The organism is Shinella agrisoli, from assembly GCF_046557955.1.
Taxonomy (GTDB): Bacteria; Pseudomonadota; Alphaproteobacteria; order Rhizobiales; family Rhizobiaceae; genus Shinella.
In genome coordinates this window covers 387,040-497,122 of the sequence record NZ_JBJIEP010000001.1, presented here as the reverse complement: position 1 = coordinate 497,122, position 110,083 = coordinate 387,040, and the positions used below count along the sequence as shown (strand labels likewise).

Below are 110,083 nucleotides of genomic sequence, written 5' to 3'. Positions count from 1 at the left end.
ATGGCGTTGGCGGTGATGCCATTCTCCGCGATCTCCAGCGCGACGGTCTTGGTAAGCCCCATGATACCATGCTTCGCCGCCACATAGGCTGCCTTGAACGGCGAGGCGACGAGGCCGTGCGCGGAGGCGACGTTGATGATGCGGCCCCAGCCCTTGCGCTTCATGTGGGGGATGGCGGCGCGGATGGTGTGGAAGGAACTGGAGAGGTTGATCGCGATGATCTGGTCCCACTTCTCGACGGGAAAGTCCTCGATCTTCTCGACATGCTGGATGCCGGCATTGTTGACGAGGATGTCGACGCCGTCGAACGTCTCCACCGCCGTCTCGATGAGGTCGGCGATCTCGTGCGGCTTGGTCATGTCGGCCGGATGGTAGATGACGCGGCCCCCGCCGAGGCCGTCCAGCCGGGCGCGGGCAGCCTCGATCTCGCCGGCGGCGCCGAAACCGTTGATGACGACGTTGGCGCCGTTTTCGGCGAAGGCCGTTGCGATGGCAAGGCCGATGCCGCTGGTGGAGCCGGTCACGACGACGCTTTTCATGGTCTCTTTCTCCCGATCATGCTGCTTTGCGGTAGCCTACGCCCAAAACTCGAGCGATGACAATTGCGTTTTCGGCGGGCTACAGTCCCGCCGGAGGCAAGGCACGATTTGCGTTTTATTTTCCTTTGACATTCGTTTTAGTCTCGTATTGAAGATTCCGAAGGGCCTGGGAGCGGCCCCGAATTGGGAGGAACGGCATGGGCGGATATGTTCTCGCGATCGATCAGGGCACGACCTCGAGCCGGGCGATCGTCTTCGACGGCAAACAGAAGGTCGTCGGCTCCGGGCAGAAGGAGTTCACGCAGATCTTTCCGCAATCCGGCTGGGTCGAGCACGACCCGGAGGAGATCTGGGAGAGCGTCGTCTGGTCGGTCAAGGCCGCGCTGAGGAAGGCGAACGTCAAAGCCGCCGACATCTCCGCCATCGGCATCACCAACCAGCGCGAGACGGTGGTCGTGTGGGAGCGCGGGAGCGGCAGGGCGATCCACAACGCCATCGTCTGGCAGGACCGCCGCACCGCCTCCTATTGCGAGAAGCTGAAGAGGCAGGGCCTCGAAAAGACCTTCACGAAGAAGACCGGCCTGCTGCTCGATCCCTACTTCTCCGGCACCAAGCTCTCCTGGATGCTCTCCAACGTGAAGGGCGCGCGGGCGCGGGGAGCCAAGGGCGACCTCTGCTTCGGCACGATCGATTCGTTCCTGATCTGGCGGCTGACGGGCGGCAAGGCGCATGTGACCGACGCCACCAATGCCAGCCGCACGCTGATGTACAACATCGCCGCGAACGGATGGGACGACGAACTGCTCGACATCCTGCGCGTGCCGGAGGCCATGCTGCCGGAGGTGCTGGACTGCGCGGCGGATTTCGGCGTGACGGACAAAAGCCTGTTCGGCGCGGAAATCCCGATCCTCGGCGTTGCCGGCGACCAGCAGGCCGCCACGATCGGCCAGGCCTGCTTCACGCCGGGCATGATGAAATCCACCTACGGCACCGGCTGCTTCGCGCTGCTCAACACCGGCACGGACATGGTGCGCTCGAAGAACCGGCTGCTCACCACCATCGCCTACCGGCTCGACGGCGAGACGACCTATGCGCTGGAGGGCTCGATCTTCATCGCCGGCGCGGCCGTGCAATGGCTGCGCGACGGGCTGAAGGTCATCAAGGCGGCGCCGGACACCGGCGACCTCGCGGCCCAGGCCGACCCGACGCAGAACGTCTATCTCGTGCCCGCCTTCACCGGCCTCGGCGCGCCGCACTGGGACCCGGAGGCGCGCGCGGCGATCTACGGCATGACACGCAACACCGGCCCCGCGGAATTCGCCCGCGCGGCGCTGGAGGCCGTCTGCTACCAGACGCGCGACCTGCTCGACGCGATGCACAAGGACTGGCGGAACAACGGAAAGGAGACGGTGCTGCGCGTCGACGGCGGCATGGTCGCCTCCGACTGGACCATGCAGCGCCTCGCCGACATCCTCGACGCGCCGGTGGACCGGCCGACCATCCTGGAGACGACCGCGCTCGGCGCGGCGTGGCTCGCCGGCCAGCGCGCCGGCGTCTGGCCGGACCGCGAGGGGTTTGCGAAATCCTGGGCGCGGGATACCCGGTTCGAGCCCAAGATGGACGAGAAGACCCGCGCGGTGAAGATCAAGGGCTGGAAGGACGCGGTTCGGCGGACGCTGAGCGACGGCTGAGGCGTCACGGCTCTCCCCCCGACGCGTCCCCGCATCACCCCACCCAAGACGCCATCCTCGGTGCAAGCCAGAGGATGGCGGAGGAGAGGACGGTGGGTATAGCCGGTCTCCCCATCGGGCCCTTTTCAAGCATCCTCATCCATTCATCAAAAATATTCCGGTGCGCCCTGTCGGCTGAGAGGCTACTCCTACGTCTTTCAACCAACGGGAGTTCATCATGCTGTATGCCGTTCTTTGCTACGATGCCGAAAGTGTCGTCAACGCCTGGAGCAAGGAGTTGGACGACAAGGTCATGGCCGATCTCGGCGCCGTCAACCAGCGCTATGCGGAAGCCGGCAAGCTCGGTCCGGTCGCGCGGCTAATGCCGACGACGGCGGCCGTGACCGTCCGCAAGGGCGCGACGGACGATATCGTCATGGACGGTCCCTTCGCCGAGACCAAGGAACAGTTCCTCGGCTTCTTCGTGCTCCAGGCGGAGACGCTGGAGGAGGCGATCCAATTCGCCCGCGAGCTTTCCGCCGTCAATCCGGCGAACGGCACCTATGAGATCCGGCCGCTGCAGTTCTTCAATCCGGGAGTACCCATCGCATGACAGACCTTGCCTGGATCGATCTGGCGCTGACGTCGGCACGGCCGCAGGCCATGGGAGCGCTGCTGCGCTACTTCCGTGACCTCGACATGGCGGAGGAGGCCTTTCAGGAGGCCTGCCTCCGTGCGCTGAAGACCTGGCCCGACAAGGGCCCGCCGCGCGATCCGGCAGCATGGCTCATCTTCGTCGGCCGCAACAGCGGCATCGACCAGGTGAGGAAGCGCGCCAGGCACCAGCCGCTTCCGCCCGAGGAGATGCTGTCGGACCTTGAGGACACCGAAGGCGACCTCGCGGACCGGCTGGACGGCGCGCACTACCGCGACGACATCCTGCGCCTGCTCTTCGTCTGCTGCCATCCGGACCTGCCGGCGACGCAGCAGATCGCGCTGGCGCTGCGCATCGTCTCCGGCCTTTCGGTCAGGCAGATCGCGCGGGCCTTCCTCGTCTCGGAAGCCGCCATGGAGCAGCGCATCACGCGCGCCAAGGCGAAGGTCGGGGCCGCCGGCATTCCCTTCGAGACGCCGGACGCCGTGGCGCGCGCCGAACGGCTCGGGCTCGTCGCCGCGATGATCTACCTCGTCTTCAACGAGGGCTATTCGGCCGGCGTGCCGGAGAAGGCGGATACGCCCTTCTGCGCGGAGGCGATCCGGCTGGCGCGGCTGCTCTTGAAGCTGTTTCCCGCCGAGCCGGAGATCATGGGGCTGACGGCGCTGCTGCTCATCCAGCATTCGCGGCTCGAAGCCCGTTTCGACAAGGACGGCCAGATCGTGCTTCTGGAGGACCAGGACCGCACGCTCTGGGACCGCGCCCTCATCGAAGAGGCGCTGGTGCTGATCGACAAGGCGATCCGCCACCGCGCGCCCGGCCCCTTCCAGATCCAGGCGGCGATCGCCGCGCTGCACGCCCGCGCCGCGACGGCCGAGGAGACGGACTGGGTGCAGATCGACCTGCTCTACCAGACGCTCGAACGCATCCAGCCTTCGCCGGTGGTGCGTCTCAACCGGGCCGTCGCCGTTTCCAAGCGGGAAGGACCGGAAGCGGCGCTGGCGCTCATCGAGCCGCTGGCGGACAAGCTCAACGGCTATTTCTATTTCCACGGGTTGCGCGGTGGGCTCCTGAAGCAGCTCGGCCGCTTCCGCGAGGCGCACGAGGCCTTCGACCGCGCCATCGCGCTCGCCACCACGCCGGCGGAGGCCGCGCATATCCGCCAGCACCTCGACAGCATGCAGCGCGAGATGGCGGCGGCCGAAAAATAATCCGTGCCGGATGTCGGATCGGGCGCCCGCCGGCCGTCCTTGATATGAACCAACCGACGATAGACCCCTAACGAGGAGAAAGACATGACCGATACCGAGATCAAGCCCGCCAACAACCGCGAACTGGTGCTGACCCGTGTGCTGAATGCGACCCCCTCCCAGCTGTTCAAGGCCTGGACGACGCCGGAGCTGATGAAGCAATGGTTCGCCCCGAAGCCCTACGAGACGCCGGTCATCGAGATCGAGCCGCGCGACGGCGGCAAGTTCCGCACGGTCATGACCGGCCCGGACGGTTTCCACATGGATTCGACCGGCGTGTTCCTCAAGGTGGAGAAGGACAGGCGCATCATCACGACCGATGCCTTCGGCCCGGACTGGAAGCCGACCGAGAAGGCCTTCTTCAGCGCCGAAATCCTCTTCGACGACCTCGGCGACGGCAAGACGCGCTACACCGCCATCGCCCGCCACTGGACCGTCGAGGACTGCGAGACGCACGAGAAGATGGGCTTCCACGAAGGCTGGGGACAAGTGGCGACGCAGCTCGAAGAGGTCGCTTCCAAGCTTTGACTTGGGGCAGCCAGGCGACGTTGGCAAATCCGGGGCAGGATGGTATGAATAATTCATACTGGTGAGTGGAGTTGCGAGATATGGCGCCTGCCAAAAAACGGACATTCAGCCTGCCCCGGGAGCAATCCGAGTATATCGACGAGCTTGTCGCGAGCGGCGCGTTCGCCAGCGGCAGCGAGGTTATCCGCGCTGGGTTGCGGGCGTTGCGGGAGCGCGATCTGGCTGTCGACCGCTGGCTTGAGCAGGACGTCGTTCCAGTGATCCTTGCGATGCAGGCAGATCCGCAGCGCGTGATCCCGTTGAAAGACGTTTTCGACGGGATTCGCCTGCATCATAGGTCGCGGCTTGGGACCTGAGCTTGCTCTACCGTGTCCAGTTCGCTCCGGAAGCGCGGGATGATCTCCTGAGGCTCTATGACTTCGTGGCAGAACGCGCGGGGGCTTCTCGCGCCATCGCCTATCTCAGCCGGATCGAGGCGTTCTGCCTCGGTTTCGAGCGGTTTCCGCAGAGGGGTATCGCACGCGACGACATCTTCCCGGGACTTCGCGTCGTGGGTTTCGAGAAACGGGTGACACTCGCCTTTCATATCGTCGGTGACACCGTCGTCTTCGATCGTGTCCTTTATGCCGGGCGGCAGTTTCCGGCGGAAGACGATATGTCCTAGCGTGGCCTTCCCGTAAACACACTGTTTCCTCAAAGCCCCTTTCAACCCGCCTCCACCGGCCATATCTGGGGGAAAATCCCTTTCACCAGGAACACCCCATGGAACTTGGCCTCTATACATTCGCCGACGTCGACCCCAATGCCGCCGACAAGGGGCGGGAGGGGGAGCGGCGGCTGAAGGACCTCCTGGAGGAGATCGAGCTCGCCGACCAGGTGGGGCTCGACGTCTTCGGGCTGGGCGAGCATCACCGGGCCGACTATGCGGCCTCCGCGCCCGCCGTCGTGCTGGCGGCCGCGGCGGCGCGGACGGAGACGATCCGCCTCACCAGCGCGGTGACGGTGCTGTCGTCGGACGATCCGGTGCGCGTGTTCCAGCAGTTCTCGACGCTCGATCTCCTTTCGGGCGGCCGGGCGGAGATCATGGCGGGGCGCGGCTCCTTCATCGAATCCTTCCCGCTCTTCGGCTATGCGCTCGACGACTACGACCGGCTCTTCGAGGAGAAGCTGGACCTGCTGCTCGCCCTCAACGAGAGCGAGAAGGTCTCGTGGTCCGGCACGATGCGGGCGCCGCTGCCGGGGCTCGGGGTCTATCCGCGTCCGGTGCACGGAAGGCTGCCGATCTGGATCGCGGTCGGCGGCACGCCGCAATCGGTCGCGCGCGCCGGGGCCTACGGCCTGCCGCTGGCGCTTGCCATCATCGGCGGCACGCCGGCGCGCTATGCGCCGCTCTTCGATCTCTACCGCGAGGCGGCGCGCCGCGCCGGCCAGGACGAGGCGAAGCTGAAGACCAGCATCAACGTGCACGGCTTCATCGCCGACACGACGGCGGAGGCGGCCGACATCTTCTACGGACCGCAGGCCGAGGTGATGGACCGCATCGGCCGCGAGCGCGGCTGGGGGCCGACGAGCCGGGCGCAGTTCGACCAGTCGATCGGGCCGGGCGGCCATCTGTTCCTCGGCGATCCGGAGACGGTGGCCAGGAAGATCGTCGCGCATCAGAAAATCTTCCGGAACGACCGGTTCCTGCTGCAGATGGCGATCGGGCCGATGCCGCACGACCGGATCATGCGCGGCATCGAGCTCTACGGCACCAGGGTCGCGCCGCTGGTGCGCGAGATGCTGGCGGAGGAACCGGAAGGCGCGGCCGCTTCCGCCTGACATCGGCGCGCGGGCGTGGTAGGACGTCCGCGAAAGAGAGATGCGATGACCCTGGAAAACGACGAAGACCTCAACGGCCTGAAGGCGATCGGCCGGATTTGCGCGAACGTGCTGCAGCACATGTCGACGGCCGTCCGGCCGGGCATGACGACGGCGGAGCTCGACCTGATCGGCCGGCGGATGCTGGAAGCGTCCGGCGCCCGCTCGGCGCCGGAAAGCTGCTACAACTTTCCGGGCGCGACCTGCATCAGCGTCAACGAAGAGGTGGCGCACGGCATTCCCGGCGAGCGGGTCATCAAGGAGGGCGATCTCGTCAATATCGACGTTTCGGCCGAACTCGACGGCTATTTCGCCGATACCGGCGCGTCCTTCACTGTCGGGCGCTCGGCGCCGGCGGTGGAGCGGCTGTGCCGTGACGGCAAGCGCGCGCTCTGGGTCGGCCTCAAGGAGGTGAAGGCGGGAAAGCCGCTCGCGCAGGTCGGCAACGCCATCGGCGAATTCGCGCGCAAGCACCGCTATACGCTGATCGCCAACCTCGCCAGCCACGGCGTCGGCCGCTCGCTGCACGAGGAGCCGACGGAAATCGCCACCTGGCCCGACCCGCAGGAGAAGCGCCGCATGACGGAAGGCCTCGTCTTCACGGTGGAGCCGTTCCTGTCGCTCGGCGCGAACTGGGCGGAAGGAGGGCGCGCGGACGAGTGGACGCTCTACAGCGAGCCGAGCGCGCCCACGGTGCAGTTCGAGCATACGGTGGTCGCGACCCGCAACGGGCCGCTGGTGCTGACGCTGCCCGGCTGACGCTTCACCCGGCCTGATCCGACGCATCAAGAAATGTCGTTTGCCGCAGCCCATGTTGCAGTGCGATGGTCGCGGCATGATGCAACGCACTCCCGCCCTGTCGCGCGAGCCCGTCCGGGCGGCCGTCGCCGGCGCGCTCGCCATGGCCGTCGCCATGGGGCTCGGCCGCTTCTTCTATACGCCCGTGCTGCCGGGCATGATGGCCGGCCTCGGGCTCGACGCGGCTGCCGCCGGCATCATCGCGGCGGCGAATTTCGCGGGCTATCTCCTCGGCGCGGTGCTCGCGGCCTATGGCTGGGCGGCCGGCCACGAGCGGCGCCTTGCGATAGGTGCACTGGCCGCGACCGTGCTGCTGCTCGTCGCCATGGGGCTCGTCTCCAGCGTCGCGGCGCTTTCCGCCGTGCGCTTCCTCGCCGGCCTTGCCAGCGCCTTCGCCATGATCTTCACCTCCGGCATCGTGCTGACCATCGGCCTCGACCACCGGGATCCGCGCGTGCAGATGGCGCATTTCTCCGGCGTCGGCGGCGGCATCGCGGTTTCGGCCGTGCTCGTCTACCTCCTGTCGCTGGCCGGCTTCTCCGCCATGCCGGCCTGGCGCGTCGACTGGCTCGCCGGCGCGCTGCTCGCAGCGCTCGGCCTTGCCGCCGTCGCCCGGCTGCTGCCGCGACGGGAACGCGGCGGGCCGGCCCTGCGCGAGCCGCCGGTCGCCTGGACCCGGCCTCTGGCCGCGTTGACGCTGGGCTACGGTCTCTTCGGCATCGGCTATGTCGTCACGGCCACCTTCATCGTCGCCATCGCGCGGGAAGGCGCGCAGAGCCCGCTCCTGGAATGCCTCACCTGGCTCGTCACCGGCACTTCGGCGGCGATCTCGCTTGCCGCCTGGAAGCCTGCGGAGCGGCGCTACGGCGTGGCAGCGGTCTACGTGCTGGCGATCCTGGTGGAGACGGCGGGCGTGGCGGCGACGGTGACGCTGCCCTTTCCGCTCTCCGCGCTCGCCGGCGGCGCGCTCCTCGGGCTTACCTTCATGGTCATCACCGCCTACGGCCTGCAACTCGGCAGGGTGCTCGCCAGCCAGAGCCCGCGCCGGGTGCTGGCGCTCATGACGGCGGCGTTCGGCGTCGGGCAGATCCTCGGGCCGCTCGGGGCCGGCTTCCTTGCGGCGCGCACGGGAAGCTACGTCCTGCCCAGCCTTGCGGCCGCCGGCATCCTGCTCCTGGCTGCCGCCGTCACCGTTCTCGGCGGGGCGCTTTCCATTAAATCTCGGTAATCCCGGCGCCTGCCGGATTGTTGCGATGCGCAAACTCCTCTAGGTTCGGCGCGAACCGGCGGCGCTTCTGCCGCATGCAAACGAGAGTTTCGCACCTTGTTCCACTCCTTCTTCCCGCAGCCGAAGCTGTTCTTCTCCTCCCTCATCATCTGGACGCTGCTTGCGATCGCGGTCTGGTACTCGTTCGGTCCCGGCCTCGGCACGGCGATCGGCCTGCCGCCGCTGCCGGCCGGCACCGAGCCGCCCGTCGGCCTCGGCTATTTCGTGACGCCGGACAATATCTGGTTCTACCTCTACTTCTTCCTCTGCACAGCGATCTTCGGCGCGTTCTGGCAGGTGCGGGCGAAGGATCATCCCTGGACCAACTGGTCGATCTGGGGCTCGGCCTTCATCATCTTCTCGACCTATTTCAGCGTGCAGGTCTCGCTTGCCATCAACAACTGGCGCCGGCCGTTCGGCGACACGCTGCAGAACGCGCTTCAGGGCACGGCCGGGGTCACGACGCAGAACTTCTTCGACCTGATGCTGATCTTCTGCCAGATCGCCTTCATCAACGTCTTCGTCTACGTGATGACGCGCTTCTTCGTCAGCCATTACGTCTTCCGCTGGCGCACGGCGATGAACGATTACTACATGTCGCTCTGGCCGCGCGTGCGTCATATCGAAGGCGCCTCGCAGCGCGTGCAGGAGGACACGATGCGCTTCGCCACGATCACGGAAGGCCTCGGCGTCAGCCTGATCGACGCGGTGATGACGCTGATCGCCTTCCTGCCGGTGCTGTTCGCGCTTTCGGTGCATATCGGCCCGCTGCCGGTCATCGGCGAGGTGCCGCATGCCCTGTTCTGGGCGGCGATCCTCTGGTCGGCCTTCGGCACCTTCCTGCTCGCCTTCGTGGGCATCAAGCTACCGGGCCTCGAATTCCGCAACCAGCGCGTCGAGGCGGCCTACCGAAAGGAGCTCGTCTATGGCGAAGACGACCCGACCAAGGCCCAGCCGCCGACGGTGCGCGAGCTCTTCGCCAATGTGCGGGCGAACTATTTCCGCCTCTATTTCCACTACATGTATTTCAACGTCGCCCGCTCGTTCTACCTGCAGGCGGACAACCTCTTCGTCTACTTCATCCTCGTGCCGACGATCGTCACCGGCAAGATCACCTACGGTATCCTGCAGCAGATCCTCACGGCTTTCGGCCAGGTGTCGAGCTCGTTCCAGTACCTCGTCAATTCCTGGTCGACGATCATCGAGCTCCAGTCGATCCACAAGCGCCTGAAGGCCTTCGAGGCGGCGATTGAGGGGCAGGAACTGCCGAGCATCGACCGCCAGTTCATCGAGGCCGGCGGCAACGAGGAACTCGCGGGCTGATCGGAACGCTCAGAGCGCGGCCCCGGGCGCTCTCTTTTCTTCGGCGAGGATGTCCATCGCCTCGGCATAGCTGACGCAGGCGACATCCTCCTTGCCGCAGGTCTCGGTGAGGAACCGGTCGAGCGCCCGCCAGTAGGCGCCGGCATTCATCTCGACGAAGTGGAAGCCGAGCTGGAGGGGGATGCGCTCGCCGTCATATTGCCGGGCGAAGGCGTCGCGGTAGGCTGCGAGCGTGCTTTCCTCGAAGGCTTCGCTCTTCTCCGGCTTCTCCTTGCCCTTGGAATGGCGGACGTAGAGGTTGTAGTCCATCGCGATGACCGGGCGTCCCGAGGCGCCCTCCGGGATGAGGGGCAGGGCGAAGCGTGCGATGCCGCCGCTTGCGACCGGCAGCACCGGGCCTTTCGAGACGAGGCTGGCGTCGTATGTGAAGCCGTGCGCCTCCAGCGCCTTGACCAGGCTGGCGCCGGCGGACAGGTAGGGCGCGCGGAACCCCTTGATGTCCTCGGCGACGAAGCGCTGCCAGTCGGCCGGCTCCCGCTCGCCGACGCCGGCATTCCGCCAGCCGTTCTTCAGCGTCTCCCGGAAGAAGGCGAATTCGGCCTTCCAGTCCGCGGCGCTCCACTTGCCGCCGTCGAAATGGCCGCAGGCATGGCTGCCGATGTCGTGGCCTTCGAGCTTGGCCAGCCAGATCTCGCCGAGGCGCAGGATCGTGTCTTCCCTGTCCTGCGCGAAGCCGACATTGGAGCGGCCGCGCTTTTCATGCGGCGCCTGGTATTTCGCGCGCTCCTGCCTCGGGAAGAGGAAGGTGCAGGAGAGGAAATAGGTGAAATGCGCGCCGGTGCGTTTCGCCATCGCGCGGCTCTTCTCCCACAGCAGGTTGTCGTGCGCGCCGTCGAAGGAGACGATGACGAGCTGCTTGCGCTTCGATGCCCCGGCTGCATCGTCCTTGGCGTGGGCCGGGCCCAGGGCGAGCGCGGCGGCGAGGGAAAGGAGGAGTCGGGAGGAAAATGAAGAGGACATGGAGACCCGCGACAATTTGCAAAGGGTCTGTCATCGATTCCGAATGCGGCAATCCTTTGATCGGGCTGGAATTGTCGCCCGGCCCCGGATATTCCAAAGGCAATAACCAAGTCTGCGTTTCTCAAGGGGCATTTCCATGACGTTGCTCATCGCCGGTCTCGTTCTCTTCGTCGTCACCCATCTCCTCAGGCCCGTGGCGCCGGGGCTGCGCAGCGCGGGCATCGCCACCCTCGGCAAGCCGGCCTGGATGACGCTGCACGGCATCGTCTCGCTCGCGAGCCTCGCGCTCATCGTCTACGGCTTTGCCGACGCGCGCGGGAACGGCGGCGAGATGCTCTATTTCCCGCCGACCTTCATGGCGCATATCGCGCTGACGCTGATGCTGGTCGCCTCGATCTGTCTCGTCGCCGGCTTCCTGCCGGCCGGCCATATCCGCGCGAAGCTGAAGTTCCCCCTGCTCGTCGCCATCAAGATCTGGGCGCTCGCGCATCTGCTGGCGAACGGCGAGAGCTATTCGGTCCTGCTCTTCGTGACGATCCTCGCCTGGGCGGTCGTCCTGCGCATCACGCTGAAGAAGCGCATCGCGGCGGGCGAGACCAAGCTGCCGGTCTTCGTCTCGGCGAAGTACGACCTGATTTCCGTCGTCGTCGGCCTTGCGCTTTATGTCGCCATCGTTTTCCGGCTTCACGAATGGCTGATCGGCGTGGCGCCGCTGCCGTGATCCGGCGGCTTTTCGCGCCTGCCCCCTTACAACGCGGCCAAAATGGAGTAGAAGGCGCAAACTCCAATCGTCAGCAAGAGCCGGGCAGGGAATGGTAAATCAGGACGACAGCTTTATCCGCGAGGTGAACGAGGAACTGCGCTCCGACCAGATGCGCCTGGTCTGGCAGCGTTTCGGCCGTGTCCTCATCGGCGCCGCCGTGCTGGTCGTTCTCGGCACGATCGGCAAGGTGAGCTACGACTACTGGCGCGACAGCGAGGCCTCGGCCGCCGGGGATGAGTTCCTCGCCGCCCTGACCCTTGCCCGCGAAGGCAAGAAGGACGAGGCGCTGGCCGCGCTGACCGCGCTGGAAAAGGACGGCTTCGGCTCCTATCCGGTGCTCGCCCGCATGCGCTCCGCCTCGCTGCTCGCCGAGACCGATGCCCAGGGCGCCATCAACGCCTTCACGGCGATCGCCAAGGATAGCTCGGTGCCGCAGGCGCTGCGCGATGCGGCGCGCCTGCGCGCGGCCTACCTGCTCGTCGATACCGGCACCTACGAGCAGGTCTCCGCCGAGGCCGAGCAGCTGGCGACGCCGCAGAGCGCGCTGCGCCATTCGGCCCGCGAGGTCCTCGGCCTTTCGGCCTACAAGCACGAGGACTATGCGCGCGCCAAGGAATGGTTCGACGCCATCCTCAACGACAGCGAAAGCCCGCGCAACGTCGCCAACCGCGCGCAGATGCTGCTCGACCTGATCGCGGCGAGCGGCAAGCTGTCCTCCTGAGCCGGAACACGTCCATGAGCTTCACCGTCGCCATTGTCGGGCGTCCCAATGTCGGCAAGTCCACCCTGTTCAACAGGCTCGTCGGCAAGAAGCTCGCGCTCGTCGACGATACGCCCGGCGTCACGCGCGACCGCCGGCCGGGCGATGCGCGCCTCGTGGACCTCAAGTTCCGCATCATCGACACGGCGGGCCTGGAAGAAGCCGCGCCCGAAACGCTTCAGGGCCGCATGCGCGCCCAGACGGAAGCGGCCATCGAGGAGGCGGACCTCTCGCTCTTCGTGGTCGACGCCAAGACGGGCCTGACGCCCGTCGATAAGGCGCTTGCCGAGATGCTGCGCAAGAAGGGCAAGCCCGTGGTGCTCGTGGCCAACAAGTCGGAGGCGCGCGGCTCCGACGGCGGCTTCTACGATGCCTTCACGCTCGGCCTCGGCGAGCCGACGCCGATCTCCGCCGAGCACGGCCAGGGCATGCTGGACCTGCGCGACGCCATCGTCGCGGCGATCGGCGAGGACCGCGCCTTTCCGCCGAAGGAGGACGAGGCCGTCACCGACGTGGACGTCCGCGCCGAAGCGGCCGACGAGGACGAGGACTACGAGCCGGAATACGACGAGACGAAGCCGCTGCGCGTCGCCATCGTCGGCCGCCCGAACGCCGGCAAGTCGACCCTCATCAACCGCTTCCTCGGCGAGGACCGGCTCTTGACCGGCCCGGAGGCCGGCATCACGCGCGATTCGATTTCCGTCGAATGGGACTGGAAGGGCCGCACGATCAAGATGTTCGACACGGCCGGCATGCGCCGCAAGGCCAAGGTGCAGGAGAAGCTGGAAAAGCTCTCCGTCGCCGACGGCCTGCGCGCCATCCGCTTCGCCGAGACGGTCGTCATCGTCTTCGATTCCACCATTCCCTTCGAGAAGCAGGACCTGCAGATCGTCGACCTCGTGCTGCGCGAGGGCCGCGCCGCCGTGCTCGCCTTCAACAAGTGGGACCTGATCGACGACCCGCAGGCGGTGCTGGCGGACCTGCGCGAGAAGACCGACCGGCTGCTGCCGCAGGCGCGCGGCATCCGCGCCGTGCCGGTCTCCGGCCAGACGGGCCGCGGCCTCGACAAGCTGATGCAGGCCGTCATCGACACGGACCGCACCTGGAACCGCCGCATCTCCACCGCCAAGCTCAACCGCTGGCTGGAGGCGCAGCAGATCCAGCATCCGCCGCCGGCCGTCTCCGGGCGCCGCCTGAAGCTCAAATACATGACGCAGGTGAAGGCCCGCCCGCCGGGCTTCATGATCTCCTGCACGCGGCCCGACGCGCTGCCGGAATCCTACGTGCGCTACCTGACGAACGGCCTGCGCAACGACTTCAACCTGCCCGGCGTGCCGATCCGCATCCATTTCAGGGCGGCGGACAATCCGTTCGCCGGCAGGGCGAAGAAGAAGCGCTGATCAGCCGTTCGGCAATCTGTCCTTCGCGACCAGCGCGCCGTGGTGCTGGATGACGGCGGCGGCGACGTCCGCGGCGAAGCGGGCGGCTTCTCGCGGGCTCTCGCCGGTCGCCAGCCGGGCGAGGAAGGCGCCGTTGAAGCTGTCGCCGGCGCTGGTGGTGTCGACGATCCTGCGGACCTCGGCGGAGGGGACATGGCTGGTCTCGCCGCCGAAGACGAGCGTGGCGCCCTTGCCGCCGTCCTTGACGACCAGTTCCTCGACGCCGAGCGCGCGGTAGCGGCCGATGGTTTCCTCCAGCGAGGCGTCGCCGAAATGGGCCGTCTCGTCGTCGAGGCTCGGCATGACGAGCGTTGCGGCGCGTGCGCCTTCGGTGATCGCCGTCCGCATGCGCTCCGCATCGTCCCACAGGCGCGGGCGGATGTTGGGATCGAAGACGACGCGCTTGCCGGCGGCCCTGGCGCGGCGCAGCTCTGCGAGCAGGGTCCCGACGTCCTCCGCCGGCAGGATCGCCAGCGTGATGCCGGAAAAGACGGCGATGTCGGACGCCTCGATGGCGGTGCGCAGCCGGTCGCCGTCACGGGCGAGCAGCTTTGCGGCGGAGACGGAGCGCCAGTAGGAGAAGCTTCGCTCGCCGTCCTTCAGATGGATCATGTAGAGGCCCGGCGCGCGGCCCTCGATGCGCTGGACATGGGCGGTGCCGATGCCGTGGCCTTCCATGAAGGCGAGCATCTCGTCGGAGATCATGTCGGTGCCGACGGCGGAAAGATAATCGACGCTCCAGTCGGCCGGCAGGTACTGGCGGGCATAATAGGCGGTGTTGAACGTGTCGCCGGCAAAGCTCTTGCGCATGAGGCCGCCTTCGGCCTGCATCAGTTCCACCATGCATTCGCCGATCGCAATGAGCCGCCCCGCCATTCCCGTTCCTCCCGGTCAACCTCGCCGGAAAGAGGAAATACTGTCAAAGAGTTGGCGGGGCAAGACGATGCCGGCGCTTTCCGCCTGCCGCTGCCTTTCCACGCGATCGAGGCCGGGGATATAGACGCCGTAGTCCGAGGACAGGCGATGGACCTGGCTGGCGAGCCGGGCCGGGAAATCGTCGGCGAAGAGTTGCGGCGAAAGGGCGAGGACGAAGAGGCCGGCGCCGGGGGAGGCGTCGCCCGCCTGAAAATCCGGCGCATCGAGGGACCAGTTCGCACCGGTGAGGCCGGCGGCGAGCACCTCCACCATGAGCGCGACATTCGCGCCGCGTGCGCCGCCGAAGGCCAGCAGCGCGCCCTGCATGGCGGCGAACGGCTCGGTGGTCGGCTCGCCGTCCAGGTCGAGCGCCCAGGTGTCGGGGATCGCCTCGCCGCGCGCGGCCGCCTCGCGGATGTTCACGAGGGCCGTGGCGCTGGAGGCCTGGTCGATGAGCAGGAAGCGGCCATCGTCGAGCGGGGCGGCGAAGGCGAGGGGGTTGCTGCAATAGACCGGCTGCCGGCCGCCCGCGCCGGCGAGCAGGGCCGGCCCGTTGGTCGCGGCCAGCGCGACCAGGCCCTCTTCGGCAAGGCAGGCGGCATACCAGCCGAGTTCCCCGGTCGTGTAGCTGTTGTGCGAGGTGAAGACGGAGATGCCGAAGGTCTTGGCTTTCGACACCAGTTCCTCGTGGGCGAGGGAGAAGCCGTGCTGCGCCACGCCGCCCATCGCGTCGCACTTCATGATGGCCGGCACCGGCGAGGTGATGAGCGGTTCGGCCCTTCCCGCGATCCGGCCGTCTACGAGGCTTCTCAGGTAGTCCGTCAGATGGAGGAAGCCGACCGTCCGCTTGCCGGCCATCTCGGCATCCAGGGTGGCGCGGGCGAGCGTCGTGGCTGCCGGCTCCGCCATGCCGACGCGCATGAGCGCGGTGCGGGCGAGGTCGATCGCTTCGGTCGGGGAAAGGGTGACGTCATCGGCCATGCGGTCAACCTTCTCTATGGATTTGGCCGGCATCATCCAGACAGGCCGCGGCTTCGTCAACCTTCGAAAAATCGGGGTGCGCGCCGTTTACGCTTCACCGGGCGCGCGCTACATCTTGCCCGACCGAAACAGGAACCGGAGCGAGAATGCATGGCGAAGCCCCGAAAAAAAGCCGACGACTGGTGGCGCGGCGCGGTCATCTACCAGGTCTATCCCCGCTCGTTCCAGGACACGACCGGCGACGGCATGGGGGACCTCAGGGGCATCACGAAGAGGCTCGGTCATATCGCCTCGCTCGGCGTCGACGCCATCTGGCTCTCGCCCTTCTTCAAGTCGCCGATGGCGGACATGGGCTATGACGTCTCGGACTATTGCGACGTCGACCCGATGTTCGGCACGCTCGCCGATTTCGACGCCATGCTGGCCGAGGCCCACCGCCTCGGGCTGAAGGTGATCATCGACCAGGTGATCTCGCACACCTCCGACCAGCATCCCTGGTTCGTCGAAAGCCGTTCCAGCCGGACGAACCCCAAGGCGGACTGGTATGTCTGGGCCGATCCCAAGCCGGACGGCACGGCGCCCAACAACTGGCTGTCGATCTTCGGCGGGCCGGCCTGGGAATGGGACGGCGTGCGCAAGCAATACTACATGCACAACTTCCTGATCTCCCAGCCGGACCTCAACTTCCACAATCCGGACGTGCAGGACGCGCTGCTCAAGACGGCGCGCTTCTGGCTCGACCGCGGCGTGGACGGCTTCCGCCTCGATACGGTGAACTTCTACTTCCACGACAGGAAGCTGCGCGACAACCCGCCCCACGAACCCGATCCGGAGGCCGTCGGCCTCGACGCGCCCGACGTCAATCCCTACGGCATGCAGACGCACCGCTACGACAAGACGCAGCCGGAGAACGTCGATTTCCTGAAGCGTTTCCGCGCACTGCTGGACGAATACGAGGGACGGGCGACGGTGGGCGAGGTGGGTGACGGCGCGCGGTCGCTGAAGACAGTCGCCGAGTATACGAGCGGCGGCGACAAGCTCAACATGTGCTACACCTTCGACCTGCTCGGCCCGGATTTCAGCGCCGACCATATCCGCAAATGCGTTCAGAGCTTCCAGCGCGCGGTGACGGACGGCTGGGTCTGCTGGGCCTTCTCCAACCACGACGTCAACCGCCATGTCAGCCGTTTCATCAAGGTGCCGGAGGAGCGCGAGCGTGTCGCCAAGCTCGCCATCACGCTCCTGTCGACGCTGCGCGGCTCGATCTGCCTCTATCAGGGCGAGGAACTGGGCCTCACCGAGGCCGAGCTTGCCTTCGAGGACCTGCGCGATCCCTACGGCATCCGCTTCTGGCCGGCCTTCAAGGGGCGCGACGGATGCCGCACGCCGATGCCCTGGCAGCGCGGCGAGGCCCATGCCGGTTTCAGCACGGGAAAACCCTGGCTGCCGGTGCCGGAGGACCACGCCCGTCTGGCGGTGGACGCGCAGGAGAAGATCGCCGGCTCCGTGCTGAACCACTACCGCGCCACGCTCGCCTTCCGCAGGGAGCACGAAACCCTGCACGACGGCGAGATGTCCTTCGTGCACTCCAACCACGACATCCTCGCCTTCACCCGCGAGAAGGGCGGCGAAAAACTGCTCTTCGTCTTCAACCTGACGCGCGAAAAGGCCGAGTTCGTGCCGGCGAAATCGCTGAAACTCGGCGAGCCGCTGCCCGTGCCCGGCTTCGGCGCGAAGCTGAAGGACGGGACGATCGAGCTCGACGGGCTGGATATGGCGTGCGTGCGGCTTTAGCCGACTGCTGATCGACTTCGCCCCTACCACTGTCGTCATCCTCGGCCTTGAGCCGAGGATCTATTGTTCTCAAAGGGTTATGGATGCTCGGGTCAAGCCCCGGCATAACGAAGGAGAGGTTTTCCGGACGCAAGACTGCTGCGCACTTTTGCTGGAAATGCTTTAGCGTTTGCGTCCGACGAGCCGGTCATAATCGGCATGCGAACCGATCCAGAACCAGACGAGCGTTCCCGTTCCCTCGTCCTTGGCGGCCAGTGCCCGCCAAGACAAGCCAATGCGTGCGGACCAGAAGCGACCGACGGGCTTCAACTGCAATGAGGGATGTTCGGGATTGGCCTTGAGCAGTGCGAAATTCTTGTCTGCCTGGCGACGTATATGGGAAGGCAATGCCTCGTAACACGTCCAGAATGCGTCCGTGGCATGGTGCCTCAAAGAGGACGAGTCCGATTGCTGCGGAACTCCGCCAGCGCAAACTCGGCGATCTCGTCCAAGGCGCCGCTGCCAGCGTCTTCGGCCAGATCCCGGTCCCAACGCTCGGCCTGAAGCGCTTCGAACCAGGCGGAAAAGCGCTCGAACTCTTCGGGACTGAGCTCCGATACGGTTTTTTCAATTTGTTCCAGCTTGGTCATGCCTACTCCTTTTGCGCATATTGTAAGCGAATGAAAGCCGCGCGGGAAGGCTGACCTCACCCGATCAGCGCGAACCGGTCCACATCCACCATGCCCTTGTCCGAAATCTTCAGGTGCGGGATGACGGGCAGCGGCAGGAAGGCGAGCTGGAGGAAGGGTTCTTCCAGGGTGGCGCCGAGGGCGAAGGCCGCCTGGCGCAGGTGGTGCAGCGTGTCGCGGACCTTTTCGTAAGGCTCGAGGCTCATGAGGCCTGCCACGGGCAGGGCGATCTCGCCGGTTACCCTGCCGTCCTCCACCACGACGAAGCCGCCCTTGATCTCGCCGAGGCGGTTCGCGGCGAGCGCCATGTCGTCCTCGTCGACGCCGACGACGCAGATGTTGTGGCTGTCATGGCCGACGGTCGAGGCGATGGCGCCCTTCCTGAGGCCGAAACCCTGCACGAAGCCGTTGGCGTGGTTGCCGTTCCTGCCGTGCCGCTCGATGACGGCGACCTTGATGATGTCCTGCGCAAGGTCGACGGCGGCCTGGTTGCCCTTCGCCGGCAGGCGGTAGCGGCGGTGCTCGGTGATGATCTTCCCCGGCAGGACGCCGATGACCGGCACCTCGGCGTCCGTCGAGGGAACGGCGAAATGGGCCGCGCTGACCGGCCGGGCCTTGACGCTGTCGAGGCCCACCGGGGCGACGGGCCTGCGCGCGGCGAAGAGCGCGTCGTCGACCTTGCGGCCGGCGGAGAAGACCATTTCCGCCTTGCAGTTCTCCAGCGTGTCGATGACGACGAGGTCGGCGCGCCAGCCGGGCGCGACGAGGCCGCGGTCGCGCAGCCCGAAGGCCTTTGCCGCGGAGACGGAGGCGGCGCGGTAGACGGCGAGCGGCGCGCGGCCATGGCCTATCGCCGTGCGGATCATGTGGTCGAGATGGCCCTGCTCGGCGATGTCGAGCGGATTGCGGTCGTCCGTGCACAGCGCGATGAAGGGGGATAGCCGCTCGGTCATGACCGGCAGCAGCGCGAGCAGGTCCTTGGAGACGGAGCCTTCGCGGATGAGGATGTGCATGCCCTTGCGGATCTTCTCCAGCGCCTCCTCGGCCGTCGTGCATTCGTGCTCGGTGCGGATGCCGGCGGAGAGATAGCCGTTGAGGTCGTTCCCGCGCAAAAGCGGCGCATGGCCGTCGATATGGCCGCCCTGGAAGGCTCCGAGCTTGGCGAGACAGACGGGGTCCTTGTGGATGACGCCCGGAAAATTCATGAACTCGGCAAGGCCGATGACCTTCGGATGGTCGCGGAAGGGCACGAGCCGTTCCACCGGCAGGTCGGCGCCGGAGGTTTCCAGATGCGTCGCCGGCACGCAGCTCGAAAGCTGGACGCGGATGTCCATGATCGTTTCCATGGCGCTGTCGAGGAAGAACTGGATGCCCTCGGTGCCGAGCACGTTGGCGATCTCGTGCGGGTCGCAGATCGCCGTCGTCACGCCGTAGGGCAGCACGCAGCGGTCGAATTCATGCGGCGTCACGAGCGAGGATTCGATGTGCAGGTGCGTATCGATGAAGCCCGGCACGACGATGCGGCCGGAAATGTCGATCTCCGTGCGGCCCCGGTAGGCGCCGCAGGTGCCGACGATGCGCTCGCCCGAGACCGCGATGTCGGAAGCGACGAGTTCGCCCGTCACGAGATCGAAGAACTGCCCGCCCTTGAGCACGATGTCGGCCGGCTCGCGGCCGGTTCCCTGGTCGATGAAGCGTTCCAAGTCGGTCATGGCAGGTCTCCTAATCCTTTTCGCAAGACTCTAGCCCGGTCGGTGCAAGAAGGAAGGGGCCGGTGCGGCAAAACCTCAGACGGGGAATGTCACGGTGAAGGAGAAGCGCTTGCGTTCGCCGGCGGCGAGCACATTGGCGAAGGGGCGATCCCTCAGTTCGCGCCCGCCGCCATGTTCCGCGGCCGTGCCATGCCACGGCTCGATGCAGAGGAACCGGGCGCCGGGCTTGGACCAGAGCGCAAGGTTCGGTAGGTTCTCGAAACGGAACTCCAGCGTCGGTCCGCCTTCGGCGCCATAGGCGAGGCGGTTTCCGGTTCCTTCGGGGAAAACCAGGGCATCGTTCTCGAACAGGCCGGGCGCGAGCAGGAGGCGGCCTTTCTCGAAAGGCGACGGCTGCCGGTCCCGCGAGAGCAGGCCCTTCACCAGCGGCTGGCGCTTCGGTTCGCTGCCGTTGGCGAGCATCACCGTGTGCGGCCTGCCTTCGGCGCCCGGCAGGGGCCAGAGGAACGCGGGATGAAAGCCGAAGCCGAAGGGCATCGGCTCGCGTCCGCGGTTCTCCACCTCGGCGGCGACGGTGAGGGTGGGGCCGTCAAGGCTGTGCTCGACGGAAAGCCGGAAATCGAACGGATAGACGGCGCGGGTTTCGTCCGATGCTTCCAGCGTATGGCGACACCGGGCCGCGGCTGCCGTGTCGAGCGAGAACTCCCGCCGCCGCGCAAAGCCGTGCTGCGCCATGGCATAGGGTTTTCCGTCGATCAGCAGCGTATCGTCCGGCGCCTTGCCGACGATCGGGAACAGGACCGGCGCGCGGCCGGTCCAGAAGGCGGCATCGCCGTTCCAGAGCCAGTCCGCCCCTTCCCGCGTGGCGATCGCCTGCATCTCGGCGCCGAGCGAGGAGACGTCTATCGAAAGGCAGGCGTTCTCAATACGGGCAAGGCTCGGCATCGAATCTCCTTTCAGGGCGTTGCCGCATGTTAGCGCGGATGGGCCGGCCGCGCGCGGGGGCGTGCGGCGAATCCGGTTGATAGCGCCCGGCCGGCGCAATAGGATGACAGCATGACCCGGAAAGACGCAGGCCCGATCATCGTCTTCGACGCGGAGTGCATCCTCTGCTCGGCCAATGCGCAGTTCGTACTCCGGCATGACCATGCCCGGCGCTTCCGGCTTGCCTCCATGCAGAAGGATGCGGGCGCCGCGCTCTACAGGCGTTTCGGCATCGATCCCGCCGACCCGGAATCGATGATCGTGGTCGAGGGCGATCGCCTCCTCAAGGACAGCGACGCGGTGCTGGCGATCTATGCCGGCCTCGGCTGGCCGTGGAAGGCGGTGTCCTTGCTGCGCCTCATTCCCCGCGTCCTGCGCGATCCCGCCTATCGCTGGCTGGCGCGCAACCGCTACCGCATCTTCGGACGGCGCGAGGCCTGCTGGGTGCCTTCGCCGGAGGATGCAGATCGGGTGCTGTGAGGAGCGTCATCGTTCTCGGCGGTTACGGCGGTTTCGGTGCCCGGCTTTCGCGGCGGCTGGCGGCGGACGGCTGGGCGGTGCTGGTCGCCGGCAGGAATGCGGCGGCGGCGGAGCGCCTTGCGGCGGAACTGCCCGAGGCCCGGCCGCTGGTGGCCGACCGCAACGACGACCTGCGGCCTCTGCTCGCGCTCCATCGCCCCTTCCTGCTGGTCGACGCGGCCGGCCCCTTCCAGGGCAGCGGCTACTAGGTGGCCGAAGCCTGCATCGCCTGCGGCGTCCACTATGTCGACCTTTCGGATGCGCGGGATTTCGTCTGCGGCATCGGGCGGCTGGATGCGGCGGCGCGGGCGGCGGGCGTGGTCGTCGTGTCCGGCGGCTCCAGCGTGCCGGCGCTTTCCGGCGCGGTGATCGCCGAACTTTCGCGGGGCATCGAGGACGTGCGCTCGGTCGCCCTGTCGATCAGCGCCTCCAGCCGGGCGACGGCCGGTTCCTCGGTCGCGGCGGCGATCCTGAGCTATGTCGGAAAGCCGGTGCGCCTGTGGCGCGGCCGGCGATGGCGGCTGGAGACCGGCTGGCATCGGCTGCTCCGGCAGGATTATGTCGTCGCCGGCCGCGCGCCGATCCGGCGGCTGGTCGCGCTGGCGGACGTGCCCGACCACGACATCGTGCCGGCAACCGCGCCCGGAAAGCCGGCGGTGATCTTTCGCGCGGGGCCGGAATTTTCCTTTCAGGTCGCGGCGCTGTGGCTGGCAAGCTGGCCCGTGACGTGGGGATGGATAAGCTCCCTCTCGCCTCTTGCCCGATGGCTGCTGCCATTGCAGAAGCTGGGTGCAGGCCTCGGCACGGACCGGTCGGCCATGGCGGTCGAGGTCAAGGGCATTGCCGGGAGCGAGGCGGCCGTGCGCCGCTGGACGCTGATCGCGGAGGACGGCGACGGGCCGGAAATCCCGACGATCGCCGCGCATGTGCTGGCGAACGCCATCGCGGCCGGAACGCTGGAACCCGGTGCGCGGCACGCGGCCGGGCAGGTGCGGCTTGAAGACTTCGATGCGCATTTCGACCGGCTCGCCATCTTCCGGGCGGTCGAGAGCCGGCCCTATGTGCCGCTTTACCGCCGGGTCATCGGCCCGGCCTATGCGGCGATGCCGCGGCCGGTTCGCGACATGCACCACCTTGTCGGCGATGGCGGCGCTGCCGGCCGGGCGACGGTGCGGCGGGGCCGGTCGTGGCCGGCGCGTTTCATCTGCGCCGTCATGCGCTTCCCGCCGGCCGGCGAGCACGCGCTGCACGTCTCCTTCGAGGAGCGGGACGGCATCGAGCGCTGGACGCGGGATTTTGCCGGCCATGCCTTCACGAGCGAGCTCAGCCAGCGGGGCGGGCGCCTCGTCGAGCGCTTCGGGCCGATGCGCTTTTCCTTCGACCTGCCGGCGGATGCAACGGGTCTGACGATGGTGATGCGCGGATGGTCCGTCTTCGGCATTCCCGTGCCGCTCCGGCTTGCCCCGCGCAGCCGGGCGCGAGAATGGGCGGAAGGGGAGGATTTCTGTTTCGACGTGCCGATCGCGCTGCCGGGCATCGGCGAGGTCGTGCACTATGCCGGCCGGTTGCGGCGGATATGACGACCTGCCTTCACCTCGGGGGGCGCCCGGGGATGAAGGCGTTGGCGGCCGGGATCAGATGTTGTTCTGCAGGACCTCGCGCAGCTTGCCGAACAGCTCGTCGATATGGTGCTTCTCGATGATGAGCGGCGGGGAGAGAGCGATGATGTCGCCGGTGGTGCGGATGAGCAGGCCCTTCTCGTAGGCCTTGAGGAAGGCGTTGAAGGCCCGTTTGGTTGGCTCGCCGGGAATGGCGGCCAGTTCGATCGCGCCGATGAGGCCGACATTGCGGATGTCGATGACGTTCGGGCAATCCTTCAGCGAATGCAGCGCGTCTTCCCAGTAGGAGGCGAGTTCGCCCGCGCGGGTCAGCAGGCCCTCTTCCCTATAGGTGTCGAGCGTGCCGAGCGCGGCAGCGCAGGCGATCGGGTTGCCGGAATAGGTATAGCCGTGGAAGAACTCGATCAGGTGCTCCGGGCCGTTCATGAAGGCGTCGTGGATCTCCGAGGTCACGAAGACGGCGCCCATCGGGATCACGCCGTTGGTGAGGCCCTTGGCGGTGGTGATGATGTCCGGCTTGACGTCGAAATACTGCGCGGCGAAGGGCGCGCCGAGGCGGCCGAAGCCGGTGATGACCTCGTCGAAGATCAGGAGGATGCCGTGCTGCGTGCAGATTTCGCGCAGCTTCTGCAGATAGCCCTTCGGCGGGATGAGCACGCCGGTGGAGCCGGCGACCGGCTCGACGATGACGGCGGCGATGGTCGAGGCGTCGTGCAGGGTGACGATGCGCTGGAGCTCGCCGGCGATGTCGCCGCCGTGCTCCGGCTCGCCGCGGGAGAAGGCGTTCCTGTCCGGGAAATGCGTGTGCGGCATGTGGTCGACGCCGGTCAGGAGCGTGCCGAACATCTTGCGGTTCGCGACGATGCCGCCGACGGAGATGCCGCCGAAATTGACGCCGTGGTAGCCGCGCTCGCGGCCGATCAGGCGGAAGCGCGAACCGTCGCCCCTCGCGCGGTGATAGGCGAGCGCCACCTTCAGCGCGGTCTCGACCGATTCGGAGCCGGAATTCGTGTAGAGCACGTGGTTCATGCCCTCCGGCGCGATGTCCACCAGCCGGTTGGCGAGCTCGAAGGCCTTGGGATGGCCGAGCTGGAAGGCGGGCGCATAGTCGAGCTCGCCCGCCTGCTCGCGAATCGCCTCGGTGATCTTCGGGCGGCAGTGGCCGGCATTGACGCACCACAGGCCTGCGGTGCCGTCGAGCACCTGCCGGCCGTCGTGGGTGGTGTAGTACATGTCCTTGGCGCCGACGAAGAGGCGCGGCTCCTTCTTGAACTGCCGGTTCGCCGTGAACGGCATCCAGAAGGCACGCAGATCGTTGGGGGTGTTGAGGCGGTTGGACATGCGGTCTCTCCAGGGCCTTTGAATGCGGAGGCCATCCCGGCTTGCAATGCGGAAGGGGCGGAAATTTACCCGACGGTCAAATTATCAAGGCGCCCCCGGCCGTCAAGGCGCGTCGGGTGGATCATGCGATGCAAAACGCCCCGGAAGCGTGCCGGGGCGTTGCCGATCGGAGGATATGGGAGGCGTCAGGCGATGCGGAGCTTCTTTTCCGAGGCATTGCTGCCCGCGGCCTTGTAGATGCGGTCGAGCGCGTCGAGAATGGTCAGGACGGCTTCGGACTTGCTGGAATAGTAGATCGTCTGGGCGTCGCGGCGGGTGGTCACGAGGTTCTGCGCGCGCAGTTTCGACAGATGCTGCGAGAGCGCCGACTGGCTGAGGCCGACCTGATTGGCGAGGGCGCCGACGGCGATCTCGCCGCCCACCAGCACCTTCAGGATGAGCAGGCGCTTGGGATTGGCCATGGCGGAAAGGAAATCGGATGCAACCTCGGCCTGCGCGTGTTCTGCGTCTGAAATCTTGTCCATCTGAAACTCCTTTGGGCGTTTCCGCTTCAAATCATGTGATTTTCAATCAATCCGCTTGTTAGCATATAAACAAAACCTCCCCCATCAAGAGCAAGAAATGGGGGTAGGTTGCACGCATAGCGCTAGGTGTCCGCCGCCGTCGCGGCAGGCGTTTAGCGGACGGTTGTGGAAACGCCGGTTGTTCAGCCAGCCGTCCTTGCCTGGCGAAGCAAACGCGCAAGCTCGCTTCTGAGTTCCCCGGCATTTTCGAGTTCGCGCGGAAATTCGAGGCGCTTCAATCTGTCGCCGCTCGCAAGGTCGACGCCGGCCGCATCGAGGCCGACGACGGTCCATCCGCCGTCCTTGGCGCCGCAATAGTGGCGCGCGTAGATGCCGGCGGCTTCCGCATGGTCGCTGTTCATGTGCTCGACGGCGCCCGCTTCCATTTCGGCAAGGGCGGCGCGGGCGGGGGAGCGAATCAAAAGGTCGTCGGCCGTCAGCAGGAAGGCCTTGCCGAAGCCGCCGTTGAGATTGGCGCGCTCGGGCACGAGGCGGAAGAAGGTGAAATCGGGGAAATCGACGTAGAGCTTCGCCTTCGGATGGCGGCGCACGAAGCGTTCGCGAAGCGCCGCGCGCGCAGCGCCCTCGCGCGGCACCTCCTGCGCCTTGCAGACGACCGTGAGGCGGGGATGGGCGAGGGGGTCTCCCTTGCCGGGCTCGCCCGCGAGCAGCGAGGCGCGCGGATCGGCCCGTAGCGCCTGGGTGTGGAAGGAGAGGGAAGAGACGAGGATGACGGGCGTGCCGTCCGTGTCCGTGCCGGTCAGCGTGCGGCTTGCGAGGGGAAAGCCCGTTTCCGGCTCCAGGACGGCGAGCGCGCAGCTTCGCGCCGCGCGCAGCAGGGTGCGGGCAAGGCGCCGGGCCTCGTCGTCCGTTTCGCGCAGGACGTTCGGTTTGTCCTTGTCTGTCATGATCGTCGGCTCCCTGATGTCAAAAGGCGGCGCCTGCGGGAAGCGCCGCCCTATCTAATCCGATCGGCGCCGTCTGTCAGCCGCGGCGTCGATGCCGCGTCAATCCGTTGACGATGTCCTGCGCATTGATGGTGCCGACCACCGTGCCGTTGTCGACGACGCCGACATTGCCGGGCGTGCGCGCCATGGCGTCGAGGATGTCGACGAGCGGGGTTTCGGGCCTTGCGGTCGCCGTGACGCCGTTGCCGCCCGCCGCGCCCTGCTGCATGACGTCCTCGGCCGTCAGCATGTTGATGGGGTTCATGTTCTGCACGAAGTCGGCGACATACTGGTTGGCCGGGTTCTTCACGATCTCCTGGGGCGTTCCGCACTGGATGATGCGCCCGCCTTCCATGATGGCGATGCGGTTGCCGATGCGGAAGGCCTCGTCGAGGTCGTGGCTGACGAAGATGATGGTCTTCTTCAGCCGGCGCTGGAATTCCAGGAGCTCGTCCTGCAAACGCGTGCGGATCAGCGGGTCGAGCGCGGAGAACGGCTCGTCCATCAGGAGGATCGGCGCACCGGTGGCGAAGGCGCGGGCGAGGCCGACGCGCTGCTGCATGCCGCCCGACAGCTCGTTCACCTTGCGGCCGGCCCACTTGGCGAGGTTGACGAGCTCGAGCTGTTCGGCGACGCGCGCCTTGCGCTCGGCTTCCGGCACCCCGGCAAGCTCGAGGCCGAAGCCGACATTGTCGGCGACGGTGCGCCACGGCAGCAGCGCGAACTGCTGGAACACCATCGAGACGGTGTGCATGCGGAAGTCGCGCAGGGCCTTTGGCGTCGCCTTGTAGGGGTTGACGCTGTCGCTGCCCGCCTTCACCTCGACCTCGCCGCGCACGACGGGCGCAAGCCCGTTGACGGCGCGCAGCAGCGTGGATTTGCCCGAGCCCGAAAGGCCCATCAGCACGAGGATCTCGCCCTCGTTGATCGACAGGGTCGCGTCCGCGACGCCGAGCACGAGGCCGGTTTGCGCGCCGATCTCGTCGCGGCTCTTGCCCGCATCGACCATCGAGAGCGCTTTGTGCGGATTGTCGCCGAAGATGATGGAGACGTTCCTGAAGACGACGGCGTCGGTCATTTTGCGTCTCCTTCGTCGGCGGCGCGGAAGAGACGGTCGAGGATGATCGCGAGGATGACGATGCAGAGCCCGGCCTCGAAGCCCATGGAGATGTTCACGGTGTTGAGCGCGCGCACCACCGGCACGCCGAGGCCCTTGGCGCCGACGAGCGCGGCGATGACCACCATCGACAGCGAGAGCATGATGGTCTGGGTGAGGCCCGCCATGATCTGCGGCGTCGCATAGGGCAGCTCCACCTTGCGCAGCACCTGGCCGGGCGTCGCGCCGAAGGCTTGCGCCGCTTCCACCAGCGAGGGCGGGGTCGAGATGATGCCGAGGCGGGTGAGGCGGATCGGCGCGGGGATGGCGAAGATCACCGTCGCGATCAGGCCCGGCACCATGCCGAGGCCGAAGAGGATGAGTGCCGGGATGAGGTAGACGAAGGTCGGGATCGTCTGCATGAGGTCGAGGATCGGCCGGAGGATCGAGTAGAACCACGGCCGGCGCGCGGCGGCGATGCCGAGCGGCACGCCGACGACCATGCTGACGCCGGTGGCGGCGAGCACGAGGGCGAGCGTCTCCGTCGTCTCCTTCCAGTAACCCTGGTTGACGATGAGCAGCAGGCCGAGGAAGGTGAAGGCGGCGACGCCGATCGAACGGCGGAAGTACCAGCTGAGGCCCGTCACCAGCGCGATGAGGAACAGCGCATAGGCGAACTTGCCGCCGGCGCTGGCGATGAACGGGCCTTGCAGCAGGAAGAGCACGGCGTCGATGCCGGCCTGCAGGAAGACCTTCAGGAAATCGAACAGTCCCTTGCCATTGGTCGTCAGCCAGTTGACGGCTTCCCTGGCGACCGGACCGATCGGAATTTTGGAGACGGTGAGCCAATCCACGGCAGTAAGCCCCTGTCTGGAGGTTGACGATGCGCAACTATCCGGAGGGAAGAAGGGCGGGAAAGTTTCCTTCCCGCCCTATTCTTGCCCGTTAGAGACCGAGCGCCGTTTTTACCGCCGGCAGGGCCTCGCCGCTGCCGTCCTTGGTCGTGACGCCGGCGAGCCACGGCTCGATGGCGGCCGGGTTGGCCTTGATCCATTCGGTCGCGGCCGCTTCCGCATCCTGGCCGTCGTTCAGGATCTTGCCCATGATCTGGTTTTCCATCTCCAGCGTGAACTTGAGGTTCGCCAGGAACTTGCCGACGTTCGGGCATTCGCTCGTGTAGCCCTGACGCACGTTGGTATAGACCGTCGCGCCGCCGAAGTTCGGGCCGAACACGTCGTCCCCGCCGGTAAGGTAGGTCAGCTTGAAGTTGGCGTTCATCGGGTGCGGCTCCCAGCCGAGGAAGACGATCGGCGTGCCTTCCTGCTCGGCGCGGGCGACTTCCGCCAGCATGCCCTGCTCGGAGGATTCGACGACCTCGAAGCCCGAGAGGCCGAACTTGTCGCCGGAGACCATGTCGATGATCAGGCGGTTGCCGTCATTGCCCGGCTCGATGCCGTAGATCTTCGAATCCAGCGCGTCCTTGTGGGTGGCGATGTCCTTGAAGTCCTTGACGCCGAGCTCGGCGCCCTTGGCGTTGGTCGCCAGCGTGTACTTCGCGCCTTCGAGGTTCTCGCGCACGGTCTCGACCGAGCCGTCCTCGCGGAAGGGCTTGATGTCGGCTTCCATGGTCGGCATCCAGTTGCCGAGGAAGACGTCGATGTCCTTGTTCTTGAGCGAGGTATAGGTGACCGGAACGGAAAGGACGGTGACTTCCGTCTCGTAGCCGAGGCTCTTCAGGATGGTGGTGGCCGTCGCGGTGGTGGCCGTGATGTCCGTCCAGCCGACATCGGAGAAGCGGACCTTGCCACAGCTTTCCGCTTCGGCGGCCGCGACGTTGGCGACGCCGAGCGCGAGGACGGACGCGGCTGCGACAAGAAAGGTCTTGAATGGCGATGCAGTCTTCATTTTATTGCTCCCCTTATGATTGGTGGTTTAGCCAATCATCAAAACGGTGTGCTTTCAAGCGCCTTGGCGTAACCGGAAGCCCCTGAAACGTCCAATTAATTTCGCGTCTGTTCGCAATTTTGCACATGGATGTCGCAACGGATGGGCCGCGCTGTTTTCTGTGGTTTTCAGGCGTTTTCGACTGGAAAAGCGCCCTCTGCCGGGTCATGAGGCTGGGACGGAGAAAATCATGGCCAAGCTCTATTTCAGTTACGCGACGATGAACGCGGGCAAGTCGACGCTGCTCCTGCAGGCGTCCTACAACTACCGCGAACGCGGCATGCGCACGGCGATCCTCATCGCCTCCTTCGACGACCGGGCCGGCAAGGGCCGCATCTCCTCCCGCATCGGGCTGACCTCGGAGGCCATCGCCTTCGACCATTCGGACGACCTCTACCGGCATATCGAGGAACTGAACGGCGACGGGGAGGGCGAGATCGCCTGCGTCTTCGTGGACGAGGCGCAGTTCCTCTCCGAAGAGCAGGTCTGGCAGCTTGCGCGCGTCGCCGACCGGCTGCACATTCCGGTCATGGCCTACGGCCTGCGCACGGATTTCCATGGCAAGCTCTTCGCGGGATCCAAGGCGTTGCTGGCGATCGCCGACGAACTGCGCGAGGTGCGCACCATCTGCCATTGCGGCCGCAAGGCGACGATGGTCGTCCGCCTCGGCGCGGACGGCAAGGTGGTGAAGGAGGGCGCGCAGGTGGAAATCGGCGGCAACGACAAGTACGTCTCCTATTGCCGCCGCCACTGGGAAGACATCATGAACGCCGACTGAAGGCGGAAGGACGGCAAGGGACGGATCATGAAACAGCTTATCGTATTGGCTGCCGCCTTCCTCTGTCTTGCCGTCCCCGCTCCGGCGGAGGAGGGAGATGTCGCCGCGGGCAAGGCGGTCTTCAAAAAATGCGCGCCGTGCCATTCGTTGGAACCGGTCAACCGTGTCGGCCCCACGCTCGGCGGCGTTGTCGGCCGCCCTGTGGCCTCCGTCGACGACTACGGCTATTCCGCAGCCATGACGGCCTTCGCCGATGGCGGCAAGGTGTGGAACGAGGCGCTGATCGCCGAATACCTGATGGCGCCGAAGGCCATGGTGCCGGGCACCCGCATGACCTTTGCGGGGCTGAAGAAGATCGAGGACATCGCCGACCTCATCGCCTATCTGAAGGCGCCCGCGGGATATTAGCCGCTTGCCGAAATTTCCCCGTCGGCCTTGCAGGCCTTTGCCGGCGTCCCACATCTTGTGCGGGGCAGGTTCCTATCTGTCTGAAATCGTATAGTGTTGCCGCGACGGAATAAATCGGGCGGCGCAGACGTCTGCCGTGGAGAGCGCAAGGGGAAAAGCCATATGGCCACACTTCAGAACTTCGATGCGGAGATTGAAAAGACCCGCAGTGTCGTCAACCAGATGCGCGGCAAGCTGGAGCAGTCCGGCATCGTGCTGGAACAGTTCGCCAAGGCGGACACCAAGCTCGGCGACGTCAATTTCGACATCGAGAATGCCCGCATCCAGGACGTCATCGCCCAGCAGAAGGTGATGGAGGGCAACATCGCCGACCTCATCATCGGCCTGGAGGACGCTACGAACGTCTTCGGCTCCGAATTTGAGAGCATGAAGAGCTACACGGGCTATGAAAAATTCATCGGCATCTTCTCCAAGCAGAAGATGCAGCGCATGCGCACCGACCGCGTGCGCAACATGTCGCTCGCCGGCAACCTCCAGGAACTGCTCGCCAAGTCCGACACGATCGTCGGCATCCTCAAGGAGCAGAAGTCGATCCTCGACCAGCGCTACAAGACCTCCGAGGCGAGCCTCGTGCAGGTGATCGAGCGGCGCAAGGGCACGATGGCGAACCTCGAGGCCACGCAGAAGCGCATCGAGGAGCTGAACCCGCTGCTGATGGACCTCGAGAACCGCATCGCCGCCTCGACCGACCAGAAGACCCGCACGGACCTCGAAGGCGAGCGCTCGGCGCTGGCGACCGAGTACAACCAGCAGCAGGCGAAGGAGCAGGAGCTTCTGGCCGAGAGCCAGACGCTGGAGCGCTACACCTCCATGTTCCAGACCTTCGTCGATTCGCTCAACAACCAGATCGCCGCGCAGAACACGCTGATCAACAAGCTGACCATCGATACCGAGCAGCGCATCGTGCTCTACAAGGCGCTGGAGGACTCGCTGAAGACGGCCGCCCAGCAGGACGTGGCGCACAAGATCAACACGCTCGGCTCGCAGGTCGACACCGCGGCCGAAGAGACCATGGCCGGCATCGGCTCGGCGGCCCAGCGGCACATCGGCGACCTTCTCGAGATGCACGAGAAGAACATGCTGGCCACGCAGGACATCCAGCGCCGCAAGAAGCTCGCCGACGACGCCTTCGCCCGGCGCTTCCAGGCGGTGATGGACAAGCACAACGCGGCGAACTACGTGAAACAGTGATGGTCTGGATGGTGGAATTGCCGACGCCGCGGCATTCTCCCTTCTCCCCCCTTGCGGGGGAGATGTCGGCAGTGCCGACAGAGGGGGGTGGCGCAGCGAATGCCTCGGCCGGACCGGAAACGATGCGGGTGCCAGGCCACCCCCCTCTGTCACCTACGGTGACATCTCCCCCGCAAGGGGGGAGAAGGGCGGCTATCTCTGCCGCTCGGCCCAATTCTCCAACCTTCCGGATGAAGTCGGATGGGCGCGTCGGGGGATTCGCGTTCATCGGGGCCGGCACCCGATGAGCACCCCCGCCGACAGCGCCGTCGCGCAATATTTCTCCACCATCCGCTCCGCGCTCGGCGGCCTCGAAATCTTCCTCGGCGACCGCAACTCCCCGCTCTACCGCAATTCCGTGGTGGGCGAGATCGTCATGCCCTATCTCGCGCGGCTGAAGGCCTCCTTCGCCTGCTGGGAGAACCGCATCGGCTTCGTGAAGCAGTTCCGCGTCTCGCGCGCCGAGAGCGGCTTTCCGGTGTTCCAGAACGTGCTGGAGCTGGAGAACGACCGGCAGAGCGCGGAAAAGCGCCTTTCGGCCATGCCGAATGCCGACCAGCTGCGTTCGGAGATGGCCGACTTCATCCTGCGCCACAAGGCGTTCCCGTCCGACCTGCAGGCGCGCATGGCCGAGCGGCTCTACCTGGAGCAGATCGGCAAGGGCGACATCTTCTCGCCCTTCGTGCTGCCCGAGACGATCCGCGTCGCGGTCAATCCGAAGACCATGCGGCCCTATTACGTCGTCTGCTGGGGCGCTTTCGACGGCACGGCGACGCTGCCGATGGTCTATATGGCGACCATCGAGGATTCGACGGAGAACGTCGTCAGGATGCTGGTGACGAAGGACGGCAAGCTCAATCCGGAGGTGGATATCCCGCTGCCGGTCGGCGGCCTGCTCAACCCCGAGCTTGCCAGCCGCTTCGACGATTTCGCCCTGAAGAACAGCGCCTATTCGCTGACGCCGGCGACGATCGCCACCAATCTCGACAAGGATTTCCCGACGCTGCATCCCAAGCAGCTTCGCCGCATCGTGCTCGGCCCGTTCTATTCGGCGGGCATCACCGAGAACAACGAGCGGGTCAACGAGATCCTCTCCAAGGTGCGCAAGCCGGAAAACGCCTGGCTGCTCACCTGGACGGTGCAGGAGGTCTTCTCCAAGGCCGAGCGTCCGGCGCAGAAGGGTTTCTGGAGCTCCACGCCGGCGCAGGAGGAATTCCATATCGAGACCGACGATCTGGAGGCCGCCCGCATGGGCGTCAGCGCTTACGAGAAGCATGCGCTGGTGCCGCACGACGCCTACCAGGCGCTCTACGCCGCGGGCGAGACCGAGGGCATCTTCGGCGCCTACAAGGTGCATGTGATTTCCGGAAACCAGGTGATCAGCGAGGGCTAGGAGTTCTTTTGACGCTTCGGCGGGCCGACCCGCCGGCTCTTTTCGCGCTCCGCCGCGTCGCGCTTCTTGCCGATATCCTTGGATATCGGCTCCAAACCGCTCCTGACGGAGCATGAAAATCCCTCGGCGTCTCGACCCGCCGAACATCAAAAGGACTCCGCCGATGAGCCTCAACGCCGGACTGACGACGATCCACGAGGACGACATCGCCAAGCACCAGGCGGCGGCGCAGAGCCTCGTTTCCAAGCTCGTCATCCTCGAGAGCGAGGACGGCAAGAGCGGCACGGCGCTTGCCGGCACCGGCCGGCGCTTCGTCTCGACCGTCTCGACCGCAGGGGCGAGGCGCACGCGCGAGGTGGAACTGGCCAAGACCATCCAGTCCGTGCGCGCGGCCGATCCGCTGCTTTCGCCGCAGCAGCATGCCGTGCTCTACCGTTCCCGGCGCGGATTGCAGGTGGCGCTGGCGGTGACGGACGCCTTTTCCCGCCAGACCGATCTCGAAGGCCTGCAATCGCGCAACCTCGCTTCGCCGCTTTCGGGCGACGAGGCCAACCGGTTCAAGGCGCTGCTCGCAGCTTCCGCCTATATCGCCGCCTTCACCTTCGCCGCCTATCTCGGCGCGACGCTGCCGGGCGAGGGCGAGCCGGTGGAGGACGGCGGGGAGCCCGACTATCTCTTCGACACGCCGCAGGATGCTCTGAAAAGCATGGTCGCCGGCCTGGAGCGCACCATCGCCGGCGCGCCGGACGACGCGGCGCTCGTCAGCCGGGCGCGGGCCTTCTCGCGCGTCGCCATCGAGGGGCTGATTTCCCGCCGCGCGCGCTTCACCGGGCTTGCCGGCTTCGAGAACGCGCATATCCGCATCGATGGGGACGATTTCACGCTGAACGGCTTCGACGTCGCGCCCAGCCAGAAGCGCAAGCCGCTCGTCATGACCTTCAAGAAGCCGAACGAGATCATCGGCAACCACATCGCCAAGTACCAGGCGATGAAGCTCGCCAAGATGCTCGTCGCCTACGATTTCGAGCGGCAGCTGAACCCCTTCGTCGAGCTCGGCGGCTTCCTCTTCACCTTCATCGGCGACGGCATGCCGGGCACCGGCAAGACGATCCTCATCCAGATGCTCGCCGGCCTCGTCAACGACTATTGCCAGGTCGCCGGCTACGCCTTCCACTACGAGAATTTCGGCGTCGACCAAATCTCCTCCTACCAGGGCAAGTCCGGCCAGAACTGCAAGGACTTCGTCAACAACGTGATGAACCCGAAGGCGATCGGCTTCGGCACCATCGACGACGTCGACCAGGTCGCGGCCAAGCGCTCGGACGACCGGGCCTCTGCCGGCCAGCACGAGGTGACGGCGGTGCTGATGGAGAGCTTCGCCGGCGCCTCCACCGTCGTGCGCGGCAACTGCACCTTCGGCATGTTCTCCAACTATCCGGAAAACGTCGACGACGCGCTGCGCCAGCGCGCCGGCGCCCGCTGGCTGGTCGACGGGCCGCAGACGCAGGACGACTATATCGACATCTTCGCCATGCTGGTCGGCAGGAACCATTCGATCCCGCTCGGCGACCACAAGCTCTTCGACGGGCAGGAGATCAAGCGCGCCGTCTCGACCTCCTACGAGCAGCATGCACGGCCGCAGGAGGACGGACTGCTGGCCGTCTGGGAGCGGCACGAGAAGGAGCACGGCGCGATCCGCACGCTGGAGGATATCGGCAGCTATCTCCACGCCATCAAGGTCGCCGAACCGCGCTTCACCGGCCGCGCCATCAAGAACATCACCGACGCGATCAAGATGCGCGCCATGGACGTGGACCTGCCGGACGACTGGTTCGCGACGCCCGAAGCCTTCATGCACAAGGGCTACGACGAGAAGAAGGCGATGATCGAGGAACTGCGCGGGCCGATCACCATGGAGATGATCCTCCAGGAGATCAACCGCTACGCCGATTCGGAATTCCGCTACACTGACAAATCCGACGATGCCGCCGTCTCCGACATCATCCGCCGCGAGCGCCAGCGCGAGAAGGCGGTCCGCGAGATCGAGGCGATGAAGGCGGAGGGACGGTGGTAGGATTGCAGAAAATTCGCTATCCGCTATAATTTCGACATGAAGACTGTCGCTTACAGCAAAACTGCTTCCCGCATGCTGTTAAGGATGCCACGAAATGAAGCCGCGCGCATTCGTAGCAAGGTCGACCAATATGCGGCAGATCCAGCATCTCTCGTGAACCAAGTCAAAAAACTTCAAGGACGGCCTGGTTTCAGATTGAGAGTTGGTGATTGGCGCGTGATCTTCGATGAAGACGATCAAGTCGTGTCCATCGAAGAAATCGGTAGCCGCGGCAGCATCTATGAGTGAGGAGCTGAAATGGGACACGTGACACAGTTCAAGTCGCCGAGCGGCGATGAAATGGTTGTGCTCTCGCGGGCCGAATATGACACCCTCGTCGAGGCGGCGGAAATGCTTGCCGATGTAGCTGCCTATGACCGTGCCAAGGCAAGGATTGCGGCGGGTGAGGATGAAATGATCCCGGCCGAGTTCGTTTACCGGATGATGGATGGCGAAAGTCCATTGCGTGTATGGCGCGAGTTTCGCAATCTCTCCGCCAAGGATCTGGCAGCCCAGGCGGGCATCAGCACGGCCTATCTGTCGGAGATTGAGACAGGCAAGAAGGAAGGAAGCATTTCGGTGCTTAAAAGCATCGCCAAAGCCCTTGGCATCGACCTCGACGACCTGTTCTGGGGCGAGGACATGAAGCGGCCCGCAAGCGAATGATCCAAGACGCATGAAACGCCTCCTCGAAGCCGAACTGATCTACGGCCGGCTGCTGCCGATCGACGAGCCGCACCTGGTCGAGCGCTACAACAAGGCGCTCGACGGGTTCGGGATCCGGCGCACCGGGCTTTCGAGCTTCCGCATCGACATGACGGGCTTTTCGCCGGAGATCGCGGACGAGCTCGGCGACCGGGACTACCTCGATCCGAACCGCGTCAACCGGCGCTTCATCATCATGACGCCGGAGCAGGTGAACCTGCCGGTGGTGCACACCAGTTTCTCCAACACCGCCGCGCTGATGCACGAGTTCTTTTCCGCCAATGCGCGGGCGATCAACGCGATCACCATCCGCGACGCGCTCTATGGCGAGATCGAGGACTCGGTCTCGGTCGTGAACGACATTGACGACCTCCTGTCGATCAACGAGGTGCGCTTCAAGGTGCTCTCGGCGGAGGACATGCTCGGCAAGGCAGGCGAACTGCGCAGCCTGGTCGACCGGCTGAAGACGGTGCCGAACGCCTGGGCGGACGACGCCATGCTGAACCGCATGGTGGAGCTTGCCAGGCAGACCGGCGACATCCGCCAGAACGCGCTGGTGCCCGACCAGCTCGTCTTCCGCCATGAGGCCTACTGGGCGAACCATTTCGGCGGCGTCTACGTCTTCCTCGACGACAGGACGACCACGGTGATCTGCGATCCGACCGTGCCGGGCTTTCGGCGCTCGCGGCCGTGGCAGGTGAGCTACATCGCGCTCGACGACCACAGGCGCATCTTCGATTTCCTCGCCTCCACGAAACGGCTGGAGCTGCCGCGCGCCTCCTGGGTCGAGCCGTCCGGCCTCTTCCAGCACCGGGCGGACATGACGGTCCTCGGCCTCGTCAACCGGGCCGAGCCGACCGCCGACCTTGCAAAGGCCGACCGCATCTGGCTGCAGACCTGGATGCATCGCAATGCCGCGCTGGTCGCCCGTGACGGCACCTATCCCTTCCTCCAGGAGGCGATCCGCACGGTGGCCGCGACCGGCGAGATCAAGATCAACGACGTCCCGCCGGAGCGGCGCTTCCTCCTCGTGCGCGCGGCGCCCGACCATCCGGACCAATGGCTGGTCAACCGGCTGATTTCTCAGATGGTTCCCTACGATTTCGTCTCCCGCTTCGTGTTCGACAAGCAGGGCTTCTACGCGGCCTACGAGCAATACGGTGAAAAGTTCCGCGAGTACGTTGTGGCGACGTTGACGCGGACCTATCTGCAAGACAAGGCTGCCTATCGCAGGAAACTCTTCGGCATCAGAGAGGATGACGCCAATGCTTGACCCGATCGTCGCGTTCTTCCAGCGCATCTTCGCGGCCATCGGCCGGGGCATCGGCATCGTGATCGCCTGGATCCTCTGGCCGTTCATCACGGCGACGAACTGGTATCGCGCGCGCGGATGGATCATCAAGGGGCCGATCGGCATCGGCCTGCTCGTCCTCCTCGGGCTCTATGCCTATTTCATCTGGCAGACCCAGGTGTGGACCGGCTTCAACCCGGACTACGTGAACAGCTACAACCTCGCCCAGCGCAAGCAGGACGCCGGCTCCGCCTCGACGGGCGCCGCGTCGGCCACGCCGGCCGCGGGGGAAGCATCCGAGCCGGAGCCGAAGACCTGCGTGCGCTCGGCGATCGTCGACGTCACGGCGGACCTCATCGACTACAACGTCAACCAGAACGCCTGGATCTCCTCCATGCTGCTCTACAAGCTCGGGCTCTTCGGGCTCGACTGGGACCGCACGCCCTGGTTCGACAACAAGGCGTCGTTCCAGCGGGGCATCAACCAGGCGGTCCGCCGCACGGCCGTCGAGCTGGTCGATTCGCTCGGCCGCGTGCGCGGCACGTCCGGCATCAACGCCGACCTCCAGCGCGCACGCGGGAACATCCAGTTCGACGAGGAGACCTGGTATTTCGGCTCGGATTCGCTGCTGCCAAAGACGCCGACGCCGACCTATTACCGCACGGCGATGGCGGACCTGCGCAAGTTCAACGCCTCGCTCGAAGCGTGCGACGCGATCTTCGACGGCCGCTCGGACAACCTCATCGAGTTCCTCGACCGCATCGCCAACGACATCGGCTCCACCTCCGCCATCATCCGCGAGCGGTCCGAGTTCCACAACGGCGGCTGGTTCGATACGCGCGCGGACGACCGGTACTGGTTCGCCTACGGCCAGCTCTACGGCTACTACGGCATCCTTTCGGCGGCCGGCGCGGATTTCGACGCGGTGATCAAGACGCGCGGCATCGAGCCGCTCTGGACCGAAAGCATCAAGCAGCTTCGCTCCGCGCTGAACATCCAGCCGGCGATCATCTCGAACGGCCGCGAGGACGGCTGGATCATGCCGACGCATCTCGCCACCATGGGCTTCTATATCCTGCGCGTGCGCTCGAACCTCGTCGAGATGCGCGACGTGCTGGCGCGGTAGGAAGCCGAAGGCGAGCAGCGAATAGCGAAGCGGCGCGAAACCTCCTTCGCTTCGCCATTCGCCGCAATTTTATCTCCCCGTGTCGTTTCTGATCTATCGGACGGCAAATTCCGGCGTGGCATGGCGCCCGGCTTCACGCTGAAATGGCGCGCCAAGAGAAGAGTGCGCCGCTATCGGGAGAGGAGACCCGGCCGCGGCAGCGCAGAGAGGGAGCGACACCGCATGGCCGACGTGAAGTCCGATATCGAAATTGCCCGCGCCGCAAGCAAGAAGCCGATCCTGGAGGTCGGCGGCACGCTCGGCATCCCGCCGGAGCACCTTCTGCCCTACGGCCACGACAAAGCCAAGATCAGCGCGGAGTTCATCGCCGCGCAGAAGGACAGGAAGAACGGCAAGCTGATCCTGGTCACCGCGATCAACCCGACGCCGGCCGGCGAGGGCAAGACGACGACGACGGTCGGCCTCGGCGACGGGCTCAACCGCATCGGCAAGAAGGCGATCACCTGCATCCGCGAGGCCTCGCTCGGCCCCTGCTTCGGCGTGAAGGGCGGGGCGGCCGGCGGCGGCTATGCGCAGGTCGTGCCGATGGAGGACATGAACCTCCACTTCACCGGCGATTTCCACGCCATCACCTCGGCGCACAATCTCCTGTCGGCACTCATCGACAACCACATCTACTGGGGCAACGAGCAGAACATCGACATCCGCCGCATCGCCTGGCGGCGCGTGATGGACATGAACGACCGGGCGCTGCGCCATATCGTCTGCTCGCTCGGCGGGGTGGCCAACGGCTATCCGCGCGAGGCCGGCTTCGACATCACCGTCGCATCCGAGGTCATGGCGATCCTGTGCCTGGCGACGGACCTGAAGGACCTCGAAAAGCGCCTCGGCAACATCATCATCGGCTACCGCCGCGACAAGTCGCCGGTCTTCGCCCGCGACATCAAGGCGGACGGCGCGATGACGGTGCTGCTCAAGGACGCCATGCAGCCGAATCTCGTGCAGACGCTGGAGAACAACCCGGCCTTCGTGCATGGCGGGCCGTTCGCCAACATCGCGCATGGCTGCAATTCCGTGATCGCCACCACGACGGCGCTGAAGCTTGCCGACTATGTGGTGACGGAGGCCGGTTTCGGCGCCGATCTCGGGGCCGAGAAGTTCTTCGACATCAAGTGCCGCAAGGCCGGGCTGAAGCCGGATGCCGCCGTCATCGTCGCCACCGTGCGCGCCATGAAGATGAACGGCGGGGTGAAGAAGGACGACCTCGGCAAGGAGAACATCGAAGCGGTGAGGAAGGGGTGCGCGAACCTCGGCCGCCATGTGCAGAACGTCAAGAAATTCGGCGTGCCGGCGGTCGTCGCCATCAACCATTTCATCTCCGATACGGATGCGGAAATCCAGGCGGTGAAGGACTACGTGGCGACGCTCGGCGCGGAGGCCATCCTGTGCAAGCACTGGGCGCTGGGCTCGGCCGGCATCGAGGAACTCGCGCACAAGGTGGTCGACCTCGCCGAATCGGGGCTCTCGCAGTTCTCGCCGCTCTATCCGGACGAGATGCCGCTGTTCCAGAAGATCGAGACGATCGCCAAGGACATCTACCATGCCGGCGAGGTCATCGCCGACAAGACGGTGCGCGACCAGTTGCGGGTCTGGGAGGAGCAGGGCTACGGCAACCTGCCGGTCTGCATGGCCAAGACGCAATATTCCTTCTCGACCGATCCGAACCTGCGCGGCGCGCCTTCGGGCCATACGGTGCCGGTGCGCGAGGTGCGCCTTTCGGCCGGCGCCGGCTTCGTCGTCGTCATCACCGGCGAGATCATGACCATGCCGGGCCTGCCGAAGGTGCCGTCGTCGGAGAAGATCTTCCTCAATGAGCAGGGTTATATAGAGGGCTTGTTCTAGGGTCTGCTGCCTGATCGCGAACAATGCTCGGCAAGGCCTGACGCCGCGCGGCTACCAGCAGTAGCGGTAGCCGCCGCGGCGTTCCTTCACGTCGAGATGCAGATGGTTCTGGTGGGCCGCGTCGCTGCCGGGATCGAGCACCGTCGTGAAATAGAGGCAGGCGGCTTCCGTGATCGCGCGCTGGAAGGCGCCTTCGAGGGTGGCGTCCTTGTCCGCCGGGCGGACGGTGAGCGTCTTGCCGCTCTTCAGCGTGAAGCCGGCGATGTCGACGGCATTGCCGAAGGCGTGCTCGGAGATCTTGCCGTCCTCCGCGCCGTTGCGGTTGCGGCAGACATAGGCCGAGGCCTGCGAAAGCCCGGTGATCGCCTCGCCCGGCATGGCGGCTTCGAGCGAGGGCTTCACCGACCCCTCCATCCAGCGCGCGAGCTGGAGCGCCGTATCGCAGCGAAGGGTGGCCTCGGGCTCGACCTTCACGCCGCCCGGCAGGGACTTGAGCAGGACGGGCCTGTCGATGCCGCAGGCCTTGCCGTCGTTGATTGCGGGCGCCTCGTCGAAGGCGGCACCGATCTCCTTCAGCGCGGCCCGGCAGGCGGCCTGCTCCTCGGCGTTCTCCTTCGGGCGCTCCCTGGCTTTCTCCTCTTCCTCTTTCGCCTTTCGCTCGGCTTCGGCTTTCGCGTCCCCGGCAGGCATCTTTTCCGCTTCGTCCGCCGGCTGCTGCTCGGGCCGGGATACGGGCAGGGGGCCGTCCTTCGGCAGCTCCGCGGCGCCGGCGAGTGCCAAGACGGCGGCGAGGAGGGCTATGCGGTAAAGCGTGGCGATGGGTCCGTCTCCCGGCTGAGGCTATCGGCGGGGAAACGCCGGGAGGACCGATTTGGTTGCCGACGGCGGGCTAGATGCCCGCGCCATGCGCGATTTCCATCGGCGGCGCGGGCCGGTCCGCGCAGGCGTCGATGATCGCGCGGACCCGCTCGATGATGCAGGCGTTGTCGCCCGCGTCATTGTTCTCAAGGATGTCGAGGAAGAAGCCCGCCATGGCGCGCGCCTCCTCGGCATTTTGCGGGACATGCCGGCAGATGGCCTGGAAGACGCTGGCAATGCGGCTGTCCAGAGCTTTGAACTCGGGTGTTTCGTGCTGTTCGATAGTCTCCGCGAGCGTGAGCTGCATTTCGCGGAACGCTTCCAGCATGACGGAAACCATGGGCGTCGCCTTGGGATCGGATGGGATTGGACGGTGCGATTAGCATGTGCTTACAAAGGGAGCAAACGCCCCGCCATGGCGAAAGTTCGCGATCCCGAAAGATTGTTTCGCCGCTCCTGCCTCGTCCGGGGCGAGCCGGGACAATCGCGCCTTCTTCGCGCAATATCCGCAAAGGCCCGCTCGCGCGGCGTAAAATGGCATTTATGTGACAGGCCGATCGTTCCCGTATAGTTGATTGGTAAAGTCATCTTTTTTATGTTGACAATATTAATCATGTTTCATAGCGATGGAGCGGGCCACAGACCCGACCACTTTTTGCCATATTTCCGCCTGGCTGAGGGCCGGTGCGCTATCGCGCGCCGGGCGATGTCACGCGAGCTGACCTATAGAGGATACCATGCAGGCTCGGCGTTCCCGTTCCGCACTTCTGGCATGCACGGCGCTTGCCGCGCTCTCGCTTTCCGCCGCCGCTTTCGCGCAGGACGCCTCCAATGGCGCTGCCCCAACCGGCGAAAGCACCGCGCTTCAGCCGGTCATCGTCAAGGGCAAGCGGGTGAAGGCCGTGGGTACCGGCGTGGCTGATACACCTCTGGCCACGACGGTATCGGATGCCGACATCGAATCGAAGCAGATCACCAGTATCGAGGATCTTGGGCGCAGCCTCGAGCCGGGTGTCGGCTTCAACCGCAGCACGGGTGCCGTGAACATTCGCGGCCTCGAGGGACCACGCGTGTTGACCACGATTGACGGCATTCCGGTCCCCTACCTCTACGATACGACCCGTGGCTCGAGCGGTGGTGTGGACTCCTTCGACTTCTCCTCTCTCTCCGCGATCGACATCATGCGGGGCGCGGATTCCAGTCGTGCCGGATCGGGCGCGCTCGGCGGCGCACTCGGTCTGCGAACGCTCGAACCTGAAGACCTGATCGGCGAAGGCCGCGATTGGGGTGGCGTCGCGCGGTTCACTTATGACAGTTCGGACGACAGCTACAGCCCTTCCGCGGCAATCGCGAAGCGCTTCGATAACACGTCGGTTCTGTTCCAGGGTTCTTACAAGGCGGGCGGCGAACGCGACAACAAAGGCTCTGTCGAGGCCTATGGCACGGCGACCCGCACGCTGCCGAACCCGTCGGATTACGATCAGCACAATCTTCTTTTCAAGGTCCGCCACCATGCGGAAAGCGGCCATCTGTTCGGCGTCACGGCCGAGCGCTTCCGCAAGGATCGGGATACGGATGCAAGGACGAGCCAGAGCCTGACGGGCAATTACCGCCCCGGCAACTATGACACCTTCGAAGACAACGACCGCGACCGCATCTCGCTCGACTATGCTTACGATGGCGGCGGCTTCTTCGACTCCGCTTCGGCTTCGCTCTATTGGCTGAAGCAGCTACGCAGCACCGGATACGAGGGCATTCGGTCCACCTCCATTCCTCTCGGCGAGATCACCCGCAAGAACGACTACGAAGAGGAAACGTTGGGTGTCGTAGGTTCGGCGGAAAAGACCTTCGTAACCGGTGCGCTGAGCCATCGCGTCGTGATGGGGCTCGACATAGCCGCCGCGACTGCCGAGCAATATTCGTCCGGCAGAGACAATTGCGCGCCGCCGTACTTCCCGTTCCATCCCTGCCTTAACCTTCACACCAATCAGGCGGACGAGCCGAAGACGGAGAGCCGCAAGATCGGCTTCTTCGTCGATGACGAAATCGGCCTCGGACAGAGCGCCTTCTATCTGACACCGGGTGTACGTTTCGACTGGGTCAAGCGGACGCCCAAGATGACCGATGCCTTCGACAACAACGCCTCGAACCCCGCTCTTCCCGAGGGGTTCAGCGATACGGCGATCTCGCCCAAGCTGAGGCTCGCCTACCGGCCGAGCGAGACGCTCGAACTTTACGGCCAGTGGGCGATGGGCTTCCGTGCGCCGACGGCCGGCGAGCTCTACAGCACGTTCGGCGGTCCCGGCACCTATCTGCGCAGGGGCAATGCTGACCTCAAATCCGAAACCAGCAATGGTTTCGAGATCGGTGCCAGGATGGGGGATGACGATTTCGGCGGCCGCATCAGCGCCTTCCACAATCGTTATCGCAACTTCATCGAGGCCGTTTCTGCTTCTGTGCAGGATCCGGCCGTCTACCCCTTCGGCATCACCGAGTTCCAGAACCTCAATCGCGTGCGGATTACAGGTGTCGAGTTCTCGGTTCACAAGCGCTTCGATTCCGGTTTCCATGTCAACGGCGCGCTCGCTTATGCGAAGGGCAAGAATCTGGAAACTGGCACTTATCTTGGGTCTGTTGCACCCCTCAAAGCCGTTCTCGGCGTGGGTTATGCAACCGAAACCTGGGGTACGGACCTGACATGGATCGGTGTGAAGTCGGTATCGAGCAATTCCGATGCCACCTTCAAGGCACCGGGCTACGGCATCGTCGACCTTACTGCATGGTGGGAACCGGAACAGGTCGAAGGCCTCACGGTTCGTGCCGGTGTATACAATCTCTTCGATAAGGAACATTACGACGCCCTCAACGTGCGGAGCGTCACCGCCACAGCAGCCAACCGCCAGTACTATTCTGAGCCGGGCAGGTCGTTCAAGATTTCCCTTACCCAGCGTTTCTGATGCGGTGGACCCCTTGTCGGGTGGAGAGGGCGGCTTCGGTCGCCCTTTTCCTTGGGCGCCGGATGGAGGCCCTTGCGCAACGCCGTTTCTCCCGCTAACAATTCCCGCCATGACGAACATGAACAACATCGCAAACTGGTGGTGGGCTCGCTGAGGCGGCCTTGACCAGTCATGCGTGATTGAGACGACAAGCCGCCCGGGAAATTCGAGGCGGCTTTTTTGTTTTTCGGGCCGCCTTTGAAGGACCGGGCCCGAAACGGAGTTGGGGAATGGCCACGAAAATTCTGGAAGACGGCGGCGAAGCCTACGAGACGAAGGGCGGGGTCACCGTCACGCGCCGGCGCCGCGCGGCGGACTATGGAGATGCGATCTCCGCCTATGTCGACAAGCTCGACGAGCGGCGCGGCGCGGTCTTCTCGTCGAACTACGAATATCCGGGCCGCTACACCCGCTGGGACACGGCCGTCGTCGATCCGCCGCTCGCCATCTCCTCCTTCGGCCGCGCGGTCTGGATCGAGGCGTTCAATGCGCGCGGCGAGGTGCTGCTCTCCTTCATCGCCGAGCGCCTGGCGAGCGTGCCGGAACTGGCGCTGGGCAGCCGCACGGCAAACCGCCTCGACCTCGACGTGAAGATGCCCGACCGGGTCTTCACCGAGGAGGAGCGTTCCAAGATGCCGACGGTGTTCACGGTGCTGCGCGCCGTCACCGACCTCTTCCATTCGGCGGAGGATTCCAGCCTCGGCCTCTACGGCGCCTTCGGCTACGACCTCGCCTTCCAGTTCGACGCCATCGACCTGAAACTGAAGCGGCCGGACGACCAGCGCGACATGGTGCTCTTCCTGCCGGACGAGATTCTCGTCGTCGACCACTATGCCGCCAAGGCCTGGATCGACCGCTACGACTTCGCCAGGGACGGCCTTTCGACGGAGGGCAAGGGCGAGCCGATCGCGCCCGAGCCCTTCCGGACGGTCGACGTCATCCCGCCGCACGGCGACCATCGTCCCGGCGAATATGCCGAGCTGGTCGTCAAGGCGAAGGAGAGCTTCCGGCGGGGCGACCTCTTCGAGGTGGTGCCCGGCCAGAAATTCTTCGAGCGCTGCGAGAGCAGGCCTTCGGAAATCTCCCGTCGGCTCAAGGCCATCAATCCGTCGCCCTATTCCTTCTTCATCAACCTCGGCAACCAGGAATACCTTGTCGGCGCCTCGCCGGAAATGTTCGTTCGCGTGTCGGGCCGCCGCATCGAGACCTGCCCGATCTCCGGCACGATCAAGCGCGGGGACGACCCGATCGCCGACAGCGAGCAGATCCTGAAGCTCTTGAATTCCAAGAAGGACGAGTCCGAGCTCACCATGTGCTCGGACGTCGACCGCAACGACAAGAGCCGCGTCTGCGAGCCGGGCTCGGTCAAGGTCATCGGCCGCCGGCAGATCGAGATGTATTCGCGCCTCATCCACACGGTCGACCATATCGAGGGGCGGCTTCGCGACGACATGGACGCCTTCGACGGTTTCCTCTCCCATGCCTGGGCCGTCACGGTCACCGGCGCGCCGAAGCTTTGGGCGATGCGCTTCATCGAGGCGCATGAGAAGAGCCCGCGTGCATGGTATGGTGGGGCGATCGGCATGGTCGGCTTCAACGGCGACATGAACACGGGGCTGACGCTGCGCACCATCCGCATCAAGGACGGCATCGCTGAAGTCAGGGCCGGCGCGACGCTGCTCTACGATTCCAACCCCGAGGAAGAAGAAGCCGAAACCGAACTGAAGGCCTCCGCCATGATCGCAGCCATCCGGGACGCCAAGTCCGGCAATTCCGCCAAGGTCCAGCGCGACGTCGCATCCGTCGGGGCTGGGGTGAACATCCTGCTCGTCGACCACGAGGACAGCTTCGTGCACACGCTCGCCAACTACTTCCGCCAGACGGGCGCGAACGTGACGACCGTGCGCACGCCGGTGGCCGAGGAGGTGTTCGACCGCATGAAGCCCGACCTCGTGGTGCTGTCGCCCGGTCCCGGCACGCCGAAGGACTTCGACTGCAAGGCGACGATCAAAAAGGCGCGGGCGCGCCAGCTGCCGATCTTCGGCGTCTGCCTGGGGCTCCAGGCCCTCGCGGAAGCCTATGGCGGGGAGTTGCGCCAGCTCGCCATCCCGATGCACGGCAAGCCTTCGCGCATCCGCGTGCTGGAGCCCGGCATCGTCTTCTCCGGCCTCGGACGCGAGGTGACGGTCGGCCGCTATCATTCGATCTTCGCCGATCCCTCGACGCTGCCGCGCGAGTTCATCATCACTGCGGAGAGCGAGGACGGCACGATCATGGGCATCGAGCACGCCAGCGAGCCGGTCGCAGCCGTGCAGTTCCACCCCGAATCGATCATGACGCTCGGCCAGGACGCCGGCATGCGCATGATCGAGAACGTGGTGGCGCATCTTTCGAAGAAGGCGAAGGTGAAGGCCGCGTAGTTTCGGCGCGCCTGTCCGCAAGCTTTGACAAAACCTCCGGCATGGTCCATAGCGACCCGGAGGAAAAACCGCGTGCACGCCCCCGTGCGCGCGGTTTTGCGTTGATGGGACAGGCTTTTTGCAACTCGGTTGCATGCGCATGGAGAGCGGCATGGAAAACTCCGACGGCAGCAAGGTCAGGCGGCTCGCGCTCTGGGGCATTCCGCTGTCGCTCTTCGTGATGGGGCTGAAGCTCGTCGCCTGGTGGGTGACCGGATCGGTGGCGCTTCTGTCCGACGGGCTGGAATCGAGCGTCAACGTCGTCGCCGCCGTCGTCGCCTTCGCGGCGGTCACCTATGCGGCGAAGCCGGCCGACAAGACGCATCCCTTCGGCCATCACAAGGCGGAGTACCTTTCGGCCGTCCTGGAGGGCGTGCTGATCGTAGTGGCGGCGCTGCTTATCGTGATCGAGGCGGTTCCGGCCGTGCTGGCGCCGGCGCCGCTGGAGGCACCGGCACTCGGCCTTGCCATCAATTTCGCCGCCGGAGCCATCAATGCGGTCTGGGCCTTCACGCTCATCCGTGCCGGGCGCCGCTATCGTTCGCCCGCGCTGTCGGCGGACGGCCAGCATATCCTTTCCGACGTCGTCACCTCGGCGGGCGTGCTCGTCGGCCTCGTCCTCGCGATCGCGACCGGATATGCGGTGCTCGACCCGTTGCTGGCGGTGCTCGTTGCGCTCAACATCCTCTATCAGGGCTGGAAGGTCATCGCCCACTCGGTCGACGGCCTGATGGACCATGCGGTGGAGCCGGAGGAGGCGGAGGCGATCAAGACGGCCATCGCGGTGAACGGTGCGGGCTCGCTCGGCGTGCACGACCTGAAGACCCGGCGGGCGGGGGCGGCGACCTTCGTCGATTTCCATCTCGTCGTGCCGGCGGCGATGCCGGTCGGCGCGGCGCACGAGATCTGCGACCGGCTGGAGGATGCCATCCGCACGGTGCAGCCCGGCGCGCAGATCGCGATCCATGTCGAGCCGGAGACGGAGAAGGCGCATGGCGAGCGTGTGCGCGTGAGTTCGGCGGACACCGCAAGGTAAGACGGCGGCTCCGGAACGGTGTCTTTTCAGCCGAACGCCAGCGCCAGCCCGGCAAGCGCCGTCAGGCCGCCGATGATGCGGGCGAAGACCGTGCCGCCGGAAAGGCGGGCAATGCCGAGGCCGAGGCCGATGCCGGCGGCATGGAGCAGCGCGGTCGCGACGACGAAGCCGATGCCGAATTGCAAGGCACCGGCCGCGCCGAGCTCGCCGCCATGGGCATGGCCGTGGAAGAGCGCGAAGACGGCGACGATAGCGGCCGATGCGGCGGTGTCGAGCCGCACCGCCATGGCGACGAGGAGGCCGAGGGCGACGACGGAAGCGAGGATCGCCGGCTCGACGAAGGGCAGGCCGACGCCGGAAACGGCAAGGCCGAAGCCGATCGCCATGGTCGCCACGAAGGCGGCCGGCACGGCCCACAGCGCCTTGCCGCCGATCTGCGCCGCCCACAGGCCGACGGCGACCATGACCAGGATGTGGTCGAGGCCGAAGAGCGGATGGGAGAAGCCGGCCATGAAAGAGCCGTGCTCCTCCGGGGCGAGATGGGCGAAGGCCGGCACCGTCGTGGCGGCGAGCGCGGCGAATGCCAGCGTGATGCGTCTGATCATGATGTCCCCTGTTCCGCCGGCGCTCGGAGCCGCCGCGGTGTTCCGTCGATGAGAACGGCATCCTAGGAGCGGTCGCGAACCTGAGTCCATACGCAAATTGCGTAGACGCGCAGGCCGGCGCGGTGCGGCAGCCAGCACATTTACCGTGTTTTCCGGTGGCGCAGGCGGGCCCTATCGCCCGGCACCGGTTTTGTTGCATTGTCTTGGCCGGTGAGTCGCATTATCTGACAGCGACAGGACTATTGACGAGCAATCCGGAGATTTTGGATGAGCGACGAGGACGAAAAGAAGACGGAACTGCCCCTGGGCAAGGACACGGAGGCGAACCTTTTCAAGTCGCGTTCGATCTTCATCTACGGGCCCATCAACCAGGAACTGGCGCAGAAGGTGTGCTCGCAGCTCGTGGCGCTCGCCGCCGCCAGCGACGAGGACATCCGCATCTACGTCAATTCGCCGGGCGGCCATGTCGAATCGGGCGATTCGGTCCATGACATGATCAAGTTCATCAAGCCGAAGGTCTGGATGATCGGCACGGGATGGGTCGCCTCCGCCGGGGCGCTGATCTATGTCGCGGCGCCCAAGGAGCGCCGCCTTTGCCTGCCGAACACCCGCTTCCTGCTGCACCAACCGTCGGGCGGCACGCGCGGCATGGCCTCGGACATCGAGATCCAGGCCCGCGAGATCATCAAGATGAACGAGCGCCTGAACAAGATCTTCGCCGACGCAACCGGCCAGCCTATCGAGAAGATCGCCAAGGACACGGACCGCGACTACTGGCTTTCCGCCGAGGAAGCCAAGGGCTACGGCCTCGTCTCGCGCATCGTGACGTCGCAGGCGGAGATCTGAGGTTTTCGCCTGCGCCGGTAGGTCGCGGGAAGCCGCGCCCCTTACCTAATCTTCTACGTCATCCTCGGGCTTGACCCGAGGATCCACCGTCGTTCGGAGCGTGGATGGTCGGGTCGAGCCCGACTATGACGGAGGAGAGGTTTGCCGACTTTGTCGGCAGCCTGGCCCTCCCGTCGCGGAGGGCTTTTTCTTCGGGGGTGCTTGCGCTTCGGCCGGCCCGCCGATATAAGCCACCTCATGTTGAAGACCGGCGCACAGATCATCGAACGGGTTTCCCGCGGCAGCGCAGCTGTCCGCGAGCGTTCGCGCGGCTTCTCCTCGCTTCTCCTTCTCGGCCTTACGCGCGGTTGCCGGGTTCGCTGAGGAGCGCCCGGCGGCCGAAAAGCCTGCCCGGCAACAGCTCCTCGTTTCACCCCATGCATTAATTCCGGTTCTGGCCGCCTTCGGCCAGCATTCGCCGTCGCCAAGCGCCCATCCTTGCGCTAAGACGCTTGCGCGAATGCCGGGACGACGAAGAGAAGACGCGATGATTCTGAAGACCCACACGCCCAAGCAGGGCATGCCGCAGGCAGCGGTGAAATACCAGCCCTATCCGACGATCGACATTCCGGACCGGACCTGGCCCTCCAAGACGATCACGAAGGCGCCGATCTGGTGTTCGGTGGACCTGCGCGACGGCAACCAGTCGCTGATCAACCCGATGGGCCATGACCGCAAGGCCCGCATGTTCCAGCTCCTCATCGACATGGGCTTCAAGGAGATCGAGATCGGCTTCCCCTCCGCCTCGCAGACCGACTTCGACTTCGCTCGCTGGTGCGTCGAGGAGGGCAACGTGCCGGACGACGTCTCCCTGCAGGTGCTGGTGCAGTGCCGGCCGGAACTGATCACCCGCACCTTCGAGGCGCTGGAAGGCGCCCGCAGGCCGATCATCCACTTCTACAACTCCACCAGTGAGCTGCAACGCCGCGTGGTGTTCGGCAAGGATGTCGCCGGCATCAAGCAGATCGCCACCGACGCGGCCAAGATGATCACCGACATGGCGGCGAAGGCCGGGGGCGGCTACCGCTTCGAATATTCGCCGGAGAGCTTCACCGGCACCGAGCTGGAGGTGGCGCTGGAGATCTGCAACGCGGTCGTGGAGATCGTGAAGCCGACGGCCGACAACAAGCTGATCCTCAACCTGCCCTCCACCGTCGAGATGGCGACGCCGAACATCTATGCCGACCAGATCGAGTGGATGTGCCGCAACATCGACAACCGCGAGAACATCATCGTCTCGCTGCATCCGCACAACGACCGCGGTACGGGCATCGCCGCCACGGAACTCGGTCTGATGGCGGGCGCGGACCGCGTCGAGGGCACGCTGTTCGGCAATGGCGAGCGCACGGGCAATGTCGACGTCGTGACGCTGGCGCTCAACATGTACACGCAGGGCGTCGACCCCAAGCTCGACTGCTCCGACATCGAGCGCATCAAGGCGGTCTACGAATATTCCAACGAGATGACCATTCCGGAACGCCACCCCTATGTCGGCGAGCTGGTCTACACGGCCTTCTCCGGCTCGCACCAGGACGCCATCAACAAGGGCATGAAGGCGATCCGGCAGGCCAACAAGCCGCTCTGGGAGGTGCCCTACCTGCCGATCGACCCGCAGGACGTCGGCCGGTCCTACGAGGCGATCATCCGCATCAACTCGCAGTCCGGCAAGGGCGGCATCGCTTATATCCTGCAAGAGGACTACGGCATCAACCTGCCGCGCAACCTGCAGGTGGAATTCCGCGAGGAGATCCAGCGCATCACCGACGAGGAGGGCGTGGAACTGCCGTCCAAGCGCATCCATGAGAGCTTCATGGAGCGTTACGTCACGCAGCCGGGCACGCGCCTTCGCTTCGTCGACCACCACACCTATCCCGATGCCGGCCAGAAGGGCACCCGCGTCGTTGCCGCGGAAATCACCGACGGCGGCGAGGTGAAGCGCATCGAGGGCAAGGGCACAGGCCCGATCGACGGCTTCATCAACGCGCTGTCGATCTACCTCGGCATCCCGATGTCGGTCGCCGACTATTCCGAGCACTCGCTCCAGCAGGGCTCGAACGCCGCGGCCATCGCCTATGTCGAGGTCGAGCATCCGGGCGGAAGGCTCTTCGGCGTCGGCATCAACACGAACATCGTGACGGCATCGCTGGAGGCGATCGTCTCGGCCGCCAACCGGGTGCTGGCGACGCGCGGCTGACCGGCCGAAAGCCGAAACGGGAAAACCCGGCAGCCGCGCCGCCGGGTTTTTCTTTTGGGGCATGTCGGACTGGAGGAGGTTGGTTCGTCTTCTACCTATAGGACCACGAAACCACCCTCGAAAGGATCATGCCATGGCAAAGAACACCGTCTGCGTTTGGTACGACAAGGATGCCGAGGCGGCTGCCCGCTTCTATGCCGAAACCTTTCCCGACAGCTCCGTCGATGCCGTCATCCGCGCGCCGGGCGACTATCCGTCCGGCAAGCAGGGCGAGGTGCTGGTCGTCGAATTCACGGTCGCGGGCATTCCGTGCGTCGGCCTGAACGGCGGGCCCGCATTCAAGCACACGGAAGCCTTCTCCTTCCAGATCGCGACGGAGGACCAGGAGGAGACAGACCGGTATTGGAACGCGATCGTCGGAAACGGCGGGCAGGAAAGCGAATGCGGCTGGTGCAAGGACCGCTGGGGCATATCGTGGCAGATCACGCCGCGCGTGCTGCTGGAAGCGCTCCAGGTGGGCGGCGGCGAGGCGAAGCGCGCGTTCGATGCCATGATGACGATGAAGAAGATCGACGTCGCGGCGATCGAAGCGGCGCGGCGCGGATAAGGCGTAGCCTTTCCCGAGGCGGTGGTTGCGTTTCAGCTTCTCGCGGTAACGCTCAGATGCTCTCCGACACCGCCTCGGCTATGCGCTCGAGGTCCGGGTCGGCCGATGGGCCGACCACGACGTAGGAGGCGTTGCCCTTCTGCCAGGAGACGAGGCCGATGTCGTTGCGCATGCTTTCCGCAAGCTCCGTGCTGCCGTCGACCGGTTCGCTCTGAAGGAAACAGATGGCGAAGATCTCGTTCTCGGCGTCGCGGTAGAGAAGCTGTGCCGTCGGCTTGCCGCCGGCGACCAGCAGGCGCGCGCCCTCGAAGGTGAGCTTCTGGGCGGAAAGATCGGGCAGGGCGAAGCTGACGCCTGTGCTGGCCGACAGCCATTCGACGATGTGCTGCTGCTCGCTGGCGGGCACTTCCACGAGATGGCGCGTCTGGCGCGAATAGATGCGGTGATAGTCCGCAATGTCGTCGAGCCAGGTGCGGGCAGGAGCGAACTGGTTGTTGGCGACCCGGAAGGAGGTCTGCTTCTGTTCGGAAATCAGGTAGCCGGCCGCGCCGCCGGCGAGGAAGATGACGAGCGAGGCGGCAAGCGCCTGCGGCCAGAACGCGCTGCGGCGGGATGCGGGCAGGGCAGCGACGGGGATGTCGGCGAAGCCGAGCTTCGGCGACTCGTCGTCGTTCTTGCCGGCTTCCTTGATATTGCGCACCAGGTCGAGCGGGATCGGCTCCTGCAGCATCCTGTCGAAGGCGCGGGCGCCGAACTCGCTGCCGAGCTTCAGCTTCTCGTAGACTTCCCGCGCCTCGTCGTCCTCGGCGAGGATGGCATTTATTTCTTCCATTTCCGCCTGTGGCAGCTGGCCGTCGAGATAGGCCGACAACCGTACTTCGAGCGGGAGACCCTGTGTGCTTTCCACGATCAGGCCCTCCTTTCCGTCTGTTCAGAGATCATGGCCGCAAGCCTGATGCGGGCTGCCGAAAGCCGGCTCATCACGGTGCCGATCGGTATCCCGAGGATATCCGCCGCCTCCCGGTAGCTGTGGCCTTCGACATTCACCAGGAGGAAGACGCTCGAAAGACCTTCCGGCATGGTCATGATCAACTTATGCAACTGTTTGGCATAGACCGCCTTGTCGGCCGATGCCTCGATATGCAGGTTGTCCTGCTCGGCAACATCTACAGTCCCGGACCCTGTGCGGACCTTTCGCTTGCGGATCTCGTCAACCCAGAGATTGCGCGTCATGGCATAAACCCAGCTTTCCAGCCGGCCTTCCCCGTTCCAGAGATGGCTTCGCGTGATGGCTCTCTCGCACGCCTCCTGCACGAGATCGTCGGCGTCGCTGCCGTTGCGCGTCAGCGTCATGGCAAAACGGCGCAACTTCGGCAGCAGATTGACCAATTCTCGCCGGAACTCATTCGCTTCTGCCGTCGGGCGCATTGCTTTTCCAAGGAAACGTTCGGGATCAAAACTCTATTCGCCCCCGGCCGGGCAGCGACCGTCTGATATGAAACATTCTTCCTCGGGTCTGCAAGCATGAACGGCATCCCGGAACGCAGTTTCTCGCGTTCCCCCGGCGATTGTCCCCGTGTTGGCCGCCGTCGTCCCGTTTTCGCACGGGCGCCGCCACGCGTCATCAATAGGTGGTGCGTTCCCCGCCGAGCGATTGCAGCAGCGCGCGGTAGGCCCAGGTATTCTCGCCGCCGCGGTCGCGGATCTCGACGAGCTGCACGCGGGCGCCCTCGATGTCGCCCTGTTCGATCAGCGCCTGGCCCATGTAGGAGCGGGCGAGGATGTAGTTCCCGTCCTTCTGCAGCGCCCGCCTGTAGTAGCTCATGCCGAGCTCCATGTCGCCGAGCTTGCGGGTGTTGTAGCCGAGATAGTTGAGGATGCGCGGATCCTCCTGGTCGTAGGCTGCGCGAAGCGCGCGGATCGCGTTCTTGTGCTGGCCGGCATAGGCGAATTCGCGCGCGGCTTCATAGAGCTTGTCGTCGATCGCGCGCTCGGTCTTCTTCTGCTCTTCTTCCTTTGCCGTGTCGTCGGCCGGCATGCCTTCCTCGGGCGTGCTTTCGGCCGGCTTCAGATCTTCCGGCGCGACGCATTCCTTCTTTTCGTCGTTCCAGATCTTGCCGTCGGTGCAGGTCGTCGTCGTTTCGGTGGCGACCGGCGGCGTGGTGGTGTCGGAATCGGCCGCGCGGGCGGACGAAAGCGCCGTCAGCGAGACGGCGGCGCAGAATGAAAGCAGCATGGTGTGGCGGAGCATGGTCATGGGTTCCCTCTCGATCGGATCGTCTGCCGGGCGCCGGCCGTCTCGGAGCGGCCCCGCCGGATGATTTCCGGGCAGCCGCTCCAGGAAGATGATACGGATGGCCGGAGGGATTTATTCGCACACGCTTTAGAAACGGGTCGTCTCGGCGAGCGCCAGCGCGAGGCCGTCCGGCGTCAGCGCGTAACGTTCGCGCAGGATGGTCCAGTTCCCCGGCGCGCCGGAAATCGAGAAGAGGTTGTAGCCGGCCGGCGGCTTGTGACCGCCCGGCCCCTGGGAGGCGGAGGCGATGCCGACGACGGGCACCTGCTTCGTCTGGCCGGGCAGCCAGTGCACGGTGTCGAGGTGCGTGTGGCCGTGCAGCACGAGCTCCGCCCCGCCGGTCGAGATCGTCGCGGCGAAGCGGCGGATGCCGATCATGCGCTTGTGGAAGGAGGTCGCGCCGCGGATCGGCGGATGGTGGATCAGGACGACGCGGAAGAGGCCGGCTTCGCCCGCGGCGCGCAGCATGTTCACCGTCTCGCGTGCCTGCCGGCTGCCGAAATAGCCGGAAGCGGCGAAGGGCGGCGTCGCGACGGCCGTGGAGCAGCCGATGATCGCTACCTGGCCGCGCACGCGCAGATAGGGAAAGACGTGCATGCCCTCCTGCCATTCGGCGGGCGCCGCATCGCCGCGCATGTAGGGATACCAGGCGCGCGTCGACTTCTCGTAGGCGCCGCGCACATAGGCGTCGTGGTTGCCCGGAACGACCGAGACGTTTTCCGGCGTGCCGGCTTCCGGCAGCCAGTGCTTCACCGCGGCGATCTCCAGCGAGGAGGCGAGGTTCACGAGGTCGCCGGTGATCGCCAGATGGTCCGGGTCGCGCTGTTCGATGTCGTCCAGCACGATGTCGAGCGTGTTGGTGAAAAGATGCCTGCGGCGGTTGCGGTGCCAGTTGACGAAACCGGTGATGCGCTTGGAAAACAACTCCAGGAAGGTGAGGGCGGGCAGCGGCCCGAGGTGGACGTCCGATATATGGGCAAGTCTGAACATACCCTTCCTTAGAGCATAAGCCGGTTGAGGGAAACGCAAGGCGTGGATATTCCCGGGCGTTTGCGGCGTCGAGCCTTGATTTGGCCGAAAGGTTCCTGCGAAGTGCCGGCATGGAAGAGACCGAGCCGACCGACGCCCCGCCGACCCGAAGCCCTCTCGTGCGGCTCGCGACGCGCATGCTGCACGGCTATTTCGCGCTGTCCCGCGGCATGACGATGGGGGTGCGCGGGGCCTGTTTCGACGACGCCGGCCGCATCTTCCTCGTGCGCCATTCCTATGTGCCGGGCTGGCACCTGCCGGGCGGCGGTATCGAACGGGGGGAAACGGCGCTCGAGGCGCTCGCCAAGGAAATGCGGGAGGAGGGCAATCTCGCCATCGGCGCCCCGCCCCGGCTTCTCCACGTTTACTTCAACCGCCGGACCAGCAGGCGCGACCACGTGCTTTTCTACCGCTGCGACGGCGTCAGGCAGACGGCGCCGCGCGTGAAGGACCGGGAGATCGTCGAGGCGGGCTTTTTCGCGCTCGATGCCCTGCCGGCCGCGACCACCGCCGCCACCCTGCGGCGGCTCGAGGAGCTTGCCGGCCGCTCGCCCTTCGCGGACGTCTGGTAGCTTCAGGCCGCCTTCAACCGTTCCCGTCCGTGCGGGGCGGAAAGATCGATCCGCGGCCCGACGGGGACGATGCCCGTCGGGTTGATCATCGTGTGGCTGCGGTAATAGTGCTCCTTGATGTGGCGCATGTTCACCGTCCCGGCGACGCCGGGCACCTGGTAGAGCTCGCGCAGATAGCCGTGGAGGTTCGGATAGTCGGCGATGCGGCGGAGGTTGCATTTGAAATGGCCGACATAGACCGGATCGAAGCGCACCAGCGTCGTGAAAAGCCGCCAGTCGGCCTCCGTGATGCGGCCGCCGGTGAGGTAGCGCTTCGCCGCCAGGCGCTCCTCGAGGCCGTCCAGCATCTCGAAGAGTTTTACGACGCTGTCCTCATAGGCTTCCTGCGTCGTCGCAAAGCCGGCCTTGTAGACGCCGTTGTTGACGGTGTCGTAGATTTTCCCGTTCAGCGCGTCGATCTCGGCGCGCAGGTCTTCCGGGTAATAGTCGTCGCGCGAGCCCGTCAGGTGGTCAAAGGCGGTGTTGAACATGCGGATGATTTCGGCCGATTCGTTCGAGACCATGCGGTTCCGCGTCTTGTCCCACAGCACCGGCACGGTGACGCGGCCGGAATAGGCGGGGTCGGCCTTCAGGTAGATCTCGTAGAGCGCGGAGGCGCCGAACAGCGGATCGGGCGTGCCGCCGTTCTCGCCCTTGAACTCCCAGCCCTTCGACAGCATCAGGGGATCGACGACGGAGACGCTGACGAGGTCTTCCAGCTTCTTCAGCTTGCGGAAGATCAGCGTGCGGTGCGCCCAGGGACAGGCATAGGAGACGTAGAGATGATAGCGGCCCGCCTCGGCGGCAAAGCCGCCTTCGCCCGTCGGGCCCGGCGCGCCGTCCGGCGTGATCCAGTTGCGGAACTGCGAGGCGGAGCGCTTGAAATGGCCCTTCGTCGCTTTCGTGTCGTACCAGACGTCGTGCCAGACGCCGTCAACGAGCATGCCCATGGTCGTCTCCTTTCGCCGCCGCGCGGCCTCAACTTGCGTCCATAGATAGCGCGTGCAGCAAGGCTGGATAGGCGCATTTTGATGAACAGTGCGTTTTGCTCTTTGACAGAAGGAAAATTTCTGCTATCCTCCCAGACCAACACGGGCACTCGGGCCCGCGAGGAAGACGATCCGCCCATGTTCCATACGGGAACCCCACGACGACGCTGATGCTCACGCTGCGCCCCCCGGCGGCGGCGCGATCGCCCGCATTCAAGCTTCGTATCCGGTTCCCTGTTTCATGAACATGCTCAAGCACGATCTCGTCTACCTGACGGAAGATGCGTCCCACGACGCGGCCATCGAACTCATCAACGAAGAAGCCTTCGGCCCCGGCCGGCACGTTCGCGCGGCCGCCCGCATCCGCGAGCAGGGGCCGCACGACCGTTCCCTCTCCTTCATCTGCACCGACGACGGCGAGACGATCGCCTCCGTCCGCATGACGCCGGTGATGGCCGGCGGGGTGAGGGGGCACCTCCTCGGCCCGCTCGCCGTGCGGCCCTCGCACAAGAACCGGGGCATCGGCCGGGAACTGCTGCGCATCGCCTGCGCCGCAGCCAGGCGCCGGGGCTCCGAAGCCGTCGTGCTCGTCGGCGACCCGCCCTATTACGGCCCGCTCGGCTTCGAGAAGGTCGCCTGGAACGCGCTGGCCTTTCCCGGCCCGGTGGATCCCGCCCGCGTGCTCGTCATGCCCTTTGCCGAAGACACGCATGAACGGCTGAAGGGCGTCATCGCCTGGCGGGACGACGGGGCGGAAGGGCGGTAAGGCTTCTCTGTGGTTTGCCCCTCACCCTGGCCCTCTCCCCGCAAGCGGGGAAAGGGATGTGCCCTGCGAGCGGGCATCGGTTGGGGGAACCGGCGGCATACCCCTTCGCCCCGCTTACGGGGAGAAGGTGGCGGCAGCCGGATGGGGGGCGGCCTGCGCGAAAGGGCTTTCAGGCCTTCAGTTCCATGAAGCGGATGCGGTTCTGGAAGGGATCGGTCACCGTCACCTCCAGCCGCCTGCCTTCGTCCTCCAGCCCGGGCCTCATGTAGCGGTAGTTCTTGCCGATCAGCTCCTTCTGCAAGGCGCGGATGCCCTTCATGTAGACGACCATGTTGCCGCCGGGCGTGGCATCGCCCGCGTGCTCGGAGAGGTGCAGCCTGAGCCCGCCGCGGGAGACCTGGGTGTAGAGCGGGAAGTTCTCGCCGTAGCGGTGTTCCCAGTCGACGGAGAAGCCCAGGAAGCCGAGATAGAATTCATGCGCCTTCGCCACGTCGAAGATGCGCACGATCGGTACCGCCTGCTCGAAGGCAATGCCGTCTTCCGGCGGCTTAGCCTCGATCCTGGCGGACAGGATGTTCCAGGTCTCGACGCCGAACTGGCGGGCGACGATCTCGAGCGCTTCGCTGTGGGTGATCTCGATATTGCGGGCGGCAAGTGTTTCCCGCATGGCTTTCGCCATGGCCTTGGCATCGCGAAAATCGCGCATGTCCGTTCCTTTCGCTGCGGCGAAGTTCCCGTCAGTGCCCGCGTTGCCGACGCCTTCGCCCACGATGAACGGTGGAGAAAGGTTCTCTTGGAGGCGTTCGCCATGCCTTGGGGAAAGGCGCGGGTCTGCCGGCCGCCTCCGGCCGCGCGGGAAGATTAGCCGAACACGTGAGGGAACGCCAGACGGAAAGGCGTCTAGCGTCCTTCGCGATACCACATGGCCGAGAAGGCGAGCAACAGGAGGCCGACACCGGCGAAACCGGCGAAGAGCGGCAGCGAGTTGATGCCCTTCAGCACCGTCTCGTCCGTCATGCGCAGCGACAGGCGGTTCTCGTCGGCGGTGCGCACCTGGCCGGAGACCGGCAGCAGCGGCGGCAGGGAGACGGCCTCGCCGTCCTCGTCGACGAGCCGGCGGACCGTGCCCCTGGTGGCGTCGGCCAGCGGCTTCAGCGTCTCTGTCGTCGAGATCGTCGCCTTGAACTCCGGCGCATCGACCGCGCCGACATGGACGAGCGCGCTCAGATCGTCGTTGGTGATCTCGTAGAGCCCGGTCTCGGCGGTCTGGACTTCGGCGCGGTAGAGGCCGGGCTCGGCCTCGCTCAGCGTCACCTGCTCCGTCCTGCCCGAGGGCAGCTTCAGCGTCGCCTCGCCCGGCGCGTCGCCGATCGTCTGGCGGTTGATCTGCAGGGTGCGGCCGAAGGTGCGCGCGGTCAGCGCCTCCTCCTCCAGCGCCGGCTCCTGCATCAGCCAGTGCGCGGTGCGCCGGTAGAGCGAGACGTGCGGGCCGCCGCCCTCGAAGCCGCGCGCCCAGAGCCAGCCCTGGTCGGAGAGCAGCATGGCGACGCGGCCCTTGCCGGCGCGGTTGAGCACGAGCAGCGGCTTGCCGTCGTTCGCCTCCATCACGACATTGCCCTGCGGGCGCTGCACGTCGACGGTACGGAACCAGCGGCCCCAGCGCGGCGGCTCCTCGCCGGCGCCTTCGAGGCCGCGGGTGACGGGATGCTTGCGGCCCTGCTCGGAAAGGCGGGGATAGAAGGGCGCCTCGTTCATCGCGCCGGTCGGGTTCGCCGGCAGCACGACGGACAGCGGCGTGCTGGCGATGGAATCGTTGCCCGCATGCTCGGGGCCTGCCGCGATCAGCAGCGCGCCGCCGTTCTCCACGTATTGCGCGATGTTGTCGTAATAGAGGATCGGCAGCACGCCGCGGTGCTGGTAGCGGTCGAAGATGATGAGGTCGAACTCGTTGATCTTGTCGACGAAAAGCTCGCGCGTCGGGAAGGCGATGAGCGACAGTTCGTTGATCGGCGTGCCGTCCTGCTTTTCCGGCGGACGCAGGATCGTGAAGTGCACGAGGTCGATGGCAGTGTCGGATTTGAGGAGGTTGCGCCAGGCGCGTTCGCCGGCGTGCGGCTCGCCCGAGACGAGCAGCACGCGCAGGTTCTCGCGGATGCCTTCGATGACGTGGACGGCGCGGTTGTTCGCCGTGGTGATCTCGGCCGCCACCGGCGCCACCTCGAATTCGAGGATGTTGTTGCCGCCGCGCGGCACGGTGAAGCGGAGCGGCTGTTCGGTGCCGGGCTGGGCGATCTCGGAGGCGATCTCGTTGCCGTTGAGGCGGATGGTCACGCGGGCGGCCTCGCCGGGGCCGGCGCCGTCGTCCACCACGCGGAACGTCAGTTCCTGCGGCTCGCCGACGATGCCGAAGCGCGGCGCGCTGACCACCTCGATGCGGCGGTCGAACTCGTCCGGCCGGCCGGTGACGAGCGCATGGACCGGCGCCTCGAAGCTGGAAAAGGCGGAGGCCTCCGGAATGTCGTGCACCTGGCCGTCGGTGACGAGGATCGCGCCGCCGACGCGCGAGCGCGGCACGTCGGCGATCGCCGCATTGAGGGCGTCGAAGAGGCGCGTGGACGGCGTGTCGGACGTGCCGTCGTCACCCGCTTCCACGATGCGCGGCTCGATGCGCGGATAGCGCGCGAAACGTTCCTTGAGGCCTTCCAGCGCGGCATCGGTCTGGGCCGTGCGCTGCTCGCTGTCTTGGCTCTGGCTGCGGTCGACGACGACCGGCACGACGGTGGACAGCGCCTCGCGGTCCTCCTGCAGGAAGACCGGGTTGGCGAGCGCCAGCACCAGCAGCGCCAGCGCCAGCGCGCGCACGAGCGCGCCGCGCAGGCCCCGCCAGAAGCCGAGCGCGGCGAGCGCAAGGCCCGCAAGGCCGACGAGGGCGATGGCGAACCAGGGCAGGAAGGGGGAGAACTGGATGGTCATGTCACTGCCCCAGCCGTTCGAGGAGGGCGGGCACGTGCACCTGGTCCGCCTTGTAGTTGCCGGTGAGCATGTACATCATGATGTTGACGCCGGCGCGGAACGCGTGGTCGCGCTGCACCTCGTCCGGCGGCACGGTCGGCAGGAGCGCCATGCCGTTCGCGTCGGTCGCCCAGGCGCCGGCGAAGTCGTTGCCGGTGATCATGATCGGCGACACGCCGTCGCCCGCGCGCGCCGGCCGGGAGGGGTCCTCCGTACGATCCAGCTCCGCCTCGATCCAGAGCGGGCTTCCGGCATAGCGGCCGGGGAAGTTCGCAAGCAGGTAGAAGGCCTTTGTCAGCACGTGATCGGCAGGCACGGGCTCCAGCGGCGGGATGTCGAGATTGGCGAGGATCGCCTGCAGGCGCTCGGTGTTCGGGCTCGTCGAGCTGCCGTCGAGGGAGACGAACTGGTCGCGCGTGTCGAACAGCACGGTGCCGCCGCTGCGCATATAGGCGTCGATGCGGCTGATCGCGGCGCTGGACGGCATTTCGGCCGAAGCGCTCACCGGCCAGTAGATGATCGGGTAGAGGGCGAGCTCGTCCCTGGAAATGTCGACGCCGACCGGCTCGCCCGGCTCGAGCGTCGTGCGGTAGGTGAGGAATTCCGTGAGGCCCGCAAGGCCGCGCTCGGAAATCCGGTCCACTTCGCTCTCGCCGGTGACGACATAGGCAAGGTGAGTCGTGTCGAGCCGCGACAGGATCGTCTCGTCGCCGGGTTTCTCGTCGGCCGCCCGGCTTTGCGCGGGGAGCGCCGCAAGCGAGCCGGCGGCAAGCGCCAGCAGCACGGCGGCGGTCGCCGCGCGCTTCGGCACGCGGCGGGCGGCTGCGGCGAAGGCGCCGCCCATGAAGAGCACGATGGCACAGTCGGCAAGAAGGAGGAGGGCGGCGAGCGTGAAGAGATGCGGCTTTAAGGACCATGTTTGCCTGCCGGCGAGCGGCTCGCGCAGGACGGCCGCGCCCTCGGCCACCGCGAGCGGGCGGATTTCGTGGCCCGGCGGGAAGAGGTTGTGGGCGACATAGCCGTCCTCCGTGCCGTAGAGGCCGGGCGGGTTGTCGAAGCTGGCGATCTTCCTAGCGCCGTCGCCTGCGGCGAGCGGCTTGGCCTCGCCGGTGGCCGCGGCGAGCGTGCCGCTGGCGGTCATCAGGCGGTAGGGCGGCAGGCCCTGGGCCTGCCCGCCGTCGCCGGTCGAGACGCCGCCGCCGCGCGAGAGCTGCACGGTGCGGCGGAGCATTTCCACGAAATCGCCGGAGAGCGGCAGGTTGGACCAGCCGGTTTCCGCGCTGACATGGAAGAGCACGAGGCGACCGGAGCCGAGCGGGCCGGTCGTCACCAGCGGCGTGCCGTCGGCAAGGCTCGCCCAGGTGCGCTCGGCAAGGTCCGGCGTCGGTTCGGCGAGCACCTGGCGCTTGATGAGGATGTTCTCCGGCGCGCGCATGCCGAAGAAGGGGCTGTTTGCCGGATAGGCCGAGAGCGGCTGCGGCTCGGACCAGGACAGCGCGCCGCCGAGCGCGCGCTCGCCCTTGCGCAGCATGACCGGGACGAGCGGATCGTCGGCGGGGGCGGCGGCAAGGCGCGGGCCGGCGAAGCGGATCAGCATGCCGCCCGCCTCGATCCAGCGCTGGACCTCGCCCTGCACGTCCTCCGGCAGGCGGCCGATGTCGGCCATGATCAGCACGGAGGGGTTCTGCTCGAGGAGTTCGGGAATGGCGACGGAGAGGTCGGCGACGCTCGGCTCGATCAGGTCGGCATAGGGCGCGAGCGCACGGTTGATGTAGTGCAGCGGCGAGAGGAGCGGCTGGCTCGCATCCGCGACCTCGCCGGAGAGGAAGGCGACGCGGCGGCGGCGGAAGCCGTCGTCGAGCAGGTAGGTGCCGCCGGCATTGGCAAGCCCGTCGATGGCGATGCGGGAGAAATCGTTGCGCAGCTCGAAGGGGGCGGCGATCGTGCCGGCCGCGCTCGTCTCGCCGGCGGCGAAGTCGGCCGTGCCGCTCGCGATCGGCCGGCCGCGGGAATCGTAGGCCGTCAGCGGCAGGCTGCGCGCCGTGCGCCCGTCGAGGCGCGTGAGGGTGAGGGAGAGCGCATCGGCGCCGTTCGCGGCCGAGGTGACGGCGACGGCGGAGGCTCCGTCGCCTTCGATCAGGCGGAATTCGGCGGGAGAGAGGGCCCGTAGGGCGGAGACCGCCTCGTCGGTCTCGCCGGCCGCCATGCCGTCGCTGAGGAAGGCCACGGTGCCCGGCGCGGTGCCGTCGAGCGCGGTGCGCAGCGAAGCGACCGCCGCGGCGCGGTCGGCCGGCAGCGGCCGCGGCTCGGCGGCGGCGAGGCGGTTGCGGGCGGTCACGGCATCGACCGGCACGGCGTCGTGCTGGCGGTCGGCGGTGAGCACCAGCGAGACCGGCACGTCGCGGCTTTCGGCGTCGTCGATCAGCGCCGAGGCGGTCTCCACCCGCTGCGGCCAGTCGGTGGCCGAGGCCCAGGTGTTGTCCATGACGAGGACGAGCGGGCCGCTGCTTGCCAGCGTGTTGGTGCGCGGGTTGAAGACCGGGTCGGCGATGGCGAGGATGACGGCTGCGGCCATCAGCATGCGCAGCAGCGTCAGCCACCAGGGGCTCTGCGCCGGCGTCTCCTCGCGCTTCATGACCGAGGCGAGGATGGCGAAGGGCGGGAAGACTTCGGTCAGCGGCCTGGGCGGCGTGAGGCGCAGGAGCCACCAGATGACGGGCAGCAGCACGAGCGCGGTGAGCACGGCGGGAAAGGCGAAGGCGAACGCGCTCATCGGCCGCGGCCCTCCGTCTTCATCGCCGGCATGCCGGAAAGGTACATGTGCACGGCGACCAGCGCCTCGGAGGCGAGCCGGTCCGTGCGGTGGGAAACGAAGCTCCAGCCGAGATGGCGCAGGTTGTCGGCAAGGGTCCTCCGCCGCGCGACATAGGCGCGGGCATAGTCGTCCTTCAGCGTCTCGGCCCGGCCGGCGGTGAGCTTCTGCCCGCTTTCGGGATCGGTGAACTCCGTGCGGCCGACATAGGGGAACATCTCTTCCGCCGGGTCGGCGACCTCGACGACATGGCCGGTAAGGCCCCGGCGGGCGAGAGGGGCGAGGCGCTCCATGATGTCCTCGACGGGATCGAGGAAATCGCCGATCAGCACGATGTCGCTGCTGCCGCGGATCATGCGGGTGTCGGGCAGGCCGCCGGTCGTGCCGTTGTGCATGAGGGCGCTCGCCAGCCGCTCGGCGGCATTGCGCGCGGCGATCGGCTCCATGATGCCGGGGCAGCCGATGCGCTCGCCGGAGCGGGCGAGGATTTCGGCAAGCGCCAGCATCAGGACCAGCGCGCGGCTCTCCTTCGAGACCGCGCCGAAGGTCGACTTGTACATCATCGAAGGCGAAAGGTCGGCCCAGACCCAGACGGTGTGGGCGGCCTCCCATTCGCGGTCGCGCACATAGGTATGGTCGTCGCGGGCCGAGCGCCGCCAGTCGATGCGCGACAGGCTCTCGCCGTCGACATAGGGCCGGAACTGCCAGAAATTCTCGCCGATGCCGCGCTTGCGGCGCCCGTGCCAGCCGGCGATCACCGTATTGGCGAGACGCTGCGCCTCGACCATGCAATCGGGAATGAGGGCGGCCCTCGCCTGGGCCCGCGAGAGCACTTCGCGGGTCGGGGTTGGCTCGACGATCTGGCCGACGGATGCCATGCTTCTATCCCACTCAGCCGCCCGCCTGCCGGACGAGGCCCGCGATGACGTCGCGCACGGACATGCCCTCGGCGCGGGCGCCGAAGGTCAGCGCCATGCGGTGCTGCAGCACCGGTTCGGCAAGCGCGAGCACGTCGTCGACGGAGGGCGCGAGGCGGCCTTCGTAGAGTGCGCGGGCGCGGGCGCAGAGCATCATCGCCTGGCCGGCGCGCGGGCCGGGCCCCCAGGCGACATGCTTGTCGGTGGAGGCGATGCCGTTGCCGGGGCGGGCGGAGCGCACAAGCGAGAGGATCGCGTCGAGCACCTTCTCGCTCACCGGCATCTTGCGGATGAGGGTCTGGATCTCCATCAGCCGGTCGGCGGAGATGGCGGCACCGGCCTGCGCCTCGTCGACGCCGGTCGTCTCCAGGAGGATCTGCCGCTCGGCGGCGAGCTCCGGATAATCGACGTCGACCTGCAGCAGGAAGCGGTCGAGCTGGGCCTCGGGCAGCGGATAGGTGCCCTCCTGCTCCAGCGGGTTCTGCGTGGCGAGCACGTGGAAGGGCTTCGGCAGGTCGTTGCGCGCGCCCGCGACGGTCACGTGGTACTCCTGCATGGCCTGGAGGAGGGCGGACTGGGTGCGCGGCGAGGCGCGGTTGATCTCGTCGGCCATCAGGAGCTGGGTGAAGATCGGGCCGGGCACGAAGCGGAAGGAGCGCTTGCCGTTCTCGTCCTGGTCCATCACCTCCGAGCCGAGGATGTCGGAGGGCATGAGGTCCGGCGTGAACTGGATGCGGCTGGAGGTGAGGCCGAGCACCGTGCCGAGGGTCACGACGAGCTTGGTCTTGGCAAGGCCCGGCACGCCGACAAGCAGCGCATGGCCGCCGGAGAGCACCGCAAGCATCGTCTGCTCGACCACGCTTTCCTGGCCGAAGATGACCTTGGCGACTTCCTTGCGGATGACGGCGATGTCGGAGAGCGCCCGTTCCGCGGCCGCGATCACCGCCTTCTCGTCCAGGCCTGCCTCGGGGGAATTCTGAACGCCCATGGTCGTCTCCAGTGCCGGTTCCAAACTTTCGGCGAATCGTGGCCTTGCCGCGTTCGCTGCCTATGGTGAAAGCTTATTAGCTCACCCGTGGCTGACAAGCGGCCACGAAATGACTATCTCGTGAGAAAATGGTGTATCCACCCTTTCCTCCTGAAACGGGCCTCTTCAAACAGGGGCCTCTCGCGGAGATAGGGTTGAACCGGGACGGAACAATGGCAACGGGCGAAATTCGTGAGAGCGGCGACGCGGCGGGACTGGCCGCATTGATCTCGCGCGCGAGCGCCGAGACGGGCGGGCGCGGCCTTCCGCCGGTCGAGCGCTGGAACCCGCCGTTCTGCGGCGACATCGACATGGAGATCCGCGCCGACGGCACGTGGTTCTACCTCGGAACGCCGATCGGCCGCGCGCCGCTGGTGCGGCTTTTCTCCACGGTCCTGCGCAAGGACGAGGACGGCAAGACCTATCTGGTGACGCCGGTCGAGAAGGTCGGCATCCGCGTCGCCGATGCGCCGTTCCTCGCCGTCGAGATGAATGCGAGCGGGGCGGGCGAGGAGCGCAAGCTCACCTTCCGCACCAATGTCGGCGACGTGGTGGAGGCAGGGCCGGAGCATCCGCTGCGCTTCGTGATCGCGGGTGAGAACAGCGAATTGAAACCGTATCTCCTCGTGCGCGGGCGGCTGGAGGCGCTGGTCTCGCGGGCGGTGATGTACGACCTGGTCGCGCTTGGCGAGACCGTCGACATCGACGGCGAAAGGATGTTTGCGGTGCGCTCCGCCGGCACGATCTTCCCGATCATGCCGGCGGCCGAGCTGGATGCGCTGTCCCGATGAGCCTTCCGCCCTACAGCGCCGCGGAATTCCGCCGCCGGGCGACGGAGCAGACGCTGACGCTCGGCGATGAGAGCTGGCGCGAGCACGGCGACAGCCTGCTCAACCCGTCCGTCATCCCCCACCTCGAAGGCATGAAGCTGCGCGATGCGGCGGTGCTGATCCCCGTGGTCGACGACGGGGAGGAGGCCCGGGTCATCTTCACCCAGCGCACGGCGACGATGCGCAAGCATTCCGGGCAGATCGCCTTCCCGGGCGGGGCCGTGGACGATGACGACGAGGACGTCGAGGCGGCGGCGATGCGCGAGGCGGAGGAGGAGATCAGCCTCGACCGCCGGTTCGTCGAGCCGGTCGGCCGCCTACCGCAGTACAAGGCGCTCTCCGGCTTCTCCATCACGCCGGTGCTGGCGGTGGTGCAGCCGGGCTTCGAGCTCATCCCCAACCCGGCGGAGGTGGAGAAGGTCTTCGACGTGCCGCTCTCCTTCCTCATGGACCCGCGCAATCACGAGCGCGGCAGCGGCATCTGGCTCGGCGGCGAGCGGCACTATTACCGCATGCCCTACGAGGGGCATAACATCTGGGGCATCACCGCCGGCATCGTGCGGGTGATCTACGAAAGGCTCTATGCATGACGTCTGTTTCGGGCGAGGCGTGGTTTTCCGATCCGGCGCTCGCACGCGTGCTGGCGATCCTCGACAGCGACGGCGGGGAGGCGCGCGTTGCGGGCGGGGCGGTGCGCAACAGCCTGATGGGCCTGCCCGTCGCCGACGTCGACATCGCGACGACGCTGCGGCCGGAGGCCGTCGTCGAGCGGGCGAGGCAGGCCGGCATCAAGGCGGTGCCGACGGGTATCGAGCACGGCACGGTGACGCTGGTCGTGGGCGGTAAGCCCTTCGAGGTGACGACGCTGCGCCGCGACGTCGCGACGGACGGCCGTCATGCGGAGGTGGCGTTCGGCACGAACTGGCAGGCCGATGCCGAGCGGCGCGACCTCACCATCAACGCCCTCTACGCCACGCGGGACGGCACGGTCATCGACCTCGTGGACGGCCTGCCGGACGTCGAAAGCCGCACGGTGCGCTTCATCGGCGATGCCGCCACGCGCATCGCGGAGGATCACCTGCGCATCTTGCGCTTCTTCCGTTTCTTCGCGCTCTACGGCAGCGGCCGGCCGGATGCGGAGGGCCTGAAGGCCTGCGCGCGGGCGAAGGACAAGCTGGGAAAGCTCTCGGCCGAGCGGGTCTGGGCCGAAACGAAGAAGCTGCTCGCCGCGCCGGATCCCGGCCGCGCGCTGCTCTGGATGCGGCAGGCAGGCGTGCTTGCCGAAATCCTGCCTGAGACGGAAAAATGGGGCATCGATGCGATCCCCGGCCTTATCGATACGGAAAAGGCGTTCGGCTGGAAGCCGGATGCGCTGCTGCGGCTTGCCGCCATCGTGCCGCCGGATCGCGAGCGGCTGAAGACGCTCGCCGGGCGCCTGCGCCTCTCGAAGGCGGAAGCGGCGGCGCTCGACCATTGGGCGGCTGCCCCGCAGATCGCGCCGAAGCTGGCGGAGACGGCGTTCGACCGGCTGCTCTATCGCCACGGGCCGCAAGGCCTCACCATGCGGCTGAAGCTGGCGCTTTCCTCCGCGCGGGCGCGCGGTCTCGGAGACGGGGAAGCGCTGGCCTTTGCCGGCCTCTGCCAGCGCCTGCTTGCGCGCGCCGAAAAGTGGCGCAAGCCCTCCTTCCCGTTGACGGGCGCGGACGTGCTTGCCGCCGGCGTGCCGGCCGGGCCGAAGGTCGGCTCGGTGCTCGATGCGATCGAGGACGAATGGGTGGCGGGCAATTTCCACGACGGCCGGGCAAAGCTGCTTGCCCGGCTGGAAGTGCTTGCCAAGGAAGGCTGAAAACGGGGCGGGCCGTCAGGCCGCGTCCGCCTTCTTCTCGTCCACGATGCGCTCCTTGATGTGGTCGACCATGCTTTCCCGGATCGTGGTTTCGCCGTGGGCGGTGCGCATGTGCTCGACCGCGCGGCGAACGACTTCGGCGTCGTCATTGGCCCGCGTATGCCAGTCGCATCCGGGCACGAGTGAACCGCATTCAAAAAGTCTCATGACCTATCTCCTGTCGTTTCAACGGGGCCAGTGTAGCAGACGCGGCCCCGTCGGCCAAACGGGAACCCGTCCGGGTCCTGAAGAACCCGTTTCGGGAACGGGAAAGACGGCCCGGAGTTCCGCCCCGGTGCGCAAGGGTACCGCATTCAGCCGGATGCGGTCAGGCGGCGTCTTCGTCCTTCGCCCAGGCATCGAAGCAGGCGGATGACTGCAGCTGCTCCGGTTTCGTGCGGGGGTCGGCAAGGTGATGGAGCTTGCTGCCGCCCGAAAGCCTCAGCCGGGCCTCCTCGACGAAATAGGCATGCGGAAGGTCCACGCCGCTTCCCGCGCGCATTGTTTCGGCGAAACGATCCAGGAAATCGGGGGATTGCGGGTTGGAACCCATATGCACTGCGTCTTGTAGCGCATTGACCATGACTGCCTCCTCCGTGGAATCATGCAGGTGCATTCTACCACGGCGGCGGGCGAACCCGTAATCACAAGCCTGCTAGCAGAGCGCCCTTTGCGCGGGCATTCATGGCCAGCGCACGACCGGCGGCAGGGAGGAGAGGATCGACTCGACGTTTCCGCCGGTCTTGAGGCCGAAGATCGTGCCGCGGTCGTAGAGCAGGTTGAACTCGACGTAGCGGCCGCGGCGGATCAGCTGCTCGTCGCGGTCCTCCTCCGTCCAGCCCTTGTTGAAGTTCGCGCGCACGATCTTCGGATAGACCATGGCGAAGGCGCGGCCGACGTCCTGCGTAAAGGCGAAATCCGCCTCCCAGCCGCCGAGCTCCTCCGGCGAATGCAGCCAGTCGTAGAAGATGCCGCCGGTGCCGCGCGGCTCGCCCCGGTGCTTGAGGAAGAAGTATTCGTCGCACCATTCCTTGAAGCGGGCGTGGTCGGCGACCGGATGGCGGTTGCAGGCGATCTCCATCGCCTTGTGGAAGAGGGCGGTGTCCGGGTCGCTCATCGTGCGGCGGCGGTCGAGCACCGGCGTCAGGTCCGCGCCGCCGCCGAACCAGCGGCTGGTGGTGACGACCATGCGGGTGTTCATGTGCACGGCCGGCACGTTGGGGTTCACCGGATGGGCGATCAGCGAGATGCCGGAGGCCCAGAACCGCGGGTCTTCGGCGGCGCCGGGGATCTGGGTGCGGAATTCGGGCGAGAACTCGCCGTGGACCGTGGAGGTGTGCACGCCGACCTTCTCGAAGACGCGGCCTTCCATCATCGACATGCGGCCGCCGCCGCCTTCGCCGTCCTCGCGCAGCCAGTCCTTGCCGACGAAACGGCCCGGCGGCTGGTCGGACAGCGGGCCTTCCAGGTCGTCCTCGATCGCCTCGAAGCTCGCGCAGATCGCGTCGCGCAGCTGCTCGAACCAGGCGCGGGCCCGTTCCTTCTTGTCCTCGATGTCCTCGGGCAGGCCTTTCGGCAGGTCTGGTCGTTCCATGGTTCTTCCCGCTGGCGGCTCGACGCCGAATCGCATTTCGGCCACAGTCCTCAACTTTGCGCCGTTTGGCAACCGGAAGGGCCTCGCCGGCCGGAGACGGCGGGACTCGCAAAAGGCACGGGGCCGGCTTATCTTATCTCCATAGAATGTGCTGCCAGGAGGAAATCTGCATGGCGCGTGTTCCCGGGCCGCCCCCTCTCGACGGGCTCCGGCGCCAGATCGAGCGCCGCCGCCGCGAGAAGCCCGCCGGCGGCGGCCATTTCGTGCGCGAGACCTTCTGCCTGGAACGGCAGGCGGCGCGGGAAAAGGCGCGCGAATGGTTCGACCTATGGCCGAAGGCCGCGTACTGGACGGAAGTGGAGAGCTGGCGGGCGCTGGAAGGCGACCGCATCGAATTCACCATGCGCCGGCTGCCGAGCGCCGACTGACGCGCTCACGCCGCCGCGGCGATCCGCCGGTTCTCCTGCGTCCTGCCGCCGTAGCCCCAGCTGTCCATCTTCACCTCGCGCACGACCACGTATGTGACCGGGTTGAGCGGGACGCCGACGGCTTCCTCGAGGAGACCGTAGGCGGCGGCGATGAACCGCTCCTTCTCCTCGGCGGTGTTCGTGCCCTCGCTGACGAGGACTTCGAGATAGCCGGCGGCCGGCAGGCGGCGGGCGCCGACCGTCCAGCCCGCTATCGCCTGCTCCTCGACGAGGACGGCGGTCGCCTCGGCGCGCTTGCCGAGCAGGGTGACGGCAAGGCGGGTGGCCTCGTCCTGGAGATGGAGGCGTTCGGCGTCGTCGAGGCTGCGGCCGGATATGCGGATGTGAAGGAAGGGCATGGTCGTCTCCTGTCGCTGTTGACGGGACGAGGCTATGGTAGGACTATGGTTTTTAAAATTGAGAAGTATTTTCTCTATAGTTTTGGAAAACTGAATGGTTTCCGCCCGCAACTTCGACATGGACGTGCTGCGCACCTTCGTTACCGGCGTGCGGCTCGGCAGTTTCGCCAAGGCGGCCGAAGCGTTGGGCCGCACGCCGCCTGCCGTCAGCCTGCAGCTCAGGAAGCTTTCCGATCTCAGCGGCCAGACGCTGTTCACCAGGCAGGGCAGGGGCCTTGCGCTCACCGATGCCGGCGAGGCGCTTTATGACTATGCGGTGCGCATCCTCGACCTCAACGACGAGGCGATGATGATGCTCGGCTCCAGCCGGTCGCTCGACGGCTGGCTGCGGCTCGGCATCCCGCAGGATTTCGCGGAGACCTCGCTGCCGCCGGTGCTCGGCCGGTTTTCGCGCGCCCATCCCAAGCTCAGGGTGGAGGCGCGGGTCGATCGCGGCGCCAAGCTTGTGGCGGCGGTGGAGCGCGGCGATCTGGACATGGCCGTCACCTGGGGCGGTCCGCGCAGCCTCCACTGCCAGCATGTCGCCACCCATCCGATCGTCTGGATCGCGGCCGCGGACTACGCGCTGCCGGCGAAAGAGGCGGTGCCGCTCATCGCCTTCGATCCTCCCTGTTCCTTCCGCACGGCGGCCGTCGATGCGCTTTCGGCGGCGCGGCGCGAATGGCGGCAGGTCTTCGCCAGTCCCGGCCTTGCCGGCCTCTGGGCGGCGGTGACGGCCGGGCTCGGCGTGACGATCCGCACCACCGCCGGCATGCCGCCGCACCTTCGCGTTCTCGACCCGGAACGGGCGGGGTTGCCGGTGCTCGGCAGCGTCGACCTGATGCTGCACACGGCCGAGGCCATGCCTTCCGCGCCGGTTCTGCGGCTGCGCGACATCCTCCTCGACATGCTCGCCAGCCCGTCCTGACGACATTCTGGCCGGCAAGTTCGATTGACGGCGGACCCTCGCGCCCCTATCTTGCGGCCATCGTCATCAACAGAAAGGCGCCGTTGCGGTTCTCAAGCACGGCTCACAGTCCTTGTTCGAACTCGCGATTGCTGTCTTCCTCATCCTCTTGAACGGGGTTTTCGCCCTTTCCGAGCTTTCCATCGTTTCCTCGCGCAAGCCGCGCCTCAAGACCATGGCGGCCCAGGGCTCGCGCGGCGCGGCATCGGCGCTGAAGCTTGCGGAAAACCCCGGAAAATTCCTCTCCACCGTCCAGATCGGCATCACCCTCATCGGCATCCTCGCCGGTGCCTTCTCCGGTGCCGCGCTCGGCGGGCGCCTGCGTGACATCCTCTATGCCGAGGGCGTGCCGGACTGGCTGGCCGATCCGCTCGGCTACGGCATCGTCATCTCGGTGATCACCTTCCTCTCGGTCGTCGTCGGCGAGCTGGTGCCCAAGCAGATCGCGCTGAAGAATCCGGAGCGCTTCGCCACGCTCGTCGCCCCCGCCATGTCGCTGCTGTCCAAGATCGGCGCGCCGGCCGTCTGGGTGCTCGACGCGTCGACGCGGCTGATCTTCCGCCTGCTCGGCCAGCATGAAGTGTCCGAAAGCATCGTCACGGACGAGGAGATCAAGACGATCGTCGCGGAAGCCGAGGCCGCGGGCGTGATCGAGGGCGGCGAAAAGCAGATGATCGCCGGCGTCATGCGCTTTTCCGACCGCGAGGCGCGCGGCCTCATGACGCCGCGCAACGACGTCGACTGGATCGACCTCGGCGACACGATCGAGGAAATCCACCAGCAGCTCGTCGAGAGCCAGCATTCCCGCCTTCCGGTCGCCGACGGCGGGCCGGAAACGATCGTCGGCATCGTCCAGAAGCGCGAGCTGCTCTCCGCCATGCTCGCAGGCCAGCCGCTCGACATCCGCTCCTTCGTCAGGGCCGCGCCGATCGTGCCGGACACGATGGATGCCATGCGCGTCCTGGAAACGCTGCGCAATTCGGAAGTGCCGATCCTGCTCATCCACGATGAATACGGCCACTTCGAAGGGATCATCACCCCGGCCGACGTGCTGGAGGCGATCGCCGGCGTCTTCCGCGCGGACATCGATGAAGGCGATGACGATTATGCCGTGCAGCGCGAGGACGGCTCCTGGCTCATCGCCGGCTCGATGCCGATCGACGAGATGGCCGACCGCCTCGGCCTGACGCTGCCGGCCCGCCGCAGCTACCAGACGGCGGCCGGCCTCGTCATCGAATCGCTGCAGAAGCTTCCGAAGACCGGCGAGATCACGGAGACCCAGGGCTGGCGCTTCGAGGTCGTCGACATGGACGGCCGGCGCGTCGACAAGCTGCTCGCCACGCGCCTCGATTAGGGCAAAAACGCATAGCGGCTTTGCGTCCGGAACTGCGTGAAGACAAGAGATAGGGCGAGATGCTCTAGGACCGGTCGGGTTCGAGCAGTCTTGGCCCAGGCCCTTCCGCCGCCAGCGTGTCCATCGGATTGCGCAGCGGGCAATCCCGCATGGAGAGGCAGCCGCAGCCGATGCAGCCGTCGAGCTGGTTGCGCAGCTTGGTGAGCCGTGCGATGCGCTCGTCGAGCTGGCCGCGCCAGCTTTCGGAGAGTTTGCGCCAGTCCTGCGCCGTCAGCGGCCTGTCGTGCGGCAGAACGGTGAGGGCGTCCGCGATCTCGGAAAGTGGGATGCCGGTGCGCTGCGCCACCTTGATCACCGCGACCCGGCGCAGGATGCTGCGCGGATAGCGCCGCTGGTTGCCGCGATTCCTCCGGCTGCGGATCAGCCCCTTCGCCTCGTAGAAATGCAATGTCGATACCGCGATCCCGCTGCGCTCGGCGACCTCGCCGACGCTGAGCTCGCGGGGCATCGCGTCCTTCGGACATTTTTCCGTCATGCTGTTGACCTCAACTATGGTTGAGGTTTTATACCAGCGGCTCCCCGGTTTTCCAACACGGAGCAAATCCGCATGACAGAGAGACTCACCATCGCCCTCATCTATGGCAGCGGCCGCGAGGGACGTTTTGCCGATACGATCGCGGGATGGCTGGAACCGGAGCTTGCCGGCTTCGGCCAGTACGACATCATCCGCATCGACCCGGCTGAACTGGTCTTCACGCCCGGCGGCCTGGACGAGGCCTCGGCGGAGCTGGTCGAAAGCCGGATCTCGCAGGCGGATGCCTTCCTGGTGCTCACGCCGGAATACAACCACGCCTATCCGGCCGCGCTGAAGGCGGTCATCGATTGCTGCTTCCGGCCCTGGCATGCCAAGCCCGTCGCCTTCATTTCCTACGGCGGCGTTTCCGGCGGCCTGCGCGCCGTGGAGCAGTTGCGGCTGGTCTTTGCCGAGCTGCATGCCGTGGCGATCCGCGAGACGGTGAGCCTTGCCCATGCCTGGACACAGTTCGACCCCGCCGGCAACCCCTTCCGGCCCGGCCAGCTCAACGGACAGCTTGCCGTGCTGATGAAACGCCTTACCTGGTGGGCCAACGCGCTGAAGGCGGCGCGCATCGCGACACGCTATGACGAGGCGGCGGCATGAAACCGGAACACTACGCGACGGCAGAGGTTGCCCGCTCCCCGCAGGAGTTCCGGCGCAATGCGACGCTGCTCCTCATCAGCACGCTCACCATCATGTCCGGCGCGACGATCTCCGCCTCGCTGCCGGGCATTGCGGCGCGTTTTGCCGATGTGGAGAACGTGGCGCTGCTCAGCCGGCTGGTGCTGACGCTGCCGGCGGTGTTCATCGCCGTGTTCTCCCCGGCAGCGGGCTTCCTCGTCGACAGCTTCGGCCGCAAGCCGCTGCTCCTTGCCTCGCTCGCCCTCTTCGCCGTCGCGGGCGCCTCGGGGCTTTTCCTCGATACGCTGCCCGGCCTGCTGGCCGGCCGCGCCGTGCTCGGCATTGCGGTCGGCGGCATCATGACCGCGACGACGGCGCTCGTCGGCGACTTCTTCCAGGGGCCGGCGCGCGACCGCTACATGGGCCTGCAGCAGGCTTTCGTCGGCATCGGCGGCACGATCTTCCTGACGGGCGGGGGCTTCCTTGCGGAAGTGCACTGGCGCGGGCCGTTCCTCATCTACACCGTGGCGGTCCTGCTGCTGCCGGCGGCGGTGGTCTTCCTGGAGGAGCCGCGCCGGATCCGCCCGGCCGACCCGGCGGCGGGAGAGGGCAGGCTCGGCGGGCGCAGGGCCGTGCTGCTCGGCCTGCTGTTCATCGCCGCCGCGGCCAACATGATCGCTTTCTACATGATCCCGACGCAGCTGCCTTTCTATCTCGAATCGCTCGGTTTTTCCGCGCCGAGCCTTGCGGGGACGGCGATCGGCGCGGGCCAGCTCGTCGGCGTGGTGAGCGCCCTTGCCTTCGCGCCCTTCCGCCGCCTGCTCGGGATCATGGGCGTCTTCGGCCTCGGCTTCCTTTCGGCAGGCGTTTCGTTCCTGCTTCTTGCGGGTGCGCAAAGCTATGGCAGCGTGCTCGCCGCCATGGCCGTCTCCGGCGTCTGCATGGGCACGATCATGCCGAACTTCGCCGCCGCCGCCATGCTGCTGGCGCCGCCCGCCCTGCGCGGCCGCGTCTCCGGCCTCCTGGTTTCCAGCATCTTCGCCGGCCAGTTCCTCTCGCCGGTCGTCTCGCAGCCGCTCATCGCCGCAGGGGGCTACGACGGCGCCTACGCCATCGTCGGCGCCGCCGTCCTGGTCTTCGGTGTCGGGGCCTTTGCCGTCCGGCTGCTTGGGCCGGGCGATGGCTAGGTCAGGCAAAGCCCGTCTGGCGCAGCGCCTCGCCGCAGATCATCGCGGCCGAGAGCGCGACGTTGATGGAACGCTGGCCCGCGACCATGGGAATGAGCACCTTGCCGTCCGCGATCTCATGCACCCGGTCCGGCACGCCGGCGCTTTCGCGGCCGAGGAGCAGGATGTCGTCCGGCCGGTAGGCGAAGTCCGTGTAGCGCTCAGCGGCCCTGGTGGAGGCGAGCACGAGGCGGCGGCCGCTCGCCGCCCGCCATTCCTCGAAGCGGTCCCAGCTCACGTGCCGCACGAGCGTCACGGCGGCGAGATAGTCCATGCCGGCGCGTTTCAGGCTGCGGTCGGACATGTCGAAGCCGGCCGGCTCGATGATGTCGACCGACAGGCCGAGGCAGGCGGCGAAACGCAGGATCGTGCCGGTATTGCCGGCAATGTCGGGCTGGTAGAGGGCGATGCGCAGGTCGGACATGGGCTGTCGCCTAGCCCGGATGTGGTGATATGGCAACAGAATTGCCCCGCGCCGCGAAATTGCGACAAAGTGACTGGCAAATTGCGTCGTTTCAGGCTAACCAAGGCGCATCTGCAACGCGAGAAGAGGGAGGACCAAGATGAATATCACGCATCGGCTACGCCTCCCGGCTGGATTGACGCCTCTTCTCGCCTAGGCGTTTCGCCGCCCAAACTCCCTCCTGCCTTCATTTCAATTCGCCGCGTGACGCCTTTCCGCCGCCCGGCATTCCTACCGGAGCCCCGCTCCCGACTGCGCCCGCTTTCGCGCCGTCCGTGCCGGGTCCGTCTTTGATATTACGGAGAAAGCCATGTTCGGCTGGTTCGAAAGACGTTTGAATCCCTATCCTTCCGAGGCGCCTTCGCTTCCGCCGAAGGGACTTTTCGCCTTCCTGTGGCATTACACGCGCCCCGCCGCGCCGTGGCTGGTGCTGCTCGGCTTCTGCTCCATGGTGCTCGGGATTGCGGAAGTCGTGCTGTTCCAGCTCCTCGGCAATATCGTGGACTGGCTGTCGGCGGGCGATCCCGGCACGTTCCTCGCCCGGGAGGGCGACACGCTGGCCTGGATGGCCGTTCTGCTGCTCGTCCTCATTCCGGGTGTCGGCGCGCTCCACACGATGACGATGCACCAGGCGCTCGCGGGCAACTTCCCGATGATCGCCCGCTGGCAGATGCACCGCTACCTGATCCGCCAGAGCATGACCTTCTTCTCCAACGAGTTCGCCGGCCGCGTCTCGACGAAGGTCATGCAGACGTCGCTCGCCGTGCGCGAGACGGTGATGAAGATCATCGACGTCTTCATCTATGTGGTGAGCTACTTCGTCTCGATGATCGCGATCATCGCCTCGGCGGAGCTGCGCCTCGTCGTGCCGCTGCTCATCTGGTTCGTGATCTATGTGTGCATCCTGCGCTACTTCGTGCCGAAGCTCATGGTCGTTTCGCGCGAGCAGGCGGATGCGCGCTCGATGATGACGGGCCGGATCGTCGACAGCTACACCAACATCGCGACGGTCAAGCTGTTCTCGCATGCCGGCCGCGAGGAGACCTATGCCCGCGAAGGCATGAACGAATTCCTCCTCACCGTGCACAAGCAGATGCGGCTCATCACGAAGTTCAACATCGCAATCGACATCAACAATGTCATCGCGATGTTCCTGACGGCCTCCATCGGCATCCATTTCTGGATGTCGGGCGACGTGACCGTCGGTGCCGTGGCGGTGGCGATCGGCCTTGCCATGCGCATCAACGGCATGTCGCAGTGGGTGATGTGGGAGGTGACCGCGCTCTTCGAGAACATCGGCACGGTCTACGACGGCATGGGCATGATGACCAAGCCGCACGACATCAAGGACCGTCCCGGCGCGCCTGCGCTGCAGGCCGCCAGGGGCGCGATCGAGTTCGACCACGTCCGCTTCCACTACGGCAAGAACAAGGGCGTGATCGAGGACCTGTCGCTGTCGATCGGGGCGGGCGAGAAGGTCGGCCTCGTCGGCCGCTCCGGCGCCGGCAAGACGACGCTGATGAACGTGCTGCTCCGGTTCTACGACCTGGAGTCGGGCAGGATCACGATCGACGGCAAGGACATCGCCACGGTCACGCAGGACAGCCTTCGCTCGCAGATCGGCGTGGTGACGCAGGACACCTCGCTCCTGCACCGCTCGATCCGCGACAACATCGCCTACGGCAAGCCGGAGGCGACGGATGCGGAGATCATCGAGGCGGCGAAGAAGGCGAACGCCTGGGACTTCATCGAAAGCCTCGTCGACCAACAGGGCCGCGCCGCGCTCGACGCCCAGGTCGGCGAGCGTGGCGTGAAGCTCTCCGGCGGCCAGCGCCAGCGCATCGCGATCGCCCGCGTCTTCCTCAAGGACGCGCCGATCCTGGTGCTGGACGAGGCGACCTCGGCGCTCGACTCCGAGGTCGAGGCGGCGATCCAGGAGAACCTCTTCGCCCTGATGGAGGGCAAGACGGTGATCGCGATCGCCCACCGCCTCTCGACGCTGACGGAGATGGACCGCCTCGTCGTGCTCGACAAGGGGCGCATCCACGAGATGGGCACCCACGCCGAGCTGGTCGCCCGGGGCGGCATCTACGCGGACCTCTGGACCCGCCAGTCCGGCGGCTTCATCGCCGACGACACGGAGGCGGAAGTGGCGGCGGAGTAAATGGAATGAAGACACCCTTTTTCGATGAAAAGGGTGTCTTCATAATTGTTCTTATCTATTGGGATTTGTTCGCGGGCGGTGGTATGTTGTGACTCCAAGGAGCATGTCATGGCCACGATCACGATTTCCCTGCCCGACACCCTCAAGTCCTTCGTCGAGAACCAGATCGAGGCGAAGGGTTACGGCAATGTCAGCGAATATTTCCGCAGCCTGCTGCGCGATGCCCAGGAAAAAGAGAATGAAGCGCGTTTGGAGCAGCTTCTCCTTGAAGGGCTGGCATCCGGCAAGGGCGAGGTGCCCGATGCCGAATTCTGGACGGAACTGAAAGCCGAGGCCGCCCAGCTTCTTGCCGCACGCCCGCGCAAAAGCGGTGTGCGTTGAAAACGATTGTCCTTCCGTCGGCCCGCGCCGATATCATCCGGCAGTTCGGCTACTTCATTGAAATCGGGCAGAAGCAAGTGGCCGATCGCTTCCTCGCGGCAACCCGTACCGCGGTCGAGCATATCTCCCACACCCCTCATGCCGGCTCGCCGCGTGCCATGAAAAACCGCCGGCTTGCCGGTTTGAGGACGTGGTCCATCGAGGGTTTCGATGATCTGAAAATCTACTACCTCGTTTCGGCCGATGAGCTTGCGATCGTCCGCATTCTTCATGGGCGTCGGGACATCGAGCGCATTCTGGAGCAATAGGTCCAGCCCGCCTTGTATGCCCGCCTCCACCTTTCCGATCTTTAATTTGCCCGCCGCCCAAAAGGGCCTATATCGGGGGCATGATCTTCCGCCCGCTTTTCTCCTTCTTCGAGAACTGGATCCAGCCCTTCGCGCGGCGGGACGACCTGCGGCCTCCGAAGGGCCTGCTCGCCTTCATCTGGTTCTATGTCGGCCAGGCGAAGGCGCCGTTTGCGGCGCTGCTGGTGCTCGGCGGCATCACGGCCGGCATCGAGGCGGCGACGTTCTGGTTCGTCGGGCGGCTGGTGGACGTGCTGGCGACCATCCGGCCGGAAGAGGGGTGGGGCGGGCTGCTCTCGGCCCACGGGCCGGAGCTCCTGATGATGCTCCTCCTCATCGGCATCGTGCGTTTCGTCGTCGCCTTTCTCACCGCGCTCGTCGACCAGCAGGTCATCACGCCCGGCTTCTACAATCTGGTGCGCTGGCAGTCCTATGTGCACGTGGCGCGCCAGTCGCTCTCCTTTTTCCAGAACGACTTTTCCGGCCGCATCGTCACCAAGGTCTGGTCGGCGGGGCAGGCGACGGGAGACGTCATCACCTCCTTCATGGAAAGCGTGTGGTTCGTGACGATCTACACGGCTTCGACGCTCGTGCTGCTCGGCCAGCTCGACTGGCGGCTGGCGGCGGTCCTTCTCGTGTGGCTGTCGGTCTTCGCGGTGCTGGCGCGCTATTTCGTGCCGCGCATCCGCGAGCATTCGCGCCTTTCGGCGGAAGCCGCCTCGATGATCAGCGGACGCATGGTCGACGCCTATTCCAACATCCAGACGCTGAAGCTCTTCGGCCGCGACGAGGCGAACGACCGCTACATGCGCGACGGCTTCGACATCTTCCAGGGCACGATCCTGCGGTTCACGCGGCTGCTGACGGCCGTGCGCGCGTCGATGGCGTTCCTCTCTGGCCTGATGATCGCCGGCATGGCGGTGCTGTGCATCCATCTCTGGCTCGGCGGCATCATCAGCTCCGGCGCCGTTGCCTTCACCATGGCGCTGGTGCTGCGGCTGAACTTCCTGCTCAACCGGCTGATGACCCAGCTCAACAGCATCATGCGCAATATCGGCACGATCCAGAATTCGGCCGATCTCATCTCCCAGCCGATCGGCCTCGTCGACAGGCCGGACGCGCAGGAAATGAAGGTTTCGCGTCCCGACATCCGCTTCGAGAACGTCCGCTTCCACTACGGCCGCAGGTCCGGCGTCATCGACGACCTGACGCTCGCGATCCAGCCGGGCGAGAAGGTCGGCATCGTCGGGCGGTCGGGAGCGGGCAAGTCGACGCTCGTCAACCTTCTCTTACGCTTCTACGACCTCGAAGGCGGGCGCATCCTCGTCGGCGGGCAGGACATCGCCGCCGTCACGCAGGAGAGCCTGCGCGCCAATATCGGCATGGTCAGCCAGGATACGGCGCTGCTCCACCGCTCGATCCGCGACAACATCCTCTTCGGCAATCCCGAGGCGAGCGAGGCCGAGCTGATCGAGGCGGCCAGGAAGGCGGAGGCGCACGATTTCATCCTCCAGCTGGAGGACCAGCGCGGCCGCAGGGGCTACGATGCCCATGTGGGCGAACGCGGGGTGAAGCTTTCGGGCGGCCAGCGCCAGCGCATCGCGATCGCCCGCGTCATGCTGAAGGATGCGCCGATCCTCGTTCTGGACGAGGCGACGTCGGCGCTCGATTCCGAGGTCGAGGCGGCGATCCAGTCGAACCTCGAACGGCTGATGCGCGGCAAGACGGTGCTCGCCATCGCCCATCGCCTCTCGACGATCGCCGCACTCGATCGCCTGATCGTCATGGACCGCGGCCACATCGTGGAAGAGGGCACGCATGCGCAGCTCGTCGCGCGGGGCGGGCTCTATGCGGATCTCTGGTCGCGCCAATCGGGCGGCTTCCTCGGCCATGAGGAAGCTGCGCAATAGGACGCCTCTCCGGTCGCGGACGGGCAAGTCTTTGTGCCTTGAAACGGTTGGCCTTTCCGGCGCCGGCCTGATCTCTGTCAAGCCCCAACCGTTTTCCCGCGACAATGTGCCCACCTCCCCTTGCCAAGGCTGGACATAATTTGCGATCAAGCATAGAACGCGCCGGATTGACGGGGAATCTATGGCCGTATTGTGTCCGGATCTTGCCGGTTTCCACAGGGGGCGTTGCGGTTTCCGCAGACATTGCGTGAGAGGATGGTTTAGCCGTGAGCGAACACGAGACATCAAGCGAATCCCTGGGCGAGCCCACTCGCCGCGATTTCCTTTACCTGACCACCGGGATGGCGGGCGTCGTGGGCGCCGTGTCCGTGGCCTGGCCGTTCATCGACCAGATGCGCCCGGATGCATCCACGCTGGCGCTCGCCTCCATCGAGGTCGACGTCTCCAGTCTCGAGCCGGGCATGTCGCTGACGGCCAAGTGGCGCGGCAAGCCGGTCTTCATCCGCAACCGCACGGACAAGGAAGTCGAGGAGGCCAAGGCCGTCCAGCTTTCCGACCTCAAGGACCCGCTGGCACGCAACGCCAACGTCGCTTCCGACGCGCAGGCGACGGACCTCGAGCGCTCCGCCGGCGAGGGCAAGGAGAACTGGATCGTCATGATCGGTTCGTGCACGCATCTCGGCTGTGTTCCGCTCGGCCAGGCCGGCGATTTCGGCGGATGGTTCTGTCCCTGTCATGGTTCTCACTACGATACCGCCGGCCGCATCCGTAAGGGCCCGGCGCCCGAGAACCTTCCCGTGCCGACCTTCTCGTTCGTTTCCGACACAGTTATCAAGATCGGTTGAGGGGACTACTGATAATGAGTGCTGAACATTCAACCTACCAGCCGACGACTGGCATCGAAAAATGGGTCGATTCGCGCCTGCCTCTGCCGCGCATGATCCATGACAGCTTCGTCTCCTACCCGGTTCCGCGCAACCTGAACTATGCCTACACCTTCGGCGCCATGCTGTCGGTGATGCTGATCGTGCAGATCCTGACCGGCATCGTCCTGGCCATGCATTACGCCGCCGAAACCTCGGTCGCGTTCAACTCGGTCGAGAAGATCATGCGCGACGTGAACCACGGCTGGCTGCTGCGCTACATGCACGCCAACGGCGCGTCCTTCTTCTTCATCGCGGTCTACCTGCACATCGCCCGCGGCCTCTACTACGGCTCCTACAAGGCGCCGCGCGAAATCCTCTGGATCCTCGGCGTGGTGATCTACCTGCTCATGATGGCCACCGGCTTCATGGGCTACGTGCTGCCCTGGGGCCAGATGTCCTTCTGGGGCGCGACCGTCATCACCGGCTTCTTCTCGGCCTTCCCGTGGGTCGGCGAGTGGATCCAGCAGTTCCTGCTCGGCGGCTTTGCGGTCGACAACCCGACGCTGAACCGCTTCTTCGCGCTGCACTACCTCCTGCCCTTCATGATCGCGGGCGTCGTCGTCCTGCACATCTGGGCGCTGCACGTCACCGGCCAGACGAACCCGACCGGCGTCGAGGTGAAGTCCAAGACCGACACCGTCGCCTTCACGCCCTATGCGACGCTCAAGGACGCGCTCGGCGTCTCGGTCTTCCTGATCGTCTTCGCCTGGTTCATCTTCTACATGCCGAACTACCTCGGCCACCCGGACAACTACATCCCGGCCGACCCGCTGAAGACCCCGGCCCACATCGTTCCGGAATGGTACTACCTGCCGTTCTACGCGATGCTGCGCGCCATCACCTTCAACATCGGCCCGATCGACTCCAAGCTGGGCGGCGTCCTGGTGATGTTCGGCTCGATCATCATCCTGTTCTTCCTGCCGTGGCTCGACACCTCCAAGGTTCGTTCCGCCGTCTACCGCCCGTGGTACAAGCTGTTCTTCTGGATCTTCGTGGCCAACGCCATCATGCTCGGCTGGCTCGGCGCCATGCCCGCAGAAGGCATCTACGTCATCCTTTCGCAGCTCGGCACGCTTTACTACTTCGGCTTCTTCATCGTCATCATGCCGCTGCTCGGCCTGATCGAAACCCCGAAGCGCATTCCGAATTCGATCACGGAAGCGGTTCTGGAGCAGAAGAACGCCAAGGCGGCCAAGGCCTGATGCGAGCGACGAAAGGAACCATGACAATGAAAAAGCTTGTTGCAGGCGCTCTCTCGCTCGCTCTCCTCGCCGGTGTCGGCGTCTCGTTCGCAACCGCGCAGGACGAGCATGCCGCCGGTGGCGCCGAAGCCGAACACGCCACGCCCCACTATCCGCTTCACAAGCCGAAGCAGCAGGACTGGACCTTCGCCGGTCCGTTCGGCAAGTACGACAAGGGCCAGCTGCAGCGCGGCCTGAAGGTCTACACCGAAGTCTGTTCTGCCTGCCATTCGATGAGCCTGGTGGCCTTCCGCACCCTGGAGGACCTCGGCTATTCGGAAGCGCAGGTGAAGGCCTTCGCGGCGAACTACGAAGTGCAGGACGGTCCGAACAGCGACGGTGAGATGTTCACCCGCAAGGCCGTCCCGTCCGATTACTTCCCGTCGCCCTATGCCAATGCCGAGGCGGCGGCAGCCTCGAACAACGGCGCGGCGCCGCCGGACTTCTCGCTGATCGCCAAGGCGCGCGGCATCACCCGCGGCTTCCCGCAGTTCATCTTCGACATCTTCACCCAGTACCAGGAAGGCGGCCCGGACTACATCTACTCGCTGCTGACGGGTTACGATGAAGAGGTTCCGGCGCATATCGAAGTCGCGGAAGGCACGCACTACAACCCGTATTTCGCAAACGCCGCCGCGCTCGCGATGGCCAAGCCGATCTCCGACGACCAGGTCACCTATGACGACGGTTCGCCGCAGACGGTCGACCAGTATGCCCGCGACGTCTCCGCCTTCCTGATGTGGGCCGCCGAGCCGCACCTGGAAGAGCGCAAGCGCACCGGCTTCATGGTCATGGTCTTCCTGGTGATCTTCACCGGCCTCATCTACCTGACGAAGAAGTCGGTCTACGCGAACAAGGAACACTGAGCGGCCTTGCCGCCCGGTTCGAAAGGCGGCCTTCGGGCCGCCTTTTCTGTTGAGGGACGCCGCCGCACCTGCAATAAACGGGCGAAGCCCTCCGCAGTCGGGAAACCCATGTCCACGCTCGAAAAAGAACTCGTCGCCGCGATCCGCAACATCCCGGACTATCCGAAGCCGGGCATCACGTTCCGCGACATCACCACGCTGCTCGGCAATCCGCGTGCCTTCCGCCGTGCGGTGGACGAGCTGGTGCACCCCTATGCCGGCATCGGCGTCGCCAAGGTCGCCGGCATCGAGGCGCGCGGCTTCATCCTCGGCGGGGCCATGGCACACCAGCTGTCGACCGGCTTCGTGCCGATCCGCAAGAAGGGCAAGCTGCCGCACGAGACCGTGCGCATCGCCTACAGCCTGGAATACGGCGTGGACGAGATGGAGATGCACAGGGACGCGATCAAGCCGGGCGAGAAGGTGATCCTCGTCGACGACCTGATCGCCACGGGCGGCACGGCGGAGGCGGCCGTGAAGCTGCTGCGCCAGATGGGCGCCGACATCGTCGCGGCCTGCTTCGTCATCGACCTGCCGGAACTCGGCGGCCGCAGGAAGCTGGAAGCGCTCGACGTGGAAGTGCGCACGCTGGTCGCCTTCGACGGGCATTGAGCGCGCAGATCCTCCGGCCGTAACCGGGCATCACTCCGCGTCAGGCGAATTCCAGCACGGTGCTCTCGAACCGGATGACCGGCTCGCCGTGCTGGTTCTTGCCGGCGCACAGGATGGTGTTGAGCAGGCGGCCGGGGCGCGAGGCGAGCTCCCGCGAGGCCATCAGCGTCACCGAATAGGTCACCGTGTCGCCGGCGAAGACGGGCTTCAGCCAGGAGAGCTTCGTGAAGCCGGGAGAGGGGCCGAGCTTCGGGGGCGCGATGCCCTCGCGGGCGAGACGCCTGCATTCGCCCAGCCAGAACGGCACGAAGCATTTCATCCAGCCGGCGCTGGAATGCCAGCCGGACGCACAGAGCCCGCCGAAGAGCGCCTGCTTGGCCAGTTCCGCATCGAGATGGAAGGGTTGCGGGTCGAAGTCGCGCGCGAAGCGCACGATGTCCTCCGCCGTGAAGGCGAGGCTGCCGATCTCGACCGTTTGCCCGAAAGGGTAGAGCTCAGCCATGCGCATGGTCGGTTCCTTTCGCGGCAAGGCGCATCATGTTGATGTATTCGCAGACCGCGACGATCTCGCCGCGCTGGTTCGTCACCTCGGCGCGGAACCTTACGATGCCGATCTCGGGCCGCGAGCGCGAGGCGCGGGCGTCGAGCACCGTGCAGTGCCCGCCGAGCGTGTCGCCCGCCAGCACCGGGCGCTTCCATTCCATGAGGTCGACGCCGGGCGAGCCCTCCGATGCCGAGCGTCCGATATAGGCCTCGTAGAGCATGCGCATCATGACCGCGCTGGTATGCCAGCCGGAGGCGGCAAGGCCGCCGAGGATGCTGGCACGGCCGGCTTCTTCGTCGAGATGCATCGGTTGCGGGTCGAACTCCCGCGCGAAGGCGACGATCTCGTCCGCGTTAAGCGTCCGCCTCGCGAACTCGAAACGGCGCCCCGGGGTGAAGTCCTCGAAGGTGAGCAGCGCGTCCATCGCGGCCCCGTCAGGTGTTGAAGCGGAAGTGGATGACGTCGCCGTCCTGGACCACGTATTCCTTGCCCTCGTCGCGCGCCTTGCCGGCTTCCTTGGCGCCGACCTCGCCCTTATACGCGATGTAGTCGTCGTAGGCGATCGTGTTGGCGCGGATGAAGCCGCGTTCGAAATCCGAGTGGATGACGCCGGCGGCCTGCGGGGCTTTGGTGCCGCGCTCGATCGTCCAGGCGCGCGTCTCCTTCGGGCCTACCGTGAAATAGGTGATGAGGTCGAGCAGCTTGTAGCCGGCGCGGATGAGCCGGTCGAGCCCGGCTTCCTCGAGGCCGAGGGCCGAGAGGAATTCCCTGGCTTCCTCTTCCGGCAGCTGGGCGACCTCCGCCTCGATGGCGGCGGAGATGATGACGGTTTCCGCGCCCTGGGCCTTTGCCATCTCGGCGACGGCCTCCGTATGTTCGTTGCCGGTCGCCGCATCCGCCTCCGCGACGTTGCAGACATAGAGAACCGGGTGGGCCGTCAGCAGGTTGAGGCCCTGAAGGATCCTGACCTCGTCGGGCGCGAGCGTGCCGAGCAGCGTGCGCACGGGCTTACCCTCGCGCAGGAGGTTCAACGAGGCTTCCATGACCGGAAGCTGCGCGATGGATTCCTTGTCCTTGCCGGTCGCGCGCTTGCGCGTCTGCTCGACGCGGCGCTCCAGGCTGTCGAGGTCGGCGAGCATCAGTTCGGTCTCGATCGTCTCGGCGTCGGCGACCGGGTCGATCCGGCCCTCGACATGGGTGATGTCCGTGTCCTCGAAGCAGCGCAGCACATGCACGACGGCGTCGACCTCGCGGATGTTGGCGAGGAACTGGTTGCCGAGGCCTTCGCCCTTCGAGGCGCCGCGCACGAGGCCGGCGATGTCGACGAAGGAGATGCGCGTCGGGATGATCTCCTTCGAGCCGGCGATGGTGGCGAGCGCCTTCATGCGCGGGTCAGGCACCGCCACCTCACCGGTGTTCGGCTCGATCGTGCAGAAGGGATAGTTCGCCGCCTGGGCGGCCGCCGTCTTGGTCAGCGCGTTGAAGAGGGTCGACTTGCCGACATTCGGCAGACCGACGATACCGCATTTGAAACCCATGGAAGATGGTCCGTTCGTCTCAGGAAAATCGTTGCCACCGCTATGGGGGATGGACGGGGCACGGTCAAGGGCTTCGGCCCCGCCGGGCCTTGAAGTCGTCCTTCCTGCGGTGCACAATGGGGCCACACCGCTCGAAGGCAATGCGTAAGGAGCTTCCGATGAGCAACGGTGATACGACCCTCACCCGGAAGACCGTCACGAAACCGAAGCTGGAACGGCCGAGGCTCTACAAGGTCATCCTCGTCAACGACGACTACACGCCGCACGAGTTCGTCGTCATGGTGCTGAAAGCCGTCTTCCGCATGACCGAGGAGACGAGCTACCGGGTGATGATGACCGCGCACAAGATGGGAACGTCGGTGGTGGTCGTCTGCACGCGCGACATCGCCGAGACGAAGGCCAAGGAGGCGACGGACCTTGCCAAGGAGGCCGGATTCCCGCTGCTCTTCCAGACGGAGCCGGAGGAGTAGGGCGGCTTTCCGGCGCGCCTATTCGCCCTTGTTGCCGAGCAGCTTCTTCAGCATCTCCGCCATCGGCCCGGTCGTCGGCAATGCCTTCGGCTGGGCATGGTTGCGCGCTTGGCGGATGTGGGACTGGCCGGCGGCCTTCCTGGGCGGCGTGTCCTTCTCCTCCGGCTTGCCGCCGGTGGCGAGCGCCAGCTTGTTCATGAGCTGCGAATCCTCGCCGCGCACCAGCATGTCGGCGTTGACGGCGAGCTCGTCGAGCAGCGGGTCGAGCCAGCTGTGATCGGCCTTGGCGAAGTCGCCGAGCACGTGGCCCGTGACCAGTTCCTTGACGCCCGGATGGCCGATGCCGAGGCGCAGGCGCCGGTAGTCCTTGCCGCAATGGGCGTCGAGCGACTTGATGCCGTTGTGCCCGCCATGGCCGCCGCCGACCTTGATGCGCGCCTTGCCGGGCGCAAGGTCCAGTTCGTCGTAGATCGCCACGATGTCCTTCGGGGCGAGCTTGTAGAAGCGCATCGCCTCGCCGACGGATTCGCCGGAAAGGTTCATGAAGGTCTGCGGCTTGACGAGCAGCACCTTCTCGCCGGCAAGCTCCCCTTCGGATATCTCCGCCTTGAATTTCCTGGACCAAGGGGAAAACGGGTTCTTGCGGTGGATCGCGTCCAGCGCCATGAAACCGATATTGTGGCGGTTGCCCGCATATTTTGCACCCGGATTGCCGAGGCCGGCGATGATCAGCATGGAATGGTCCGCCAAAAGAATGTGTCCGGCCTTCACCACCGCGAAAGCGGCCGGATGTCAACCGTCCGCAGTCATTTCTCCGCGCCGTCCTGCGCCGCATGCGCGTTCGGCGGCAGGCCGTAGGCGGTGAAGATGCGGTCCTGCCCGCCGCTTGCGATCAGCTTGTCCAGTTCCGCCTGGAGACGCGCGATGAGGTCGGGCGGCGTCTGCCTGTGGCAGGCGATGCCGTAGATCTGGCCGGCCATCAGCATCGCCTTTTCGACCGGCTGGCCCTGCTTCACCAGGTTCTCGTAGGTCTTGACGGAGGTCGGCAGCAGGTCGATGCGGCCGGAGAGGAGCTTGCGCACGGAAAGGTCGATGTCGGCGGCAAGGTCGATGTCCTCGAACCCCAGGTCTTCCAGCGCCTCCGCGCCGAAATCGCCGCGCTGCGAGCCGACCTTCATGCCGAGCGCCTCTTCCATGCTTGCCGGTCCCTTGCTGCCGTCCTTGCGTTTCAGCAGCACCATCGTGTCCTTCAGAAGGGGATTGACCCAGGCGAAGCGACGGGCGCGGTCCCGATTGTAGCCGGTCGTGAAGACGCAATGCATCGGCTGCTTTTCCGCGGTCGCAAAGGCGCGGGCCCAGGGCATGATCTCGATCGTGTGGTCGATTCCGGCCGCCCTGGCGATCGCCTCGACCTGCTCGACCGCGATGCCGGTGATCCTGCCGTTTTCGGAATAATTGAAGGGCGGGTATTCTTCCGTGACGAAATGCAGCGTTTCGGCAAGCGGGGCGGAGAGCGGGGCGAGCGACAGGCAGAGCGTCAGGAGCAGCGTCTTCATCGTCTCCTCCCCGATCCCCTCAGGACGTTGCGGCCCGGCGCTCGGGCAGGCCCGGCATTGCAAATTCGTCCAGCTTTTCCAGGAGCGCATCGAGCGGCAGGGGCTTGCTCAGGAGGTAGCCCTGGCCGAACTCGATGTTCATGGCCTGGAGGATATCCCATTGCTCCGTGGTCTCGATGCCTTCCGCCACCACGGCGCAGCCCATCTGGTGCGAGATGGTGCGGATGCCCTCGACGAGCATGCGGCTCTTGCGGCGCACGTCCGGCTGGTCGCTGGAGAGCGAGCGGGTGAAGGACTGGTCGACCTTCACGATATCGACCGGGAAGCGGTTGAGGTAGCTGAGCGACGAATAGCCGGTGCCGAAATCGTCGAGCGCGATGCGGCAGCCGAGATCGGAGAGCGCGTCGAGCACCTCGCGCACCACCGGATTGTCGAGCATCAGCACGGCCTCGGTGATCTCGACGACGATGCGCGAGGGCAGGATGCCGTGTTCGAGCAGCAGGGCGGCGAGGCGGGAGGGCAGGGCGGGCTCGAACTGCAGCGGCGAGAAATTCACTGCGAGATAGGTGTCGGCGAGCCCGTCAAGCTTCGAGATGACGGCAAGGCTGGCGACGGACTTCGACAGGATGCAGTCGCCGATGCGGCCGATCGAGCCGTTCTCCTCGGCGATGCCGATGATCTCGGCCGGCGGCAGGAGGCCGCGCTCGGGATGGCGCAGGCGCATCAGCGCCTCGAAGCCGGCCACGCGCCCGTCGCACAGGCCGACGATCGGCTGGAGATGGGCGGTGAACCAGTCGTCGCGCAGGCCCTGATCGATGAACTGCTCGGTTTCCAGCCGCTTGCGGGCGATGTCGAGCATGTTGTTGTCGAAGAGCTGCACGCCGTTCTTGCCGCCGCGCTTGCGCGCATACATGGCCATGTCCGATTTCTGCAGGAGGCATGCGGCGGTGGCGGCATGGTCCGGGTAGATCGCGACGCCGATGCTGGCGCTGACGTTAAGCTCGGCGCCGTTGACGGCGAGCGGCGCCTTCAGGCTCGCCACCAGACGTTCGCTGACATCGAGGGCGAGCTGGCGGGCGTTCGGGGCCGAAAGCAGGATGGCGAACTCGTCGCCGCCGAGCCGGGCGATCATGTCGCCCGCGCGAAGCTGCCGGCGCAGCCGCGCCGCCACCTGGCAGAGCACGTCGTCGCCGGCCGCATGGCCGAGATTGTCGTTGATCCACTTGAAGCGGTCGAGGTCGACGAAGAGGCAGGCGAGCTGCTGGCCGAGCGCGTCGGCCTCGCCGATCAGGTCGTCGAGCACGGATTCGAAGCCCTGCCGGTTGAGGAGGCCGGTCAGATGGTCCGTGATCGCCTGCCGGTGGTTGCGGTTCTCCGCCTCCTTGAGGTCGGTGACGTCAGTCATGACGGAAAGCGAGAGCGCCTGACGGCTGCTGCTCGCCTCCACGCCCGTCTCGAGGATCAGCACGTCAATGACGCTGTCGTCGGCGCAGCGAAAGCGCACCGTGACCTCGCAGATGCCGCCGTCCAGCCTGTTCGTCGCGTGGCGCTTGCGGTAGGTCTCGCGCCATTCCTCGACGACGAAATCGGTGAACTCCTGGCCGATCACCTGCTCGCGGCGGTAGCCCGTCGCCGTCAGCCAGTAGTCGCTGACGGCGGTGATGCAGTTGCGGCTGTCGATGGAGAAAAGCATCGCGGGCGTGAGGTTGTAGATGTCGGTGGCGCGGGCATGCGCCAGCTTCAGCTCCTTCTCCTCGCGTTCCAGCTTGCTCTGCATCTCGTTGAAATTGTGCGCGAGCGCGCCCATCTCGTCGTTCGAGGTCCAGTCGACGTGATGGCGCGAGCCGAGCCGCCGGGTGGCCTCTATCGCGGCCGTCAGCCGCATCAGCGGCCGGATGATCGTGATGCGGTTGCCGATGATGGCGGCCGTGAAGAGCGTCGCGACGGCGAAGACGAAGATGGCGAAGATGGTCATCTCGTCCTTCGTGAAGCGCGAGAAGATGCCTTCCTTCGTGAGCCAGATTTCCGCCGTGCCGACCTTCTTGATGCCGTCCGAGGCCTTGTGCAGGATGTCGGCCTTCACGATGGAGCGGGCCTCGTCCGGATCGGGCGCCACGGCCGGCTTGCGCACGTCGATGACGTCCGCGGTGTCGCGCACCCGCACGAAGCTGATGCCGCTGTCGGCCTGGAGGGCGCCGGCGATTTGGTCGATGCTCTCCTTGTCGAAATCCCACAGCGGCTTGCCGAGCGCCTGGACATTGGCCTTCAGCAGGACTTCCGTGTTTTGCAGGCGCTCGCGCGCGACGCGGTCGGAGGACAGGATGAGGAACAGGACGAACAGCGGAGCGACGAAGACGAGGAGGGCGCCGATGACGATAGCGATGAAGCGGCTTTCCACCGAATGCACTTTCATGCCGGCTGCCCCCCTGCCACTGCGCGAAGCCAATCCATGACGCCCCTCTTTGGCTTTCGTCATCTTAGGGCTTAGGCTTTCATCAAAGTCTTAAATGTTGCTGAAATGACGATCCGAAAAAATGCCGGTAATTCAAGCTTCCCGCGGCGGCGGTGCCGGCGGGCGGGCAAACAAAAACCCCGCGTCCTCGCGGACACGGGGTTCAGGAAAGATCCCGTCGAAAGGATTATTCTTCGGAAGCTTCCGCTTCCGTTTCCTCTTCTTCGCTCACGCCGGCGGCCGGAACCGCGATCGTGGCGATCGTGAAGTCGCGGTCGGTGATGACCGGGCTCGTGCCCTTCGGCAGCGTGATGTTCGAGATGTGGATGCCGTCGCCGACCTTCAGGCCGGTGAGGTCCGCCGTCAGGAATTCCGGGATGTCGCTGGCGGAGGCGTGCAGCTCGACAGCGTGGCGCACGATGTTCAGGACGCCGCCGGCCTTGATGCCCGGGGACTTCTCTTCGTTGATGAAGTGAACCGGCACTTCGACCACGACCTGGGTGTTGCCCGAAACGCGGAGGAAGTCGACATGCATCGTGAAGTCGCGGACCGGGTCCAGCTGGTAGTCCTTCGGCAGGACCTTGATCTTCTCGCCGTTGACGTCGATCGTGGCGACGGTCGTCTTGAAGCCGCCGGCGTGGATGCGGTGGGTGACGTCCTTGGTGGAGACGGCGATGGCGAGGGGGGCCTGCTTGTCGCCGTAGATAACTGCAGGAATAAGGCCGTTGCGGCGAAGTTCACGGGAGGACCCCTTACCAACCCGTTCGCGCGTTTCGGCCTTGAGCTCGTAGGTTTCGTGGCTCATGGCTTTACCTTTCGTGTGTTACTGGAGAGCCTTCCGCAGGCGGAGCGAACCGCGGCCGCGCAAGGCTTGAGGATTTCGTGAAAGCCTCATCCGCGTTGCCTCCAAGGGTGTCTACGCGGACGGGGGCTCGATAAACGAGAATGCCCGGAAATGCAAGGCCCGCGCCCGGATTGACACGGTGCGGTCACGATTGGATGTTCGGTATGGACCGGTTGGGCGAAGGAGGCCATGATGAGAAGACAGATCCTGATGGCCTCGGCCGCGATCGCGCTGGCATCCGCGTCCCCCGTCTCCGCTCAGGACGTGTCGCCCGCCGAAGCCGAAAGCATCCAGCAGCGCCTCACGCGCTACCTTCCGCAGGAGATGATCGACGCCGGCCTCCTCACCGTCAGGGCCGCGACCTCCTTCTACGAACTGCGCTTCGACCCGGCGGTGCTTCTCGACAAGGCGAAGACCGGCGCCGTGCACCTCGAGGGGCTGAAGCCGACGACCGCCTATCTGCGGCCGACGCCGGAGGGCACTTACCGCATCGAAGCGAACGACAGTTTCGACATCAAGGGAACGGTCGACGTCGCGGACGGAAAGAACTCGTTCTCCTATGTCGTCGATTCGATGAAGCTCGACGGCATCTACGATCCGGACATCCTCTATTTCACCTCGGCCGACTGGACGGCGAAGCGGCTCTCCTTCTCCAGCACCTCGCCGAAGGAAAGCGTGACGGCAAGTTTCGGCGAGACGGCGATGCGCGTTTCGGCCGAGAAGAAGGATGCCGGCACGATCGACATTTCCAGCACCGGCGTGATGAAGGCCTTCGCCGAGACGATCACCGGCGGGCCTTCCGGCCGGGTGGATATCGGCGCCGATACAGTCGACATCGACGTCAGCATGGACGGCGCGCGCTACAAGGTGGTGCAGGACCTCGTCTTCTTCGTGCTCGACAACATGCACAAGCACAAGCTCGACGCGGCGGACGCGGCGCGGCTCAAGGACCTGCTGCGCGCTTGCCTGCCGGTCTTCGACAACCTGACGGAGACGATCAAGGCCTCGAACGTGACGGTCGGAACGCAGAAGGGCACGTTCGGTGCCGAATCCGTCAGCTACAACCTCGCCATGAACGGCATTGCCCACTCGACCCGTCTCGGCTTCGGTTTCGGCGTGGAGAGGCCGAAGCCGCCGGCGGGCATCCTGCCGGCGGCCTACGAAGGCGCGGTGCCGGAACGGGCGACCTTCAAGGCGGCCGTGCCCGGTCTCGACCTTGCCGGCGCCGTCACCTATCTCATCGACCATGCGGATTTCACCAGGCCGGAGCCGCTGACCGAAGAGCAGAACAAGGAGATCGGCCGCATCGTCATGCCGAGCGGGGCAATGACCGTCGAATTCGAGGAGGTCTCGGCCGTTTCGCCGATCTACGACGTGCATCTCAGCGGCAGGATGGTGGTCTATCCCGCGCAGAAGGATCGCCGCAGCGCCGACGTGACGATCACCATGCGCGACTTCGACAAGACGGTCGCCTATCTCCAGGAGAACGCCGCCGCCGTGCCGCAGTTCGGCCAGGCGGCTTTCGGCCTTCTCATGATGAAGGGGCTCGCCCGCGACGCCGGCGGCGGCGCGCAGGCCTGGGACCTGGCGGTCGGCGAGGACGGCAAGGTGTTCATCAACGGCCGCCCGCTGCCGTACCAGAAATAGGCGTCATGCCCGAAGCTTGCCCGCGAAGCGGGTGAGCGCCATCATCAGGCCGCCGGCGACAAGCCCCCAGAAGGCGCCTGAAATGCCGGCGAAGGAAACGCCGGAGGCGGTGACGAGGAAGGTCACGGCCGCCGCCTCGCGGCTTTCCGGTTCCCGGAAGGCGTTGAGGGCGGAGCTTGCGAAGGCGCTGATCAGCGCGAGGCCGGCGACGGCCTGGATGAGGATCGGCGGAGCAAGGCCGACGAAGGCGGTGACCGCGCCTGCGGCAAGGCCGAAGACCACGTAGAACACGCCCGCATTGATCGCCGCCCAGTAGCGTTTCGCCGGGTCGGGATGGGCGTCGCTGCCCGCGCACATGGCGGCGGTGATGGCCGCAAGATTGACCGCATGGCCGCCGAACGGGGCGGAAAGCATCGAGAAGAGGCCGGTGACGGCGAAGAGCGGGCCGGGATTGGGCTCGTAGTGGTTGACCTTCAACACCGCGATGCCCGGGATGTTCTGCGAGGCCATGGTGACGATGAAGAGCGGCAGCGCGATGCCGACGAGCCCGGCCACGGTGAAGGCTGGCGCGACGATCTCCGGCTTCGGCAGCAGCGTATCGGCAAGGCCGGCAAGGGCGCCGTCCGGAATCTCGACGCCGAAGGCGAGCACCGCGACGAAGGCGGCAAGCGCCGCCGGCACGGCATAGAGCCTGTTGACGCTGCCGACGGCGACCCAGGCGAGCACGATCGGCAGGCCGAGCAGCGGATCGAAGGCGATGGCCTTGACGGGTGCGAAGCAGAGGCCGATGAGCACGCCCGAGAGCATGGCATTGGCGAGCGTGGCGGGAATGGCGGCGACCATGCGGCCGAGGGGCCTCCACAGGCCGGCAACGACGATCAGCGCGGCGCAGACGAGGAACCCGCCGACCGCCGTGGCAAAGCCGCCTTCGACGGCGCCCGAGCTTGCAAGAAGCGCCGCGCCGGGCGTCGACCAGGCGATGGAGACGGGCAGGCGCGTCGCGACGCTGAGCACGATGGCGCAAAGGCCCATCGAGACCGACAGCGCCATCAGGCCGGACGCGGCCTCGGCCTCCGTGGCGCCGACGCCCGTCAGCCCGTGCAGCACGACGGCGAAGGAACTGGCGAAGCCGACGAAGGCGGTGAGCAGGCCCATGAACAGGGCTTGGGCGGAGAAATCACGAAGCATGGCAAGATCGATGCAGGAAAGGAACGTGCACTGGTAACAGGCGCCGCGAGGCTTGGAAACAGGCTTGTCGGGGCGGCGTGCAGTTCCCACATTGATCCTTGAACCTTCGTCCTGCTGGACCGGCAGGCGGAAACATGCGTATAGTCCGCCGGCGTTATATCTTGGTGCGACGATCGGCCGGAAGCTTTCGGGGAGGAGAGCGGATGTCTGCGCGTTTCGATCACGCGGATCATGTGCACACCGTTGCGGCCCACGCCTCTGCCGCGGCGAGTTCGCCGGTTGCGGCCTCGTGGCGCCGCTGCCTGACCCTGCACGGGCTTTCACCCGAGGAGGCGCGCACGCCCTGGAGGCTCACCGAGCCGGAATTCCGTCAGGCCCGCGCGCGCTCCAGCGTCCTGATCGAGGAGGCGCGGGGCGAGCTCGACCGGCTCTTCGCGACGGTCGGCAAGGCCGGCTGCTGCCTGCTTCTGACGGACGAGAACGGCATTGCGCTCGAACGGCGCGGCGCGGCCGGCGATGACCGGGATTTCCGCGGCGTCGGCCTCTGGTCCGGCACGGTCTGGAGCGAGGCGAGCGTCGGCACCAACGGCATCGGCACGGCGCTGGCCGACGAGCGGCCGGTGCTCATCCTGCGCGACCAGCATTTCCTGTCGCAGAACACCGGGCTCTCCTGCACGACGGCGCCGATCCGCGACCATACGGGCCGCATCGCGGCGGCCATCGACATCTCCACCTGCCGCGACGATGCGAACGAGATGACCATGGCGATCCTCTCGCAGGCCGTGCGCGATGCGGCCTCCCGCATCGAGGCGGGGCTTTTCCGCCGCGCCTTCGCCGCTGCCCGCATCCTGCTCGTGCCCGTCGAGGGCCGCGCCGCGCCGGCGCTGCTTGCCGTCGACCGCGACGACCTCGTGCTCGGCGCCACCCGCGCGGCCCGGCAGGTGCTCGGCCTCGACGACCGGCGCATCTCTGCCGGCATTGCCGCCTCCGACCTCCTGCACGAGGACCGGGCGGAGGAGGGGCGGGATCTGGACGATGCCGAGCGCGCGGCGCTCCGCCGCGTCCTCACCCGCGCCGGCGGCAATGTCAGCCAGGCCGCGGACCTGCTCGGCATCAGCCGCGCGACGCTCTACCGGAAGATGAAGAAGCTGTCGATCAACTGATGCTGCATCGCAGCACAGGCTGCCGCGTCCTCCTGTCTCAATTCTGAAACAGTCGCCGCCGGCATCGCCTGCGGCCCCCTACCGCAATATCGCGAAGCGCAGCACCATTTCCTCGACGGCCCGTCCGGGGCCTTTCATGGGAGGAATTGAGATGCTGCATCAGAAGATCGTCGAAAACCCGTACAAGACGAAATACGGCAACTTCATCGGCGGCGAATGGAAGGAGCCCGTCGCGGGCCGCTATTTCGACAACATCACGCCGATCACCGGCGGCAAGCTCTGCGAGGTCGCCCGCTCCGACGCCGCCGACATAGAGCTCGCCCTCGACGCGGCCCATGCCGTCAAGGACAAGTGGGGCCGCACCTCCGCCACCGAGCGCTCCAACATCCTCATGAAGATCGCGAGCCGCATGGAGGACAATCTCGAATTGCTCGCCAAGGCGGAGACCTGGGACAACGGCAAGCCGCTGCGCGAGACGCTCGCCGCCGACATCCCGCTCGCCATCGATCACTTCCGCTACTTCGCCGCCTGCGTGCGCGCGCAGGAAGGCACGATCGGCGAGGTCGACCACGAGACCATCGCCTATCACTTCCACGAGCCGCTCGGCGTCGTCGGCCAGATCATCCCCTGGAACTTCCCGATCCTGATGGCCGCCTGGAAGCTGGCGCCCGCGCTTGCCGCCGGCAACTGCGTCGTGCTGAAGCCGGCCGAGCAGACGCCGTCCTCGATCCTCGTCTGGGCCGAGCTCGTCGGCGACCTCCTGCCGCCGGGCGTGCTCAACATCGTCAACGGCTTCGGCCTCGAAGCCGGCAAGCCGCTCGCCTCCAACCCGCGCATCGCCAAGATCGCGTTCACCGGCGAGACGACGACCGGCCGCCTGATCATGCAATATGCCAGCCAGAACCTCATTCCGGTGACGCTGGAGCTCGGCGGCAAGTCGCCGAACATCTTCTTCGAAGACGTCATGCGCGAGGACGACGACTATCTCGACAAGGCGCTCGAAGGCTTCGCCATGTTCGCGCTCAACCAGGGCGAGGTCTGCACGTGCCCTAGCCGCGCGCTGGTGCACGAGAAGATCTACGACCGCTTCATGGAGAAGGCGATCGCGCGCGTCGAGAAGATCGTGCAGGGCAACCCGCTCGACACGGCGACGATGATCGGCGCACAGGCTTCTTCCGAGCAGCTGGAAAAGATCCTGTCCTACATCGACATCGGCCGGCAGGAAGGGGCCGAAGTCCTGACCGGCGGGGCGCGCAACGACCTCGGCGGCGAGCTTTCCGAAGGTTACTACGTCAAGCCGACCGTCTTCCGCGGCCACAACAAGATGCGCATCTTCCAGGAGGAGATCTTCGGGCCGGTCGTCTCGGTCACGACCTTCAAGGACGATGCGGAAGCGCTCGCCATCGCCAACGACACGCTCTACGGCCTCGGCGCCGGCGTGTGGAGCCGCGACGCGAACCGCTGCTACCACTTCGGCCGCGACATCCAGGCCGGCCGCGTGTGGACCAATTGCTACCATGCCTATCCGGCGCACGCCGCCTTCGGCGGCTACAAGCAGTCGGGCATCGGCCGCGAGACGCACAAGATGATGCTCGACCACTACCAGCAGACCAAGAACATGCTGGTCAGCTACTCTCCCAAGGCGCTCGGGTTCTTCTGAGCGGCCGCGCTCCTTCTCCACCCCTCACCGGAGAAGGCGACCGAAGGGCAGGACCCTGTCCGCCTTTGTTCCTGCCCCATCCCTCTCCCCGTTTCCGGGGGGAGGGAAAACGTGCGATAGGAGGGTGCGATGTCCGAAGACAGATCCGAGCCGCGTGTGGTGGCGACCGATGCCGCGCTCGCGCTCATCCGGGAGATCCAGGCGGATCATCCCGAAATCCTGTTCCACCAGTCGGGCGGCTGCTGCGACGGTTCCTCGCCCATGTGCTATCCGGCGGACGACTACATCGTCGGCGACCGCGACGTGAAGCTCGGCGAGATCGGCGGCGTGCCGGTCTATATCAGCGAAAGCCAGTTCGAGGCCTGGAAGCACACGCAGCTCATCATCGACGTCGTGCCGGGGCGCGGCGGCATGTTCTCGCTCGACAACGGCCGGGAGAAGCGCTTCCTCACCCGCTCGCGCCTCTTCGGCGCCGGCGAGGCCTGCCCTTTGCCGGGGCGTTAGAAGCAAGAACCCCGCCGGCGGGCCGACGGGGTTTCGCATTCATGCCGTCCGGCGTTCATCAGCCGCGGCATTCGCCGGGATGGACGACCTGATAACCTTCGGAGCCGGCCGAGCAGGCGTTTCCGAACGTCCTGCGGTCGCGGCCGCGTTGTCCGCAGACCGGATTGTATTCCATCGTGCAGACGCGCTGGTCGCCGCGGTCGCGATCCCGGTCGCGCCAGTCCGGCCGGTCACGGTCGCGATCCCGGCCGTCGCCCCAGTCGCCGTCGGGACGGCGGCCCTGGCATTCGCCGCGGCCGAGGATGTCATAGCCGCTCCGGCGTGCCTCGCAGGCATTCGCGAACGTCTGGCGGTCACGGCCGCGCGCGCCGCAGACCGGCGCGTACTCGCGCGTGCAGGCGCGGCCCTCGTCCGGGCGCGGATCCGGCCAGCCGCCGTGGCGGCACTCGCCGCGGCCGACGATCCGGTAGCCGCTCGAACGCGCTTCGCAGGCGTTCGCGAACGTCTGGAGATCGTTGCCGCGCGCGCCGCATACCGGAAGATATTCCATGGTGCAGGCCTGCGGGCGCGGGCGGTGGCCACCGGCGCCCTGGTCGGCCTCGACCGAGCAGGCCGCAAGCGTGCCGGCGGCGAGAAGGATGGCTATGCGGCCCGCCAGCCGGCGAAAGAGAGGCGACATCGATGGCATGGGGTCCTCCTGCTGATTCCTGCCGGACCCTAACGCAAAACGGGCGCGTTCGGTACCATCGCGCAAGCGAAAAACAGGCGGTGATTGAGCGATTCCGAGGGGTGTGCAATCGAGGATAGGCGCTCAGGCCCGCCGGATCAGTCGAAGAGGCTGGAGACCGATTCTTCCGCGCTGGTGCGGTTGATCGCCTCGCCGAGCAGGTTGGCGGTCGTGATGACGCGGATGTTGTGCGCCGACTGGACGGCCGTGGTCGGCTGGATCGAGTCGGTGATCACCAGCTCCTTGAGCTTGGAGGAGGTGACGCGCGCCACCGCGCCGCCGGAGAGCACGCCATGGGTGATGTAGGCGGTGACGCTGGTCGCGCCGTTCTTGAGCAGGGCCTCGGCCGCGTTGCAGAGCGTGCCGCCCGAATCGACGATGTCGTCGATCAAGAGACAGTCCTTGCCGGTCACATCGCCGATGACGTTCATGACTTCGGATTCGCCGGCGCGCTCGCGGCGCTTGTCGACGATCGCCAGCTGGCTGTCGAGCCGCTTGGCGAGCGCGCGGGCGCGCACCACGCCGCCGACGTCCGGCGAGACCACCATGACGTTCTTGAGGTCGTAGTTTTCCTTCACGTCGCGGGCCAGGATCGGCACGGCGTAGAGGTTGTCGGTGGGGATGTCGAAGAAGCCCTGGATCTGGCCGGCGTGCAGGTCGAGCGTCAGCACGCGGTCGGCGCCGGCTTCGGTGATGAGGTTGGCGACGAGCTTGGCGGAGATCGGCGTGCGGGGACCCGGCTTGCGGTCCTGGCGGGCATAGCCGAAATAGGGGATCACGGCCGTGATGCGGCGCGCCGAGGAGCGGCGGATCGCATCGATCATGATGAGCAGTTCCATCAGGTGGTCGTTGGTCGGGAAGGAGGTCGACTGGACGACGAAGACATCCTCGCCGCGCACGTTCTCCTGGATTTCGACGAAGATTTCCTGGTCTGCGAAGCGTCTGACCGTGGCGCGGCCGAGCGGGACATTCAGATAATTGCAGATCGCTTCGGCCAGAAGCCGGTTCGAATTGCCCGCGAAAACCTTCATCTATGGTCCGCCTGTGGATTATGCTGATGGGGGGCCTTTAAGCGGCAAAATCCTTGAATGCAAGGGCCTTGCCGTATCGGAAAAGCGTTTCTTCGCATTTCGCTGTGATTAACCGTTCACGTGCTTAACCGCGGGTGGCGCCGCGCCAGTCGAGATATTGGCGGATCGTCTTTTGGGCGATGCCTTCCATCGTGCGCGCCGGCACGACCGTCCACGGATCGGCCGCGGTGCCCGAGACGGTTTCCTGGCCCTGGATGCGGTGAAGCCGCGCGCCGCTGCCGTCGAGCACGTCCCAGACATAGACGACGGTGGTCTTGCCGTTGTCGTTCATGGCGGAGAAGTAGCCCTTCAGGATGTACCGGGTGGAGTTGTCCGAGGCGCTGCGGATCGTCAGCCCGTTGGAGCGCGCCTCCGCGCCGAGGCGTTTGGAAAGCGGCGTGACGGCCTCGACCGGCGCGCCGATGATCGGCAGGAAGCGGATCGTCTCGCCGGCCTCGGTGGCGCGCGGCAGCGCCGCGGTTTCCTCCGCTCCCCCGGAGGTTTCCGCCGCGAGCGAGCGCTGCGCCGCCGTGCGGGCAAGGCCGGCGTCCGATTGGCTCGTGTCGCGTGCGGCGCTGTTGCGGGCGAGCGCGTCGGCCTGGGCCTGCAACGTGCCGGCCGTGTCCTCGCCGGTCGATACGCCCGTGGCGCTCGCGCCCGCGTCGGTGAAGGCGGTCTGCTGGGTGGCGGTGGCAACCGGCATGGTGGTGACCGGTGTCGTCTCGGCGCTCATCTGGTCGAGATCGCTCTGGGTCACCGGCGGCGAATTGAAGCCGCCGCCGACATCGGCGCGGGGCGTCAGCGCGTCGGTGCTGTTGCAGCCGGCAAGGGTGGCGATAAGGCCGATCAGTGCCAGCCGCTTCATCAGCTCGTGCATTGCCATCGTCCGTGTCCTGCGGAGGCTTGCGCCTCCTCCGTTCCCCGCAACGATTTATGGGGTGCCGCGGCAAGTCCTGTCAATCGCAGGATCTTGCGGGCGGCACATTGTCAGACCTCGATGAAATCGAGCCCGTAGCGCGACAGCGGTTTCGGCGTGTCGGTGGTCGTAAGGTAGGTCTGGCCGAGCGTCATGGCCGTGGTGCTGTCGGAATCGAGGATGATCGTGTGCACGAAGAGCGACATGTTCGGCTCGATTTCCTGCGGATTGCCCATGAGAAACATCTGCGGGTCCATCCAGGACGGGGCGAAGCGGGCGCCGACGGAATAGCCGCAGGTGTTCAGCCGGTGCCGGGCAAGGCCGCGCTCGTCGATGATGCGGGCGAAGGTCTCGAAGACGGTGCCGAAGGTATTGCCGGGGCGCAGAACCATCTCCATCGCCTGGATGGCTTCGCGGCAGGCGCTATAGAGTTCGCGGTGTCGGCTGGTCGGCTCGCCGATGATGGCCGTGCGCATCATTGGCGCATGGTAGCGCGCGCTGACGCCCGACCATTCGAGGGTGAGCTGGTCCTGTGCATCGAGCCTGCGGCGGCCCGACTTGGAGCGGCAGAGCAGCGCATCGGCGCCCGAACCGATGACGAATTCGTTGGCGGCATAGTCTCCGCCGCCCGCAAGCACCGCATTTTGCAGCGCGGCCAGGATCGCCGCCTCGTCGCCGCCCGGCGCGATGAGCGGCAGGGCCGCGGCGAGCGCGTCGTCGGAAAGGGCCGCCGCGCGCTCGACATAGGCGATCTCGGCGGGGCTCTTGATGAGGCGCAGGCGGCTGACGATCGCCGAGGCGTCGACGATCTCCCCGAAACTCTGAAGCTGGTTGTCGAGCAGGCGCGTGTTGCGGCCGGTGAGGCCGTGCGTGTCGTATTCGACGCCGATGCGGCAGCCGAGCAGGTCGAGATCGGAGAGCAGGTTCTTCAGGTCCATCGCCGGGTCCGCGTTCACGCGGTCGACCCATATCTCGATCTTCTCGATGTTGGAGGTGTGGCGGGCCTGGCGCAGGTCGGCCGAGCGCGTCAGGAGCACCATGTCGCCATCCGCCTTCACGACCAGGGTCTGGAAGAAACAGTAGCCGAAGGTGTCGTAGCCCGTCAGCCAGTACATGCTCTCCTGCGCGAAGAGCAGCATGGCGTCGAGTTTTTCCTCGCGCATGCGGGAGGTCAGGCGCTGGAGCCGGTTGGCGTATTCCTCGGTGTCGAAGTGAAGTGCCATGACGGTGTGTCCCTCGCTTTTTTCGGGGCTTCAGCCCCTTATCATGATCGCCGAAATCTGGCGGCCGTAGTCGGGCTCCTGCCGGTGGGTGGTGCGCCGGTAGGAGAAGAAACGATCCTCGTCGGGATAGGTGCAGATGTCGAGGTTTTCCGCCGTGACCCCGGCATCGGCGAGCCGCTGCGTCGTCAGGGCCGGCAGGTCGAACATCGCGTGCCCGGCCTTCCCGGACGGCGTGAAGTAGCGTTCGTATGCCCTGTCGACGCCGAGGAAGCGTTCGACGAACTCCGGGCCGACCTCGTAGTTCCGCCGGCCGATCGAGGGGCCGAGGCTGGCGAGGATGCGCTCGCGCCTGGCGCCGAGCTTTTCCATGGCCGCGACGGTGTTTTCCAGCACGCCGTAAAGCGCGCCCTTCCAGCCGGCATGGGCGGCGCCGACGACGCGTGCGTGCGGATCGCAGAAGAGGATGGGGCCGCAATCGGCCGTCAGCACGCCGAGCACGACGCCGGGCGTGGCGCTCACCATCGCGTCGGCCGCGGGGCGGGCGCCGTCATAGGTGTCGTCGACCACGACGACATCCGGCGAATGGACCTGGTGCACGGTGGCGAGCCGTTCCGGGGCGACCGAGAACCAGCGGGCGACGCGGGCGCGATTCTCGTGCACGTTCTCCCGGTCGTCCCTGGAGCCGAGGCCGACATTGAGGCCGCGATAGATGCCTTCCGAGACGCCGCCGGCGCGGGTGAAGAAACCGTGGCGCGCGGCCTCGCCCGCGTGCTGCGCAAGCAGCGGGCTTTCTATCGGGGAGGGAAGCGCTTGGTCCTTCATGGTCTCTCGGCTGGCTTCGGGACGGCCGCCAGGCAAGGATTTTAGCCGGGCATGCGGGGTGCAGATCGGGCCGGATGTTGTCCGGCCTTGGCGGGCGTGTCAATCGGGCTGGCGGAAGGGAAAGAGCGCGAGCGGTGCGCTGCCGACCGCCAAGACCTTGAAAAGATCGCCCATTTTCCCGGCCCCGGAGCCCGCCAGCCGGTCGACGTCGGAAAGGATCGCCTGCTGCGTCGCCTCGTCGCGGTGGCGGCCGAGGGCGGAGGCGCGCTCGCCGATGCCGAGGCCGATGAGGAAGTCGCCCTGATGCAGCATGCCGTGCACATGCAGGCCCGCGGCGGCCGCGGCGCCGGCAAGGCGCTCGAAGTCCACATGGCTCGTCAGGTCCGCCTCGCCGGGGTGGGCAAGCGGCGGGTCGAAATCGTGCTTCAGCACCGCCTGCAGCGTATCGCCGAAGCCGGTGACGAAATGGCCGTAGTCGATCACCACCGCCGTGCCGCCCAAGCGGGCGATGCGCTCGCCGATCGTCGCCATCACGGCCTCGCGGGCAGGGGCGATCTCGAAGATCGTGCCGTTGGCGACGGTCTTGTGGTTTTCCGGCAGAAGGGCGGGGTCGATGCCGGCGACGCCGGCGGCGAAGGTCAGCTCGTCGTTCGCGTCGAGGCCGACCATGCGCTCGCGGAAGCCGGAGGAGGTCTTGACGAACTGGCGGATCGGGATCGCGTCGAAAAGCTCGTTGGCGGCGAGGAGGACGAAACCGTCGGGCAGCTCCTCGAAACTGTCGTGCCAGGCGACGCGGGGGGCATGGGTGCCGAGCGTGTCCTGCTGGACGGTGCGCAGCTTCTGGCTCGTCTCGACGAGGTGGACCGTCGCGCCCTCGTAGAGCTGCGGGGCGATCCTGGCGATGACGCGCAGCATGTCGGCCATCATGGTGCCGCGGCCGGGGCCGATCTCGGCGATGCGCACCTGTTCCGGCCCGCCGTGCTTCTGCCAGGCGTGGACGAGGAAGACGCCGAGCATCTCGCCGAAGAGCTGGCTCACCTCCGGCGCCGTGACGAAATCGCCGGCGCGCCCGAACGGATCGCGGGTGCGGTAATAGCCGTATTCGGGATCGGCGAGGCAGAGCGCGAAATAGTCGGTGACGCTGATGGGGCCGTTGGTGCGGATCAGCGCCTTGATCTTGCGGGCGAGGGGCGTCGGCATGGGCGCTCAGGCGCTGGCCGGCGCGGCGGCGCGGGCGCGCAGGATCGCCCAGATGCCGGCGGCGAGCATCGGCAGAGAAAGCAGCATGCCCATGGTCAGCCAGCCGCCGAAGAGGTAGCCGAGCTGCGGGTCCGGCTCGCGGAAGAACTCGACCGCAATGCGCGAGAGCGCATAGCCGGCGACGAAGAGGCCGGTGACGAGGCCGGGGCGCTTGAGGGCGCCGAAGCGATGGATGGCGATCGCCAGAACCGAAAGCAGGACGATGCCCTCAAGGCCTGCTTCGTAGAGCTGGCTCGGGTGGCGGGCGAAGGGGCCCGCCTGCGGGAAGACCACCGCCCACGGTGCATCCGACAGGCGCCCCCACAGCTCGCCGTTGACGAAGTTGGCGATGCGGCCGAAGAACAGCCCGATCGGCACGACGGCGGCGACGATGTCGAACAGGCTCCAGATCGGGATGCCGTTGCGGCGGGCGAAGAGGATCATGGCGAGCGTGGTGCCGGCAAAGCCGCCATGGAACGACATGCCGCCGTTCCAGACCTGCACGGCGCGCAGCGGATTTGCGGCGACGCTGGCGAAATCGTAGAACAGGATATAGCCGATGCGCCCGCCCAGGATGATACCGACGGCGGCCCAGACGAGGAAGTCGTCGAGCTGGGTGCGGGTCATCGGCGCTTCGCCGGCCCAAAGCCGCGGCGTCTCGATCAGCCGGCGCGCATAGAGCCAGCCCAGCATGATGCCGACGACGTAGGCGATGCCGTACCAATGGATCGGAACGGGCCCGAGATGGAAGGCGACCGGATCGATCTCCGGGTAGGGCATGATGGCGAAAAGCTGGGCGAGGTTCGTCAAGGTTCAGGTCTTCCGGTTTTCGCGCGGAAGATGGCGGCGCCTTACGGCAGGGTCAAGGCGGTAAATCGTGATCGCGGGCCGTCGGACGGTCCGAACGGGCGGCGATCCACCGGAATCCGCTTGCAAGCGGCAGCGCGAGACCCTACCTCAGGTCCAGGACGCGGGCGGTGGCTGCCCGCCAGGACCATCGACACCCGAGGAGGGCAGACCATGACCACCGGTGCGAACCGCATTCTCGACGACTTCGCCAAGCTGATGACCGATGCCGCCGGCGCCGCCCAGGGCGTGCGCAAGGAGGCCGAGACCATGTTCCGCGCCCAGGCCGAGCGCTTCATCAACGGCATGGACCTCGTCAAGCGCGAGGAGTTCGAGGCGGTGCGCGAAATGGCGATCAGGGCGCGGGACGAAAACGACGCGCTGCTGAAGCGGATCGAGGCTCTGGAAGCCCGTCTCAACGCGGGAAGCTGAGCCGTTCCGGCACGGGTTTCATCCGCCGGGACTCGGCTGGCGTGATTCACGTCGCGCCAACCATTTTTTTTAATAAAATTTTCACCCCTGTGGACACTTGCGAAAAGCCCTTTTCGCAGAATCTCTTAAGCGTCCGACCTGAATCTTTTTGACAACCTCTGTCCACAACCGGACGGAGAAAATGGCCGGGCGGGGGCTGGCGTCGTGACTCCGCCATTATACACTGATTTTAAATGATGATTCGAAACGGGCAGCGCAAGCTTCGGGCAGGGTAAGTCGTCCAGATTGCGCTTAGTGCCGAGCAATCATTCAGTGTTGTATCCGGAGTTCGGTTTGCCGCGTCGTGTGTGTGAGCGCGATGATGCATGCCTGCCGGCCTTGAAGGTGATGCATGAGCCTTATGGAATTGGATATCGGACGTCAGTCCAACCCGGTCGACATGATCGAGTTCGTCGCGGCCAACAATGACTGGACGTTCGAGCGGTCCGGCGAAGACGAGATCGCGATGACCGTGGAAGGCAAGTGGACGGACTACCACGTCTCCTTCTCCTGGATGGAAGAGTTCGAGGCCCTGCACCTTGCCTGCGCCTTCGACATCAAGGTGCCGGAGAGCCGCGTCAACGAGGTCATGTGCCTGCTCTCGCATGTCAACGGCCAGGTGCTCATGGGGCACTTCGATCTCTGGCGCCGCGAGGATGTCGTGATCTTCCGCCAGTCGCTCCTGCTCGCCGGCGGCGCCGAGCCCACGAACAGGCAGGTCGAGGTGCTGCTCTCCAGCGCGCTCGAAGCCTGCGAGGCGTATTTCCAGGCCTTCCAGTTCGTCGTCTGGTCCGGCATGGACGCCCAGTCCGCGGTGGACGCGGTCTTGTTCGAAACGGTCGGGGAAGCTTAAGCATGGCGGTTGCAGGCTCCGGCCCCATCGTTCTCGTCGGCGCCGGAAACATGGGCGGCGCCATGCTGTCCGGCTGGCTGAGGAGCGGCATTTCCGGATCGTCGGTGATCGTCATCGATCCCGGTCCGTCGCCCGCCATGGCCAAGCTCATCTCCGATAACGGCGCGCGCCACGAGACCGCTGCGCCCGAAGGCGTGAAGGCCGGTGTCATCTTCATCGCGGTCAAGCCGCAGGTCGTCGATCAGGTGCTGCCGCCGCTGAAGGGTCTCGTCGGCCCGGATACGGTGGTGGTTTCGGTCGCCGCCGGCAAGACGGTCGCCAATCTCGAAAGCCATCTCGGCGAGGCCGCCACGGTGCGTGCCATGCCGAACACGCCCGCCATGATCGGCCGCGGCGTGACGGGCGCTTTCGCCAATGCGCGCGTTTCGCAAGCGCAGCGCGATTTCGTGCATTCCCTGCTCAAGGTGAGCGGCCCGGTCGAATGGGTCGCGAGCGAGGCGGACATCGACGCCGTTACGGCGCTCTCGGGCAGCGGCCCGGCTTATGTCTTCTATCTCGTCGAGTGTATGGCGGAGGCAGGACGCAAGGCGGGCCTGCCGGCGGATCTCGCCATGCGGCTCGCACGGGAAACCGTCGCGGGGGCTGGTGAACTGCTTCACCAGTCCCCCGACGACGCCAGCCGCCTGCGCCAGAACGTCACCTCGCCGGGCGGCACCACGGCGGCCGCCCTTTCCGTCCTCATGGCCGAGGACGGCATGCAGCCGCTCTTCGACAAGGCGATCGCCGCTGCCCGCAAGCGCGCCGAGGAACTGGCGGGCTAAGCCCTCCAAGGACACCTTCATGACAGAGACCATCACCTACGCCGATTTCGAACGGGTCGACATTCGCGTCGGCACCATCGTGGAGGCGCTGCCGTTCCCCGAAGCGCGCAAGCCGGCCTACAAGCTCACGATCGATTTCGGCCCCGAGATCGGCACGAAGAAGTCGTCGGCGCAGATCACCGTGCACTATACGCTGGAAGAGCTCGTCGGCCGCCAGGTGCTCGCCGTCGTCAATTTCCCGCCGCGCCAGATCGGGCCGGTGCGCTCGGAAGTTCTCACGCTCGGTTTCGAGGACGAGAACGGGGCGATCGTCCTTGCCGGTGTCGGCCAGCCGGTGCCGAACGGCAAGAAGATGTGCTGAACCTGACCGTCACGCCGGAACGCGGATCGTCGCCCTCAGCCCGCCCATGGGGCTATCCGAAAGCGTGACGTTGCCGCCATGGCTGCGGGCGATGTCGAGCGCGATGGCAAGGCCGAGGCCGGTGCCGGAGGCATCGAGGTTGCGCGCCTCGTCCAGGCGGAAGAAGGGCTTGAAGACATCCTCGCGCGCGCGTTCCGGAATGCCGGGGCCGTCGTCGTCGACGGTGATCGTCAGCCATTTGGCGCGGTGGCGTGCCTCCACGTGCACGGTCCTGGCATAGCGGAACGCGTTCGAGACGAGGTTGCCGACGAGCCGGCTGAAGGCGTTCGGCCGCACCATCACCTCGTCGTCGCCGTCGATTTCGCTGGTGAAGGCGCGGTTGTGCAATTCGGCTTCCATGGCGAACCTGTCCAGCAGGTTGGAGAGCCGCAGCTTGCCGACATCCTCCTCGGCATCCCCGCGCGCGAAAGAAAGGTAGCCTTCGAGCATGCTCTGCATGTCCTCGACGTCCTTGTTGAGACCCTGCAGGTCGGGATTGTCGCCGGCGAGCGCGAGCTGGAGCTTGAAGCGGGTGAGGATGGTGCGCAGGTCGTGGCTGACGCCGGTGAGCATGGCGGTGCGCTGCTCCATCTGCCGTTCGATGCGCTCGCGCATCAGGATGAAGGCAAGGCCGGCGCGGCGCACCTCGTCCGCGCCGCGGGGCGCGAAGTTCTCCGGCATCTTCTGGCCCTTGCCGAAGCTCTCGGCGGCCTGCGCCAGCGCCAGGATCGGGCGGATCTGGCCGCGCAGGAAGAGGATGGAGATGGCGATGAGGACGAGGGACGCGCCGATCATCCAGAGCAGGAAGATATGGGTGTTCGAAGCATAGGCCTGGTTGCGCCGGGCGTAGACGCGCAGCACCTTGTCGTCGAGCAGAATGCGGACTTCGACGAGGCTGCTTTCGCCGACCGTGTCGATCCAGAACGGCCGGCGGATCTGGCGGACGATCTCCTCGCTCAGGATCTCGTCGAGGATGTTGAAGAACGGCTTGCTGCGCGGCGGCGGCAGCTCCGTGCCGGGCTCGATCGAGACGATGAGCTCCAGCCGCTCGCGGGCGATGCGGATGATCTCGGAATAGTTCTCGTCCTGCGGATAGGTCTCTATGAGATCGATGATGGCGGCGATGTCGCGGGTGACGGCCATGGAGAGGCGCTGGGTCACCAGCTGCCAATGGCGCTCCATGAAGACGAAGGCGACGACGGCCTGGAGAAGCACCATCGGGATGATGATGATGAGCAGCGAGCGCGCGTAGAGGCCCGTCGGCATCTGGCGGCGCAGCCAGCGGGCAAAGCGCCGCCAACCGGCAAGCGGCGCGCGCTCGATGTCCCGCCGAAGGGTTTCGAACGTGCTCATCGGACCGCGCTTTCCGCCGGGCGATCCACGGTCAGCCCTGCTCGACGCTCAGCCGGTAGCCGATGCCGCGCACCGTCTGCAGCCAGACGGGATTGGACGGGTCGTCCTCGATCTTGCGGCGCAGGCGATTGATCTGCACGTCGATGGTGCGCTCGCCGACCTCCGTCTCCTCGCCGATCAGCTCGTGGCGGGGGATGGTCTCGCCGGCGCGCAGCGAGAAGAGCAGCATGATCTCCTGCTCGCGGTCGGTGAGGCGGATCGGGTCGCTGCCGCGCTTCAGCTCCTTGCGCACGATGGAGAAGGTATAGGGGCCGAACATGACCTGCTCGATCTTCGGCGTGGCGGGCGCCGCATTGCGCTTGAGGATGTTGTTGATGCGCAGCACCAGTTCGCGCGGCTCGAAGGGCTTGGGCAGGTAGTCGTCGGCGCCCGCCTCCAGGCCTTCGATGCGTGCCTGGGATTCGGCGAGCGCCGTCAGCATCAGGATCGGCACGGGGCGGATCTCGCGCAGGCTCTTCGTCAGCGACAGCCCGCTTTCGCCCGGCATCATCACGTCCATGATGATGAGGTCGAAATCCAGGCCGCGCAGCTTGCGCCTGGCCTCGTCGGCATCTCCCGCCACGGTGACGCGGAACCCCTGCTCCACCAGGTAGCGGTTCAGGAGATCGCGGATACGGGTGTCGTCATCGACGACGAGAAGATGGGATGCGTCGTCGGAGGGCGCGCCGGCAGCGGTCATCGTCTTCACCTCCTTGTCAATCTGTCATTCGCCCTTGGCGTTCTGCATGCCGGTGAGGAACTGGATCACCACCCGGCGGTCGCCCGCGTTCATCTCCTCGAATGCACGGGCGATGCGGCGGGATTGCGGCTCGGCGAGCGCGAGCGCGAGCTTCCGTCCGGCCCGCGTCGGGTAGAGCTTGCGCTGGCGGCGGTCCTCGGGCCCCGCCACCTGCTGGATATAGCCGGAATCGATGAGCTGCTTCAAGACGCGCGCCAGGCTCTGCTTGGTGATCTTCAGCGTGTCGAGGAGGTCAGCGACCGTCATGCCCGGCTCGCGGTTGACGAAATGGACGACCCGGTGGTGGGCACGGCCGAAACCGCTCTTCTCCAGGATGGCGTCCGGATCGGAAATGAAGTCGCGATAGGCGAAGAACAGGCCCTCGATGATCTCGAAATCGATGTGCCCGTCGCCCGTCATGGCGTCCTCGTGCAGCTCGCTCACGCCGACCTTCTCCGGCATCTGTCGGGCCACGTTGTCATTTCCTTTCATGCCTTGCCGTCCCTGCGTAATTTATAGCAAGATATGTCAGCTTTGTTGACATATTTTGCCGCTCTTGTTAGGGTCCCGCGCAAATTGCGGTACCCGGGCGCCGAAGAATATCCGGTGTTTCTCCGATCCCCAATCCGGATTACCATCCAGATCAGGTAATCCTGCCTGTTTCTGGTTAGACCGTAACGGGCAAAACAATCAACTTGAAAGAATGGCGTGAGAGCGCCGGAGGATGACACCATGGCTGTTCCCTTTGACCAACTGGACGGACAAATCTGGTTCAACGGCGAGTTCGTCGACTGGAAGGACGCGAAGATCCACGTGCTGACGCATGGCCTGCACTATGCAAGCGCCGTCTTCGAGGGCGAGCGCGCCTATGGCGGCCGCATCTTCAAGCTCACCGAGCATAACGAGCGCCTGCATGCCTCCGCCGATATCCTCGGCTTCAAGATTCCCTACACCGTCGAGGAACTGGATGCGGCCAGCATCGAGCTCCTGAAGCGGCAGGGCTTCTCCGAGGCCTATGTGCGTCCGATCGCCTGGCGCGGCTCGGAGATGATGGGCGTCTCGGCGCAGAA

111 protein-coding genes (2 of these 111 running past the window's edge) are annotated in these 110,083 nt (G+C 66.1%); 61 read left to right on the top strand and 50 right to left on the bottom strand.

Annotated features, from left to right (window positions below; all coding sequences use genetic code 11):
• Positions 1 to 539, bottom strand: partial view of a 3-hydroxybutyrate dehydrogenase gene (locus ACIIOY_RS02400; RefSeq protein ID WP_411033005.1) — the 5' portion only. 235 nt of this gene lie to the left of the window's left edge; only the first 539 of its 774 coding nucleotides appear in the window; its start codon is at positions 537 to 539; its stop codon lies off the left edge, out of view.
• A 197-nt stretch (positions 540 to 736) separates the two neighbouring features.
• Here ACIIOY_RS02400 and glpK point away from each other — a divergent pair, with 197 nt between their 5' ends.
• From glpK to sbmA, 10 genes are all read left to right on the top strand, one after another.
• Positions 737 to 2,230 (top strand): glycerol kinase GlpK, encoded by a 1,494-nt coding sequence (glpK, locus tag ACIIOY_RS02395; RefSeq protein ID WP_411033004.1) that lies wholly within the window; start codon positions 737 to 739, stop codon positions 2,228 to 2,230.
• A 217-nt stretch (positions 2,231 to 2,447) separates the two neighbouring features.
• Positions 2,448 to 2,822, top strand: coding sequence for a YciI family protein (locus tag ACIIOY_RS02390; protein ID WP_411033003.1), 375 nt, complete (start codon positions 2,448 to 2,450; stop codon positions 2,820 to 2,822).
• Positions 2,819 to 4,075 (top strand): RNA polymerase sigma factor, encoded by a 1,257-nt coding sequence (locus ACIIOY_RS02385; RefSeq protein ID WP_411033002.1) that lies wholly within the window; start codon positions 2,819 to 2,821, stop codon positions 4,073 to 4,075. Before ACIIOY_RS02390 ends, ACIIOY_RS02385 begins: the two co-directional genes overlap by 4 nt.
• An 84-nt stretch (positions 4,076 to 4,159) precedes the next feature.
• Positions 4,160 to 4,642: an SRPBCC family protein gene (locus tag ACIIOY_RS02380; RefSeq protein ID WP_411033001.1), complete on the top strand. Its 483-nt coding sequence runs from the start codon at positions 4,160 to 4,162 to the stop codon at positions 4,640 to 4,642.
• A gap of 80 nt (positions 4,643 to 4,722) precedes the next feature.
• Complete coding sequence (locus ACIIOY_RS02375) at positions 4,723 to 4,998, top strand: ribbon-helix-helix domain-containing protein (protein WP_411033000.1); 276 nt, start codon at positions 4,723 to 4,725, stop codon at positions 4,996 to 4,998.
• 2 nt (positions 4,999 to 5,000) lie between these two features.
• Complete coding sequence (locus tag ACIIOY_RS02370; protein WP_411032999.1) at positions 5,001 to 5,306, top strand: type II toxin-antitoxin system RelE/ParE family toxin; 306 nt, start codon at positions 5,001 to 5,003, stop codon at positions 5,304 to 5,306.
• 98 nt (positions 5,307 to 5,404) lie between these two features.
• Positions 5,405 to 6,463, top strand: a complete 1,059-nt coding sequence (locus tag ACIIOY_RS02365) for an LLM class flavin-dependent oxidoreductase (protein ID WP_411032998.1) — start codon at positions 5,405 to 5,407, stop codon at positions 6,461 to 6,463.
• A 45-nt stretch (positions 6,464 to 6,508) separates the two neighbouring features.
• Positions 6,509 to 7,261, top strand: a complete 753-nt coding sequence (gene map, locus ACIIOY_RS02360) for a type I methionyl aminopeptidase (protein ID WP_411032997.1) — start codon at positions 6,509 to 6,511, stop codon at positions 7,259 to 7,261.
• Positions 7,262 to 7,337: 76 nt separating this feature from the next.
• The gene (locus tag ACIIOY_RS02355) at positions 7,338 to 8,528 is read left to right on the top strand and encodes a YbfB/YjiJ family MFS transporter (protein WP_411032996.1); all 1,191 of its coding nucleotides are present in this window, start codon (positions 7,338 to 7,340) and stop codon (positions 8,526 to 8,528) included.
• 96 nt (positions 8,529 to 8,624) lie between these two features.
• Positions 8,625 to 9,890: a peptide antibiotic transporter SbmA gene (gene sbmA / locus ACIIOY_RS02350; RefSeq protein WP_411032995.1), complete on the top strand. Its 1,266-nt coding sequence runs from the start codon at positions 8,625 to 8,627 to the stop codon at positions 9,888 to 9,890.
• A gap of 9 nt (positions 9,891 to 9,899) precedes the next feature.
• Here the strand turns inward: sbmA and ACIIOY_RS02345 are convergent, their stop codons facing one another.
• Complete coding sequence (locus ACIIOY_RS02345) at positions 9,900 to 10,910, bottom strand: polysaccharide deacetylase family protein (protein ID WP_411032994.1); 1,011 nt, start codon at positions 10,908 to 10,910, stop codon at positions 9,900 to 9,902.
• 136 nt (positions 10,911 to 11,046) lie between these two features.
• On the opposite strand from ACIIOY_RS02345, the gene ACIIOY_RS02340 reads away from it, so the two are divergent.
• The 3 genes from ACIIOY_RS02340 to der all read left to right on the top strand — a co-directional run bounded on the left by ACIIOY_RS02340 (position 11,047) and on the right by der (position 13,833).
• Entirely contained in the window at positions 11,047 to 11,631 is a 585-nt protein-coding gene (locus tag ACIIOY_RS02340; RefSeq protein WP_411032993.1) for an NnrU family protein, read from the top strand.
• A 91-nt stretch (positions 11,632 to 11,722) separates the two neighbouring features.
• Positions 11,723 to 12,394 (top strand): tetratricopeptide repeat protein, encoded by a 672-nt coding sequence (locus ACIIOY_RS02335; RefSeq protein WP_411032992.1) that lies wholly within the window; start codon positions 11,723 to 11,725, stop codon positions 12,392 to 12,394.
• Between the two features lie 14 nt (positions 12,395 to 12,408).
• Positions 12,409 to 13,833 carry a ribosome biogenesis GTPase Der gene (der, locus tag ACIIOY_RS02330; protein ID WP_411032991.1) on the top strand — a complete coding sequence of 475 codons (1,425 nt, stop codon included), beginning with the start codon at positions 12,409 to 12,411 and terminating at the stop codon, positions 13,831 to 13,833.
• On the opposite strand, the gene ACIIOY_RS02325 is transcribed toward der, so the two are convergent.
• Positions 13,834 to 14,748, bottom strand: coding sequence for a sugar kinase (locus tag ACIIOY_RS02325; protein WP_411032990.1), 915 nt, complete (start codon positions 14,746 to 14,748; stop codon positions 13,834 to 13,836).
• 15 nt (positions 14,749 to 14,763) lie between these two features.
• Complete coding sequence (locus ACIIOY_RS02320) at positions 14,764 to 15,768, bottom strand: Ldh family oxidoreductase (protein WP_411032989.1); 1,005 nt, start codon at positions 15,766 to 15,768, stop codon at positions 14,764 to 14,766.
• 150 nt (positions 15,769 to 15,918) lie between these two features.
• Here ACIIOY_RS02320 and bglA point away from each other — a divergent pair, with 150 nt between their 5' ends.
• Positions 15,919 to 17,562, top strand: a complete 1,644-nt coding sequence (gene bglA / locus ACIIOY_RS02315) for a beta-galactosidase BglA (protein WP_411032988.1) — start codon at positions 15,919 to 15,921, stop codon at positions 17,560 to 17,562.
• A 428-nt stretch (positions 17,563 to 17,990) separates the two neighbouring features.
• Here the strand turns inward: bglA and ACIIOY_RS02310 are convergent, their stop codons facing one another.
• The 3 genes from ACIIOY_RS02310 to ACIIOY_RS02300 form a co-directional block, all read right to left on the bottom strand.
• On the bottom strand, positions 17,991 to 18,191 hold the full coding sequence (locus tag ACIIOY_RS02310; RefSeq protein WP_411032987.1) for a hypothetical protein: 201 nt from the start codon (positions 18,189 to 18,191) through the stop codon (positions 17,991 to 17,993).
• Between the two features lie 56 nt (positions 18,192 to 18,247).
• The gene (gene ade, locus ACIIOY_RS02305) at positions 18,248 to 19,942 is read right to left on the bottom strand and encodes an adenine deaminase (RefSeq protein ID WP_411032986.1); all 1,695 of its coding nucleotides are present in this window, start codon (positions 19,940 to 19,942) and stop codon (positions 18,248 to 18,250) included.
• A 75-nt stretch (positions 19,943 to 20,017) separates the two neighbouring features.
• Complete coding sequence (locus tag ACIIOY_RS02300; RefSeq protein WP_411032985.1) at positions 20,018 to 20,887, bottom strand: aldose 1-epimerase family protein; 870 nt, start codon at positions 20,885 to 20,887, stop codon at positions 20,018 to 20,020.
• Between the two features lie 111 nt (positions 20,888 to 20,998).
• On the opposite strand from ACIIOY_RS02300, the gene ACIIOY_RS02295 reads away from it, so the two are divergent.
• The 3 genes from ACIIOY_RS02295 to ACIIOY_RS02285 are packed head-to-tail and all read left to right on the top strand — an operon-like array spanning position 20,999 to position 23,025.
• The gene (locus ACIIOY_RS02295; protein ID WP_411032984.1) at positions 20,999 to 21,406 is read left to right on the top strand and encodes a thiol-disulfide oxidoreductase DCC family protein; all 408 of its coding nucleotides are present in this window, start codon (positions 20,999 to 21,001) and stop codon (positions 21,404 to 21,406) included.
• Positions 21,403 to 21,654 (top strand): SDR family NAD(P)-dependent oxidoreductase, encoded by a 252-nt coding sequence (locus ACIIOY_RS02290; RefSeq protein WP_411032983.1) that lies wholly within the window; start codon positions 21,403 to 21,405, stop codon positions 21,652 to 21,654. The genes ACIIOY_RS02295 and ACIIOY_RS02290 overlap by 4 nt, the downstream gene beginning before the upstream one ends.
• Complete coding sequence (locus ACIIOY_RS02285; protein ID WP_411032982.1) at positions 21,655 to 23,025, top strand: DUF4166 domain-containing protein; 1,371 nt, start codon at positions 21,655 to 21,657, stop codon at positions 23,023 to 23,025.
• A 54-nt stretch (positions 23,026 to 23,079) separates the two neighbouring features.
• Here ACIIOY_RS02285 and aptA read toward each other — a convergent pair whose 3' ends face one another.
• The 6 genes from aptA to ACIIOY_RS02255 form a co-directional block, all read right to left on the bottom strand.
• A complete protein-coding gene (gene aptA, locus ACIIOY_RS02280) occupies positions 23,080 to 24,405 on the bottom strand; it encodes an omega-aminotransferase AptA (protein WP_411032981.1) in 1,326 nt (441 codons plus the stop codon).
• A 185-nt stretch (positions 24,406 to 24,590) separates the two neighbouring features.
• The gene (locus ACIIOY_RS02275) at positions 24,591 to 24,929 is read right to left on the bottom strand and encodes an ArsR/SmtB family transcription factor (RefSeq protein ID WP_411032980.1); all 339 of its coding nucleotides are present in this window, start codon (positions 24,927 to 24,929) and stop codon (positions 24,591 to 24,593) included.
• A 182-nt stretch (positions 24,930 to 25,111) separates the two neighbouring features.
• On the bottom strand, positions 25,112 to 25,876 hold the full coding sequence (locus tag ACIIOY_RS02270) for a HugZ family pyridoxamine 5'-phosphate oxidase (RefSeq protein ID WP_411032979.1): 765 nt from the start codon (positions 25,874 to 25,876) through the stop codon (positions 25,112 to 25,114).
• A 76-nt stretch (positions 25,877 to 25,952) separates the two neighbouring features.
• The gene (gene choV, locus ACIIOY_RS02265; RefSeq protein WP_411032978.1) at positions 25,953 to 26,993 is read right to left on the bottom strand and encodes a choline ABC transporter ATP-binding protein; all 1,041 of its coding nucleotides are present in this window, start codon (positions 26,991 to 26,993) and stop codon (positions 25,953 to 25,955) included.
• Positions 26,990 to 27,865: a choline ABC transporter permease subunit gene (gene choW, locus ACIIOY_RS02260; RefSeq protein WP_411032977.1), complete on the bottom strand. Its 876-nt coding sequence runs from the start codon at positions 27,863 to 27,865 to the stop codon at positions 26,990 to 26,992. The genes choV and choW overlap by 4 nt, the downstream gene beginning before the upstream one ends.
• Positions 27,866 to 27,956: 91 nt before the next feature.
• Positions 27,957 to 28,916 carry a choline ABC transporter substrate-binding protein gene (locus tag ACIIOY_RS02255; protein ID WP_411032976.1) on the bottom strand — a complete coding sequence of 320 codons (960 nt, stop codon included), beginning with the start codon at positions 28,914 to 28,916 and terminating at the stop codon, positions 27,957 to 27,959.
• A gap of 229 nt (positions 28,917 to 29,145) precedes the next feature.
• Between ACIIOY_RS02255 and ACIIOY_RS02250 the strand changes: the two genes are divergently transcribed.
• The 10 genes from ACIIOY_RS02250 to ACIIOY_RS02205 all read left to right on the top strand — a co-directional run bounded on the left by ACIIOY_RS02250 (position 29,146) and on the right by ACIIOY_RS02205 (position 39,961).
• Positions 29,146 to 29,733: a thymidine kinase gene (locus ACIIOY_RS02250; protein WP_411032975.1), complete on the top strand. Its 588-nt coding sequence runs from the start codon at positions 29,146 to 29,148 to the stop codon at positions 29,731 to 29,733.
• Positions 29,734 to 29,760: 27 nt separating this feature from the next.
• Positions 29,761 to 30,141 (top strand): c-type cytochrome, encoded by a 381-nt coding sequence (locus tag ACIIOY_RS02245; protein ID WP_411032974.1) that lies wholly within the window; start codon positions 29,761 to 29,763, stop codon positions 30,139 to 30,141.
• 162 nt (positions 30,142 to 30,303) lie between these two features.
• A complete protein-coding gene (locus tag ACIIOY_RS02240; protein ID WP_411032973.1) occupies positions 30,304 to 31,392 on the top strand; it encodes a hypothetical protein in 1,089 nt (362 codons plus the stop codon).
• Between the two features lie 283 nt (positions 31,393 to 31,675).
• Positions 31,676 to 32,824: a hypothetical protein gene (locus ACIIOY_RS02235; RefSeq protein WP_411032972.1), complete on the top strand. Its 1,149-nt coding sequence runs from the start codon at positions 31,676 to 31,678 to the stop codon at positions 32,822 to 32,824.
• Between the two features lie 163 nt (positions 32,825 to 32,987).
• A complete protein-coding gene (locus ACIIOY_RS02230; protein WP_411032971.1) occupies positions 32,988 to 34,898 on the top strand; it encodes an AAA family ATPase in 1,911 nt (636 codons plus the stop codon).
• Positions 34,899 to 34,934: 36 nt separating this feature from the next.
• Positions 34,935 to 35,186, top strand: a complete 252-nt coding sequence (locus ACIIOY_RS02225; RefSeq protein WP_411032970.1) for a type II toxin-antitoxin system RelE family toxin — start codon at positions 34,935 to 34,937, stop codon at positions 35,184 to 35,186.
• 9 nt (positions 35,187 to 35,195) lie between these two features.
• A complete protein-coding gene (locus ACIIOY_RS02220) occupies positions 35,196 to 35,603 on the top strand; it encodes a helix-turn-helix domain-containing protein (protein ID WP_411032969.1) in 408 nt (135 codons plus the stop codon).
• A 10-nt stretch (positions 35,604 to 35,613) separates the two neighbouring features.
• On the top strand, positions 35,614 to 36,915 hold the full coding sequence (locus tag ACIIOY_RS02215) for a DUF6638 family protein (protein WP_411032968.1): 1,302 nt from the start codon (positions 35,614 to 35,616) through the stop codon (positions 36,913 to 36,915).
• Positions 36,908 to 38,059 carry a DUF2333 family protein gene (locus tag ACIIOY_RS02210; RefSeq protein ID WP_411032967.1) on the top strand — a complete coding sequence of 384 codons (1,152 nt, stop codon included), beginning with the start codon at positions 36,908 to 36,910 and terminating at the stop codon, positions 38,057 to 38,059. The genes ACIIOY_RS02215 and ACIIOY_RS02210 overlap by 8 nt, the downstream gene beginning before the upstream one ends.
• A 222-nt stretch (positions 38,060 to 38,281) precedes the next feature.
• Positions 38,282 to 39,961: a formate--tetrahydrofolate ligase gene (locus tag ACIIOY_RS02205; protein ID WP_411032966.1), complete on the top strand. Its 1,680-nt coding sequence runs from the start codon at positions 38,282 to 38,284 to the stop codon at positions 39,959 to 39,961.
• A 51-nt stretch (positions 39,962 to 40,012) separates the two neighbouring features.
• On the opposite strand, the gene ACIIOY_RS02200 is transcribed toward ACIIOY_RS02205, so the two are convergent.
• Together ACIIOY_RS02200 and ACIIOY_RS02195 are read right to left on the bottom strand one after the other, a co-directional pair.
• Positions 40,013 to 40,741 carry an extensin-like domain-containing protein gene (locus ACIIOY_RS02200; protein ID WP_411032965.1) on the bottom strand — a complete coding sequence of 243 codons (729 nt, stop codon included), beginning with the start codon at positions 40,739 to 40,741 and terminating at the stop codon, positions 40,013 to 40,015.
• A 109-nt stretch (positions 40,742 to 40,850) separates the two neighbouring features.
• Positions 40,851 to 41,159: a hypothetical protein gene (locus ACIIOY_RS02195; protein WP_411032964.1), complete on the bottom strand. Its 309-nt coding sequence runs from the start codon at positions 41,157 to 41,159 to the stop codon at positions 40,851 to 40,853.
• Between the two features lie 397 nt (positions 41,160 to 41,556).
• On the opposite strand from ACIIOY_RS02195, the gene ACIIOY_RS02190 reads away from it, so the two are divergent.
• The 3 genes from ACIIOY_RS02190 to ACIIOY_RS02180 all read left to right on the top strand — a co-directional run bounded on the left by ACIIOY_RS02190 (position 41,557) and on the right by ACIIOY_RS02180 (position 47,310).
• Positions 41,557 to 43,776: a TonB-dependent hemoglobin/transferrin/lactoferrin family receptor gene (locus ACIIOY_RS02190; RefSeq protein WP_411032963.1), complete on the top strand. Its 2,220-nt coding sequence runs from the start codon at positions 41,557 to 41,559 to the stop codon at positions 43,774 to 43,776.
• Between the two features lie 269 nt (positions 43,777 to 44,045).
• A complete protein-coding gene (locus ACIIOY_RS02185) occupies positions 44,046 to 46,235 on the top strand; it encodes an anthranilate synthase (protein ID WP_411032962.1) in 2,190 nt (729 codons plus the stop codon).
• A 151-nt stretch (positions 46,236 to 46,386) separates the two neighbouring features.
• Positions 46,387 to 47,310: a cation diffusion facilitator family transporter gene (locus ACIIOY_RS02180; protein WP_411032961.1), complete on the top strand. Its 924-nt coding sequence runs from the start codon at positions 46,387 to 46,389 to the stop codon at positions 47,308 to 47,310.
• 26 nt (positions 47,311 to 47,336) lie between these two features.
• Here ACIIOY_RS02180 and ACIIOY_RS02175 read toward each other — a convergent pair whose 3' ends face one another.
• The gene (locus ACIIOY_RS02175; RefSeq protein ID WP_411032960.1) at positions 47,337 to 47,915 is read right to left on the bottom strand and encodes a HupE/UreJ family protein; all 579 of its coding nucleotides are present in this window, start codon (positions 47,913 to 47,915) and stop codon (positions 47,337 to 47,339) included.
• 267 nt (positions 47,916 to 48,182) lie between these two features.
• Between ACIIOY_RS02175 and ACIIOY_RS02170 the strand changes: the two genes are divergently transcribed.
• The 3 genes from ACIIOY_RS02170 to ACIIOY_RS02160 all read left to right on the top strand — a co-directional run bounded on the left by ACIIOY_RS02170 (position 48,183) and on the right by ACIIOY_RS02160 (position 51,601).
• Positions 48,183 to 48,761 carry an ATP-dependent Clp protease proteolytic subunit gene (locus ACIIOY_RS02170; RefSeq protein ID WP_411032959.1) on the top strand — a complete coding sequence of 193 codons (579 nt, stop codon included), beginning with the start codon at positions 48,183 to 48,185 and terminating at the stop codon, positions 48,759 to 48,761.
• A 526-nt stretch (positions 48,762 to 49,287) separates the two neighbouring features.
• Positions 49,288 to 50,994, top strand: coding sequence for a 2-isopropylmalate synthase (leuA, locus tag ACIIOY_RS02165; protein WP_411032958.1), 1,707 nt, complete (start codon positions 49,288 to 49,290; stop codon positions 50,992 to 50,994).
• A gap of 133 nt (positions 50,995 to 51,127) precedes the next feature.
• Positions 51,128 to 51,601, top strand: a complete 474-nt coding sequence (locus ACIIOY_RS02160; protein ID WP_411032957.1) for a VOC family protein — start codon at positions 51,128 to 51,130, stop codon at positions 51,599 to 51,601.
• 52 nt (positions 51,602 to 51,653) lie between these two features.
• Here ACIIOY_RS02160 and ACIIOY_RS02155 read toward each other — a convergent pair whose 3' ends face one another.
• The 4 genes from ACIIOY_RS02155 to ACIIOY_RS02140 form a co-directional block, all read right to left on the bottom strand.
• The gene (locus tag ACIIOY_RS02155; protein WP_411032956.1) at positions 51,654 to 52,508 is read right to left on the bottom strand and encodes an anti-sigma factor family protein; all 855 of its coding nucleotides are present in this window, start codon (positions 52,506 to 52,508) and stop codon (positions 51,654 to 51,656) included.
• A 2-nt stretch (positions 52,509 to 52,510) separates the two neighbouring features.
• A complete protein-coding gene (locus ACIIOY_RS02150; RefSeq protein ID WP_411032955.1) occupies positions 52,511 to 53,029 on the bottom strand; it encodes an RNA polymerase sigma factor in 519 nt (172 codons plus the stop codon).
• A gap of 196 nt (positions 53,030 to 53,225) precedes the next feature.
• Entirely contained in the window at positions 53,226 to 53,858 is a 633-nt protein-coding gene (locus ACIIOY_RS02145; protein ID WP_411032954.1) for a tetratricopeptide repeat protein, read from the bottom strand.
• A 126-nt stretch (positions 53,859 to 53,984) separates the two neighbouring features.
• Entirely contained in the window at positions 53,985 to 54,887 is a 903-nt protein-coding gene (locus ACIIOY_RS02140) for a metallophosphoesterase family protein (RefSeq protein WP_411032953.1), read from the bottom strand.
• 110 nt (positions 54,888 to 54,997) lie between these two features.
• Here ACIIOY_RS02140 and ACIIOY_RS02135 point away from each other — a divergent pair, with 110 nt between their 5' ends.
• On the top strand, positions 54,998 to 55,498 hold the full coding sequence (locus tag ACIIOY_RS02135; protein ID WP_411032952.1) for an NUDIX domain-containing protein: 501 nt from the start codon (positions 54,998 to 55,000) through the stop codon (positions 55,496 to 55,498).
• Between the two features lie 2 nt (positions 55,499 to 55,500).
• Here the strand turns inward: ACIIOY_RS02135 and ACIIOY_RS02130 are convergent, their stop codons facing one another.
• Complete coding sequence (locus ACIIOY_RS02130; protein ID WP_411032951.1) at positions 55,501 to 56,487, bottom strand: glutathione S-transferase family protein; 987 nt, start codon at positions 56,485 to 56,487, stop codon at positions 55,501 to 55,503.
• Between the two features lie 286 nt (positions 56,488 to 56,773).
• Here ACIIOY_RS02130 and ACIIOY_RS02125 point away from each other — a divergent pair, with 286 nt between their 5' ends.
• On the top strand, positions 56,774 to 57,292 hold the full coding sequence (locus ACIIOY_RS02125) for a GNAT family N-acetyltransferase (RefSeq protein WP_411033049.1): 519 nt from the start codon (positions 56,774 to 56,776) through the stop codon (positions 57,290 to 57,292).
• A 169-nt stretch (positions 57,293 to 57,461) separates the two neighbouring features.
• Here the strand turns inward: ACIIOY_RS02125 and ACIIOY_RS02120 are convergent, their stop codons facing one another.
• The 5 genes from ACIIOY_RS02120 to ACIIOY_RS02100 all read right to left on the bottom strand — a co-directional run bounded on the left by ACIIOY_RS02120 (position 57,462) and on the right by ACIIOY_RS02100 (position 65,021).
• Positions 57,462 to 57,998, bottom strand: a complete 537-nt coding sequence (locus tag ACIIOY_RS02120) for a glyoxalase superfamily protein (RefSeq protein WP_411032950.1) — start codon at positions 57,996 to 57,998, stop codon at positions 57,462 to 57,464.
• Between the two features lie 194 nt (positions 57,999 to 58,192).
• A complete protein-coding gene (locus ACIIOY_RS02115; RefSeq protein ID WP_411032949.1) occupies positions 58,193 to 60,265 on the bottom strand; it encodes a hypothetical protein in 2,073 nt (690 codons plus the stop codon).
• Between the two features lies 1 nt (position 60,266).
• Complete coding sequence (locus ACIIOY_RS02110; protein ID WP_411032948.1) at positions 60,267 to 63,077, bottom strand: DUF4159 domain-containing protein; 2,811 nt, start codon at positions 63,075 to 63,077, stop codon at positions 60,267 to 60,269.
• The gene (locus ACIIOY_RS02105) at positions 63,074 to 63,994 is read right to left on the bottom strand and encodes a DUF58 domain-containing protein (RefSeq protein WP_411032947.1); all 921 of its coding nucleotides are present in this window, start codon (positions 63,992 to 63,994) and stop codon (positions 63,074 to 63,076) included. Before ACIIOY_RS02105 ends, ACIIOY_RS02110 begins: the two co-directional genes overlap by 4 nt.
• A gap of 13 nt (positions 63,995 to 64,007) precedes the next feature.
• Positions 64,008 to 65,021, bottom strand: a complete 1,014-nt coding sequence (locus ACIIOY_RS02100; RefSeq protein WP_411032946.1) for an AAA family ATPase — start codon at positions 65,019 to 65,021, stop codon at positions 64,008 to 64,010.
• 212 nt (positions 65,022 to 65,233) lie between these two features.
• On the opposite strand from ACIIOY_RS02100, the gene ACIIOY_RS02095 reads away from it, so the two are divergent.
• Genes ACIIOY_RS02095 through ACIIOY_RS02085 form a run of 3 tightly spaced genes read left to right on the top strand, consistent with a single transcriptional unit; the run spans position 65,234 to position 67,736 of the window.
• The gene (locus ACIIOY_RS02095) at positions 65,234 to 65,851 is read left to right on the top strand and encodes a DUF1285 domain-containing protein (protein ID WP_411032945.1); all 618 of its coding nucleotides are present in this window, start codon (positions 65,234 to 65,236) and stop codon (positions 65,849 to 65,851) included.
• The gene (locus tag ACIIOY_RS02090) at positions 65,848 to 66,480 is read left to right on the top strand and encodes a CoA pyrophosphatase (RefSeq protein WP_411032944.1); all 633 of its coding nucleotides are present in this window, start codon (positions 65,848 to 65,850) and stop codon (positions 66,478 to 66,480) included. The genes ACIIOY_RS02095 and ACIIOY_RS02090 overlap by 4 nt, the downstream gene beginning before the upstream one ends.
• Entirely contained in the window at positions 66,477 to 67,736 is a 1,260-nt protein-coding gene (locus ACIIOY_RS02085; RefSeq protein WP_411032943.1) for a CCA tRNA nucleotidyltransferase, read from the top strand. Before ACIIOY_RS02090 ends, ACIIOY_RS02085 begins: the two co-directional genes overlap by 4 nt.
• Before the next feature lie 15 nt (positions 67,737 to 67,751).
• Here ACIIOY_RS02085 and ACIIOY_RS02080 read toward each other — a convergent pair whose 3' ends face one another.
• From ACIIOY_RS02080 to hemF, 3 genes are all read right to left on the bottom strand, one after another.
• Complete coding sequence (locus ACIIOY_RS02080) at positions 67,752 to 67,943, bottom strand: DUF1059 domain-containing protein (RefSeq protein ID WP_411032942.1); 192 nt, start codon at positions 67,941 to 67,943, stop codon at positions 67,752 to 67,754.
• Positions 67,944 to 68,103: 160 nt separating this feature from the next.
• Positions 68,104 to 68,259, bottom strand: coding sequence for a hypothetical protein (locus ACIIOY_RS02075; RefSeq protein ID WP_411032941.1), 156 nt, complete (start codon positions 68,257 to 68,259; stop codon positions 68,104 to 68,106).
• Positions 68,260 to 68,457: 198 nt separating this feature from the next.
• Entirely contained in the window at positions 68,458 to 69,369 is a 912-nt protein-coding gene (gene hemF / locus ACIIOY_RS02070; RefSeq protein WP_411032940.1) for an oxygen-dependent coproporphyrinogen oxidase, read from the bottom strand.
• 170 nt (positions 69,370 to 69,539) lie between these two features.
• On the opposite strand from hemF, the gene ACIIOY_RS02065 reads away from it, so the two are divergent.
• Complete coding sequence (locus ACIIOY_RS02065; protein WP_411032939.1) at positions 69,540 to 69,797, top strand: hypothetical protein; 258 nt, start codon at positions 69,540 to 69,542, stop codon at positions 69,795 to 69,797.
• Positions 69,798 to 69,802: 5 nt separating this feature from the next.
• On the opposite strand, the gene ACIIOY_RS02060 is transcribed toward ACIIOY_RS02065, so the two are convergent.
• Positions 69,803 to 70,195, bottom strand: a complete 393-nt coding sequence (locus ACIIOY_RS02060) for a tautomerase family protein (protein ID WP_411032938.1) — start codon at positions 70,193 to 70,195, stop codon at positions 69,803 to 69,805.
• A gap of 94 nt (positions 70,196 to 70,289) precedes the next feature.
• Between ACIIOY_RS02060 and ACIIOY_RS02055 the strand changes: the two genes are divergently transcribed.
• Complete coding sequence (locus ACIIOY_RS02055; RefSeq protein ID WP_411032937.1) at positions 70,290 to 71,162, top strand: LysR substrate-binding domain-containing protein; 873 nt, start codon at positions 70,290 to 70,292, stop codon at positions 71,160 to 71,162.
• A gap of 112 nt (positions 71,163 to 71,274) precedes the next feature.
• Complete coding sequence (locus ACIIOY_RS02050) at positions 71,275 to 72,555, top strand: hemolysin family protein (protein ID WP_411032936.1); 1,281 nt, start codon at positions 71,275 to 71,277, stop codon at positions 72,553 to 72,555.
• Between the two features lie 64 nt (positions 72,556 to 72,619).
• On the opposite strand, the gene soxR is transcribed toward ACIIOY_RS02050, so the two are convergent.
• Positions 72,620 to 73,090, bottom strand: coding sequence for a redox-sensitive transcriptional activator SoxR (gene soxR / locus ACIIOY_RS02045; protein WP_411032935.1), 471 nt, complete (start codon positions 73,088 to 73,090; stop codon positions 72,620 to 72,622).
• A 72-nt stretch (positions 73,091 to 73,162) separates the two neighbouring features.
• On the opposite strand from soxR, the gene ACIIOY_RS02040 reads away from it, so the two are divergent.
• Together ACIIOY_RS02040 and ACIIOY_RS02035 are read left to right on the top strand one after the other, a co-directional pair.
• Positions 73,163 to 73,735: an NADPH-dependent FMN reductase gene (locus tag ACIIOY_RS02040; protein ID WP_411032934.1), complete on the top strand. Its 573-nt coding sequence runs from the start codon at positions 73,163 to 73,165 to the stop codon at positions 73,733 to 73,735.
• Positions 73,732 to 74,940 (top strand): MFS transporter, encoded by a 1,209-nt coding sequence (locus tag ACIIOY_RS02035; protein ID WP_411032933.1) that lies wholly within the window; start codon positions 73,732 to 73,734, stop codon positions 74,938 to 74,940. Before ACIIOY_RS02040 ends, ACIIOY_RS02035 begins: the two co-directional genes overlap by 4 nt.
• Before the next feature lies 1 nt (position 74,941).
• On the opposite strand, the gene ACIIOY_RS02030 is transcribed toward ACIIOY_RS02035, so the two are convergent.
• Positions 74,942 to 75,403 (bottom strand): tRNA (cytidine(34)-2'-O)-methyltransferase, encoded by a 462-nt coding sequence (locus ACIIOY_RS02030; protein WP_411032932.1) that lies wholly within the window; start codon positions 75,401 to 75,403, stop codon positions 74,942 to 74,944.
• A 349-nt stretch (positions 75,404 to 75,752) separates the two neighbouring features.
• Here ACIIOY_RS02030 and ACIIOY_RS02025 point away from each other — a divergent pair, with 349 nt between their 5' ends.
• From ACIIOY_RS02025 to ACIIOY_RS01990, 8 genes are all read left to right on the top strand, one after another.
• Positions 75,753 to 77,606, top strand: coding sequence for an ABC transporter ATP-binding protein (locus ACIIOY_RS02025; RefSeq protein WP_411032931.1), 1,854 nt, complete (start codon positions 75,753 to 75,755; stop codon positions 77,604 to 77,606).
• A gap of 108 nt (positions 77,607 to 77,714) precedes the next feature.
• Positions 77,715 to 77,987 (top strand): type II toxin-antitoxin system ParD family antitoxin, encoded by a 273-nt coding sequence (locus tag ACIIOY_RS02020; RefSeq protein WP_411032930.1) that lies wholly within the window; start codon positions 77,715 to 77,717, stop codon positions 77,985 to 77,987.
• Complete coding sequence (locus ACIIOY_RS02015) at positions 77,984 to 78,295, top strand: type II toxin-antitoxin system RelE/ParE family toxin (protein WP_411032929.1); 312 nt, start codon at positions 77,984 to 77,986, stop codon at positions 78,293 to 78,295. The genes ACIIOY_RS02020 and ACIIOY_RS02015 overlap by 4 nt, the downstream gene beginning before the upstream one ends.
• 80 nt (positions 78,296 to 78,375) lie before the next feature.
• Positions 78,376 to 80,244 carry an ABC transporter ATP-binding protein gene (locus ACIIOY_RS02010; protein WP_411032928.1) on the top strand — a complete coding sequence of 623 codons (1,869 nt, stop codon included), beginning with the start codon at positions 78,376 to 78,378 and terminating at the stop codon, positions 80,242 to 80,244.
• A gap of 266 nt (positions 80,245 to 80,510) precedes the next feature.
• Positions 80,511 to 81,089: a ubiquinol-cytochrome c reductase iron-sulfur subunit gene (gene petA / locus ACIIOY_RS02005; RefSeq protein WP_411032927.1), complete on the top strand. Its 579-nt coding sequence runs from the start codon at positions 80,511 to 80,513 to the stop codon at positions 81,087 to 81,089.
• 14 nt (positions 81,090 to 81,103) lie between these two features.
• On the top strand, positions 81,104 to 82,372 hold the full coding sequence (locus ACIIOY_RS02000; protein ID WP_411032926.1) for a cytochrome b: 1,269 nt from the start codon (positions 81,104 to 81,106) through the stop codon (positions 82,370 to 82,372).
• Between the two features lie 26 nt (positions 82,373 to 82,398).
• A complete protein-coding gene (locus ACIIOY_RS01995; RefSeq protein WP_411032925.1) occupies positions 82,399 to 83,277 on the top strand; it encodes a cytochrome c1 in 879 nt (292 codons plus the stop codon).
• Positions 83,278 to 83,385: 108 nt separating this feature from the next.
• A complete protein-coding gene (locus ACIIOY_RS01990) occupies positions 83,386 to 83,928 on the top strand; it encodes an adenine phosphoribosyltransferase (protein ID WP_411032924.1) in 543 nt (180 codons plus the stop codon).
• A 40-nt stretch (positions 83,929 to 83,968) separates the two neighbouring features.
• On the opposite strand, the gene ACIIOY_RS01985 is transcribed toward ACIIOY_RS01990, so the two are convergent.
• Genes ACIIOY_RS01985 through ychF form a run of 3 tightly spaced genes read right to left on the bottom strand, consistent with a single transcriptional unit; the run spans position 83,969 to position 86,010 of the window.
• Complete coding sequence (locus ACIIOY_RS01985) at positions 83,969 to 84,436, bottom strand: MaoC family dehydratase (protein WP_411032923.1); 468 nt, start codon at positions 84,434 to 84,436, stop codon at positions 83,969 to 83,971.
• Positions 84,423 to 84,896: a MaoC family dehydratase gene (locus tag ACIIOY_RS01980; RefSeq protein ID WP_411032922.1), complete on the bottom strand. Its 474-nt coding sequence runs from the start codon at positions 84,894 to 84,896 to the stop codon at positions 84,423 to 84,425. Before ACIIOY_RS01980 ends, ACIIOY_RS01985 begins: the two co-directional genes overlap by 14 nt.
• Before the next feature lie 10 nt (positions 84,897 to 84,906).
• Positions 84,907 to 86,010, bottom strand: a complete 1,104-nt coding sequence (gene ychF / locus ACIIOY_RS01975) for a redox-regulated ATPase YchF (RefSeq protein WP_411032921.1) — start codon at positions 86,008 to 86,010, stop codon at positions 84,907 to 84,909.
• Positions 86,011 to 86,168: 158 nt separating this feature from the next.
• Here ychF and clpS point away from each other — a divergent pair, with 158 nt between their 5' ends.
• Positions 86,169 to 86,480 carry an ATP-dependent Clp protease adapter ClpS gene (clpS, locus tag ACIIOY_RS01970; protein WP_411032920.1) on the top strand — a complete coding sequence of 104 codons (312 nt, stop codon included), beginning with the start codon at positions 86,169 to 86,171 and terminating at the stop codon, positions 86,478 to 86,480.
• Between the two features lie 18 nt (positions 86,481 to 86,498).
• Here the strand turns inward: clpS and pth are convergent, their stop codons facing one another.
• The 4 genes from pth to ACIIOY_RS01950 form a co-directional block, all read right to left on the bottom strand.
• Positions 86,499 to 87,215, bottom strand: coding sequence for an aminoacyl-tRNA hydrolase (pth, locus tag ACIIOY_RS01965; RefSeq protein WP_411032919.1), 717 nt, complete (start codon positions 87,213 to 87,215; stop codon positions 86,499 to 86,501).
• A gap of 71 nt (positions 87,216 to 87,286) precedes the next feature.
• Entirely contained in the window at positions 87,287 to 88,036 is a 750-nt protein-coding gene (locus tag ACIIOY_RS01960) for a substrate-binding periplasmic protein (protein ID WP_411032918.1), read from the bottom strand.
• A 19-nt stretch (positions 88,037 to 88,055) separates the two neighbouring features.
• Entirely contained in the window at positions 88,056 to 90,449 is a 2,394-nt protein-coding gene (locus ACIIOY_RS01955) for an EAL domain-containing protein (protein WP_411032917.1), read from the bottom strand.
• Positions 90,450 to 90,675: 226 nt separating this feature from the next.
• Positions 90,676 to 91,293: a 50S ribosomal protein L25/general stress protein Ctc gene (locus tag ACIIOY_RS01950; RefSeq protein WP_411032916.1), complete on the bottom strand. Its 618-nt coding sequence runs from the start codon at positions 91,291 to 91,293 to the stop codon at positions 90,676 to 90,678.
• A gap of 231 nt (positions 91,294 to 91,524) precedes the next feature.
• On the opposite strand from ACIIOY_RS01950, the gene ACIIOY_RS01945 reads away from it, so the two are divergent.
• Positions 91,525 to 92,979: a hypothetical protein gene (locus ACIIOY_RS01945; RefSeq protein WP_411032915.1), complete on the top strand. Its 1,455-nt coding sequence runs from the start codon at positions 91,525 to 91,527 to the stop codon at positions 92,977 to 92,979.
• A gap of 3 nt (positions 92,980 to 92,982) precedes the next feature.
• Here ACIIOY_RS01945 and ACIIOY_RS01940 read toward each other — a convergent pair whose 3' ends face one another.
• Positions 92,983 to 94,167, bottom strand: a complete 1,185-nt coding sequence (locus tag ACIIOY_RS01940) for a benzoate/H(+) symporter BenE family transporter (RefSeq protein ID WP_411032914.1) — start codon at positions 94,165 to 94,167, stop codon at positions 92,983 to 92,985.
• Positions 94,168 to 94,370: 203 nt separating this feature from the next.
• Between ACIIOY_RS01940 and ACIIOY_RS01935 the strand changes: the two genes are divergently transcribed.
• The 3 genes from ACIIOY_RS01935 (at position 94,371) to ACIIOY_RS01925 (ending at position 97,494) form a co-directional block, all read left to right on the top strand.
• On the top strand, positions 94,371 to 95,330 hold the full coding sequence (locus ACIIOY_RS01935) for a helix-turn-helix domain-containing protein (protein WP_411032913.1): 960 nt from the start codon (positions 94,371 to 94,373) through the stop codon (positions 95,328 to 95,330).
• A 151-nt stretch (positions 95,331 to 95,481) separates the two neighbouring features.
• Positions 95,482 to 96,990, top strand: a complete 1,509-nt coding sequence (gene adh / locus ACIIOY_RS01930; protein ID WP_411032912.1) for an aldehyde dehydrogenase — start codon at positions 95,482 to 95,484, stop codon at positions 96,988 to 96,990.
• A gap of 129 nt (positions 96,991 to 97,119) precedes the next feature.
• Positions 97,120 to 97,494 (top strand): DUF779 domain-containing protein, encoded by a 375-nt coding sequence (locus tag ACIIOY_RS01925; RefSeq protein ID WP_411032911.1) that lies wholly within the window; start codon positions 97,120 to 97,122, stop codon positions 97,492 to 97,494.
• Positions 97,495 to 97,552: 58 nt separating this feature from the next.
• Here the strand turns inward: ACIIOY_RS01925 and ACIIOY_RS01920 are convergent, their stop codons facing one another.
• The 7 genes from ACIIOY_RS01920 to lgt all read right to left on the bottom strand — a co-directional run bounded on the left by ACIIOY_RS01920 (position 97,553) and on the right by lgt (position 104,271).
• On the bottom strand, positions 97,553 to 98,182 hold the full coding sequence (locus ACIIOY_RS01920; protein ID WP_411032910.1) for a Kazal-type serine protease inhibitor domain-containing protein: 630 nt from the start codon (positions 98,180 to 98,182) through the stop codon (positions 97,553 to 97,555).
• 137 nt (positions 98,183 to 98,319) lie between these two features.
• Positions 98,320 to 99,252, bottom strand: coding sequence for a ribose-phosphate pyrophosphokinase (locus ACIIOY_RS01915; RefSeq protein WP_411032909.1), 933 nt, complete (start codon positions 99,250 to 99,252; stop codon positions 98,320 to 98,322).
• Between the two features lie 124 nt (positions 99,253 to 99,376).
• On the bottom strand, positions 99,377 to 100,168 hold the full coding sequence (locus tag ACIIOY_RS01910; protein ID WP_411033048.1) for a hypothetical protein: 792 nt from the start codon (positions 100,166 to 100,168) through the stop codon (positions 99,377 to 99,379).
• 110 nt (positions 100,169 to 100,278) lie between these two features.
• A complete protein-coding gene (locus ACIIOY_RS01905) occupies positions 100,279 to 101,430 on the bottom strand; it encodes a M24 family metallopeptidase (protein ID WP_411032908.1) in 1,152 nt (383 codons plus the stop codon).
• A gap of 30 nt (positions 101,431 to 101,460) precedes the next feature.
• On the bottom strand, positions 101,461 to 102,252 hold the full coding sequence (gene pgeF / locus ACIIOY_RS01900; protein ID WP_411032907.1) for a peptidoglycan editing factor PgeF: 792 nt from the start codon (positions 102,250 to 102,252) through the stop codon (positions 101,461 to 101,463).
• Between the two features lie 99 nt (positions 102,253 to 102,351).
• Positions 102,352 to 103,452, bottom strand: a complete 1,101-nt coding sequence (locus ACIIOY_RS01895; protein ID WP_411032906.1) for a class I SAM-dependent methyltransferase — start codon at positions 103,450 to 103,452, stop codon at positions 102,352 to 102,354.
• A 6-nt stretch (positions 103,453 to 103,458) separates the two neighbouring features.
• Positions 103,459 to 104,271 carry a prolipoprotein diacylglyceryl transferase gene (gene lgt, locus ACIIOY_RS01890; RefSeq protein WP_411033047.1) on the bottom strand — a complete coding sequence of 271 codons (813 nt, stop codon included), beginning with the start codon at positions 104,269 to 104,271 and terminating at the stop codon, positions 103,459 to 103,461.
• A gap of 240 nt (positions 104,272 to 104,511) precedes the next feature.
• Between lgt and ACIIOY_RS01885 the strand changes: the two genes are divergently transcribed.
• The 4 genes from ACIIOY_RS01885 (at position 104,512) to ACIIOY_RS01870 (ending at position 106,843) form a co-directional block, all read left to right on the top strand.
• Positions 104,512 to 104,769, top strand: a complete 258-nt coding sequence (locus tag ACIIOY_RS01885) for an accessory factor UbiK family protein (RefSeq protein WP_411032905.1) — start codon at positions 104,512 to 104,514, stop codon at positions 104,767 to 104,769.
• A 391-nt stretch (positions 104,770 to 105,160) separates the two neighbouring features.
• A complete protein-coding gene (locus ACIIOY_RS01880) occupies positions 105,161 to 105,661 on the top strand; it encodes a type III secretion system chaperone family protein (protein ID WP_411032904.1) in 501 nt (166 codons plus the stop codon).
• Between the two features lie 2 nt (positions 105,662 to 105,663).
• Entirely contained in the window at positions 105,664 to 106,482 is an 819-nt protein-coding gene (gene proC / locus ACIIOY_RS01875; protein ID WP_411032903.1) for a pyrroline-5-carboxylate reductase, read from the top strand.
• Between the two features lie 19 nt (positions 106,483 to 106,501).
• Positions 106,502 to 106,843 (top strand): tRNA-binding protein, encoded by a 342-nt coding sequence (locus tag ACIIOY_RS01870; RefSeq protein ID WP_411032902.1) that lies wholly within the window; start codon positions 106,502 to 106,504, stop codon positions 106,841 to 106,843.
• 9 nt (positions 106,844 to 106,852) lie between these two features.
• Here ACIIOY_RS01870 and ACIIOY_RS01865 read toward each other — a convergent pair whose 3' ends face one another.
• From ACIIOY_RS01865 to ACIIOY_RS01855, 3 genes are read right to left on the bottom strand one after another with little or no spacing between them, the layout of a single operon-like run.
• Entirely contained in the window at positions 106,853 to 108,235 is a 1,383-nt protein-coding gene (locus tag ACIIOY_RS01865; RefSeq protein WP_411032901.1) for an ATP-binding protein, read from the bottom strand.
• A 31-nt stretch (positions 108,236 to 108,266) separates the two neighbouring features.
• A complete protein-coding gene (locus tag ACIIOY_RS01860) occupies positions 108,267 to 108,974 on the bottom strand; it encodes a response regulator (RefSeq protein ID WP_411032900.1) in 708 nt (235 codons plus the stop codon).
• Between the two features lie 24 nt (positions 108,975 to 108,998).
• Positions 108,999 to 109,475, bottom strand: coding sequence for a MarR family winged helix-turn-helix transcriptional regulator (locus tag ACIIOY_RS01855; RefSeq protein WP_411033046.1), 477 nt, complete (start codon positions 109,473 to 109,475; stop codon positions 108,999 to 109,001).
• Positions 109,476 to 109,745: 270 nt separating this feature from the next.
• On the opposite strand from ACIIOY_RS01855, the gene ACIIOY_RS01850 reads away from it, so the two are divergent.
• A protein-coding gene (locus ACIIOY_RS01850; protein ID WP_411032899.1) for a branched-chain amino acid aminotransferase crosses the window boundary here: on the top strand, positions 109,746 to 110,083 show its start. The gene runs 550 nt beyond the window's last position; only the first 338 of its 888 coding nucleotides appear in the window; its start codon is at positions 109,746 to 109,748; its stop codon lies off the right edge, out of view.

Coding starts and splice junctions, on each gene's coding strand:
- ade (WP_411032986.1), bottom strand. CDS start 19,942: ATGACCGACTTGGAACGCTTCATCGACCAGGGAACCGGCCGCGAGCCG.
- ACIIOY_RS02145 (WP_411032954.1), bottom strand. CDS start 53,858: ATGACCATGCTCCGCCACACCATGCTGCTTTCATTCTGCGCCGCCGTC.
- ACIIOY_RS02180 (WP_411032961.1), top strand. CDS start 46,387: ATGGAAAACTCCGACGGCAGCAAGGTCAGGCGGCTCGCGCTCTGGGGC.
- leuA (WP_411032958.1), top strand. CDS start 49,288: ATGATTCTGAAGACCCACACGCCCAAGCAGGGCATGCCGCAGGCAGCG.
- ACIIOY_RS01865 (WP_411032901.1), bottom strand. CDS start 108,235: ATGAGCACGTTCGAAACCCTTCGGCGGGACATCGAGCGCGCGCCGCTT.
- ACIIOY_RS02255 (WP_411032976.1), bottom strand. CDS start 28,916: ATGAAGACTGCATCGCCATTCAAGACCTTTCTTGTCGCAGCCGCGTCC.
- ACIIOY_RS01945 (WP_411032915.1), top strand. CDS start 91,525: ATGAGAAGACAGATCCTGATGGCCTCGGCCGCGATCGCGCTGGCATCC.
- ACIIOY_RS02230 (WP_411032971.1), top strand. CDS start 32,988: ATGAGCCTCAACGCCGGACTGACGACGATCCACGAGGACGACATCGCC.
- ACIIOY_RS01985 (WP_411032923.1), bottom strand. CDS start 84,436: ATGCGCATGGCTGAGCTCTACCCTTTCGGGCAAACGGTCGAGATCGGC.
- ACIIOY_RS02355 (WP_411032996.1), top strand. CDS start 7,338: ATGATGCAACGCACTCCCGCCCTGTCGCGCGAGCCCGTCCGGGCGGCC.
- choV (WP_411032978.1), bottom strand. CDS start 26,993: ATGACCGACGCCGTCGTCTTCAGGAACGTCTCCATCATCTTCGGCGAC.
- adh (WP_411032912.1), top strand. CDS start 95,482: ATGCTGCATCAGAAGATCGTCGAAAACCCGTACAAGACGAAATACGGC.
- ACIIOY_RS02310 (WP_411032987.1), bottom strand. CDS start 18,191: ATGACCAAGCTGGAACAAATTGAAAAAACCGTATCGGAGCTCAGTCCC.
- ACIIOY_RS02040 (WP_411032934.1), top strand. CDS start 73,163: ATGACAGAGAGACTCACCATCGCCCTCATCTATGGCAGCGGCCGCGAG.
- ACIIOY_RS02300 (WP_411032985.1), bottom strand. CDS start 20,887: ATGCCGAGCCTTGCCCGTATTGAGAACGCCTGCCTTTCGATAGACGTC.
- ACIIOY_RS02335 (WP_411032992.1), top strand. CDS start 11,723: ATGGTAAATCAGGACGACAGCTTTATCCGCGAGGTGAACGAGGAACTG.
- ACIIOY_RS02125 (WP_411033049.1), top strand. CDS start 56,774: ATGCTCAAGCACGATCTCGTCTACCTGACGGAAGATGCGTCCCACGAC.
- ACIIOY_RS02135 (WP_411032952.1), top strand. CDS start 54,998: ATGGAAGAGACCGAGCCGACCGACGCCCCGCCGACCCGAAGCCCTCTC.
- ACIIOY_RS02060 (WP_411032938.1), bottom strand. CDS start 70,195: ATGCCCTTCCTTCACATCCGCATATCCGGCCGCAGCCTCGACGACGCC.
- glpK (WP_411033004.1), top strand. CDS start 737: ATGGGCGGATATGTTCTCGCGATCGATCAGGGCACGACCTCGAGCCGG.
- ACIIOY_RS02390 (WP_411033003.1), top strand. CDS start 2,448: ATGCTGTATGCCGTTCTTTGCTACGATGCCGAAAGTGTCGTCAACGCC.
- ACIIOY_RS02110 (WP_411032948.1), bottom strand. CDS start 63,077: ATGAGCGCGTTCGCCTTCGCCTTTCCCGCCGTGCTCACCGCGCTCGTG.
- ACIIOY_RS01990 (WP_411032924.1), top strand. CDS start 83,386: ATGTCCACGCTCGAAAAAGAACTCGTCGCCGCGATCCGCAACATCCCG.
- der (WP_411032991.1), top strand. CDS start 12,409: ATGAGCTTCACCGTCGCCATTGTCGGGCGTCCCAATGTCGGCAAGTCC.
- ACIIOY_RS01855 (WP_411033046.1), bottom strand. CDS start 109,475: ATGCCGGAGAAGGTCGGCGTGAGCGAGCTGCACGAGGACGCCATGACG.
- ACIIOY_RS01960 (WP_411032918.1), bottom strand. CDS start 88,036: ATGAAGACGCTGCTCCTGACGCTCTGCCTGTCGCTCGCCCCGCTCTCC.
- ACIIOY_RS02365 (WP_411032998.1), top strand. CDS start 5,405: ATGGAACTTGGCCTCTATACATTCGCCGACGTCGACCCCAATGCCGCC.
- ACIIOY_RS02160 (WP_411032957.1), top strand. CDS start 51,128: ATGGCAAAGAACACCGTCTGCGTTTGGTACGACAAGGATGCCGAGGCG.
- ACIIOY_RS01915 (WP_411032909.1), bottom strand. CDS start 99,252: ATGAAGGTTTTCGCGGGCAATTCGAACCGGCTTCTGGCCGAAGCGATC.
- ACIIOY_RS02380 (WP_411033001.1), top strand. CDS start 4,160: ATGACCGATACCGAGATCAAGCCCGCCAACAACCGCGAACTGGTGCTG.
- ACIIOY_RS02035 (WP_411032933.1), top strand. CDS start 73,732: ATGAAACCGGAACACTACGCGACGGCAGAGGTTGCCCGCTCCCCGCAG.
- ACIIOY_RS01910 (WP_411033048.1), bottom strand. CDS start 100,168: ATGCACGAGCTGATGAAGCGGCTGGCACTGATCGGCCTTATCGCCACC.
- ACIIOY_RS01950 (WP_411032916.1), bottom strand. CDS start 91,293: ATGAGCCACGAAACCTACGAGCTCAAGGCCGAAACGCGCGAACGGGTT.
- ACIIOY_RS02105 (WP_411032947.1), bottom strand. CDS start 63,994: ATGGCATCCGTCGGCCAGATCGTCGAGCCAACCCCGACCCGCGAAGTG.
- ACIIOY_RS02190 (WP_411032963.1), top strand. CDS start 41,557: ATGCAGGCTCGGCGTTCCCGTTCCGCACTTCTGGCATGCACGGCGCTT.
- ACIIOY_RS02000 (WP_411032926.1), top strand. CDS start 81,104: ATGAGTGCTGAACATTCAACCTACCAGCCGACGACTGGCATCGAAAAA.
- aptA (WP_411032981.1), bottom strand. CDS start 24,405: ATGTCCAACCGCCTCAACACCCCCAACGATCTGCGTGCCTTCTGGATG.
- ACIIOY_RS02095 (WP_411032945.1), top strand. CDS start 65,234: ATGGCAACGGGCGAAATTCGTGAGAGCGGCGACGCGGCGGGACTGGCC.
- ACIIOY_RS02295 (WP_411032984.1), top strand. CDS start 20,999: ATGACCCGGAAAGACGCAGGCCCGATCATCGTCTTCGACGCGGAGTGC.
- ACIIOY_RS02275 (WP_411032980.1), bottom strand. CDS start 24,929: ATGGACAAGATTTCAGACGCAGAACACGCGCAGGCCGAGGTTGCATCC.
- bglA (WP_411032988.1), top strand. CDS start 15,919: ATGGCGAAGCCCCGAAAAAAAGCCGACGACTGGTGGCGCGGCGCGGTC.
- ACIIOY_RS01885 (WP_411032905.1), top strand. CDS start 104,512: ATGACCACCGGTGCGAACCGCATTCTCGACGACTTCGCCAAGCTGATG.
- ACIIOY_RS01920 (WP_411032910.1), bottom strand. CDS start 98,182: ATGCCATCGATGTCGCCTCTCTTTCGCCGGCTGGCGGGCCGCATAGCC.
- ACIIOY_RS02345 (WP_411032994.1), bottom strand. CDS start 10,910: ATGTCCTCTTCATTTTCCTCCCGACTCCTCCTTTCCCTCGCCGCCGCG.
- ACIIOY_RS02215 (WP_411032968.1), top strand. CDS start 35,614: ATGAAACGCCTCCTCGAAGCCGAACTGATCTACGGCCGGCTGCTGCCG.
- ACIIOY_RS02170 (WP_411032959.1), top strand. CDS start 48,183: ATGAGCGACGAGGACGAAAAGAAGACGGAACTGCCCCTGGGCAAGGAC.
- ACIIOY_RS02270 (WP_411032979.1), bottom strand. CDS start 25,876: ATGACAGACAAGGACAAACCGAACGTCCTGCGCGAAACGGACGACGAG.
- clpS (WP_411032920.1), top strand. CDS start 86,169: ATGAGCAACGGTGATACGACCCTCACCCGGAAGACCGTCACGAAACCG.
- ACIIOY_RS02020 (WP_411032930.1), top strand. CDS start 77,715: ATGGCCACGATCACGATTTCCCTGCCCGACACCCTCAAGTCCTTCGTC.
- ACIIOY_RS02205 (WP_411032966.1), top strand. CDS start 38,282: ATGGCCGACGTGAAGTCCGATATCGAAATTGCCCGCGCCGCAAGCAAG.
- ACIIOY_RS01955 (WP_411032917.1), bottom strand. CDS start 90,449: ATGAAAGTGCATTCGGTGGAAAGCCGCTTCATCGCTATCGTCATCGGC.
- ACIIOY_RS01995 (WP_411032925.1), top strand. CDS start 82,399: ATGAAAAAGCTTGTTGCAGGCGCTCTCTCGCTCGCTCTCCTCGCCGGT.
- ACIIOY_RS01925 (WP_411032911.1), top strand. CDS start 97,120: ATGTCCGAAGACAGATCCGAGCCGCGTGTGGTGGCGACCGATGCCGCG.
- ACIIOY_RS02375 (WP_411033000.1), top strand. CDS start 4,723: ATGGCGCCTGCCAAAAAACGGACATTCAGCCTGCCCCGGGAGCAATCC.
- hemF (WP_411032940.1), bottom strand. CDS start 69,369: ATGGAACGACCAGACCTGCCGAAAGGCCTGCCCGAGGACATCGAGGAC.
- ACIIOY_RS02080 (WP_411032942.1), bottom strand. CDS start 67,943: ATGAGACTTTTTGAATGCGGTTCACTCGTGCCCGGATGCGACTGGCAT.
- ACIIOY_RS02010 (WP_411032928.1), top strand. CDS start 78,376: ATGATCTTCCGCCCGCTTTTCTCCTTCTTCGAGAACTGGATCCAGCCC.
- ACIIOY_RS02225 (WP_411032970.1), top strand. CDS start 34,935: ATGAAGACTGTCGCTTACAGCAAAACTGCTTCCCGCATGCTGTTAAGG.
- ACIIOY_RS02185 (WP_411032962.1), top strand. CDS start 44,046: ATGGCCACGAAAATTCTGGAAGACGGCGGCGAAGCCTACGAGACGAAG.
- ACIIOY_RS02210 (WP_411032967.1), top strand. CDS start 36,908: ATGCTTGACCCGATCGTCGCGTTCTTCCAGCGCATCTTCGCGGCCATC.
- ACIIOY_RS01980 (WP_411032922.1), bottom strand. CDS start 84,896: ATGGACGCGCTGCTCACCTTCGAGGACTTCACCCCGGGGCGCCGTTTC.
- ACIIOY_RS02140 (WP_411032953.1), bottom strand. CDS start 54,887: ATGTTCAGACTTGCCCATATATCGGACGTCCACCTCGGGCCGCTGCCC.
- ACIIOY_RS01895 (WP_411032906.1), bottom strand. CDS start 103,452: ATGCCGACGCCCCTCGCCCGCAAGATCAAGGCGCTGATCCGCACCAAC.
- ACIIOY_RS02240 (WP_411032973.1), top strand. CDS start 30,304: ATGGCCACACTTCAGAACTTCGATGCGGAGATTGAAAAGACCCGCAGT.
- lgt (WP_411033047.1), bottom strand. CDS start 104,271: ATGCCCTACCCGGAGATCGATCCGGTCGCCTTCCATCTCGGGCCCGTT.
- pth (WP_411032919.1), bottom strand. CDS start 87,215: ATGCTGATCATCGCCGGCCTCGGCAATCCGGGTGCAAAATATGCGGGC.
- ACIIOY_RS02100 (WP_411032946.1), bottom strand. CDS start 65,021: ATGGGCGTTCAGAATTCCCCCGAGGCAGGCCTGGACGAGAAGGCGGTG.
- ACIIOY_RS02115 (WP_411032949.1), bottom strand. CDS start 60,265: ATGACCATCCAGTTCTCCCCCTTCCTGCCCTGGTTCGCCATCGCCCTC.
- ACIIOY_RS01935 (WP_411032913.1), top strand. CDS start 94,371: ATGTCTGCGCGTTTCGATCACGCGGATCATGTGCACACCGTTGCGGCC.
- ACIIOY_RS01940 (WP_411032914.1), bottom strand. CDS start 94,167: ATGCTTCGTGATTTCTCCGCCCAAGCCCTGTTCATGGGCCTGCTCACC.
- proC (WP_411032903.1), top strand. CDS start 105,664: ATGGCGGTTGCAGGCTCCGGCCCCATCGTTCTCGTCGGCGCCGGAAAC.
- ACIIOY_RS01880 (WP_411032904.1), top strand. CDS start 105,161: ATGAGCCTTATGGAATTGGATATCGGACGTCAGTCCAACCCGGTCGAC.
- ACIIOY_RS02130 (WP_411032951.1), bottom strand. CDS start 56,487: ATGGGCATGCTCGTTGACGGCGTCTGGCACGACGTCTGGTACGACACG.
- ACIIOY_RS02055 (WP_411032937.1), top strand. CDS start 70,290: ATGGTTTCCGCCCGCAACTTCGACATGGACGTGCTGCGCACCTTCGTT.
- ACIIOY_RS02025 (WP_411032931.1), top strand. CDS start 75,753: ATGTTCGGCTGGTTCGAAAGACGTTTGAATCCCTATCCTTCCGAGGCG.
- ACIIOY_RS02150 (WP_411032955.1), bottom strand. CDS start 53,029: ATGCGCCCGACGGCAGAAGCGAATGAGTTCCGGCGAGAATTGGTCAAT.
- map (WP_411032997.1), top strand. CDS start 6,509: ATGACCCTGGAAAACGACGAAGACCTCAACGGCCTGAAGGCGATCGGC.
- ACIIOY_RS01905 (WP_411032908.1), bottom strand. CDS start 101,430: ATGGCACTTCACTTCGACACCGAGGAATACGCCAACCGGCTCCAGCGC.
- ACIIOY_RS02250 (WP_411032975.1), top strand. CDS start 29,146: ATGGCCAAGCTCTATTTCAGTTACGCGACGATGAACGCGGGCAAGTCG.
- ACIIOY_RS02120 (WP_411032950.1), bottom strand. CDS start 57,998: ATGCGCGATTTTCGCGATGCCAAGGCCATGGCGAAAGCCATGCGGGAA.
- ACIIOY_RS02195 (WP_411032964.1), bottom strand. CDS start 41,159: ATGGTTTCCGTCATGCTGGAAGCGTTCCGCGAAATGCAGCTCACGCTC.
- ACIIOY_RS02065 (WP_411032939.1), top strand. CDS start 69,540: ATGGCGCGTGTTCCCGGGCCGCCCCCTCTCGACGGGCTCCGGCGCCAG.
- ACIIOY_RS02385 (WP_411033002.1), top strand. CDS start 2,819: ATGACAGACCTTGCCTGGATCGATCTGGCGCTGACGTCGGCACGGCCG.
- ACIIOY_RS02175 (WP_411032960.1), bottom strand. CDS start 47,915: ATGATCAGACGCATCACGCTGGCATTCGCCGCGCTCGCCGCCACGACG.
- soxR (WP_411032935.1), bottom strand. CDS start 73,090: ATGACGGAAAAATGTCCGAAGGACGCGATGCCCCGCGAGCTCAGCGTC.
- ACIIOY_RS02235 (WP_411032972.1), top strand. CDS start 31,676: ATGAGCACCCCCGCCGACAGCGCCGTCGCGCAATATTTCTCCACCATC.
- ACIIOY_RS01870 (WP_411032902.1), top strand. CDS start 106,502: ATGACAGAGACCATCACCTACGCCGATTTCGAACGGGTCGACATTCGC.
- ACIIOY_RS02220 (WP_411032969.1), top strand. CDS start 35,196: ATGGGACACGTGACACAGTTCAAGTCGCCGAGCGGCGATGAAATGGTT.
- ACIIOY_RS01860 (WP_411032900.1), bottom strand. CDS start 108,974: ATGACCGCTGCCGGCGCGCCCTCCGACGACGCATCCCATCTTCTCGTC.
- ACIIOY_RS02030 (WP_411032932.1), bottom strand. CDS start 75,403: ATGTCCGACCTGCGCATCGCCCTCTACCAGCCCGACATTGCCGGCAAT.
- ACIIOY_RS02245 (WP_411032974.1), top strand. CDS start 29,761: ATGAAACAGCTTATCGTATTGGCTGCCGCCTTCCTCTGTCTTGCCGTC.
- ychF (WP_411032921.1), bottom strand. CDS start 86,010: ATGGGTTTCAAATGCGGTATCGTCGGTCTGCCGAATGTCGGCAAGTCG.
- ACIIOY_RS02325 (WP_411032990.1), bottom strand. CDS start 14,748: ATGGCGGGGCGGCTCATTGCGATCGGCGAATGCATGGTGGAACTGATG.
- ACIIOY_RS02320 (WP_411032989.1), bottom strand. CDS start 15,768: ATGGCCGATGACGTCACCCTTTCCCCGACCGAAGCGATCGACCTCGCC.
- ACIIOY_RS02090 (WP_411032944.1), top strand. CDS start 65,848: ATGAGCCTTCCGCCCTACAGCGCCGCGGAATTCCGCCGCCGGGCGACG.
- ACIIOY_RS02340 (WP_411032993.1), top strand. CDS start 11,047: ATGACGTTGCTCATCGCCGGTCTCGTTCTCTTCGTCGTCACCCATCTC.
- ACIIOY_RS02085 (WP_411032943.1), top strand. CDS start 66,477: ATGACGTCTGTTTCGGGCGAGGCGTGGTTTTCCGATCCGGCGCTCGCA.
- pgeF (WP_411032907.1), bottom strand. CDS start 102,252: ATGAAGGACCAAGCGCTTCCCTCCCCGATAGAAAGCCCGCTGCTTGCG.